This window comes from Oceaniferula marina (genome assembly GCF_013391475.1).
Lineage (GTDB): Bacteria > Verrucomicrobiota > Verrucomicrobiia > Verrucomicrobiales > Akkermansiaceae > Oceaniferula > Oceaniferula marina.
In genome coordinates, this window is sequence record NZ_JACBAZ010000009.1 from 1 (window position 1) to 83,448 (window position 83,448).

The 83,448-nt window shown below is 52.6% G+C and carries 62 protein-coding genes and 2 tRNA genes; 28 read left to right on the forward strand and 36 right to left on the reverse strand.

Translation table 11 applies throughout. The features are described from left to right. Both HW115_RS16615 and HW115_RS16620 read left to right on the forward strand, forming a co-directional pair. A partial coding sequence (locus HW115_RS16615) for a hypothetical protein (protein ID WP_178934085.1) occupies positions 1-432 on the forward strand: 432 nt, incomplete at its 5' end. A 626-nt stretch (positions 433-1,058) separates the two neighbouring features. Further along, positions 1,059-1,442 (forward strand): hypothetical protein, encoded by a 384-nt coding sequence (locus HW115_RS16620; RefSeq protein ID WP_178934086.1) that lies wholly within the window; start codon positions 1,059-1,061, stop codon positions 1,440-1,442. 175 nt (positions 1,443-1,617) lie between these two features. Here HW115_RS16620 and HW115_RS16625 read toward each other — a convergent pair whose 3' ends face one another. After that, positions 1,618-2,262 (reverse strand): arylesterase, encoded by a 645-nt coding sequence (locus HW115_RS16625; RefSeq protein WP_178934087.1) that lies wholly within the window; start codon positions 2,260-2,262, stop codon positions 1,618-1,620. A gap of 223 nt (positions 2,263-2,485) precedes the next feature. Here HW115_RS16625 and HW115_RS16630 point away from each other — a divergent pair, with 223 nt between their 5' ends. Both HW115_RS16630 and HW115_RS16635 read left to right on the forward strand, forming a co-directional pair. Further along, positions 2,486-3,184: an ATP-binding cassette domain-containing protein gene (locus HW115_RS16630; RefSeq protein ID WP_178934143.1), complete on the forward strand. Its 699-nt coding sequence runs from the start codon at positions 2,486-2,488 to the stop codon at positions 3,182-3,184. Then, a complete protein-coding gene (locus HW115_RS16635) occupies positions 3,184-5,808 on the forward strand; it encodes an ABC transporter permease (protein ID WP_178934088.1) in 2,625 nt (874 codons plus the stop codon). The genes HW115_RS16630 and HW115_RS16635 overlap by 1 nt, the downstream gene beginning before the upstream one ends. A 79-nt stretch (positions 5,809-5,887) precedes the next feature. Here HW115_RS16635 and HW115_RS16640 read toward each other — a convergent pair whose 3' ends face one another. Together HW115_RS16640 and HW115_RS16645 are read right to left on the reverse strand one after the other, a co-directional pair. Next, entirely contained in the window at positions 5,888-6,430 is a 543-nt protein-coding gene (locus HW115_RS16640; protein ID WP_227021605.1) for an MOSC domain-containing protein, read from the reverse strand. A gap of 159 nt (positions 6,431-6,589) precedes the next feature. Further along, a complete protein-coding gene (locus HW115_RS16645) occupies positions 6,590-9,634 on the reverse strand; it encodes a DEAD/DEAH box helicase (protein WP_178934090.1) in 3,045 nt (1,014 codons plus the stop codon). A 191-nt stretch (positions 9,635-9,825) separates the two neighbouring features. On the opposite strand from HW115_RS16645, the gene HW115_RS16650 reads away from it, so the two are divergent. Further along, on the forward strand, positions 9,826-10,620 hold the full coding sequence (locus HW115_RS16650) for a ParA family protein (RefSeq protein WP_178934091.1): 795 nt from the start codon (positions 9,826-9,828) through the stop codon (positions 10,618-10,620). A gap of 5 nt (positions 10,621-10,625) precedes the next feature. Beyond that, positions 10,626-11,501, forward strand: a complete 876-nt coding sequence (locus HW115_RS16655; protein WP_178934092.1) for a hypothetical protein — start codon at positions 10,626-10,628, stop codon at positions 11,499-11,501. 48 nt (positions 11,502-11,549) lie between these two features. Here HW115_RS16655 and HW115_RS16660 read toward each other — a convergent pair whose 3' ends face one another. The 7 genes from HW115_RS16660 to HW115_RS16690 form a co-directional block, all read right to left on the reverse strand. Next, the gene (locus tag HW115_RS16660) at positions 11,550-12,344 is read right to left on the reverse strand and encodes a hypothetical protein (RefSeq protein ID WP_178934093.1); all 795 of its coding nucleotides are present in this window, start codon (positions 12,342-12,344) and stop codon (positions 11,550-11,552) included. Positions 12,345-12,403: 59 nt separating this feature from the next. Continuing rightward, the gene (locus HW115_RS16665) at positions 12,404-13,219 is read right to left on the reverse strand and encodes an NAD-dependent epimerase/dehydratase family protein (protein WP_178934094.1); all 816 of its coding nucleotides are present in this window, start codon (positions 13,217-13,219) and stop codon (positions 12,404-12,406) included. After that, complete coding sequence (gene map / locus HW115_RS16670) at positions 13,212-14,018, reverse strand: type I methionyl aminopeptidase (protein ID WP_178934095.1); 807 nt, start codon at positions 14,016-14,018, stop codon at positions 13,212-13,214. The genes HW115_RS16665 and map overlap by 8 nt, the downstream gene beginning before the upstream one ends. Positions 14,019-14,325: 307 nt before the next feature. Further along, positions 14,326-14,877: a hypothetical protein gene (locus HW115_RS16675; protein WP_178934096.1), complete on the reverse strand. Its 552-nt coding sequence runs from the start codon at positions 14,875-14,877 to the stop codon at positions 14,326-14,328. 81 nt (positions 14,878-14,958) lie between these two features. Beyond that, entirely contained in the window at positions 14,959-16,290 is a 1,332-nt protein-coding gene (locus HW115_RS16680) for a VWA domain-containing protein (protein ID WP_178934097.1), read from the reverse strand. Positions 16,291-16,351: 61 nt separating this feature from the next. Beyond that, on the reverse strand, positions 16,352-16,924 hold the full coding sequence (locus HW115_RS16685) for an RNA polymerase sigma factor (protein WP_227021606.1): 573 nt from the start codon (positions 16,922-16,924) through the stop codon (positions 16,352-16,354). Positions 16,925-17,002: 78 nt separating this feature from the next. Then, positions 17,003-17,938: a Gfo/Idh/MocA family protein gene (locus HW115_RS16690; protein WP_178934098.1), complete on the reverse strand. Its 936-nt coding sequence runs from the start codon at positions 17,936-17,938 to the stop codon at positions 17,003-17,005. 484 nt (positions 17,939-18,422) lie between these two features. On the opposite strand from HW115_RS16690, the gene HW115_RS16695 reads away from it, so the two are divergent. The 8 genes from HW115_RS16695 (at position 18,423) to HW115_RS16730 (ending at position 29,789) form a co-directional block, all read left to right on the forward strand. Further along, a complete protein-coding gene (locus tag HW115_RS16695; RefSeq protein ID WP_178934099.1) occupies positions 18,423-19,916 on the forward strand; it encodes a prenyltransferase/squalene oxidase repeat-containing protein in 1,494 nt (497 codons plus the stop codon). A gap of 365 nt (positions 19,917-20,281) precedes the next feature. Next, complete coding sequence (locus HW115_RS16700; RefSeq protein ID WP_178934100.1) at positions 20,282-21,589, forward strand: hypothetical protein; 1,308 nt, start codon at positions 20,282-20,284, stop codon at positions 21,587-21,589. A gap of 41 nt (positions 21,590-21,630) precedes the next feature. Continuing rightward, complete coding sequence (locus HW115_RS16705; protein WP_178934101.1) at positions 21,631-22,641, forward strand: AAA family ATPase; 1,011 nt, start codon at positions 21,631-21,633, stop codon at positions 22,639-22,641. 69 nt (positions 22,642-22,710) lie between these two features. Further along, positions 22,711-24,498 (forward strand): hypothetical protein, encoded by a 1,788-nt coding sequence (locus HW115_RS16710; protein WP_178934102.1) that lies wholly within the window; start codon positions 22,711-22,713, stop codon positions 24,496-24,498. A 25-nt stretch (positions 24,499-24,523) separates the two neighbouring features. Then, on the forward strand, positions 24,524-25,519 hold the full coding sequence (locus HW115_RS16715; RefSeq protein ID WP_178934103.1) for an ABC transporter ATP-binding protein: 996 nt from the start codon (positions 24,524-24,526) through the stop codon (positions 25,517-25,519). A 148-nt stretch (positions 25,520-25,667) separates the two neighbouring features. Further along, a complete protein-coding gene (locus HW115_RS16720; protein ID WP_178934104.1) occupies positions 25,668-27,116 on the forward strand; it encodes a hypothetical protein in 1,449 nt (482 codons plus the stop codon). Then, on the forward strand, positions 27,113-27,997 hold the full coding sequence (locus HW115_RS16725) for a DUF58 domain-containing protein (protein ID WP_178934105.1): 885 nt from the start codon (positions 27,113-27,115) through the stop codon (positions 27,995-27,997). Before HW115_RS16720 ends, HW115_RS16725 begins: the two co-directional genes overlap by 4 nt. A 28-nt stretch (positions 27,998-28,025) precedes the next feature. Further along, positions 28,026-29,789 carry a vWA domain-containing protein gene (locus tag HW115_RS16730; protein ID WP_319609412.1) on the forward strand — a complete coding sequence of 588 codons (1,764 nt, stop codon included), beginning with the start codon at positions 28,026-28,028 and terminating at the stop codon, positions 29,787-29,789. A gap of 7 nt (positions 29,790-29,796) precedes the next feature. Here the strand turns inward: HW115_RS16730 and HW115_RS16735 are convergent, their stop codons facing one another. From HW115_RS16735 to trpC, 9 genes are all read right to left on the reverse strand, one after another. After that, positions 29,797-32,925, reverse strand: coding sequence for a fused MFS/spermidine synthase (locus HW115_RS16735; protein ID WP_178934107.1), 3,129 nt, complete (start codon positions 32,923-32,925; stop codon positions 29,797-29,799). Between the two features lie 106 nt (positions 32,926-33,031). Then, the gene (locus tag HW115_RS16740; protein ID WP_178934108.1) at positions 33,032-34,783 is read right to left on the reverse strand and encodes a tetratricopeptide repeat protein; all 1,752 of its coding nucleotides are present in this window, start codon (positions 34,781-34,783) and stop codon (positions 33,032-33,034) included. Between the two features lie 99 nt (positions 34,784-34,882). Further along, entirely contained in the window at positions 34,883-36,037 is a 1,155-nt protein-coding gene (locus HW115_RS16745) for a PEP-CTERM sorting domain-containing protein (RefSeq protein ID WP_178934109.1), read from the reverse strand. A 247-nt stretch (positions 36,038-36,284) separates the two neighbouring features. Continuing rightward, complete coding sequence (rfbC, locus tag HW115_RS16750; RefSeq protein ID WP_178934110.1) at positions 36,285-36,839, reverse strand: dTDP-4-dehydrorhamnose 3,5-epimerase; 555 nt, start codon at positions 36,837-36,839, stop codon at positions 36,285-36,287. Positions 36,840-36,846: 7 nt separating this feature from the next. Then, entirely contained in the window at positions 36,847-38,241 is a 1,395-nt protein-coding gene (locus HW115_RS16755) for an FAD-dependent oxidoreductase (protein ID WP_178934111.1), read from the reverse strand. Next, on the reverse strand, positions 38,238-39,419 hold the full coding sequence (locus tag HW115_RS16760; RefSeq protein ID WP_227021607.1) for a homoserine dehydrogenase: 1,182 nt from the start codon (positions 39,417-39,419) through the stop codon (positions 38,238-38,240). The genes HW115_RS16755 and HW115_RS16760 overlap by 4 nt, the downstream gene beginning before the upstream one ends. A 46-nt stretch (positions 39,420-39,465) precedes the next feature. Then, on the reverse strand, positions 39,466-41,334 hold the full coding sequence (asnB, locus tag HW115_RS16765; RefSeq protein WP_178934113.1) for an asparagine synthase (glutamine-hydrolyzing): 1,869 nt from the start codon (positions 41,332-41,334) through the stop codon (positions 39,466-39,468). Between the two features lie 6 nt (positions 41,335-41,340). Next, a complete protein-coding gene (locus HW115_RS16770; RefSeq protein ID WP_178934114.1) occupies positions 41,341-42,825 on the reverse strand; it encodes a hypothetical protein in 1,485 nt (494 codons plus the stop codon). Between the two features lie 211 nt (positions 42,826-43,036). Further along, on the reverse strand, positions 43,037-43,819 hold the full coding sequence (gene trpC / locus HW115_RS16775) for an indole-3-glycerol phosphate synthase TrpC (RefSeq protein ID WP_178934115.1): 783 nt from the start codon (positions 43,817-43,819) through the stop codon (positions 43,037-43,039). Between the two features lie 235 nt (positions 43,820-44,054). Here trpC and HW115_RS16780 point away from each other — a divergent pair. Continuing rightward, positions 44,055-44,129 (forward strand) — tRNA-Gly (locus tag HW115_RS16780). A gap of 582 nt (positions 44,130-44,711) precedes the next feature. On the opposite strand, the gene HW115_RS16785 is transcribed toward HW115_RS16780, so the two are convergent. The 6 genes from HW115_RS16785 to HW115_RS16810 form a co-directional block, all read right to left on the reverse strand. Continuing rightward, on the reverse strand, positions 44,712-45,962 hold the full coding sequence (locus HW115_RS16785; RefSeq protein WP_178934116.1) for a type II toxin-antitoxin system HipA family toxin: 1,251 nt from the start codon (positions 45,960-45,962) through the stop codon (positions 44,712-44,714). 2 nt (positions 45,963-45,964) lie between these two features. Next, complete coding sequence (locus tag HW115_RS16790) at positions 45,965-46,177, reverse strand: helix-turn-helix transcriptional regulator (RefSeq protein ID WP_178934117.1); 213 nt, start codon at positions 46,175-46,177, stop codon at positions 45,965-45,967. Between the two features lie 378 nt (positions 46,178-46,555). Further along, positions 46,556-47,326, reverse strand: coding sequence for an SGNH/GDSL hydrolase family protein (locus HW115_RS16795; RefSeq protein ID WP_178934118.1), 771 nt, complete (start codon positions 47,324-47,326; stop codon positions 46,556-46,558). Beyond that, entirely contained in the window at positions 47,295-48,323 is a 1,029-nt protein-coding gene (locus HW115_RS16800; protein WP_178934119.1) for a YihY/virulence factor BrkB family protein, read from the reverse strand. The genes HW115_RS16795 and HW115_RS16800 overlap by 32 nt, the downstream gene beginning before the upstream one ends. 291 nt (positions 48,324-48,614) lie before the next feature. Then, positions 48,615-49,211, reverse strand: a complete 597-nt coding sequence (locus HW115_RS16805) for a DUF1287 domain-containing protein (RefSeq protein ID WP_227021608.1) — start codon at positions 49,209-49,211, stop codon at positions 48,615-48,617. 83 nt (positions 49,212-49,294) lie between these two features. After that, positions 49,295-50,728, reverse strand: a complete 1,434-nt coding sequence (locus HW115_RS16810; RefSeq protein ID WP_227021609.1) for an aminotransferase-like domain-containing protein — start codon at positions 50,726-50,728, stop codon at positions 49,295-49,297. 155 nt (positions 50,729-50,883) lie between these two features. Here HW115_RS16810 and HW115_RS16815 point away from each other — a divergent pair, with 155 nt between their 5' ends. Further along, a complete protein-coding gene (locus HW115_RS16815; RefSeq protein ID WP_178934121.1) occupies positions 50,884-51,078 on the forward strand; it encodes a hypothetical protein in 195 nt (64 codons plus the stop codon). Here the strand turns inward: HW115_RS16815 and HW115_RS16820 are convergent. Together HW115_RS16820 and HW115_RS16825 are read right to left on the reverse strand one after the other, a co-directional pair. Further along, positions 51,062-51,823, reverse strand: coding sequence for a carbohydrate-binding family 9-like protein (locus tag HW115_RS16820; protein WP_178934122.1), 762 nt, complete (start codon positions 51,821-51,823; stop codon positions 51,062-51,064). The genes HW115_RS16815 and HW115_RS16820 overlap by 17 nt on opposite strands. Beyond that, the gene (locus HW115_RS16825; protein WP_178934123.1) at positions 51,820-52,854 is read right to left on the reverse strand and encodes an aldo/keto reductase; all 1,035 of its coding nucleotides are present in this window, start codon (positions 52,852-52,854) and stop codon (positions 51,820-51,822) included. The genes HW115_RS16820 and HW115_RS16825 overlap by 4 nt, the downstream gene beginning before the upstream one ends. Positions 52,855-52,919: 65 nt before the next feature. Here HW115_RS16825 and HW115_RS16830 point away from each other — a divergent pair, with 65 nt between their 5' ends. After that, positions 52,920-53,699, forward strand: a complete 780-nt coding sequence (locus HW115_RS16830) for a TerC family protein (RefSeq protein WP_178934124.1) — start codon at positions 52,920-52,922, stop codon at positions 53,697-53,699. A gap of 164 nt (positions 53,700-53,863) precedes the next feature. Here the strand turns inward: HW115_RS16830 and HW115_RS16835 are convergent, their stop codons facing one another. The 4 genes from HW115_RS16835 to HW115_RS16850 form a co-directional block, all read right to left on the reverse strand. Continuing rightward, a complete protein-coding gene (locus tag HW115_RS16835; RefSeq protein ID WP_227021610.1) occupies positions 53,864-55,060 on the reverse strand; it encodes a pyridoxal phosphate-dependent aminotransferase in 1,197 nt (398 codons plus the stop codon). Between the two features lie 34 nt (positions 55,061-55,094). Next, positions 55,095-56,228: an NAD(P)-dependent oxidoreductase gene (locus tag HW115_RS16840; protein WP_178934125.1), complete on the reverse strand. Its 1,134-nt coding sequence runs from the start codon at positions 56,226-56,228 to the stop codon at positions 55,095-55,097. Positions 56,229-56,385: 157 nt separating this feature from the next. Beyond that, entirely contained in the window at positions 56,386-57,288 is a 903-nt protein-coding gene (locus HW115_RS16845; protein ID WP_178934126.1) for a kinase, read from the reverse strand. 116 nt (positions 57,289-57,404) lie between these two features. Then, positions 57,405-58,289, reverse strand: coding sequence for a universal stress protein (locus tag HW115_RS16850; RefSeq protein WP_178934127.1), 885 nt, complete (start codon positions 58,287-58,289; stop codon positions 57,405-57,407). Between the two features lie 263 nt (positions 58,290-58,552). Here HW115_RS16850 and HW115_RS16855 point away from each other — a divergent pair, with 263 nt between their 5' ends. From HW115_RS16855 to HW115_RS16880, 6 genes are all read left to right on the forward strand, one after another. Further along, the gene (locus HW115_RS16855; protein ID WP_178934128.1) at positions 58,553-61,279 is read left to right on the forward strand and encodes a cation-transporting P-type ATPase; all 2,727 of its coding nucleotides are present in this window, start codon (positions 58,553-58,555) and stop codon (positions 61,277-61,279) included. A gap of 307 nt (positions 61,280-61,586) precedes the next feature. After that, the gene (locus HW115_RS16860) at positions 61,587-64,556 is read left to right on the forward strand and encodes a discoidin domain-containing protein (protein ID WP_178934129.1); all 2,970 of its coding nucleotides are present in this window, start codon (positions 61,587-61,589) and stop codon (positions 64,554-64,556) included. 33 nt (positions 64,557-64,589) lie between these two features. Continuing rightward, positions 64,590-65,444 carry an AraC family transcriptional regulator gene (locus tag HW115_RS16865; RefSeq protein WP_227021611.1) on the forward strand — a complete coding sequence of 285 codons (855 nt, stop codon included), beginning with the start codon at positions 64,590-64,592 and terminating at the stop codon, positions 65,442-65,444. 270 nt (positions 65,445-65,714) lie between these two features. Further along, entirely contained in the window at positions 65,715-66,374 is a 660-nt protein-coding gene (locus tag HW115_RS16870) for a PEP-CTERM sorting domain-containing protein (RefSeq protein WP_178934131.1), read from the forward strand. An 88-nt stretch (positions 66,375-66,462) separates the two neighbouring features. After that, positions 66,463-67,290 (forward strand): glutamine amidotransferase, encoded by an 828-nt coding sequence (locus tag HW115_RS16875; protein ID WP_178934132.1) that lies wholly within the window; start codon positions 66,463-66,465, stop codon positions 67,288-67,290. Between the two features lie 562 nt (positions 67,291-67,852). Beyond that, on the forward strand, positions 67,853-69,367 hold the full coding sequence (locus HW115_RS16880; protein WP_178934133.1) for a sulfatase family protein: 1,515 nt from the start codon (positions 67,853-67,855) through the stop codon (positions 69,365-69,367). A 231-nt stretch (positions 69,368-69,598) separates the two neighbouring features. On the opposite strand, the gene HW115_RS16885 is transcribed toward HW115_RS16880, so the two are convergent. The 5 genes from HW115_RS16885 to HW115_RS16905 form a co-directional block, all read right to left on the reverse strand. Continuing rightward, entirely contained in the window at positions 69,599-70,366 is a 768-nt protein-coding gene (locus tag HW115_RS16885) for a PEP-CTERM sorting domain-containing protein (RefSeq protein WP_178934134.1), read from the reverse strand. 190 nt (positions 70,367-70,556) lie between these two features. Then, on the reverse strand, positions 70,557-71,678 hold the full coding sequence (locus HW115_RS16890) for a substrate-binding domain-containing protein (RefSeq protein WP_178934135.1): 1,122 nt from the start codon (positions 71,676-71,678) through the stop codon (positions 70,557-70,559). After that, the gene (locus HW115_RS16895) at positions 71,675-75,346 is read right to left on the reverse strand and encodes a glycoside hydrolase domain-containing protein (protein WP_178934136.1); all 3,672 of its coding nucleotides are present in this window, start codon (positions 75,344-75,346) and stop codon (positions 71,675-71,677) included. Before HW115_RS16895 ends, HW115_RS16890 begins: the two co-directional genes overlap by 4 nt. Before the next feature lie 151 nt (positions 75,347-75,497). After that, positions 75,498-77,543 (reverse strand): DUF5107 domain-containing protein, encoded by a 2,046-nt coding sequence (locus HW115_RS16900; protein WP_178934137.1) that lies wholly within the window; start codon positions 77,541-77,543, stop codon positions 75,498-75,500. A 338-nt stretch (positions 77,544-77,881) separates the two neighbouring features. Beyond that, positions 77,882-77,958: transfer RNA gene (locus tag HW115_RS16905), tRNA-Pro, on the reverse strand. Between the two features lie 158 nt (positions 77,959-78,116). Between HW115_RS16905 and argC the strand changes: the two genes are divergently transcribed. The 5 genes from argC (at position 78,117) to mgrA (ending at position 83,050) form a co-directional block, all read left to right on the forward strand. Next, complete coding sequence (gene argC / locus HW115_RS16910) at positions 78,117-79,154, forward strand: N-acetyl-gamma-glutamyl-phosphate reductase (RefSeq protein ID WP_178934138.1); 1,038 nt, start codon at positions 78,117-78,119, stop codon at positions 79,152-79,154. A gap of 24 nt (positions 79,155-79,178) precedes the next feature. Beyond that, positions 79,179-80,438: a bifunctional glutamate N-acetyltransferase/amino-acid acetyltransferase ArgJ gene (gene argJ, locus HW115_RS16915; protein ID WP_178934139.1), complete on the forward strand. Its 1,260-nt coding sequence runs from the start codon at positions 79,179-79,181 to the stop codon at positions 80,436-80,438. Positions 80,439-80,512: 74 nt separating this feature from the next. Beyond that, on the forward strand, positions 80,513-81,247 hold the full coding sequence (pyrH, locus tag HW115_RS16920; RefSeq protein ID WP_178934140.1) for a UMP kinase: 735 nt from the start codon (positions 80,513-80,515) through the stop codon (positions 81,245-81,247). A 50-nt stretch (positions 81,248-81,297) separates the two neighbouring features. Next, a complete protein-coding gene (gene frr / locus HW115_RS16925; protein WP_178934141.1) occupies positions 81,298-81,864 on the forward strand; it encodes a ribosome recycling factor in 567 nt (188 codons plus the stop codon). 187 nt (positions 81,865-82,051) lie between these two features. Beyond that, the gene (gene mgrA, locus HW115_RS16930; RefSeq protein ID WP_178934142.1) at positions 82,052-83,050 is read left to right on the forward strand and encodes an L-glyceraldehyde 3-phosphate reductase; all 999 of its coding nucleotides are present in this window, start codon (positions 82,052-82,054) and stop codon (positions 83,048-83,050) included. Positions 83,051-83,448 lie beyond the last annotated feature (398 nt).

Below are 83,448 nucleotides of genomic sequence, written 5' to 3' on the forward strand. Positions count from 1 at the left end.
GCTAGATTAGAGCGTTTTACATACGCAGCCAGTACGGTTGTGGAGGTGTCAGGAAATCAGGATAAACTGCTTTGGTATAAGTATACAGAAAAGCAGAATTATTGGGGGTCATATGAAAAAGCAAAATTTAGAATGTATACCCCTAAAGTGTCCGACGACGAAGAATTGGAATCGCAACGTTATTGGTATTTTTCGTGCGATTGGGATAAAGCAGATGGAGGCCCCACCAAAATGGCTATACCTATAACTGACAGGGCATTACATTATTCCTTTTTGTTAGGCATTGAAAGTGATGAAAAAATTTCAAGTTTGGACTTTAAGAAGTTGCTTGAAAAAATTAGAAATAAAAAAAGAGAGGAAGCAAGATCGTTGAAAAAGGAAAAGAGAGGGAGCAGTCCTGAAGGCAGAGAGGGTTCGGCGCGTGAACAGTGAATCTTCAAGCAAGCCATGATGAAAACTTCAAAACCCGGGCTCAACTACTACACATACAGGTATTACGGTCCGACGACAGGACGGTGCTGTCGCTGAATCCAGTAAAGGTGCACCATTTCTCTGCCTAACCCGAATGGCACTTAGTTAAGCCTTTTGATAATAATTGCCATTCGGGCAAGGAGAGATGTGCGTGTTAGCGGAGGGGCAGACAAAGATGCTGCTCAGCAGTGTAAAAGGCTTGCAGCTAAGCTTTGAGATGTGGATCATGTTGATTCATTTATGATGAGATGGATATACCTGTTAATCTTTATATGTATTATCTCAACACCCGTTGGGGTCGTGCTTACGTTTATCCCATGGGGAGATCCTGACGGTTTTCACGGAGTCGGGGTTCCTTTTGCTAAGGTATACTGGGATGACGGCCTCGATTATCCTAATCTTGCAGCCTATTTATTAAATATCATAGCTGTCGCTTTTGTTTTCTTTACAGCGAAGATAAGTTACGACTGGGTGATCTGCGTATTCAATCGGAAAAATAGAAATACGGAGGAATGATAAACGAGACTGAGGGGGAGCAGATTTGGTATCTCTCTGCGTATTCGTTGAGCTCGGATTATCGTTTCATCATGAATCGATCGAAGAGTCAGGGCTCCTACATTGTACCATTCTCCCGGTTATTTTATCGGAATGGACAAATAGTGAAGAGCTTGAGATGGAAGCAAGTCGGCGTAGCTGATGGGAATGAAAAGCGGTATTTCTTTGGCTTGATTTCGGCGTTTTTCCTCAGTCATGCAGCTCGCTCCATTCCTTTGTCACGCCTTGAACTCAAGGCCAAACGAACACCGCCATTCCGACAAACGAACCACTCAAACGGTATTAGGGAGATTATCGCGGTAATACCTGCGGCGCTGACAGGATTATCAGGATTTTTAATTTTCAAAGATCAAGGGTTGCCTAAAACCTATCGCTTACTTCTTAAAAAATCCTGTAAATTCTCTTCAATCATGTGAATCCTGTCAGCGCCGCAGGCTGTTAGCCCCTGGTGTATTCGTTCTGCTCGAAGGTTCAAAGTTTACGGATTGACCTTTCTCAGCTTTGCCATGCCCATGAGTTAAAGAAGTCCATCTGCTTCTTTAGCCTAAGATCATCCATTTTTTGACCGTCATCATCTTATCTGTTTTTCACCTACTCTTCTGAAGCTTCAATCAACGCTTTCAGTGCCGGGTAGACGTGACGGGCAACGACCTGTTGGCCTCGTGCGTTGGGGTGGATGCCATCCGCGAGGTTGAGGTCTTTGTCCATCGCCACCCCTTCCAATAAAAACGGCAGCACGGCGACCTGTTTCTTTTTCCCCACGGCTGCAAAAATGCGTTGAAACTCCCGGGTGTATTCTTCACCCATATTGTCAGGCATCTGCATTCCCGCCAAGAGCACATGAACTTCCGGATGACTCGCTCTGGCCCGATCAATCATGAGCTCCAGATTGCGCTGACTGACTTTGGGCTCGATTCCACGCAAGCCATCATTGCCTCCGAGAGCAATCACGAGGATGTCCATCGGCTGACGGGCCAACACAGCCAAGCGGCGAAGCCCTCCGCGGGTGGTATCACCACTCAAGCCCGCATTGACCACGGTGATGGCCCTCCCCTCATCCGCCGCCATCTTGCGTAAGAGTTCCGGGTATGCCTCTTCCTTTTTCAAGCCATAACCAGCCGTGATGCTGTCACCGAGAACGACCACACGCGGGACCAACCGCTTGGCATCCGACTTCGCCTCTTCCTTCGCCTCTTCCTTCGCCGAAACAAAGGACGGAAGCAGCAACGCTGTCATGGATACGGCAATTACGATAGCACAGCGAAAGAGAGATGACGGATGAACAATCACGTGTATGATAAACATGCCCGCGCATTCTACTCCGATCTGAAAGATTAGCCAGAAATTTACCCGCCCGCATCTCTCCAGCGACTCACTCCAACCATTTATGAACCCATCACAGAGCTCCGCCAAGGGGAATTCCAAGCCGGAAACCCACCAGACTACGGAACACCCGCCTATGATTCTAACGACCGATCAACTGAGTAAAGTCTACCGCAGCGGTGAGCATGCATTAACCGTGTTGGACCAGGTCAGCATCCAAGTTCCCGCATCAGCCACAGCGGCAATCGTTGGCCCTTCCGGCAGTGGCAAAACCACCCTGCTCGGGCTCTGCGCCGGGCTCGACCGCGCCAGCAGTGGTGAAGTCGTTCTGGACGGTCAAAAACTCTCAACCATGAACGAAGATGAACGGGCCGGGCTCCGTGCCCGGTCGGTTGGCTTCATCTTCCAGAATTTTCAACTGATGCCGACGCTGACCGCGCTGGAAAATGTCCTTGTCCCTGGTGAGATCCAGGGACGTCCGTGCTCCCACACCATCCGCCGGGCCGAAGAGTTATTGGGTCGAGTCGGGCTTGACAAACGCATCCACCACTACCCGAGCCAACTTTCGGGAGGAGAGCAGCAGCGTGTTGCCATCGCCCGGGCGTTTATTCACCAACCGAAAATCCTGTTTGCCGACGAACCCACCGGCAACCTCGATGAAGAAGCCAGCGAACTGGTCGAAAACATGCTCTTCGAACTCAACCGTGAGTCCGGAACCGCCCTGGTTCTGGTTACCCACGATTTGGAGCTGGCCCGCAAGGCATCCATCACCTTCCACCTCAAGGGCGGGAAACGGATCGATTCCAACCAAGCCCCCAAACATCGCGACGTCTGATGCTCTCCGTAATCAAACATCTCTTCAGCCGCTGGGCATGGAAAATGGCGTGGCGGGACAGCCGCCCGGTGCGCTGGCGCCTGCTCCTGTTCTCATCCTCGATCATCTTCGGTGTGGCTGCGCTGGTCACGATTGGCTCTCTGAGGAACAACCTCAACGAAGCGGTCGAAAGCCAGGCAAAATCCTTGCTGGGGGCCGATCTGATGGTGGGCTCACGCCAACCCTATCAGAAACCTGCCGAAGATTGGTTTACCCGGCTGCGCGTTGATGGAGCGCAACAATCGAGTGAGATCTCCTTTACCACCATGCTCCGCCTCGGTGAGCAAAGCAGCCCGAAACTCGTCAACCTGCGCGGCATCGAAAAAGCATTCCCCTACTACGGCAAGGTCACCACCAGCCCGCCGGATGCCTGGGAAAAATTGTTTACCACCCCGGGCATCATCGTGGAGTCCTCGTTTTTGAAAAGTATGAATGCCGAAGTTGGTGATACCGCACGCTTCGGCAACACCGAACTGCCGGTGTTGGGTGTCCTGCTCAAGGCTCCGCCTTCGTCCTCAGGTTTCAGCGCCCTTTCACCCACCGCCGTCACCTCGCTCGACACCCTGGAACAGTCACAACTGGTAGGAGGCAAGAGCCTCGTCTTCTACCGCAAGTATTTCAAACTACCACCGGGAATCGACCCCGAAGCCGTGGTCAAAGATAAAGCTCAACTGATCGCCAAACAACGGCTGACCCAAACGACGTCGAAACGCCGGAGCGAAAACATCGAAAAAGCAATCAACCGACTCTACACCTTTTTCAGTCTGATAGGCCTCAGCGCCTTATTCCTTGGAGGTATCGGTATCGCCGGAGCCATTCATACCCACGTGCATGATCGGCTCTCGGCAGTGGCCACCTTGCGCTGCCTCGGCTGCTCTGCCGCCCGGGCCTTTTCTGTGTATCTTGCTCAGAGTCTGGCGATGGGCATCGCTGGATCACTGCTCGGAGTCCTGACCGGCTGCTCATTGGTAGAACTCACCCGCATCGTCCTTGAGCGACTCCCCGCCGGACTGATCCCCTTCGAAGTCGAGGTCTCCCCCGCCTGGGACATCATCCTGAACAGTGCGGGGATTGGGCTCTGGATCACCTTGAGTTTCGCCCTGCTTCCTCTACTCGCCGTCCGACGGGTCAGTCCACTCGCCGCCCTGCGCCGGGCCGATGGCATCCAACAATCCAGCAAACGGGATCCCTGGCGCTGGGTTGTCATGCTTTCACTGGTGCTGTTCTCCTTTCTTCTAACCTATTGGGAAACGTCCGGACAGAACAAGGGAGGCATGATCGCGCTGGGCTATACCTTTTTCCTACTGGTCTCCTTTTCGGTACTCTCTCTTTCTGGATTCCTACTACGTCATTTGGCAAAAAAATGCTCACGCCCGGGCTGGCCATTTGTTTTGCGTCAGGGGATCGCAAACCTCCACCGCCCGAACAACCAGACCGGCATCTTTATGGTATCCATCGGTCTCGGGGTATTCCTAATCTTCACTCTGCTTCTCACCCAGAATATTCTACGCCAATGGCTCGACCCCGAACGCATGGAAAACCGTCCCAACCTGTTTCTCGTCGACGTGCCCCCCGAAGAGGAACAGCAAGTGGAGCAACTCATGAGCCAAAGCCGGGTGAAAATGCTAGGCAACGCTCCGATCGTGCAGCTTCGACTGACTGAGATCAAAGGCACTCCGGTCAATGAATTGATTGTCCCTTCCTCTGGCCGCAAGCCCATTCCCCGCTGGATCCTTCGCCGGGAGTTTCGATCCACCTTCCGGGAAAACCTGACCGATACCGAAACCTTGCTCAGCGGAGAATGGGTCGGCTCTGTCGAGGGCCTGCAACCCGATGCCGCCATCCCCGCCAGCTTTGAGCAAAAGCTCGCATCCGATCTCGGACTGCAACTCGGCGACGAAGTCACCATGTCGATCGAAGGCTTTGGTGAGTCCGTCAAGGTTCGGGTCGCCAGCCTGCGTGAAGTCGATTGGAGAAGTATGAACCTCAACTTTTTTATCGTATTTCCAAAGGGAAGCATCGACCCCTATGTCTCGTTTAATGTTCTGGCGGCCCACTCTCCGGATGCGGATGCCACGGCCGAGTTCCAGCAATCGGTCTTCGAACAACTCCCCTATGTCAACAGCATCGACGTCAGCCTCATCCTAACAACCGTTCAATCCGTGCTCGACACAGCAGCGAGCACCATCCGGATCATGGCCATGTTCACGGTGTTTACCGGCGGCATTGTGCTCATTGCATCCATCCTGTCGGGTCGCCGTGTCAGGGTTCGGGAGAGCGCCCTCCTCAGAACACTCGGAGCGTCCCGTGAACAAATGGCGCGCATCCTTGCCGTTGAATACGCCTTGCTTGGAAGCATGGCCACCCTGACCGGTGCGGTCTTGGCGCTGGTTGCCAGTTCACTTCTTGGCAGACTCGTTTTCGAAGGGGCCAGCGAAGGAGAAAGCTACCGCATCCCGTGGGAAATGTTAGCACTCAACTCACTGAGCTGCATCTGCCTGATCGTCTTACTCGGCATGCTGCTCAGCAGAGGAATTGCCAAACAACCACCGCTTCAAATCCTCCGATCCGAAGAAATGCACTAAGCCCTCATCTGCAAAATCAGTACCGGGCGATTGAAGGTATTCAATCTTCCGTTGAAAGAAACGCGGGACCACCCGATAGCTAGACACCACCTAACACATCAAGATCATACACTCCACTTGCCAGCTCGCCTCCCTGCACAATTCGCGCACGTAAACCACCCTGCCCTTTCAGAAATTCATGCGTCCCAGGGGCACAGGCCTGATCCATCCAATAACAAGGAGCGCACTCGCACGAACCGGTCAGCTCCAGATCACCTAACGAAAATCGTTTATCGATCAGGGTATTCAAATCCACCCCCTCGACCACCACGTTTCTCCGGAAGGCTCTGGGGTGAAGATCACCTTTGACAATTTCATCGCGGACCCGCTCATACACTGCCCAATCGAACAATGTGATTTGCCCTTTGTAATCCGGCTTATAATCAAAAAACCGATCTCCCACGATGCCACTGCCGGCGACACATTCGATGGATTCGGCTTCCTCGATTGCGTAGTCCATGGCGCCCTTGCCGTGTCGTCCATAGTAATTATGGCCCGTCGAAATAAAGAGATGTTTGATCTGCACCTGCATGCCCTGAATGATGCCTTGGCAAAAAAATAAAAAAAGAGGCAATTTCGACATTTCGATTCTTGAACGATCCGGCCTTTCTGTTGGAGCCAAAGGATAAGCCCCCATGGAAAGACCATCTTCAAGCCGAGGTATCGGCAACGGATCGAGGCCAATCCGATCTGCCGGATATTCTGATATGATCCGGTCCTTCGTTGAAGGCAGCGATCTTGACTAAGCCAGAAGATCGCGCATTTCGCCATCGCTCAGGCCACTCATCATCGGCGTGCTTTCATCACTCATTTCACCTGTTGCCGCGCTGATCACTGAGCGTTTGCGTTCCTGCAAGCGGAGGATTTTTTCCTCCACGGTTCCGCGGGTGATGAATTTATAAATCGTCGAGGGTTTGGTTTGACCGATCCGGTGAATTCGGTCGGCAGCCTGGGCTTCAACCGCCGGGTTCCACCAAGGATCAAACAGCACCACGGTATCCGCAGCGGTCAAGGTAAGACCATAACCACCGGCTTTCAGACTGATCAAAAAGACCGGGGGGCCGTCCGGTTTCTGGAACCGTTTTACGACAGAAGAACGATCCGTCGTGGATCCATCAAGATAGCAGAAGTCGATATCCTCCCGGTCCAATTCATCCCGGATGAGAGAAAGCATCGACGTGAATTGGGAAAACACCAGCACCCGGTGGCCACCACGTTCAGCTTCATCCAATAGCTCCATCAATCGGGCCAACTTCGAGGAAACCTCCTGTAGACTTTGGCGCCCTAGTTGATCATCCAGTAAGCGAAGGTCACAGCATGTCTGCCGTAAGCGCAACAAAACCGTCAGCATCTGCATGCGACCAGCATCCGGCCCCGACTGCTTACGCAGGGCATCCACCTTCTCCACCCCCTGCCGAAGAATCGACTGATAAGTCTCTTTTTGCATCGGCGACGGGTCGCACCAAACCACACTCTCCATCTTCGGAGGAAGATCCTTGGCGACAAGCGACTTCGTCCTGCGTAACATAAAGGGCGAGGTGCGCCAGCGCAGGCGCTGCATCGCTGCCATGTCAGGGACTTCCGCTTGGCATGGCAATTCATAACGCAGCCGAAAATCCTCGCGCCCCCCCAGATAAGAAGGCATCAAAAATTGAAAAATCGACCACAGGTCACGCACGCCATTTTCCACGGGTGTGCCAGTGATTGCGATCCGGGCAGGCACATTCATCCTTCGTGCGGCTTTGGCGGCCAAGGTGTCCGGGTTGCGGATCGCACTCGCTTCGTCCAGCACCATCACGCCGAGCTTGATCCTTTCATATTGCTCGACATCTCGATCGAGAAGCGCGTAGCTGGTGATAATGATATCCGCCGCCTCCATCACCTCGAAGTAATCCTTACGCTTAGAACCATGCATGACCAAGACCGTCATATCCGGAACAAACTTGGCAGCTTCATCACGCCAGTTTCCTAACAAGGTCGCAGGACACACCACCAGTGCAGGCCCGGAAGCTTCAGCACCTCCATGAGCTTTCCATAACTTGACGACTGCCAGGGCTTGCAAGGTTTTCCCCAATCCCATGTCATCAGCCAGCAAGGCCGCACCACTTCCAGCTAATCTTCGGTAAAGCCACTGCACTCCCTCATACTGGTACTCGCGCAAAATACCCGTTAGATCATCCGGCAATGCAGGCACCGGATCTTCGTTCCTATACTTTTCGGATCCCTCCGCATAATAGTCCTGCAATCGCCCGAGGTAGGCCTCATGCTGCGCCCCCACCAGATACTGCCCTGACTCCTGGCGCGGGTCCGTATCCAGCAACAATCCCTCCATCACCTCCGCATCGAAATGAGACAGCACCGCTTTCCCTCCACGCGGCATGGCCATCGTCCGGCTTCCGGACATCAGAAGTTTGCGAACCGCATCCGAGCTCAGCGTCTGATCGCCACACTGCCAGGCGATGTCACAGGATAACCAATCCTCACCGTGGCCACTCACCTCGACATGAGGCACAATCCGCTCAACCCGAGATTCGACATGCGCCAGCTTCTCCTCGGTCTGGACCGACCACTTCTTTCGCAAGCCCGGAAGACGAACGGTCAAAAACTCAAGCACCTGCTCTTCACCGCGAAGAAAGAGCAAACCACTGGCGTCGAGCATCTGGAAGCCGACAGCCATCAACTCCGCGACCGCTGACTGCTCGAATTCCTCATTCCTAACCCACCACAGGTTGGGTTCCCCGGAGGAAATGGGAAACCCATTTCCAGCGGCCGACCGCGAAGGTTTGGCCTGGCCGAGTGGAACCTGGACATTTTCCGGGTACAGCCCACGAAGCTGCACCTGCAGAGCCCGAGTCGACCCCGCAATTTCCATTTGAATTTCAGGCACTGCCGCCTTGATACGCAGACCGCCGAGATCGTCTGGCAATTGGTACATCTCAGCGAGTGCCGGCAGCATTCCGATCAAGGCTTTGGTCTTCATCGGCTGCCAATCATCCGAAAGCACCGTATCCGTATCCGATGTATCAATCACCAAGCGTGAAACATCCGGAGCCCAATCCTCAAGCCAGTCGGCAAGAGCCGATCCAAGGGGAACCAATGACGAGCCCACCATGCGGATCCGACACTCCGAACCATCCAGATCCAGCTCCAATGCCGGCTTCAGACGATCCATCACAATCTCCACCGGCACTCCGGCCCGTGAAACCCTGCGGTGGCCGGCGAGAACCCGGTAAAACCCTGCCATTTGCTTCTCCCCCAGAGAAAGCATCGCGGCATCCACCTTACCCGTCGCTTCATACAACCAACGACTCAAGGCCCGGTCCGACACACTCGTTTCCTCCTCAGCAACGACCTCGGCCCGACGTAAGTGGATGGCTCCAGCCCCCTTCTCCGGAAACAGTGGGGCAAGGGCCACTTCCATGGGAACAACATCCACCGTTCCCGGTAGTTCCCGTAATGGCTGCCCGGATGGCTGGGCTTGCGGCTGTTCGTCGGTTGGTCTGACCGGTGCCTGATCCATGATCCCGGCAAGCATCAAAGCCGTTGCATGTTCACACAACGCTCCGCTTCGACGGGCCATGCTACATCCGCAATGGTTTCTTACCTCATGCGGCCCCAGCACCTTGACCGTCACCCGCATCGGCCGGCGCCCAATGTCAAAACTTCCCTGGAACACATCCCCCTTGCGGCTTACCTGAATGAGTTTCCGAGACTTCAGCAGGGATCTAGCTTCTCTAAAAACCCGCCCTCCCGAGGCCTTGCCAATCCATTGTTCGGTAATTTCCATGATGCTCGTGCTCCCCGGATCTTGTAGGGACGCGCACAGAGTGCCCAATTGCGGCCCCAGTGCAATGCCACGTTTGCAGATCGACTGATTTTTGTCTTTGGCTCGGTGCCCGATTCGTGCATGTTTCGTTCCGGACTCCGGTGCCGCCCGCCGATCCCCAATTCATACCCAGACCATTTCCCGAGGACCAGATGAAAATTGTCGCCATCGCCAACCAAAAAGGAGGAGTCGGAAAAACCACGACCTCCATCAACCTGTCAGCCGCCCTGGCCGCCCGAGGTCAGAGGGTTCTGCTCATTGACCTCGACCCCCAGGCAAATGCAACCAGCGGCCTCGGCTGTGAACCGGACGGGCAGGAAAGCATGTATTACCCGCTGATCGGAGAAAGCAGCATGGAAGAAAAAATCATCCCTTCCCGGCTCGAAAACCTCTCCTTGATCCCATCCGGTATGGACCTCGCCGGAGTGGAAATCGAACTCGCCCGGCGTGAAGACCACCTGATGCGCCTGCGCAACTTACTCTCCAAGTCAAAACAGCACAACCAGTTCGACTTCTGCATTCTCGACACCCCGCCGTCACTCGGCGTGCTGATGACCTCGGCGCTCGCTGCAGCGGATGAAATCCTCATCCCTCTCCAATGTGAGTGGTTCGGCCTGGAAGGGCTGGCCAAAATCGTGCAAGTCATCGAACAAATTCGGGACACCGGGGCCAATCCGGATGTCCTGCTCGAAGGTATCCTGATGACGATGTATGACGGCCGCACCAACCTTTCCCGCCAGGTGGTGGAAGAAGTCGCCAATTATTTCCCATCCCAGATTTACCAAACCGTGGTTCCCCGCTCGATCCGTATCGGCGAAGCACCCAGCCACGGGCTGACGATCTTCGAACACGACCCCAATGGCACGGGAAGCAAAGCCTACAACGGTGTCGCTGATGAATTCCTGACCCGCCACGCCGTATGTGCACCACCCATTGCCAGCGTCTGATTCCGATGAAAATCATTCTTTCAAGAATGCTCCTCGGCCTGGTCGTCCTCCCCCTCCACGCCAAAGATCAACCGCTACTTACAGAAGCAGAAGCTCAAACCGATGACGGTCGCAGTTGGTATGGGCTCTGGCCGAGTCTGACCAAAGAGGCTCTGGCTCAAGGCTATGAGATCCCACTCCCTTTTGGAGTATCCGCCACCTACATCAACCTTCAACGCAATGTCGAAGTCAAGGACGTCAAGGCCGGGGTCAACGGAGACCTGAAAAACGTCTCCCGCTTCCTTGCCGTCGATACCGAAAATGAAGTTCAGACGGGGCTGATCAGGCTCGATGCCTTCCCCCTGCCCTTTCTCAATGTCTACGCCTTTGGCGGCAGAATTGACAACCAATCGGAAGTCGATCTGAACATCACCATCCCAGGCCCTGGAGGTGGTGACATCACCCGTGACATCCGGGTATTCCCCGATCTACAAGCTGACATCTGGGGTGCAGGGGCCAATCTCTCCGGTGGGTATAAAAACTTTTTTGCTTCGTTCGATGCCGTCTATTCCGCGACCGACCTCGGTGGAGCATTCAGCGACACGGTCGACGTCTGGATCTACTCCGGCCGTATCGGTTACCGCGGCAAAATCTATGGCTACACCACCACCTTGTTCGCTGGTGCCGCCTATTGGGACTCCGAAACCATCATCAGCGGCAGCCTTCCCCTGGGAAACAACAACACCCTCGATTTCGAGGTCCTACAAGGGCCGGCCAAGCCATGGAACGGGCTGGTGGGATGCGCCGTGGATGTCAACCCCCACTGGCAAATCCAGGCCGAACTCGATTTTAATTTCGATGACATGACGATGCTCGTCCTCGGAACCACTTACCGGTTCTGATCGATCAGCACCACGCGGTTCAACCCGGCTCACACAGCCAGGCCAAGATCAAGATTCCGGATCCACCTCCTGTTCCTCTTCATCCGGTTGGAAGGCAACCAGCCCTTTTGATTCCAGACGGACTCGACCACTCGAAGACGTTTCCTCATCAAAGAGCAGAACCAGATACTTCTTGGTTTTGTAATGAAACGTATTGCGGACCAGAAATTTCTTTTTCCCTTCTTTCTCGTAAGCCAACTCAAACGACAACGCCTCACCGTTTTTAGCGTCCGGAGCAACATGGATACCTTTTCCCGGCTCCAAGCGAAACTCTTCCTCTCCCAGTTTCCCATCCAAGGGCAATTCGGAATGGTTGTAAAAATAATAGGAACCATAAGGTAAGTCCTTCGGATTGTCTGGAATGACAACGATTTCACACCCACTTTGTTGAGGCTCCTCATCCTGCTTCACCTCCTCCTCTGGCGTCACCTCCTCATCCTGCGTCTCTCCCTCCTCTGGTTTCTCTTCATCCTCCTGCTTCACTTCATCCTCTAGTTTCAGAATGACCAGAGCATGATCCGGGGCATCCGCGAGTTTCACCGTGCCCAACTTGCGCGGCTCCCCATCCTGCTTGATATAAAAATGAAGCTCGGAAGCCTCCGTACTTAAGGGCTTGGAACGCTTCATCGGGGCCAACTCGATGCCCTTCAATTCAGAATCCTGATCCGAGCGCCAGTAAAACGACTTCCCGTCACCTGGTGAATCCCACAAGGTCACGGCAAGTAGTTTTTCCTTTTCTTGGGCAAGAAGCCATCCCCCGCTGATCGCAAAACTTAAACCCAGGATGATCAAACAACGAAACATGGCCATAATCCACTTCTAGCCTCCTACAGCATTTTGACAAGCAGATTCAAATCCGCTGCTCACGATCCACCCTGGTCACGGGCAATGGCCAACCAATCGGCAAAGTGAGGCTTCCAGCCCAAGGCTCGGATTTTATCAGACAGCACGCGCTTACTGCTGCTTCCTCTACGCCGGGTCACCTCTCCTGGTTGTGCCACCGGGGGTAATGCCATCCCATAGGACTCAGCCAACTGCTGATAGCACTCCAACTGGGTCAGGCTTACCGACGAGATATTGTAGATTTGACCCTGTGCTCGGAGCCCCAGCTCAGCCAGCAGGTAACAAGCCGACGCAACATCATCACGGTGGACAAAGTTCAACACCCGCTCGCCTGCACCATCCAATCTGGCACGACCATTGATAAAGGAAGTGGCGGTATAACATCGCCCGGCACCGCAGAGCGCGGATAGACGAAGCACCACACCGCCAGCCTCAATAGCCGCGCGTTCGGCTTCAAGTAAGATTGCTGCCGTTTCCGTCGATGGCACCGTCGTGCTGGCCTCCGTGACCTCACTGTGATCCTGCTGACCATACACCGAAGTGCTGGAGATAAATAAGAAGGGCGTGCCTGAAAATCTGGAGGATAAATGGCGACATCCATCGAGATACACCGATCGGTAAGCGTCAGGGCCACCACCACCGGACGCAGCACAATGAATCACCAAATCATACTCCCCCGGCAAAGCCAGAACCGCATCTTCATCGGAAAGGTCACAAGCCGTCACGCCCGGACCACCAGTCCGACTGAGGCAATCCACCTGCCAGCCCCTCGCTTCAAACAATGGCTTCAAGGCATGACCGAGAAAACCATAGCCCGCAATCAACAAGCTAGCCATCCATCTTGATTCCCAAAAGTTCTTCCGTCGCCTCACGAGGACGAGCGGTCAAAATATCCGGTTTCCCCTCGGTTACCAACACCGTGTGTTCGAAATGAGAAGAGTTCTTGCGGTCATTTGTAATCACCGTCCAGCCATCACTGAGAATGGTTACTCCAGGTACCCCTGCATTCACCATCGGCTCAATCGCCAACACCATGCCCGGTCGCAGCTTGGGGCTACGGCCCGGCGGACGAAAATTCGGAACCTGCGGTTCTTCATGCAGGTTTCGCCCGACACCATGACCGACAAATTCTTTGACCACTGTAAACCCATAAGGCTGCACATGTGCCTCCACCGCACCACACAAATCCGCGAGGTGTGTCCCATTGCGGGCGTGATCAATGGCCTCATACAGGGATTGTTCGGTGGCACACAGAAGCCGCTTGGTTTCCAAATCGATGTCACCCGCAGGAACGGTGGTTGCATTGTCTCCAATCCAGCCACCTTTTGTGATGCCTACGTCGATTTTCAAGATATCCCCAGGCCGGATAATCGTATCGGACCCAATGCCGTGAACCACTTCCTCATTGCGGGAAATACAGATATGTCCGGGAAACCCGCGATAGCCAAGAAAAGCGCTTTTACATGAGCGTTCCTTCATCAACTCCGCCGCGTAGGCGTCAATCTCACCCGTGGTTTTGCCAGGCTGCACAGCCTTGGCACAGAGCTGAAGAATCTCACTGGCCGTCTCACAGGCAACACGCATCTTGCGGATATCCGCAGCAGATTTAATCGGAATACGAACTTTTTTAGCCATGGGTCTCAATTGAATGGATCACCGGAATACATCCCCGGTGACGCAGAGATACTCCCATCCGCGTCGATGAAAAGAAAAAAGCCCCGCGAAACGTATCATACGTCCGCAGGGCTTCGTTAAATGGTTAAAAAATAAGCCGAAATACCTTCGTTTAACGCGTAGCCATTTTCTTCCGGTCCCGCTCCACCTTGTCGAGCAGCGCACGGTTTGATGACTCCGTCCGGACGACCTCACCGTCCACTTCGATATCGACAATGATTCCGATCATGTTGTCCACCCGGCGACCGCCAGGTACGTTGGGACCACATCATCCACCACCAACCGGTGGCTGGACCTTCCTCACGAGATACACTGTTTCGGTATTCACCGTCAGCGTATCACCGTCGTAGATTTTACCCGTGGAAAGCGTGCCTTCCTTGGTTTTGCGGACCATGCCTCCCTTTTTCAGGTCTCCCTCATCGTAATAAATCGTATAGTTCAGGGTGACATCCTCAATGGATACCTTCCCACGGTTATAGACTTCGATGGCAAAACCGACGCGCGAGGTGTCTTTACCGTCTTTGGTTTTCTCTTCCTTGAACTTCAAGCGAACATTTTTGGCCACTTCAAGCAGGTCCTGTTTTGACAAAACATAGGCCTGGCATTCATCGGAAAGCACCGAAAGGGAAAAGCTCATCGCCTTCCCCTTGGCGTTTTTCACCGTGACCGATTTCTTTTTGGCATCGTATGCCGTCAAGGTCGCGTCAAAGGACTTCGTCTTCCCCTGGTCATAGAAGGTCCGTAGCTCCAGCGCCTGTGACGGCAGAGCTAAGGCCAGAATGGCCAAGGCTGTGTTCATTGTGTATCGTAGTGTGTGCATATCGTCTAAAGAGCGGTATCATCAATTACATTCGTGTCAAATCGATTCAAAAACTTGAGGCCAGCTACCTTATAGCTCATCTCACTCGGAAAGCACGCGGGCCAGCTTCCGCAGCGTAAGCAAAGCTTCCTTCCTCTCGGTATTCATCGAAGGTCCGTCCTCTCGCTCGATCACATCCAAAAGTTCAGACAAGCCACTCGGATCCCCCTCCCCTTGGGCAAGTCGACCTGCAGCCGCAAGCATCGAGGCAAAACGCATGTCAGCACTTGCCTGCGGCCATGCCCGGATGGCTTGGGGCGATACCGAAAGAGCTCCCGAGTCCCCGGACCCGACACGTAAAGTCACCATGGGCCCATCATCTGTAGACTCTCCAGCCAACTCCAACTCATAAAAGACATAATTACCCCGTGAATAAGAAACATCCGGGGACAAGCCGGCTTCCTCACCGCTTTCGGTAGCTGTTACAGGCTCCCCATAACCCATCAACCGGGAGCGGGAAACACGCGAAGGATCCAAATGGAGCTCCGCAACACAAGCGGTCGTATCCGCGCCGGAGGCAGCAGCCACATGCACAGCCAGCAACACACTATGTTCATTCCAAGGCGTCTGGCACATCTCCAAATCGGCATGCAAGCGTGCACCCTGAAGCATTTTCGGAGACTTGTAGCTAAAGTGGTTCACCAACTCTTCGATGCGGATTGTCGCTTTCGGAGGGAGGGCATTCCGCTCGTTCAGGTAACGGCTCAGCCATGTCCAGGACGAAGCCCCTGCATTCATAGGAACCATCAACCCTTGCCCGGCCACCACCGGCTGCCATGTCTGCTCTCTCGACTCTGGCACTTCAGCTGCCATTTCCCAATCAGCCTGGCGAATGCTGCGGGCCAGAACCTCACGATAGCGTCCATTTTCTTCGGTCATGGCCCAAGCCAAGGCCTCTTGTTCAGGTGTGCGCTCCGAAACCTTCCCACTTCCCCTGGGAATCACAGGAGCCATTAACTTGAGAGTCTCCCACTGGGTCCAATCGGGCCCCACTTCCTGCTCGGCCACCTCGGACGATTGAGGTTTTCCGGCAGGCTCCATAACGAAGAAGACCCCCAAAGCAAGGGCTGCCGCCACGCCGGCACCCGTGACCCAGGGGTGTTTCCACCATGGCATGTGTGCACTCGCAATATCTTCGATCACTGGATTGGAACCGGCACTCCGGACAGCCTGTCGCTGGGCGGAAGTAAGCATCTCAACCTCTCCCCCCCCAAGGGAATCCAGCAACAAAAACGAGGTTTCACGCACTTCGTCGACGGCCGCACGAATGCGAGGGTCGCGCTGAACCGCACGGGCCATCTCGACCGCATCCGTCCCTTTCAGCTCACCGAGAGCAAAGGCAGTAATCCGGGGGTCATTGATATCGATATTCATCTGATTGGTTGTTGAGGGGGCGGTGGGATTGCGGAGTCGTTGAAAGGATCGTTTATCTGGATTATTTTAAGTCGTCGGGAAGCATGGAGCGGAGCCGCTTCATCCCCGTATGGATGAGAAAACCCACATTACCTTGACTCAGCCCGGTTTCCTCACTGATTTCTTGATAGGAGTATCCTTTCTCAAATTTAAGCAGTATCACGGTTGCCTGATTCTCCGGCAAGCGGGAGATATAGGATTTCACCATCTCTACCCGCTCATGGTCGGCCGTAGCCTGATAAGGTGTCGGACCACCGCTGTCACGGCGCTCCAAGACCTCATCCTCCACGGCAACAAGACGCTTCTCTTTACGCAAGACATCGAGAGCCCGATTCCTGCACACGGTGAAGAGCCAGGATTTCAGACCTTCGCTAACCTTGCCGGCGTCCTGCTGATAAAGCCGGATGAACGTATCCTGAACGACATCACGGGCACGGTCCAAATCATGCACGATGGTCCGTGCATATCCAATCAGCGGCGATTCATATTCTGAAATCGCACGTTCAACGAGATCTGCACTGGTTTCCACCATATCCTTTGTTTGCTCGCCATCCCGGGGGTCGGGCTGACTGTCCGTATCCTTGTTATCGCCCATGCCAGGCACTTTCTACGGATTGAAACGAAGGTCGCGGATATTTCTTGGGCCTAAATGATCTTTTTTTTTCAAATCCGATCAAATCGACAGCTCCGGCGAGGGTGAATGCATGATTTGATTGGTAATCTCAAGGGCCAAGGCGAGGGCATCCGCACCCTGCTGGCCGGAAACTTCTGGCGTGGCTCCCAAATTCACACTCTCAATGAAGGAGGCCAACTCCAGCTTGAGAGGCTCGTCCTTTTCGATATTCACTTCGACTTTTTCAATCCCCCCGGCTCCCATGCGGTACATGCCCGCGCTTTGCTCCTGGTAATCCAGAGACAAATAACAATCCCCCTGGAACACGCGAATTTTACGCATGCGCTCCGGGCTGATCCGACTCGATGTCACATTCGCAACACAGCCATTTTCAAAACGAATACGCGCATTGGCAATATCCTCACGCGGCGTCATCACGGGAACTCCGACAGCATCCACGCTCACCACCGGGGATCGCACCAAATGCAGAATGATCTCAAGATCATGAATCATCAAATCAAGCACCACCCCGATATCGATGCTCCGATTCGGAAACGGCGACAAACGATGAGCTTCGATAAAACGAGGCTCCTTCAACTTATCCTCAAGTTCCCTCATGACCGGGTTGAAACGCTCGATATGCCCAACCTGCAAAATGCGGTCGCAGCGTTTTGACGTCTCAATCAACGCACGGGCATCGTCCAGGCTGTCAGCAATCGGCTTTTCCATCAACACGTGCACCCCTTGCTCCATCAGCGTGCAGCCGACGTTTCGGTGGGCAACCGTCGGCACAGCCACAGTGGCAGCATCCACTTCGGCAGCAAAAGCATCCAGAGAATCCACAGCTTTCCCCCCGAACTCGGCGGCCACTTGCTCCGCGCGCTCCATATCCTGATCATAAACGGCAACCAATTCGCAACCATCCAACAAAGAAAATACCCGGGCATGGTTACGACCCATGGCCCCCGCTCCTGCTACTCCGACACGTAAACTCATGCAGCTATCCCTAGGCCAATCGCATCGCAATGACAAGAGCCGGCAAACAAATGCCAAAAAAAGTTTCATTTTTTATCTAAGGCGATCGCCCCCTCACCCGTTGTGCCGCTGGACACATCGTTGTTCCCTACCTACACCCCACACACCCAATACAACCAAAAACCACCCAAGCAGTTGATGATCAATGGATTAAAAACACAAAGAAATTAAAACACACAAACACATCAAACCCAAGATCCATCACTGCACCCCATCCCACCCCAAACATCCATCCTCAATAAATCTCGTTTTTTTCGCTGGTCTCCGCTGAAGACACCCCTATATTTCCCTTCAAACACGATCCTAATCCTGCCCCCTCATCCTGTAGTCCCTCATACACCCCTTCCCTGGGACGGCGGAAAACCAACATTAAAACCAGAATTTCGAGACCCAGATCACCCATCCGATTTTTCCATCCGATTTTCACATCCTACACCTACACACCATGAGCTTACACGCCCAACTCTCACCTGAAGCCCAAGCACGACTGCACGCGCAACAGCGGAATTCAACCATCACCAGTATCATCATCGCCATTCTGGTCGTCTTGCTGATCGGCATCATCCTCCTCTGGATCCTGCTCCCGCCCATCGATAACTTCACCCCGGAAATTGTATCCTACCAAGCTGGCACGGAAGAAAACGATAACGTCAAAAAACGTGAAATGACACGTGCGGTCGAACGCAAACCATCCGCACCCTCATCATCGATGGCCAAAGTCATTGCAGCCAATACCCAATCCAACACCGCCATTCCGGTGCCGGAAATCGATGTCCCGGACCCATCCACTGACTTTGGTGACGGTGATGATTTCGGTGACGGCTGGGGCGACGGCGACGGACAGGGCGGCGGAGGCTTCGGAGGTATTCCGGCCACCATGCAAAAACGCTGCACCAAAGGTGACCGCCTGAACCGCTTGGCCGCCAATGGCGGAAACGAGCAATGCGAAGTCGCCGTGGAAAAAGCCCTGCAATGGCTGAAAAAAACCCAAAACAAAGACGGAAGCTGGAGCCCTCAACATAAAGTGGGTATGACCGGACTCGCCATCCTGACCTTCCTCGGACGCTGCGAAACACCCAACTCCGAAGAGTATGGTGACGCCGTCACCCGCGGCATCGTTTACCTCGTCAATGTCTGCATGAAAAACAACGGCAAAATGGCATCCGACTTCAAAGGCCACTGGAGCTACGAACACGGGATCGCCACTTACGCCCTCGGTGAGGCTGCCACCTTCTGCATCAAACTCGGCATCAACATTCCAAACCTCAACGAAGCCACCAAAATGGCCGGTGACTGGATCCTCGAGCACCAGCACAACAACGGTTCATGGACCTATAAATACGAGCACTCCAGCGGACACCACGACAACTCCGTCGGGCTCTGGCAAATCCAGGCACTCAAAGCCTGTAAACACACCGGCCTCTGGAAAGAGTCCGAGTTCAAAGGTGTCATGCGCAAGGCCCTCGGCTACATCAAAAACACCCAGAACAAAAACGGTGGAATCGGTTACAACTCTGCTGCCGGCCGCGATATCGGCTGGACCATGACCGGCGCAGGCATGCTCGCCTACCAAATGTGGGACAAGAGTCACGACTCCGTGGTCCGCCAGGGAGCCAAGCACATCAAGAAAAATGCCAAGTTCGTGTTCAACTCAGCCGATTCAGATCTCTATCGCCACTACTACCACGCCCAGGCCATGATCAACCGGGGCGGCGGAGACTGGAGCTTCTACAACAAGCTCTTCCGTGATGAGCTGCTGAAAAACCAAAACGACAATGGTTCATGGAAAAACGTTGGCGGCGGAGCCAAGGTTCACGCCGTTGGCGCGGAATACCAAGGGGGGTCAGCGAAAGCGGTCCACTATCGCACCTGTTTGGCTGCACTGATGCTGGAAGTCTATTATCGCTTCCTGCCAGCCACGGGAGCCAAAACCCGCTAAGGAATACCCTTCATCCTTTTTCAAACAAACGGCACTGTGCAGGTTCACAGTGCCGTTTTTTGTGCCTTCAACGATGCTCCTCCACAGAACAAACGATCGGATAATACCAAGTAGTAAAACAGACGGGACGATAGCCGAGATGAATGAGTTCTTTGGTAAGGCGCGACGAAGGAATGGTGCGGGCACCATGACTAAGGAGAAACAAAGCCAAAGGAGTCATTCATCCGGAACTCTCATGGATCACGCAGTGCTTTTCCAAATACCTCAACAACGATCAATCGTCTCGTCTGTTTTGCGGAGTGGTATAATTTCAGCTTCTCCTCTTGCCCAAGGGTCAAAAACCACTAACATCAATCTAAGATCCCATGGCTGCTGAAGAAACATGGCGACGAATCGCCAAGCACACCTCTCGAAAAGTCAACCGTGCCTGGTGGCTTCAGTCCCTCGCCACCCCGCTGATGGCCTGCTCCCTGGTCCTTTCTTGCGCCATTCTCATCCTACGCACACTTCCTAACTCTCCGGCACCGATCCATCTGGGTACCATCAGTCTGGCCATACTCACTCTCGTCACCGTTATGTGCTGGCTGATCGCTCGCCGCCGATTTGAATCACCGGCCGACTCGATGATTCGCTTGGAAGCCGCCATGCACCTGAAGAATGCGTTAACCGCCGCGGAACATGGCGTCAGCCCGTGGCCCGCCCCCCCGGCACAAATTCACGATGGAATCCAGTGGCATTGGAAACGACTGCTGACTCCTTTGGTCGGATCCACCTTACTGGTCGCCTGTGGTTTTTTGATCCCGATCCAGGCAAAAACCGACAAACAACAAATCATTCAAGAACCTGCAGCATGGAATGAACTCAACAGTAGCCTCAACCGCCTCGACCGGGAGCAACTCGCCGACGAAGACTACCTCGATGAGATGCGCAAAAAATTGGAACAACTTCGCCAGGAGAACCCGGACTCATGGTTCAGCCACTCCAGCTTGGAAGCCACCGACAACCTCACCCAAAACCACCAAAGCAATCAGGAACAACTTGGAAACAGCCTGAACCAAGCCGAACGCTCACTCAACGGACTCCAACACCAAGCATCTCAACTCAATCAAAAACAACAACAACAACTCCTCAACAACTACCAGCAGGCCATCAAAAACATCAAACAAGGGGCCATGCAACCAAATGAAGAGTTAATGAAACAGCTCGAAAAAATCGACCCCGGGCAACTGAAAGAACTCAGCCCTGAGCAACTCGATCAAATCCGGGAAAACATGAGACGCCACGCCCAAGGACTCAAACAACCCGGGCAGGAAGGTGAAAAAAACTGGGGGGAACAACAACAGGGTGAGGGTGAAGGCGAAGGGGATGAAAACGGCAACCAAGGGGGCCGCGGAGGCGTCGGTCGAGGGCCCGGCACCGCGCCACACGTCCTTGGAGATCCACATCAGGACACCGGCACCGGTAAACACGAAGGGCTACAATCCAATGACCCAAGCCAATCACTGCCCGGGGACCTCCTTCAAACAAGTGACGCCCAACACAACGTCGATCAATCTTCAAAAGGACCCAGCGCCGGGGGAGCTACCCAACACCAGGGACAGGGAGGCGACCGAGTATGGAAAAGCTCTCTCCTGCCGAATGAAAAAAAGGCCCTGAAAAAATTCTTCGAGTAGTCACATTAAAAATCAAAACACCAACCACCTGACCACCTTTCATGCAATTTGCCACCGAATCCGAAGTCTCTGCCGCCAGTCAGCATATTCGCTCATTAACCCAAACACTCAATCAAGTCCTCTTTGGCCAGGAAGAGCTCATCGACCTCGTCATCACCGGCCTTCTGGCACGTGGCCATATCCTCCTCGAAGGACTACCCGGATTAGGAAAAACCGAACTGGTCAAAGGACTATCCAAAGCGCTGGACCTGGAAGCCAAGCGAGTCCAGTTCACCCCGGATCTTCTGCCGGGTGACATCACCGGCAACCCGGTGCTCCAAGAACAAGATGGCCAGCGTGCCTTCGTCTTCCAACCCGGCCCCTTGTTCACCAACATTTTGTTAGCTGATGAAATCAACCGGGCATCACCCAAAACCCAGTCCGCCATGCTCGAGGCCATGCAGGAACGCCGGGTGACCGTACTCGGCGACAGCCACGAACTACCGGCACCCTTCTTTGTTCTCGCCACCCAAAACCCGATCGAGCTCGAAGGAACCTACCCACTGCCGGAAGCGCAGTTAGACCGCTTCCTCTTCAAACTGGAAGTCTCACGCAATAATGTCGAGACCTTGGAAAAAATTGTCAACCAGCGCGAACTCGGCACCGAACCTGAGGTGCAAACCGTCATGAATGCCCAGCAACTCGACGAAACCCTAACACTCGTCCGACGAATCTTTTTACCCGATGTCGTTGCCAACTACATCGCGAGGCTCGTGGACGCCACTCACCCCGGCCAATCGTCGGCAGCTGCCGGGATTAAATACGGCTCCAGCCCGCGTGCAGCCTTATCACTGGCGTCCGCAGCCAAAGCCCGAGCCCTGATCAATGAAAGGACCCACACCAGCTTCGAAGACGTCAAGTATGTCGCCCCGGCCGTTCTCCGTCACAGAATCATTCTCGACTACAACGCACGGGTCGAAGGGAAAACGCCCAACGATGCCATCCATTCACTGCTCGATGAAGTCCCCTTCCAAAACCTGGACACCCCGAAGGTTCTTCACCGCCCATCCTAAGCCACAGGCTTGAGCCCACGGCTTCCTCCATTCCTATCTTTCCCATTGCTTCCCTCACATCCCACCTTCATGAGATACCTGATTCTCTCACTGCTCGTTTGCACATTGGCCAGCCTGACCTGCCCGGCCCAGCAACAACTCACTCGCAAAGTCTACGACGAAAAATCCAACACCTGGGCCGAGGTCACCTGCCTCACAGGGAAGCTACCCGCATTCGGATACGCTCCTGTCCGTATGACGATCAACAATGGGACCACAACCGAGCTGCAGTTCAACCTCTCGTTTACGTCCATGGACAACACCTCCTATGGCTCGGAATCCGGTAGTCGACTGAACTCCTCATTCAGCTGCAGCTGCCCGCCGCAAAGTCAAGAAGTTCACGACTTCCTCGTCCCGCTCTGCACGATTTTCCAAACCGGGAGATACGACAGCGGAACCGCACTTAGGCTCAAGTTGACATCCACCGGATACGAGTCGAGCAACGGTCGAATGTATACCGAGCTCAACAGCGATATCCCGTCGATTCTGTTATCCAACACCCTCTACATCCCCAATTCATCCGCCCTCAGTTCCGAACTCACTACTTCCTACAGCCACGGCAGCAACTTCGAGTTTGCAGGCAGTTTTGACCCCTCCGCCATGCCCGGCGACTGGAGAGGCCTTCAGGGACAGGACATCATCATGCTCACCAGTGACGATTGGAACAGCCTCGACCCTGGAGCTCGCACTGCCATGCTCGAATGGAACCGCTTCGGAGGAAGACTGATTATCTACACCAACAGCCACGCAGAAAATTTCAACACCCTGCAAATCGAAAACCAAGCCCGATCGATCCGCGAACTACAGCGTAGTATGGGAACCATCAGCCTGCTCCCTCTACCCGCATCAAACAAGCTGAACGCGACCGACACCGTTGATCAAATCGCCACCCGCAGAGGAGCCAGTCTCACCTCTTACCAAAATCTCCTGCAGGATTACAGTGCTTCCTGGCCGCTCTCCAAAGTGCTCGAAGAAAAACAATTCAACACCGGATTTTTCATTATTGTCCTACTGGGGTTTGGCATCCTGGTAGGCCCCATCAATCTATTTGTTTTCGCCAAGTCGGGTCAACGGCACCGATTGTTCATCACTACGCCCCTCATTTCACTCGTAGCGAGCGCCTTACTCATCGTCATCATCATTTTCCAAGACGGATTTGGAGGCAAAGGGCATCGAACCATTCTAATGGAAATCCAAGCGGAAGAAAACAACGCCTACATCATCCAGGAGCAAATCGCCCGCACCGGAGTCCTGCTTAATGCCACATTCGAAACGTCGGAGCCAGCAACACTCAGCCCGGTAGCGATGGCCCCCTCACGTTGGACGCGTGTCACCGTGGATGGCACCACTCCAAACAACTACACCATCGACCAGGGAGAAAGTGGACTCAAAGCCAGCGGCGACTGGTATCAATCACGCAGCGAACATGGCCATCTGCTGCAATCCGTGCGCCCTACCCGGGGAAGTCTCCAACAAGTGTCCAAAGCCGGATCTCCGATCCTGCGATCCAGCTTTGATTTCAACCTCAGCACCGTCTTCTATCAGGCAGCTGATCAATCGTGGTGGAAAGCCGAAGCCATCGGTAAAGGCGAATCGATCAGCCTCAGCCCAAGCACCGCTGATGAATTCCAGGCCTGGTGGAAGACACAAGCCAAACGATTCTCCCGCCATCACGCCAGGCAAATGAATAAACTGAGTCTGCTACCCAACCGCTTCTACGCGATCGCCACCGATGCCCCAGCCATCGAATCCTACAGCGCCATCGACTGGCTCAGCACCACCACCGTCCTGACCGGGGAAATCTCACCCAGCCTGTAGCCTGAAATCTAATACCAATTTTTCCATGGATAACGCTATCGTCGTCAATCAACTCTACCGCTACTTCGGCCCGCTCAAGGCCGTCGATGGCATCAGCTTCGAAGTCCCCCATGGATCCGTCTGTGGATTTGTCGGAGCCAACGGTGCCGGAAAAACCACCACCATGCGCATGATGGCCACCCTTGACTACCCCACCATGGGCAATGTGGAAATCTGTGGCATCAACGTGGTCAATTTCCCTCATCAAGTGCGCTCCCTGATCGGTTGGATGCCGGATCACTTTGGGAACTACGAACACATGACCGTTCTCGAATACCTCGATTTCTATGCCCGGGCACTCGGTTACCGTGGCAAAGAACGCCAAACCCGTATTCAGGAGGTTATGGAATTTGCCGATCTCATCCCACTTGCAGACCGACCGTCGAACAAGCTGTCAAAAGGAATGACCCAGCGGCTATGCCTCGGTCGTTCCCTGATCCACGACCCCCAGGTCCTGATCATGGACGAACCCGCAGCGGGCCTCGACCCCAAAGCTCGGGTCGAACTCAAGCACCTGATCCGCATTCTGGCAGAGGAAGGAAAAACCATCTTTATCTCTTCACACATCCTTTCCGAGTTAGGTGAAATGTGCGACAGCCTTCTCTTCATCGACAAAGGCAGGATTGTCCACCACGGTGATGCCGACTCCCTCAAACACAGCACCGATGCCCAGGGTGGACTCTACTTTGATGTTCAGCTGCTGGACAACCCCCAGGCGCTCTCAGACTGGGTCATCACCTCTCCCTACGCCGAACTGGTGGAAACGAGAAAACACGGCGGTCGAATCCGGGTCGATGACCCTCAGGCTGCCTCAAGTGTGCTCGGCAGCATGATCAAAGACGGACTTCCCGTGATCGAGTTCCACAAAGAGCAACGCAACCTCGAAGATGCCTTCATCGACATGATCGACAACTTGAATGAAGGCAACCACATCCAGGTTCCACCCATGCCCAAGCCCACCGTACCCATCCAGCCATCCTGAACCAACCATCCTGAAGTAAACCCACTCGAATGCCACCCGTTCACAAGCTCGCAGACTGGAACATGATCGTCAGTAGGGCTGATTGGCCTCAATCAGCCGTCGGAGAGCTAGTTTAATCGAGAGCCATTCAACCTAACACACCTCACTCATGAGTACCGCCACGCTGAAGAGCCTCACTGATTTCTCAGACAAACTCAACCCGATGCTGGTCAAAGAGCTCCGTCAAGGGCTCAAGGGCCTTGGCTTTGTTTGTCTGTTTATTGCCCTACAAGCCTTCCTCGCCCTGATCATGCTCACCACCGCGGCAGGAGCATCCTACGACAACGCCGGTCACCTGCTATCGCGCATCATCTTCTTTTTTTTCTCAGTCGCCGTCCTGATCATCCAACCGCTGCGTGGCATCTCGGCACTGCACACCGAAATCAAAGGGAGCACCATCGACTTGCTTTGCCTGACGCGACTCAGTGCCTGGAGAATCGCCTTCGGTAAATGGGTATCGCTCGTTAGTCAATCCGCCCTCATCCTAACAGCCATTATCCCCTACCTGATCCTAAGGTATTTCTTTGGAGACATGCAGCTTTTTTCCGAGCTCTTCCTCCTGCTTACCATCTTTTTACTCTCGATGGCATTCACCGCCATGACGGTTGGCTTCAGTGCATTGAACTCCGTCATCCTACGGGTTATCGCCCCTCTGGGTGGTGCGATGTTTGTCCTGATGTTGATCGTTCAGGCCTTTGCCTCCAGACGCTATCAGTTTCAGGAAGTGCTCAACCTCGTCACTCTACAGACAGGAACCCACTGGCTCGTCTATCTGGGGTTCACCCTCGCTGTTATCTACACCACCTGGATTTGCCTGGACCTGGGAACCTCGATCATCGCTCCCATTGCCGAGAACCGGGCAACCTTCAAACGTTGCATCTCCATGATCTTGATCGGCATCACCACCATGATTCTGATTCTCGCTGAAGCCGAACCCATCGCCGTCTGTTTCATCGCCATTTTCCTCTGCCTGCCCATCCTGTTCCTTTCACTAACGGAATCAGCAGAACTGGTCCCTCCGGTTACGGCGCCCTTTACCAAGTTGGGGACCACCGGAAAATGGCTAGGGCGCTTTCTCTATCCAGGATGGGCAACCGGCCTGATGTATTCCCTCCTGCTCTACCTGATGGTTGCATTCAGCCTGTCCATTCAACATTACCCCACCAGCTACGCATCCTTCGACATGGATCATGCGATCCTCTGCCTGAACATCGGCTTTGGCTCCCTTTATCTCACCACGGTGCTCCTCGGAGTGTTTCGGAAAAAAATCACCAACCGGATGGGGTTTGGTATTCTCTTTACCGTAATCCAGTGCATCCTTTTCACCTCGGTTCTCGCCTGCAATGAAATCTCCAGGAACTTGGATATTCTCCCCATCATTTTCTGGATACCCTTGTCCGCCTTCGGCTTTATGGCCGAAAACAGTGGAGATATCTCTGTGGAATTGATGACCCTCAGCTTTGCCAACCTCATCGGCTACTTTATCGTCGCCCTGTTGATTAGCCGCCCCGTCTGGCCACAGATCCAACAGACCGAACAACAAAACGCCCAACCGTGAGCCTCAGCCCCGCACAGTTAAATCAACTTCAAACCCAGGCGAACATCTGCACCGAACGCCTCGGTCTGCCCTTGCGCAGCCAAATCTGGCGAGGTAAAGCCGGCGAGTTCCAAGGCGCGGGAACAGGGTCATCCATCGACTTCCAAGACCACCGCGCCTACGTCCCCGGAGATGACCCACGCCACATCAACTGGCAGGCATACGCCCGGACCGGCAATTACAGCATGAAACTGTACCGGGAGGAAGTTCGGCCCAGCGTCGAACTCCTGCTCGATGTATCCAACTCCATGTTCTTTGACCCCGAGAAAGAAAAGCGATGCGCGGAACTGCTCTACTTTTGTTGCCTGTCAGCGGCTCAATCCGGAGCCAGCATCCGCACCCAACTCGTTCAGGGCGATCACCACCAGCACATCCCGGAAGATGCCATCAACAGCCATCGATGGCTCGAACCGGCTAATAAAATGGCTGCATCCGATCCCGCCGCGCCCCCCCAACTGCAAAACCTTCCGCTGCTCCCCCACTCCGTCCGCATCCTGATTTCCGACCTGCTTTTCGATACCGATCCAGCGCCCATCCTGCAACAGCTCACCCGCCAACACGGCAAAGCCATTTTACTCGTCCCTTACCTTCAACAGGAAGCCAACCCCGACTGGAGTGGCCACTACGAGTTTGTTGACGCCGAACATCGGGGAGCCCACCCGCACCGCATCGACCCCTCGATCCTGAAAAAATACCGGCAAGCATACCGCGATCACTTTACCCAATGGCATCAGGCCGCCAGACGTTTCAACACCCCGATGGCCAAAGTCGCATCCGAACCCGAGCTCCTCACCGCACTCAATACAGAAGCCCTCAAATCCGGAGCCCTGACAACGAACTAACAAAAATACTCAAAAAATCATCAACCTCATTCTCTCCAATCAACACGGACTCTGGGCATTGTGCGCCATCCCGGTAGTCATCCTGATTCACTTCCTGCAGCGGCAGGCAAAAGTGCAAACCGTCAGCACCCTCTTCTTGCTGCAACGCACTCAAAAAGAGTCCTCCAGCGGTCGCCGATTTGACCGTTTGATTCAATCCATCCCGCTCTGGCTGCAAATTCTCGCCGTGTTGCTGATCACCTGGATTCTCGCCCAACCCCGCTATGTAAAAGCTCAATCAACCCAGCGCATTGCGATCGTTCTCGACAGCTCGGCATCCATGCAAGTCTGCCATCATAAACTCACCGAAACCATTCGCCAGGAAATCACGCGCCTCCGGGGACACGCAGGAAACATCGACGTCTGGCTGATGGAGTCCGCCCCCGAAAAAGAGAGCATCCACCGCGGCAGCCATATCGACCCCCTACTCGCATCATTGAACGATTGGCGTCCCACATCCGGAGCCACCGATCCATCCCACAGCCTGCGCATCGCCCGTAGCTTGGTTGGCCAGGAAGGTGCGGTTAGCTACATCACTGACACCCCTCTCAAGCGCCCCCTGCCATTTAACAGCTCCTGCCTCGCTATCGGCACCCCCATCGGCAACTACGGGTTTACCGGCGTCAGCTTTACCCAAGACCAAGAGCAGCTCATCTGGAAAGCCGTCATCCGCAATTACACGGACACCGCACAAACCTGCCAGTGGTGGCTGGAATCAGCCACAGGGACAAGCGAAAAGCAAAGCCTCCAACTCGACGCCAAAGCCGTCTTCACGCTGCAAGGAGCCTTCCCCGCAGGTCAGGAGCGCTGCCGACTCATGCTCAGCCCGGATGAATTCACTCCGGACAACCAACTGCCGATGGTTCGACCACAAAGCAAACAGCTCCTTGTCCACTCCGAACTCCCAACAAGCCACGCCATACTAAAGAAAAAAATACTGACCAGCTTTCCCCGACTCCAAGCAGAACCTAACACAGACAACTCCGATCTTGTTCTTACAACTTCATCGACCACCCCCTTACGGCATCATCTGATCTTTTTTCTTACCGATGTGGCAAGCAAGCGTCCCTACCTCACCGGCCCGATCGTCGCCACGAAACATCCACTCACCGAAGGCCTGAACTGGCAAACACTGATTGCCCGAAACTCCCTAACCCTTCCACACCAGACATCGGATGAAGTCCTCCTCTGGCAGGGAAGCCGACCTCTCATCTATCTACGCACCCACCCACAAAGTGGGAAAAAAGCCCTCTTCTTCAATTTTGACATCCAACAGTCCAACGCCCTGAAGCAGGAATCCATCGCTGTGCTTCTGCTCCGATTTTGCGAACAACTCAGGAAGGAAAAGATCGCGCCCGAATCCCGGATGAGCGAAACCGGGGAACCTCTCGAACTCAGCTACCACACCCCGCTATCCTCCCACCCACTCCGCTACGAACAACTCAACCTCGATGGCTCCGTCCTGCATTCAAACGAAGTCCGCCCGCCACTCCAGGCGCCAGACGAACCCGGATTTTTTCACATCCTCCAAGCGGAAAAACCCCTACTGAGCTCGGCTACCTATTTTGCCGATACCCGCGAGGCCGATTTTTCTGCATGTGGCAGTGATCGGCAATGGGCAAGCAACTCGGCCAGTGCCATCGATCGCCACACCCGCGACGACCACTACTGGCGACTCTGGGCAGTTATTGCCTTGCTTTGCATCTTAGGAGCCTGGTTCTACACGCACAACAAAGACCGAGAAAAGGAGTAACCTAGAACTACTGCCAGAGCTTATATAACTCCAAATCCCGCTCGGCAGCAGGCAGGTTTTCATGATTCAACTCACGGTACACCTCTACCCGCTTTCGAAGCATTGCTTCATCGCTAAATGGAAAGTGGGGTTCGTAATCAAGGATGACTGGTAGCAAGTCCTCAGCTTCAAGACGTTTCGCCAGCGTCCAGCGCAATCTCATCCGATAGGTTTCGGCAAGGTAGGTATTGAATGGTTTTTCCATTTTCTCAAGCAGCGCTTGTTCCTGGCCTTTCATTTGCTCAGGATTTTCCAAACGCTGAATCAGCTGCTTCAAACACAACTCGACATGTCCCCGCAAGCACCAAATGTGATGGTTCAATGAGTTGATCAAAGCCTTGATCTCCCTATCTTCTGCAGAGGTATTGCTCGTACCCCAAAAATAGACAAGCCGAAGAGCGTGATAATCCAGTGGCATACTTTCTTTAAATCGCTCGCAGTATTCCAAGCTTCGCTCATGCTTGGCCTGCACCAACGTCCTGGCCCAGATAATCTCTTCCACCGAATTGACCGGATCAAAGGAATAACCTTGGTCTTGCTTAAGCCTATTCCCCAACTGCTTCAGCAACTGGTGCCTCTCAATCGCTGTTTCACTATCAAACCAATCCACGCCCTTCCATATTCCGGTATTCCTTTCCATGGTCATGGCAACCGTGGCCATTGCATAGGCATAGCGCTCTTCATTAAGTTGACCATCGTAGTCATCGAGCACCATTCCCCGTTTCATGGCTTCATTCAAGATCTCATGGATAGGGTGCTCAAGAACGCTCGAGCCCCCGGTTCGGGCCACCCTGAACTCGAGCAGGTTTTGATCATCGGTATTGATTGCATCATTCCTAGAAGCCAATTCGTCGACATATTTCGAACCTGCAATCGCATGCGCCAGCACACCCTCGATCGACCTCACCCCCCAAGCATAATCTACCCCCAGCTTAAAGGGATATTGCGCAAACTTCTGGCGCATCTTGGTTAAACTCCATTTCCGTTTTTGTTTGCTGCATACAACGACAACATCCCCACCCAAGGTCTGGTAGGCGCACACGTGCGGAAACACCGAGCGAAGGGTCACCAATATAAGCTCTACACTCTCTACTTCAATTTCATAGGCCTGCAGCCATTGCATAAATAGCCCGTCGTCCTGCAACTTATCGGAAACCGATCGATAATAATCCTGTGTGTACAGATTGGCCACCCCAACCCGCTGAGGATTGGACGGCTCGGAGGCAATCAGATCATAGCGTTTGCCCTTGCTTGTCATCAGACTCTCGCGGGCATCCCCAATCACAACATTCACCTTCGGATGGTTCACCATGTCATGGTTCACAGAAGCGTAATACCTAGCGCATTCAAGTAGATGAGGTTCGAGTTCAAACACATCAACCGACTCAATACTCTCTACCTCTGCCAACCAACCAACCGAAGTTCCAGTTCCCACACCAATCACGCATGCCTGTTTCGGCTCTCCTGGGTGAAGCAAAGCACCTAACATGGGAAGCATGATTTGCGTTCCCGCATCTCCCAAGGCAGTTCCGTCACTTTTTCCATTACTTAGCAATGCCATGTCCATTCCCACCGCCAAAGATCCTGACATCTCACGACCATCAAACTGATAGATCGTATCCCGCTTCATCTCTCGTTTTTCATGCTCAATCTCCACTAAGCTTTCATTGGGATGAATAGCAGAACGCCCAAAGCCAATCGGGTTCTGCAACCAATAAACCGACAAGCCGCTCCCCTGAATCAAACCCAGCACCGTCATGCCAGCCAAAACAGCAGCCAATGAAGCCGTCTTCCATTCACGCATCCGATAACTCCCCAGCACCACAAGCAGAGCCACAGCCAAAGCAAGTATCACCGCCCAAAACCAACTCACAGATATCCCCAAGCCTGGCACCAAAACAAAACCACCCAAAATCGATCCCAGAACCGCCCCGGCGGTATTAAAGGCATAGACGTTGCCAAGTTGCCGACCAACACCCTGCCGGCCTCTTCCGACCAGAGAAAGGATCAAAGGAAACTGAATCCCAGCCACCATCGAAGCCGGAAAAACCAACAAGCCGGCGATCACAAACCAGACCCACAAACGATCGCCAAAAGGATAACCCATGTATCCATTCTGCAGCACATTGCAAAACCGGGCAAATCCATCACCCCAAATATAAGGCAGAGCCATCGCCAAAGCAAAACACACCGAGACCAAGGCCAACAAGCCGTAACTCGGCCTGACATAATTCAACATCTGCGAGTATACCACGCCCCCCAGACTCATTCCCAGCAACACCACAACTAGGATCAATCCAAAGTTGTAAACAGATCCACCCAACAGTGGAATTGATGAGCGAAACCAGAGGATTTCAAACACAAAAAACAAAAAGCCACTCAGTCCAGCAAGAGAATACAGCCCCCAGGCATTGCGAGTCTCTGCTCCCGAACCTTTTTCTTCACCCGCTGTTGCCTGTTTCCGTTTTCCTTCCCCCAACGCAACCAGCCAATACGCTACCCCGCCAAGCAGCAAGTTGACCCCAGCAGCCAATAGCAACGCCTGTGTGTTCCCCCACGCTTCCAATAAATAAAAATTCGTCACATACGCCCCACAAACGGCACCGGCAATATTCAAGCCATACAGCGCAGCACTCGACTGCCTCACCTCATCTTCGTCTGTTTGCACTAGACGAATCGCAGCGGGCAAGGTTCCCCCCATCAAAAAACACGGCAGACCCATCACCCATATCGAAATCAACATCTGCAACACAAGTGCCCACGTCCCCAATGACTGAAGCCCACCCGTCATGTAATACAACTTTTGCCCCAAGCCCAATAGAACAGGACTCATCAGCACACTAAGACCAATCAAGAACTCGAGCCTGGCATAAAACCTCCCCGGCGTCTTCGTCTGATCCGCTTTTCGACCCAAGAACCAACTCCCAGCACCCAATGCCCCCATAAACACCGCCAGCACCGCCGAAGCAGCCAAGGTCGAACCTCCAAACACCAATCGAAATTCGCGTAGCCACACCACCTGATACGCCAAGGAACAAAAGCCGGAAAAAAATAAAAACAGGGCCACCGTAATGAGCCGTCGGGAGGGGGATATCATGGTGCTGGACACTAAGCCAATCTCCCACAAAATAGCAAACCCGTTCTCAACCAACCTCTTCTACCTCTTATTGAGGCCACCACACACGGCAAACGTGTCAGAAACGTTAACGGTATGTCTCCAAGCGCTGCAACATAGCCGTGATTTGTTCGCGTTCTAGCCGACTCCCCTTGTCTCGGTTCAAGGTATCGAGAAGCACTTCTTTCGCCTCGGTGTAACGTTTCGCTCTGGCCAGGTTTCGCGCATAATCCATGGCAAAGCGGACACGCTCTGGATCCAGCTGATACGCTCTCTCATAAGACGCCAACACCTCGGAAAAACTGCCCCCCCGCTTTTGCAGCAAACGTCCTAATAGGTTATGTGCACGCGCATAATCCGGATACTGCTTGATCGATTGGCGACACCAGTGCACGGCCTCGCCCCATTCACTCCGCCCGGCATATATCTGAGCCATGTTGTAACAGACGATGTGCTGGCTGGCATGCAACCGTAAGGCCTTTTGGTAATGCACCAATGCCAGATCATCCTCGCCCTGCATCCGATAGAGTGTTGCCAGATTCGTGTGCGCCGTGCCACTCCGAGGCTCCACCTTGACCCCGTGCGTAAAAAGTGCTGCGTCATCTTGCCAGACCTTGGATTGTTTGAAACTCAACAACGCAAAAAATACCACGATCATCGACAGCACGGCAATCGACATGTTCCTCAGCCCCCGCTGCAACGCGTCCAGATAGAGTGCCACCGGCACAGCCAGGCCTGCTAACGCTAAATAGCTATACCGATCCGCTGAAAACCCGGAACCAACATAAAAAACGCCTAACACAGGCGCCAAACAAACCAAAAACCATAACAAACCAATCACTCCACTCCGGTAGCGCATCCGAACCAGCCCCCCTCGAGTCAGAACCCCATAGCCAACCAACAATAAAACCAACACTCCACAGACCGTTAAAACTCCATACCTGATTCCTTCAGGATACGCATACTCGAACGTCAGATACCTGGGATACAAACTGTGCTGAAGATAAAACGAGACCGATGCCGGCAGATACGACAGTCGCTCCCAGAGCCCCTGTTGTCCCATAAATGCATGATGACTCCCCGCGTATTGAACCAAAATAGCCACCACTGCCACCACGAAAGATAATAAAAAATACATCCAGTTTCTTTTCAAGCTACCGCAGAACTGTCGCAGAATAGGAGAACGATCTCCCTCCCTGTCGGACATCCACACATCCAGTAATAGATACAAAACCGGAACCACCACGGCAGACGGCTTGGAACACAAGGCAAGGGTCAGCAACACAGCAGTGAGTCCATAAGCCGACTTCAGGTTTTTCTGTTTCGCCCAACAATAACAAGCCAGCGATGCCATGGCAAGAAACGCATACAACACATCTTTGCGCGAAGATATCCATGCAACCGGTTCAACATGCAAGGGGTGCAGGGAAAAAAGCAATGCCACCAGTGCCGCAACCCAAGTCGAAACCTTCAGCAACCGGAGCAAAATATAAAAACCAAGGGTCGCTCCAAGATGCAAAATAACATTCCCCCAATGGTGCACTCCCGGAGAATCCGCGCCACCGCCAAACCAAGACACCTCAAGCATGTAAGAGAGCCAGGTCAATGGATGCCATAGATTCGATGGTGTTGCCGTCATTGCCCACACACCACTTTGAGCGTTCAAACCCGACAACACCGCAGGCTGGGCAGCCACATGCATCGGATCATCATAATTCAAAAAAGCAAAACTACCCACTTGTAAAAAAGGGAGTGCTGCCACAACACCAACCACAATCAAAGCAGCCAGATCCGTCCATGTCCAATGGTTGGATCGAGAAAGGTCGGAAGGTGTTGCCATCAAATCGATGATAAAATTTTTCGCATCAAAATAAAGCAATAAAAAAGGCGCAGCCACCACGGCTACGCCTATAAAAATGATTAATTGCTAATCGGGCACTTAAGCGGCTGACCGTTTACGGCGGAAGCATAAGAAGCCAAATCCAGTCAAAAGCATCGCCACACTAGACGGCTCAGGCACGAGTTGTGTCAGTGGTGTATCTGGGATGGGCTCATCATCCCCAGGTGGATCCCAGCGTGGTGTTCCCACGGTTCCTCCCTTACCATCCACAGTCCAAGAAAACACCAAATCATCCAAGCCATCAGTCTCCGAGACAGGGACACCGCCTTTAAGGGTACCGTCGGCATTGGTCCAATCATCTTCCAAATCAATTCCAGGTTGATCATCAGGTAAAACAAACAAGGCCACCCAATCCGTCACAATCAAATTCGCATCCACTCCATCAACCGAAGGGTTTCCTGTTTTCTTAATAGTGAAAATGATATCATCAGCGCTGCCATCGGAGGGAGAAGCACCCACATCATAATGGATCCATTCAAATTGCTCTCGTGTCCCAAATAATTCGGCATCAGGCATCGCAGCGATATTACCTTCCATTGAATCCGGGTTATAAAACCCGTTCCGGGTCAAGTTTTGTTCTACCGCAATATGACCGTCTTGTCCTGCCGCGGGTAACACTCCATTATCCAAATACAGAACCGATGGAGTTGTATTACGGCGTAAGCCAAAGTAAACCTCTGTTCCTATTGGAAATAGATTATTAGCAACCCGAAACTCCGAAGTATACTCTTGCATTTCATGCTGCATGCTCAATCCAACAAAAAAAGAACTGCCAGCCGCCACATCATTCGTCATATGAAAAGAAGGCTGGGTACTGGTATCCGTTTCTTTGACAAAGTTATTCCAAGGAGACATGGAATCGGTGGCAACCCACCATTCTCCGGCTTGATCCGAAACCCCTAAAAAGGTGGATGTGGCATCCCCTATTCCCGTGGGGTTAATGGTGTTAAAAACTTGAACTTGACCTGCATCAACCCGACTCGTCCCCCCTAGTCCTCCCGTGTAATTTTTGGTCTTCTCCTTGGGAAGTCCCGTTTTTTTATCAATCTTGTATGATCCGTCTTTGTCACGCTCATAGGCAGTGACAGAATAATCATCATCGTGAGTAGAGCCTATACCTACCACATCCCACTTCGCAAAGGAAGCGGCCGGCAAGAAGGCAGCAATCGTTAATATCGTTCTCGTTTTCATCATAAGGGGGTATTTAAGTATGATTTTATTTGGTTCAGACATCATTTGCCTGAGTCTCTTAGACAAGCCCATGCCCTCAAGACCGCGCTACTTTAGCGATCACAATTCAAAAATAAAAGCAATTAATGCGTATTTTTTGAAATAATATGAGCGCTGCGTGGAGTTGAACTAGATTCACACCCGCCCCCTGTAAAGAAAAATATAATCAATAAGCAAATAAACGTGAACCACTCGTTTAATTGAGAGTTATTTATAATCCACGAATACAAAGGGATGCCAAGTGGTCCCGCTCAGACAAAGACGGCCCTTCAACAGGCCATGGGATGGCGAGATCAGGATCATCCCAGCGCAGCACCCGTTCGCTGGATTCGTGTCTCGGCCGACTGACGGCATAGATCAGCTCAGCCTCCTCACTGAGAGTGACAAAGCCGTGGGCAAAGCCTTCCGAAATAAACAAAGCCTGAGGCTCATCAGCGGAAAGCTCAAAACCCTGCCAACGACCGAAAGTAGGTGATTTCTTGCGCAGATCGACGACCACATCCCAGATCCGGCCACGCACCACACGAATGAGCTTCGCTTGGCCGTATGGTTTTTCCTGATAATGCAATCCGCGCAGAACCCCTTGCTTGGAGTGAGACATGTTCCACTGCTGCCAAGACATGCCCAATTCTCCCATACGCTCATGCAATACCGGGTCATCGAGCACCTCGAACCATCCTCGCTCGTCCAGATGGCGAGTGCGGTCAAGCAAGAGCACGCCCTCGAGTCGTGCCTCGGTATGAGTCTGATGGTCGGGGGATGGCATGGACAAGCTATGACGAGGGACACGCAATCAGGTCAAGCGCGGAATCAGCCCCCATCCGCATTGCCCGGTGCATGTTCGGGTAGGTAAATCCCCCCTGACGTCCACAGGATCGTAGATTGGAGAACTGCTCAAGGTACTCCTGAACGAGCTGCAAATTTGATTCAAAACCTTTGGTGAACACCGGGTATCCATAGGGTGATCGTAATAGGTGACACTCAACCACCTCATCAGGCTGGCAGAGTTCCTCTGCCGCGAGATCCTCCAACACCTGCTGATAAAAGCCCTCTTCCCCCGACCACTTGGCATCACCCATTTCGCAGGTTGTTTCCACAATCAACACCGTGTGTCCATCAGGGGTAACACGAAGCCCCGCATTCGCAGGCTCTCCTACCCGGTGAAACACACAATCACGGTAATAAGTGTATAGAGCCTCCATGCAACGACGCTTCTTGACGAGTAATCCATAAATGGCAATCGGCTTGTAGCGAAGCCGTGCCACCGACTGACTCACATCCGCCGGAACACCCGCCCCTATCGCCCGAAGCAAGGTGGGCAAGGGAAGGGTGGACAAACAGTGGCTGCAAGCAAGCTCGTGCCTCACCCCATCGGCATCCAGCCAAGCCACGGCCTCAACCATGTCCTTACGGAGGTGCAGCTCCGAAACCTCTGCCTGCAAATGCAATGTCCCCCCTAATCGCTCGACTTCCCCGGCCAGACATCTGGGCAACGTTTCAGCTCCACTCGCTGAATAATGTAAAGTTTCAAAGCGCAAGGCTCCTTCCACGCTGGGCCGTGAGCGGGACAGACGTAATTTTTGCAGCAGGTTTTTTACCACGTCAACCGCAGACAGGCGCGGCATTTTACTCCGAATAAATTCAGCGGACAGCTCGCGCGGATGGATCTCCCAGTAGCGGTGGGTGAAGTCTTCAAAGAAAAATTCATACAAAGGCACGCCATACAGGGAGATCAGCGCCTCCTCGGCATCCTGATCGTCTCTGGGGCCGATGCGACTCCTCAACTCCGCAAAAAACAAACCAAGCAAACAACGGGCAAGCGTCCATGGTGGAATCCCTCGCAAAATATCCCGACCACGAAGCGGGTAATGGTAATGCGAACCGGCCCACTTGATGCGAGCGTCCAGCGGAACCTCAATCCGCTCGTCCCCCATCGCAGCAGCACAATCGTCAAAGATCTCCTGATCAAAGGCATGCAGCATATGCACGCCAAGGTCATAGTGGTTCCCTGCACGCTGATGTCCTGCTGCCAAGCCCCCGGGGACCGATTCCTTTTCTATCACAGTCACCTGATAGCCACGGCGGAGTAAGGTTAAGGCCGCGTATAAACCACACACCCCGGCCCCCAGGACCACCACCTGCTTTTCATTTACCTTCGTGGTATTCATAACTCTGCCTGTAGATGAGCGAGGCGGTCCCCCAAGTGACCGGATGGCATTTCCACATCCTCCCAATGCAAGGGTTCATCTTTTTGTAAACCCCTGGCCAAGATTGGCTTCTGCCCCCCGGGTTCACACTCCAACAAAGCGATCGGAACCCGCGCAGGAGAGCAACAGTCGATCATACCATAAAAAGCATCACCACCGATGGCATGTTCAATCTTCGTGCCGGCAGGTAAATCACATTTTGCCCGAGCGTAGACCTCGGTTACGCGTCCGGCCCAAGGCTGTAACACCGCGTCCTGTCCCAGCACCACCCTGGCAATGGCACCCGGGGTCTCCAAATGACACAAGTGGTAAGGCCGGTAAAACAAGTAATACGGTCCATCCCCGAGTTTATAATAACTCAGATAGGGGATCTGCACTTCATCCCCGCAGCGACCAATCACATACACCCCACCACCTGGTTCGGCCCCCAACAGGTAATCCACCACCCCCAGCGAAGGATATTTGGAAAAATCAAACAAATCCAATGCCTGCTCGACCCGTGAAGCTCTGGGGCCTGACATCCCCTCTCTTACAGGAACATAACCCATGGCATTCGCTAGAACCGCCATCTCGATATTGAGCTTTGTCCCATCGGTATAAGCACAACACTGGATCGGGTTTAAATTTCGTTTGGCCGCCTCTCCCATCAAATCCTCAGCAGTCGCATATCGATTCAAAAAACCTTTGATGTTTCCCGCTTGCACAATATCAAATCCCCACAACTCAATTTCATGAATCATCGATGCCAGCACCCCGTGTTGATCCCCAGCATCACTGGTCATCATCACACCTTGCTGATCTGACGCAGCCAACAACTCCGGTCCAAAAGCCAAATCAACTTCCGCATTCATCAATACCAGATGCGCCCGCTCCTCAATCGCACGCAAACAATAATCCAGTGCAGGCCCGATGGTATTCGTCGATTCCACAAAAGCATCAACCGGTTCCCGGTCAAACATCTGATCAACGGACACCCCGGCGCGACATGACGAATCAAATGAGGCCGCCATCTCGGCTGATGCCAAGTCCGTATCCGCCACCCAGGACAAGTGCATGCCCGGAGTCCGGGCAATCTGCCTGGCAATCCCCATACCCATGCAACCCGCCCCGGCCAAACCGACGCGGATCGGCTGCTTCATGCTCTCAAGTTGCCGTAATTGTCTGATCATCTAATCAAGCTTGAAACTAGTCGACGAACTCGCGATGCCACAACTCAAGAATCACCAATGACATGATTTTTTTCAACGGAAGAAACCCACCCGCATCCGCAGATTGTTTTAAGCCCTGCACGGCTCCCCAGGAAAAGTAGCCACGCTGCTTCACTGCCTGCTCCGACAAACAATCATCCACAAAGCCACGGAACAGCTCAGAGGAAGCATACGTTTCCAAGGGAAAATAAAAGGGCTGCTTCTGCCGCCGCGACACCAATTCCGGCAGCTTGCGTGCCGCCAGCTGCCGCCAAATCCACTTATCCTGACGCCCATGTAACTTCCAATCATTCGGTAAAGAAAAAGCCAACTCTATCAGCTCATGATCAAGAAAGGGCATACGATACTCCAGGGAATGGGCCATCGAATTTTTCTCCTGACGAATGATCGCCCAGTCCTGTAGCCAATCGGAAAATTGATACCGTAGGTGATCATCCAACAAATCACACTCACCCACCTGTCGGCGAACAGCACCTGTATCAGCGCGCTCCGCAAGCAACAAGTCACTGAGCTCGTCAGATTCAAACAACGATCTCAAATTTACACCTTTTTGCTCAACGGTAAGCGCATCGAAACCACGCAGGTATCGCACAACTTTCTGCCGTCCCTCCGATCCGATGTCTGCGGGAAAGCGGGCGAGACGATTCAACACCCACGATGGAGCATAAGCCAAAACCCCAGCTGCGGTTTGACGCCCCAAGCCACCCAACCGATCAGCGGCAAGCATCGTCGAATGAAATGAATACCCGGCAAACAATTCATCCGCACCTTCACCACCAATCGCGACCTTACAACCCATCGATGCCGTATGAGACGCCAAGCGATCAAATGCCAATACCAAGGCGTCACCCACTGGCCGTTCCATCTGCCTCACGACCCGTGGAAGCTCGACCAAATCACCAGCTGAGCACAACACCCGCTCATGCGAAAACCCAAGAAACCCGGCAAAGGCCTCTGCATCGTCAGACTCATCACTGGCAGCACCAAAGCCGATCGAAACGGTCCTGACATCTCCACCTAACTCCTTAATATAAGAAGCTAACAACGATGAGTCCACTCCGGCGCTCAAATACGCAGCCACCGGCTCATCGCTCAACAAGGTGCGCTCCACCGCCCGCCTCGTCACCTGATCCAACAAATCCACGGCTTGCTCTGGTGTTCCGTCAAAACGTTCCGGCCCAGGAACACTCCACCACCTGCGCAGCCCACTAACAGAACCGTCAGATAAAACCCGCATACAATGACCTGCAGGAAGCGTAAACACATCCTTAAAAAAAGTAAGGGGTTCCGGCACGTAACGTAGCCGAAGGTAATCCTCCAACACCCCGGGGTGAGGCTCCCCCTTGACACCGGACGCGATCAGCCCCCGAATCTCGGATGCAAAGCGAAACATTCCATCCTGCTCACTGTAGTAAAGGGGCTTTTGACCACAACGATCCCGAGCAATAAACAAACAGTCCCTATCGGCATCATCAACAACCAAGGCAAACATGCCATTGAGGCGATCAAGCATCCCCTCACCCCAAACCTGCCATGCCTGGGGTAACACCTCACAATCACAGGAGGTATGAAACACACAGCCCAACAATTCCAACTCCTCGCGCAATTCACGATGGTTGTAGATTTCACCATTACAAACCACCCGAACCCTACCATCCGGACTGAACATCGGCTGATCACCATGCTGCCGATCAAGAATCGCCAAACGCCTGAAACCCAAATGCACCGCTCCATGATGATACTCACCTTCGCCGTCAGGACCGCGGTGCTGCATCGCCTGCCCCATCCGGGCAAGGAGTTCCTCGGCATCACCAGCCGCCGTTACCAAACCAAAGATGGCACACATAACAAATCAGGGAGACTCTGGCGGGTCGGCATACAACCACCTTTCTGATACCAAGGCATCAATCAGCACTCCGCGTTTCGATTCATCATCGCGCAAAAAACGCAGACTCAAAATCATCGCTTCCGGTTTTTCCTCTTCAAGCTCCGGTTCTGCGTCCAAACTCAAATCAATATCAATCGCGGCAAGCAGATCCTCCTCATCCTCTTCGGTATCCTCCTCATCCGTCTCGCTTTCACCCATCAGTTTCTGATCTTCGGTCTTGCCGGCCAGACGCATCAGAAAGGACTCCATCCGCTCTTCAAGATCTGACCCCCGTTCGATATAACCAAACAAATAATCATCCGAACCCAAAGACGTCAGTTTATAACATTGATAACGGGTGCGGTCACGAAAAGCGTGAGTGTAAAAATCATCCTTCTGCACCCGGACCCGCATATGCATCGGAGTCAGCGGCCGCTTTTTTACATATTCCTTCCACGCCATCGGCTGGTAAATCACCTCACTTTCCCAATCGACCAAAAACCGGGCAGGGGCCACTTGCTCTAGAAACAAATGCCTCGGTTTCCCCTTCTCAACCACTGCCTGAACATACACAAACGGCCGCTTCCCAAAGCTCACCGAACGAATCCGCTCAAAGCGGTCAAAGCGTGTCCTCCACCGCTTATGGGTCCGATAATAATCGCGCATCAGTGGCCCAACCCGATCCGGATGCCTGACCCAGGGTAGCATCGCATCCACACTGCCAGCTGCCAAATACGAGGTCACACACTCCTGCATGGCTTCAAGCGTCTCACGGGCCTCCAGATCGTCTTGTTCCTTGGCGAGGGCAATGGCATGTTTGGCGGCATTGCTTTGCTCTGGCGACGTCTCCGCCTGGAACACACCATACACAGCCCATATCCCGACCGCACAGATAGCGATTCCCAACAACACAAACCATCCCATCGGAACCACAAACCGTTGCTCCTCCCAGCGATCTTCCACATCATCACTGAGCATCTCCTCTTTGTCCAAAATTTGAGAGAGATTTGGCTTCGGGGCGCTCAGCTTGAGATTTTTCAATCGCTCTGAGCGCTGTTGCTGCTCACGAGTGCCCTCAGCCCGCAGGCTCTTGTTTCCCTTTTTCTTTTTTGAGGGAACCTGTCGGGTCACCAGCTTTTCAGGATCTGTCCCTGATTTCTCATCAGCGCCCTTTGAAGAAAAGGCACCCATCATCCATGCCAGATGACCAACCTTCTTAGCCGGGCTAGGCTCAACAACCTCCGATTCGCCCTCATCCTCTTCTTCGTCTGCCCGGATCTGGGCCAGAATTTCCTCTTTCTCCTCTTCTTTGAGGTTTTTGTAAAACTTTCCCTTTTTTAAATAGCGCGACACCTGATCCTCATCACTCAACTCCTCGCTCTGAGGTTCATCATAATCCTCCGGCAAATCCTGAACCGGCCTTTCATAGTCCAGTGACGTTTTTTTGGGGAGTTTGATGATTTTTCTCATAGTCCTTTACAATGGGACATCACTTCAGATGAAAAACACAAGATGTTCACCTTATGTCTCACCCCAAATCGTCCTGTCCTATTAATGCAGAGATGTTTCTGCGGATTCAAGTTCAAATCCAAAAAGCCCGTAAAGAGCAAGCGCAGCGAGAAAAGAGGTTTCGTCAGAAAAAAGGCCTTGGGTTTTCACCACGCCTCATCTCCAGCCATGATCAAACCCTCAAGTCCAGCCACTGCTGCATGGTTTCAGCCGGATTATTGGCCCGCATCAGGGTTTCACCGACCAGAATGGCATTCGCTCCGGCTTCGAGCACCCGAACACAATCCCGGGCATCCTTGATCCCGGATTCACTCACCAGGAGAACATCCTCCCCAGCCTCATCCGCCAGACGCTCCGTGGTTGCCAGATCGGTTTTGAATGTCTTCAGGTTGCGATTGTTAATCCCAATCAAATCCGCCCCCAAATCGAGCGCCCGCTCCATCTCCGCCAAGTCGTGCACCTCAACCAGAACATCCAACTGAAAATCGCGGGCCGCCTGATACAAGCGATGCAAAGCCTCATCATCCAGAGCTGCAACAATCAACAGGATCGCATCCGCCCCGGCAATGATCGCTTCATAAATCTGCACCTCGTGCCGGATGAAATCCTTCCGTAACAATGGAATATTGGAAATCGGAGAAATCTTGGTCAGATCCGACAACGAACCTTTGAAATAGTTTTGGTCCGTCAAGACGGACATACAGCTGGCCCCGCCGTCAAGATACATCCGAGCCTGTTTCAGAGGATCAAAATGGGGGTCAATCACTCCGGCCGACGGCGATGCATGTTTGACTTCGGCAATAATCCCCAAACGATCCGGACCGCGGTCCAGCGCAGCCCGAAAGCCTCCGAAGTCGTTTCGTTCAAGCGCTGCGGCTCGGTATTTCTCCAGTTGAGGCAAAACCGCCTCCACCTCACGAAGCTTCTGCTCCATAATCTCGCTGAGAATGTCCATGCGCAGCTTTGTAATGCGGGTCCTCGAAGATTCAAGTTTCAATTGCGTCAGACACGCAACCACCGAATATTGAGCCAGCCACAGGCCTGCACCTCGGCAAAGACCGACATAATCTGGAAAAGCTCAACTTTTTTCCAAAAAAACCTTGCCTGCAACCGATCTCCGTGTAAATAAGCCCCCGCGCAAGCGAGGCACCAACCTCAATCGAGGGCCAAGCGAACGCAATACACCAATCGCGGGTGTAGCTCAGTGGTAGAGCGCGACCTTGCCAAGGTCGATGTCGACGGTTCGAATCCGTTCACCCGCTCCAGCTTTCATAAAGCCCGGATAACTTCATAATGTTGTCCGGGCTTTTTTGCGTCCAGACACAGAGGATGAGAACACCGTTCGAGTGCACGACGCAGTGCCGTGCGCCACGGCATCCTGGCGCCCCAAGATTCCATCGGAATCTTGCACCTTCGCACAGCCTGAGCGAAGCGAAGGCAATCCGTTCACCCGCTCCATTGATTTTCAAGGGCTTAGGAGAAATCCTAAGCCCTTCTTCGTGTCTAGGTGTCGCAATTCCAGGGTCTACACCAAAGTTTGGGGACAAGGCATTTTTTTCAATCGTTAAGGAGTTGGGTTAAGCGCAGCTGTCATGGAGCAACACGGGTGGCGAAGCCACTGGCGCGGGCCAGCCCTTGACAGCAAGCGCACGGCGATAGGGTCATCGTAAATAAGGGTCGGGTGCTTCTGCGAACCGAGGGTTCCAAAAAGGGTCAAAAAAGACCTCAACTGGGGACGACCATGAACGTGACACTCATGAGCGTAAATACCGCTCCAGGGGGAAATGATGGCGCTGCATCGAGGATAGCTGACCCTCAGATGCTCCCCGTTTGACGCTCCCGCGACTTCAGGAAAGTGATGAAACAAGACGCCTGGCCTTAGCTACCGTAGCCTTGGAGATCTCCTGTTGTATCGGGTCATCGACCACTTGAGCGGCGAGTAGCTTGCTCAGTTTCTCGGCAAAACGGAGCGTGCGTTTTTGAGCTGCATTTTCGGAAACTTTGGCCGCTTGCCACAAAGTTTGCCAGTGTCGTAGCCTAAGCTGATGCGATGCATATCTGCTGCCGATTTTCATCGCCATATTGGGTGATAATTCAGGGTAATGGCTGGTCGATACCAGATCATACAAAGGGGCCAAACGGGCGGTATGCCGCCCGGATTTTGACTCATAAAGAAAAGAGAAATTCTTACCGTGGGCATCGTTATTACCGATCAGGAAATTAAAGGTCACGGCATCGAGCAGATTCAAAATATCCGGTGCGGGAGTGCTGGAAACCTCCCTGACCAAATCGAAACATTGTGCCAGTGACGGGCCTCCCTCATTTTGATATTTCATGTGAGGAGGCAGTCCAAGGGCCTGACAGCAATCCTCCTGATGTAATCGGATCAGTTGGCCTCCTTGATCTGTGTGGCGGTCGTATCGCTCCGCCAATAAATATTCAATATCCTCACACTGACCGATAGAAACCTTGGCAGTGGGCAGGCCCGCCATGGCGGCAAGCTCCATGCAAAATGCCTCATTTTGCACCAAGCCTTCGAATCTCGCCCCCCCTAGACTGGCTGGCTTCAAAATATGGGTGCTGGGAGCATTATGAAGAGGAAGGGAAATTTTCCCATTCTCGACATAGACGGCGAGTTTGTTTTGCGCTCCGGCAAGGGAAAGCCTGATATCCTTGCTTCCCGCCATCAGGGGCCGATGAGGTAACTCTCGGAGGATTTCGGCAAGCTCCGCTTCACCAAGGAGACGGTATTCGGGCTTGCTCACTGGCAAGGTCAATCCGGCAGGAATAAAAGTCACGGCTCCAGCGCACTCTCCACCGATTTGCTCCAGTAGAGCAAAATCGTTGCGGGCACTGATGCCTAAAATGGAAGCGATAATCTCACGATTTTGCTCTTCAGGTAACACTCCGGCAAAAAAGCCCTGACATTCCTTTCCCTGATAACGCTCTGCCCGAAGTGGCAGGGAGTGGGAAAGCGGCACGCTGTTCGGTTGGTTCAGCCATGACGGGTCATAGGCAAAGGAAATCCTCCCATGCTTGTCCTGTTCTAGCTGACCCGCAAGCGAGTCATGAAGGTAAACATCAAGTTGTTTGCTCATGGTTAGTGGCTTTCCGTGGGAAGTGTAAGATCAATGTGAATGCCCAGTGCGCTCAAAACCGATAGGGTTTTTCCAAGGTGACAACTAGGCTTGCCATTCTCTAGATCAGAAATAAATCGTGTTGCCGTGCCCGATGCCAGGGCGAGGTCAGACTGAGTAAGTTTAAGAGCTTTCCGGGTTTTCCGAATCACTTGGCCGATATCTTCAGGTTTCATGGTTATCTCGTTTTTTATTACCGCTCGGGAATACTATCGCTTAAACACGATTAATTCAACACTTTATTACCGTTCGGGAATAAAGTGACCCTCTGAGGTCATATCACAAAAATTATTACCGCTCGGTAATAAATATTCTGTTAACCCGATTTTAACCCTGCCACGATAGAATGATCCATGAGGTGAACATGGCAAAGACATACGAGCACCGGAGAATTTCACTAGCTGGCTACGTGCCACCTGCACTGCTATGGACACACACATGAGCGGGCAGATGGCACTCGGGCGAAGCGAAGGCAATCCGTTCACCCGCTCCAGCTTTTATAAAGCCCGGATAACTTCATAATGTTGTCCGGGCTTTTTGGGTCTACATCAAACCTACTTATCACCTGCAGCGCTCAATCGAACCGAAGCTGCCGCCTGCTTCAACGCCTTCGCCTTGGGAACCTTGGATTGCGTCTGTTTGACTTCTTGGTCATAAAAAGCACTATAAAACACACAGGCGCCTAGAAAGTTGCCAGCGGCGGCCGGATGGCTCCCATCCTTGGCATACAAACCAACGTCATCCCCCGCCTTCCGCACCCGGGACCAGACCTCCCCGACCGGAACCACCCACACGCCTCCACCGGCTTTGGCAGCCTGCCGATAGCCATGCTGCAATCGTTGCTGCATCGCCTGATAGCTATCACTGGGAAACATCTTGGCATTGGCCTTATCACCATCCTTCCGCCCCCATGTCAAAAACAGGACCGGAATCGCATCCGCATCACGGATCGCTTTCACCAGAGACTTTACAGCCGGGTCCATCAGCTTTTTCCTCTGCTGTTCTTCGAAAGAAGGGATTTGGCTCTGCTCCTGTAGCACCACCACATCCCAGTTCCCCTTGCCAATCCGGCCCAAGGTCTCTTCTGATTTGGCATGTCTTTTCATCGTCCAGCCACCTTTGGTCACTTGACTCACCTCCACATTCCGACCCTCAGCTTCGGCAATTTTTGCAAACTGCTTGGGAATTTTAAAACTGTAACTGTTTCCGACAAACAAAACCCGGAATGGCTTTGCTTTTTTAACCCGATCCACCAGAGCCTGGTGTAAAACCCGCCCCTCGGCATCGGGAGTGTTAACCGCCTGCCCCTTCGCTGTCAGCGTCACGGTCACCAACGCCAGCATGCCTATGCATAGTCTCGCCCTCATCATCATCCATGGCTTGTTTTTCTGATTCAACATATGATTTTTCATTACGTGTATTCTGGTCCGCTTCTGGCAACAAACCCTCAGGATCGTCTTCTTCATCCGGTGACTCCTTCGCCCTGCGCTTCATCGCCAACTCCGCAGCCAGTTCCGCACCATACAAAAACACCTGCATCGCAAAATAAATCCAGAATAACACCAACACCAGAGTCACGGCACTACCGTAAAAACTCCCGAAATCCGAATGCTTCAAAAACTTGGCCAGACCGATTTTTAATCCGACCAGCATCATCGCACTCACCGCCCCTCCGATCACCGCCTCCCTGAACTTCGGTGGACGCGCTGGCAACCAGCGCATGGCCACCGCCGAGAGCAGGGTCATCGCACAAAATGAAAACAAGGGAGAAATATACGTCGCCAACTTGATCATCCAGGAGGCATCAAACACCTCGTCCACAAGCACCCCCATCAGGGTCTCAAAGATCACCGCACTGGCGATAAACACACCGAGAGCGCACAGCATCAGCGCCGAGGCCAGACGACCAATCAATCCCGCCAGCGCCGCCTTTCTTCCCTTTTTTCTGGGAGAGCCAAACACCTTACCCAACGATTTCCGCAACTCGGCAATCACCTTGGTGGCTGAAAAAAATAAAAAGAACATCCCGATCACCGGAGAAAAACCCGACCCCGCCCACTGCACATCCGACCGTAAAATCTGGGCAAAGTAATTGGCCACCGTCGAGCCCGCCACGTGATGGGCCTCCGATAACAAAATCTGGGTTGCCACCTTTTCATCGACAAAAAATGAGGCAATAAAAATCCCAACCAGAAGAATGGGAACCAGCGAAATCAAGGAATAAAAAGCCAGAGCTGCAGCTTCATCCGCGTGTTTATGTCGCCACCACATCTTGGCCGCCTGCAACAGGTGCCCACACCAAAGACCAATTTTCGACCACACGTTCATCCTAACTGTCGTTTCACCCTACAACCAAAAAACCACGATGGCGAGATCATTCCGAAAAGCGCAGCCTTCAAGCACAAACGCAGCCTTCAAGCACAAAAACACCACAACCTGCGGTACTGACAGGATTCACATGATTGAAGAGGATTGACAGGATTTTTTTAGAAGGTAGCGATAGATTTTGAGCAAACCACGATCATTTAAAATGAAAATCCTGACAATCCTGTCAGCGCCGCAGGCATCATCGAGAGAATCCACCTCATCCACCTAATGTAGGAGCCTGACAGCCTACTCGGCAGGCGCAGCAGGCAATCGGAAATGCCCGGTGATCGGGAACTCAAACAACAAGGACTCTTCTTTCACCCCGGCTCCAATATTATGAATGATCAGTGGCGTGCCATCCTCCGCTCTTCGGTCGCTCACAACCATCATATGGGGCAACTTACCAGCAACCGTGCAGGTAACCAAATCCCCCGGCAAATAATCCTCCTTGTTTTTAGAAACCTTCACTGACCAACCACAACGATCAAAATAGGTTTTTAAGTTCGGCACCCGTCGGTGGTCAATGCTCCGATCCGTCCTCTTCAGCCCCCAATGGTTCGGGTACTTGGAGAAATGCGCCCGCATATCCAGATGCACCAACTTCTGCAGATCCATCTTTCTGGCACGCCGCATTGCCCGAATCACCACATCCGTACACACCCCCGTAGCCAATGGCACATCTCCATTGGGATAAGATAAACTCACATAGGCACCGTTGTATCCCGTTGTCTTCCCCACCTGCCAGCGCGCCGCTTCCACAAGATCCACGCCACCGGAAACAGGCGCCCGTTTTTCCTCCGCATCATTCTCCCCCATGACAACAGGCCATAACAAACCCATCATCAGCCCCAACACCAAACATTGATACCCTTTTTTCTTCATCCTCCTCCACCCTACCCGAAACCCCCACTTCGAAACAAGCCGGATTATAGCAATCGTGACGCCAAGCGTCCTAACACACGAAGAGCCTCCTCCAAACGCTCATCCAATGGGTGACCACAATTGATTCTCACCGCATGCCCGTAGCGACTCGTCGCAGAGCAGAGAGAGCCAGGGACAATAGAAATGTTCTTTTGCAGCGCCTCCACCGCTAACTTGTCCGTATCCACACTCGTTGGAAGCTCGGCCCACAACAAATATCCACCACTGGGAGCAGTTATTCTGGTTCCATCAGGGAACTGCTCAAACACAGCCTGACGGATCTGTTGAAGCTGATTCTGATAGAGTGTACGAACCCGCCTCAAATGCCGGTCATAGCCACCCATCTTCAGAAACTCCGCTGCTATCATCTCCGACAAGGTGCAGGTCGCCTGCACCTTGCCGGTTTTCAAGGCCTTGACCTGATCATAATATTTCCCTGGAATAATCCACCCAACCCGCAAACCTGGTGACAAGGACTTGGAAAAACTCGAGCACTGGATCACCCCTCCCTCACGATCGTATGCCTTGAGAGAAACCGGTCGTTCTTCACCAAAATGCAACTCGGCATTAATGTCATCCTCGATCAAGGCCACGCCTGCTTCAGCGCACATCTTAACCAATGCCTTTTTATTGGCATCCGGCATCACACTCCCCATCGGATTGTGGTAATTCGGTTGCACCAGACAAGCCTTCACATCGTGCGTCCGCAACGATTCCGCAACAGCTTCGATATCCACCCCGGTTTCAGCGTGCATCGGGACCTCGATCGCCTGCAGCCCCTGCTCCCTGATCATCGCTAACAAACCGAAATACGTCGGAGTCTCCACCATCACCACATCCCCGCACCGCGTAGTCGCCTTCAAGGCCAGTTCCAGAGCCTCGACCGCACCCACCGTGGTGATAATCTCGGAAGGGGCCACATCCACACCCGCGGTCAAACAACGCTTCGAAATTTGCACCCTCACATCCATACGTCCCGGTGCCACCGTATATCCATACGCAGCCGCTCCATGCTTCCTAGCCAATGCTTGCCCAATGGAACTCAAGCGCGCATTTGGACAAGCGAGATCCCCGGGCGTCGCAGCCCCAAAAGGAACGACCTCCGGCCGATGAACGGCATTCACCATCGCTTCAAAAATAGAAACACTTGAGACATCCACCGGGCGATTCTCATGCTCTTGCAATTCGGGGATTCGGTCCCAAGCGTCGAGACGGGCTTTGACATAGTATCCGGACCGCGAACGGCCTTCGATGCAGCCCCTATCTTCCAGCAAAGCGTAGGCTTCCATCACCGTCGAAATGCTGACCCGGTGGTCCTTACTCATCTGGCGAACCGATGGAATTTTCTCTCCGGCACGAAAGGTTCCCGAATCAATCAAATGCTCAAGATTGTCCGCCATTTGGCGATACATGGGTATACTGGAATCAGATGTGATCATGGCTTCAACTACAGGCTATACTCTCCTTCCTTACCCGCACAGGTACAGATCTGACAGGAGAAAACCAGTACAGATAAAAATAAACGATCTGTACTACATAACAATCTGTTTTTCTGTATCTGTTCTGATTCTTAAATCGGTGCCATATTCACCACATGAACAAAGACATCATCACGGCACCAGCATATCCACCGGGCAGCCACCAAAAAAACCGGCGTAGCCAGCACCCGATCAGGGATCTGTTTCACGCTCTGGGGCAGGCACTGCACACACCACAAGGCTGTGAAATTGCCGCATTGAGAGCCATTGGGAAAAAAGTCCCAAGTTGCCCGCTTAAGACTGGAAAATAACCTCCCCCCATAGCGCGGGCACATGCATGTTGACCTGCCACTGGGGACTCCACACCCAGTTGTCCTCCGGATGACTCTGCTCCTCGGGGTCAAGCCCCTGAGGCAAGTCGGTCCCATGTGGAGGCACCCGCACGTAGCGGCCATCCACCACTTCATGCTGCCACTGAACACGGGAAAAGTTCACCCGCCACACATCGCCCGGCTCAGGCGGGGTGCGTTTTTCGGAATGGTATTGCCGCAAGGCTTCCCAAGGAAAAGCAATTTCCAATGACCAGCCATCGTCTTCATCGCTCGGATCATTCAAGCGCCCCCTCACTCCAACCTTTCGAATCAAGCCCGGCAAATTGCAGCCCCACACGGGCTCTCCACCTTCACTGTATGGCACGGGTAAACTCAGCTCCCAGATGGTGCCCAAGGCATTCATTTCAAATTCGTAGTAGTTGCGCCCGTCACCGTCGGGGTCGATAAATACTTCGAAGTCGTTGTCGTGAAAAATCACCTCATTTTGCCGGGTAATGGTTCCCCAGACATGGGGTTCTTCCAACTCGGCTGCGACGTAAAAATACGTGTCATCCCAGGCCATTTTCACCCGGGTTTCAAATCTCGGCTTCAACCCCGGATCACCGGTGATATCTACAAAGGCATCCGTCCAGGGAATCGAAGCCCATGCTGGATCGGATAGAAACCCATCCAATTTCAACGGCCCCTGAACCCGCTGACACTGATATTGTTTCGGCGACTTCATGCTCCTAGCAAGGTTCCCATCGGATAGAGTAGCTCAGCACTGACTTCATCAATTTTTTTCAGAACCTCGTCCGACAACTCAAGATCCGCGGCTGCAAAAATCGGAGCCAATTGATCTTCATGGGAAACCCCGACAATAGTGGAGGCCACATAGTCATGCTGCTTACTCCATGCCGTAGCCAAGGTCACCACATCCATATCTGCCTCCTTGGCAATCTCAACCAAACGGGCCGTGGTTTCCAGACTCTTCGGATTCACAAACCGCTCTGCCATTCGACGTTGGCGCGGAGCCCCATTTTTCAAATATGCACTGAACCGAGCACCCTCAGGTAACTGACCATCGTTGTACTTGCCACTCACCACCCCTCCTGCCAGTGGACTGTATGGCAACAAACTCACTTGCTCACGCCGACACACCTCGGCCAATTCATCCTCGCAGCGACGATGAATCACCGAAAAATTATTCTGAATCGTATCGTAACGGGCAAAACCGGACACATCACTGGCCCACAAGGCCTTCATCAACCCGTAGCTGTCCTCGTTGCTGATCCCAATTGTCCTCACTTTTCCTTCCTGCACCAGCTCGTCCAACACCTCCAGTGTATCTTCGGGGCGCATCCCGTGATCCGGCCAATGCACCTGATAGAGATCAATATAATCCGTCTGCAAACGACGCAAACTCCCCTCCACGGCCTGTCGGATATGGACACGATCCAAAGCGGCCTTGCCACCCCTGACCGGGGGATTAAACCATCCGTGGGCAGCACCCGCCACCTTACTCGCCAGGATGATACTATTGCGGTCCCTTCCTTTCATCCACTCTCCGAGCAAGCTCTCGGTTCTTCCAGCTTCCTCCACCGTCGGAGGTACCGGATACACTTCCGCGGTATCAAAAAAATCAATCCCGGCATCGATCGACTGATCGAGAATCCGGAAGCTCATCTCCTTATCCGCCTGTTTACCAAAGGTCATGGTTCCCATACAAATCTCACTGACCACAATACCACTGGTGCCTAATCGGTTCTGCTTCATGCCTCCATCATGCGCGATCGTCAGGACTTGGCAAGTCATCTCCTTCCTGATACATGCCTACGGTCATGGACATTCTCCCCAACCTCTTCACTCTGCTGATGCTCATCCTCCTGCAAGCGGTCCTTGGTTTTGACAACTTGCTCTACATTTCTCTGGAATCCAAACGTGCACCGGAAGACAAACAACGCATGGTCCGAATCTGGGGAATTGGCCTCGCCGTGGTCCTACGGATCTGCCTGCTGTTTATCCTGATGAAAATGATGAGTTCCTTTCAGGCATCCTGGTTCAGCATCGATAGCCACGCCCTTCACGTCGACATGAATTTCACCGCCGCCATCACCCTCTTCGGCGGAGCGTTTATCGTCTATACCGCAGTCAAGGAAGTGGTTCACATGCTCACACTGGAGGAATCGCACGCCGAGAAAAAACAAAAGGCATCCGTAGCCAAAACCGTCTCTTTGATTGTCATGATGAATGTGATTTTCTCATTCGATTCCATCCTGAGTGCCATGGCGATCACCAAGGTGGCCTGGATCATGGTCACCGCGATCATCATCAGCGGTCTTCTCATGGTTCTGCTCGCCGACACCGTTTCTCGTTTCCTGCAAAAAAACAGACTCTATGAAGTCCTCGGGCTCTTTATCCTGTTCATCGTCGGCATCCTCCTGCTCTCCGAAGGCGGTCATATGGCTCACCTCAGTTTCTGGGGTCACCCGGTCGAACAAATGAGCAAAGGCACCTTCTATTTTGTTATCGCCACCCTGGTCCTCGTCGATATCGTGCAAGGTCGCTATCAAAAGAAACTCCTCAAACAACGTGAGAAAAAACACGGAGCATTGGCATAGTTATACCAATGTTGAGTTGGTGTTCATCACAAGCCTCGCAAAGGCCCAGGCAGCTGCATTCCGCTAAAACCGACCAACGCGGTGTGCCCTGCCGGGCACACCAAAAAAAAAGCCGTCCACCCGGATCCGGGCAGACGGCTTGAACATTTAATCTGTCGATCCGATTAGGATTCGAGGAAGGTCTTCATGCGACCAATCCCTTCTTCAATCTGGTCGATATCGATTCCGGAATAAGCGAAGCGAATGTAACGCTCGGTTTCCCCCTCAAGCTGACGTCCAAAGTGGAGGCGGGTGCAGAAGGACACTCCGGTCGCTTCAAGCACAGCCTTACGGAATACATCGTAATCCGTGAAGCCCTTGTTCGCCATCGCTCCTGTGACGTTCGGGAACAAATAGAAGGTGGATGCGGGTGTCACACAATGAATTCCCTCGATCTGGTTCAAAGCATTGATCGCGGCATCACGGCGGCCTTTCAGCACATCGAGAAGGCCCATGACCTCTGTCTGGTCACCGGTCAATCCGTCCAATGCTCCATACTGGTTGAAGTGGTTCGAGCATGACTCGTCATTGACGTTGAGCTTGGCAATCACCGAAATGACATTCTCAGGCCCAACCGCAGCACCGAGGCGCCAACCGGTCATCGCAAACTTCTTGGAGAAGGTGTAAAGAATCACACAGCGCTCCTGCATACCTGGCAGACTGACAAACGACTGGCTCTTTCCTGAGTAACGAATCTCGAAGTAGGCCTCGTCACAAAGCACCATCAGATCGTGCTCCCGCACGATTTCGGCAAGGCGCTTGAACTCTTCAGGGCTGGCTTCTGCACCAATCGGGTTCTGCAGATCGTTGAGAATCAGGATCTTGGTTTTCGGTGTGATTGAATTTTCAATGGCATCGATATCAATCGCAAACCCTCCTTCGTTCTCCTTGTATCCATAAGGAAGAGCCGTGCCACCATAGTATTCAATCTGGGACTCATAGATCGGGTATCCCGGGTTGGGGTAAAGCACCTCGTCCCCTGGGTTCATCACTGCCTGAATAAACTTGGTGATCACCGGCTTACCACCAGGCTGAACCGCCACGTTTTCCATCCCGTATTTCACCCCGTGTGAGTTGCTGATATTTTCCGCAAGTGCTTCACGAAGCTGTGGAATTCCGGCATTCGGACAATAACCGGTTTTCCCGTCACGCATGGCTTTCACCGCGCCTTCAACCACCGTCGAAGGTGTGGGTAAATTCATGTCACCCAAGTGAAAGGGATAGACATGATTTCCTTTCGCTGCAAAGGCAGCAGCCTCGGCTGAAACAGCAAAGGCCGTTTCCGTTCCAAGACAGTCGATTCTATTTGCAATATTCATCATAATTCTAGTGGGTTCAATGGTTGTGATTGATCAATTAGGAAATACCTACTTCCGAGGCGTTCACGATGTTTGGCATCGCCTGTGGAATATCCCCCTCGAGGAATGGCAGCACATCGGCACCATCCCAAAGCGAATACCCTTGCAGCAGGCCAGCAACGTTAGAGGCAGCCAAAGAGGCCATACCTTCACGAGTCCAAACAGTCGCGGATGCAATGTGGGGAACAATCACCACATTATCGAGATCCGCCAGTCCCGGGGCCATGGCTGGCTCTTCTTCAAAAACGTCGAGCCCAACCCGGAAGTCAGGGTTCTTCTGACAGTGTGCCACCAACGCATTCTCATCAATGATCGGACCACGGGCCGAGTTCACCAGAATGGCATCCTTCTTCATCAGGTTCAGGCGCTCTTCATTGATCAGGTGCTTGGTGTTTTCATCGAGCACCGTGTGCAAACTAACCAAGTCGGAAACCTTCAACAGTTCTTCAATGCTGTCCACACGCTGACAGGTCACAGCAGGCTCACCATGCTTCTCCAACAAGGCACCATAGTCAGCCACATAATCTTCCAGAGATTCATTCTGATAGAGATCATAATACACCAGGTTCATCTTATGCCCCTCCACCATCATGCGGGCATAGGCGGCACCAATACGACCTGCACCAATGATACCTACCGTCTTGCCGTGGAACAGCTGCCCCATGAACAACTGTGGCAACCAACCGTGGAACTGACCGCTGCGCATAAATTGATCCGACTCCACAATGCGGCGTGATGCGGCAAAGGTGAGAGCGATTGCCAGCTCGGCAGTGGTCTCGGTCAACACGCCCGGAGTGTTTCCCACGGGGAGACCCAACTCATTCGCGGCAGCGACGTCCACGTTGTTAAAACCTACCGCGTAGTTACTGTAGGCCGTGCCTCCGGCCGCTTTCAAGGCACCAAGCGTATCCGTGTCCCAGGCCTCGGTCAACTGACCGATCGCACCGTCACACTGGTCCCCAATCAACGCGATGATCTCTTCCTTGCTGAGGATCTCAGTCCCCGGCATGATTTCAATCCGGCAATCCGCGGCAGTCAGAATATCCTGCCAATGCGTTCCGGGTAATTCTTTCGTCACGACGACCCGCTTGGAGCCTTCGGGATTGACAACAATAGGAGTAATATCAGCCATGCTGCGGACGCTACTACTGACGTCCTGCAAGCCAAGAGAAAATTAGCGAGTACAGGCGAATCCAGAGATTATGCTCATCATTCCGCAGAATACGCAAAAAAACCTGTATCCCTTCTAAACAAGCTACTTAGAACTTGCCCACATTCCTTGTCAATGCCTACGAACTCAAGCCGGTTCCGGACTCGATTATATGCTCTGCCGACAACTCAAATAGCACATCAGCACGCCCCGGCATCTCATCAAACATCCACCGGGTCAAACGCTCGTAATGCATGATAAATCGCTCCAGTTGCTCCACACTCATCAGTCCACTCAGATCGGCTCCCACCTCGGAGGCCTTGGACGCCCTCAGTTTGTCCTCCTGCTCACCACGCCAATGATGCACACATTCAAAATCAGGAGCCTTGATCATCACCAGACGATCCAGCAACGCAAATAAGTCAACGTATTCCGACTGCAACCGCTCGTTCACAAATCCCCGCCATGCGCCATCCGCATCTTCCTTTTCTTCCAAAACATTGATCGCTTTCGGCAAAGCCTCCGGCGGCTCAGCCACAGCACCAATACACCAGCCTTCAAACAGAATCACATCCACAGCCTCAGAGGGAACCGTCCATTCACTCTCCGGGCGCCGATCATCAGACGCCTTGTCAAACGAAGGAACCGGAACCAGTTTTCCCGCCATAAGATCCTGGATCACCTGCATCCCCAGCGTGGTATCGTGGGTTCCCGGCACTCCGCGCGTCGCGAGTAAAGGATGAATCTGCTGCGCCAACTCGGCACGCACGGCCTTGGTCTGATAGATATCATCAATGGAAATCACGGCACAGCAACACCCACACTCTTCCTGCAATGCCGTTGCCAGCACCTTGGACATCGTTGACTTCCCCGTCCCCTGGGCCCCATTGACGCCCACCACAAGCACTCCTCCCTTCTCACGCTGCCATTGCTGAATCTTTTTTGCCAAGGGCACATAATACCCCATGGCATTTCCAACAAACGACGAGGGCAATCGCTCCTCCTGCATAATCTGGCTCAGCCAGCGTGGTACATCAGACATAGCTCTATTCTCAAGGTGAACTTGCCGACCAAGCTAGTGAGGAATCCAGGAATGTCAATCTCGGCTAGACCACATCCAGTCTGGCAAGCGATCAACCCAAACGACAAATTTCCGGATCAATACCTGACGGCCAGAACAGAGACCTTGGCGTCATGCATCATGCGCTCCGCATTGGTCCCGAGAAATAGACTGGTTAGTTTAGAATGCTGCCGGGTTCCAAGCACGGCCAAGTCCGCCCCGACATCCTCGAGATGACAGGTCATTTCGACAGACGGCACTGTGGATTCCAAAATCACCGTCGAGTACTTCACAGCTTCAAGCTGCGACGATAGCGGGATCAGAGTCCGGTTTAATGTTTCCTGCGACCTGTGACGCATCCGCTCAGGGTAGCTCATGTCGTCATCAGCAGCATCCTCAAGCACCTCTCCCCATAAATCTTGCTTCGGCGGATAAATCACATGAAGAATTTCCAGTGTCGCGCCATGGAGCACGGCAATCTCAATCGCCTTTTCTACCACACGCTCGGATGTCGGTGAACAATCCGTACAAACCACAATCTTCTTGAAATTGCCGCTCTGCCAATTTCGCACCACCAAAACATCCGAGGGAACAAAACGTAAGCAACTCGAAGCCGTCGTTCCGAGATGGCCCTTGCTCATGTCATTGGCCGCAACCACCAACACCGAAGCCCCACGGTCACTGACCACCCGAGCCAATTGGTCCGCCGGCCTACCCACACACACAATCTGCTCGACCTCAGCATCTGGAGCTTCCTTTGCGATGAACGCACTCAACTGCTCCCTGGACTGCTCAATCAAATCATCCTGCGAGAACGACTCGTCCTTATGCCCCGCCCAATGCTGCAAATGACTCGAACTTAAAACATGAACCGCCACCACCGAACCTCCCCGCAACGTGCCTGCGTGCACCGCCTTGCGAAGTGCCTTGGCTGATGATGCTGAATAATCAATACCGACAACGATGGATGGGCTTGGGTTCATGATCTGTGTGGTGATGGTTTAAAATCAGGTGATCAGCATCCACTCCATAGATGATCCTTTCACCCACTAATACATCCACTACATACGAGCAACAGTCAAGAGACATCATCCAAGGCGTAGGAAAGCGGCCCATCAAAGATGATTTTTTGAAGACACCCTCGCCAATATGGGCTAGATTGACCCAAATTTATTTTTTCAGGCTCCGATTTCAGACGCCATCATATTCCGTTCCGACCTCATGATGAAACCAAACCAGCAAGGCCATGAACACTCCGGACTCCATTCACTGGCACGCTACACCGGTCGGAGAGGTCTCTGCACTTCTGGAATCCTCATCTACAACGGGTCTAAGTGAGGAAACAGTCCTCACCCGGCTTGAACAATTTGGGCCCAACCGAATATCAGAAAGCAAAGGCAGCAGCGAATGGAAGCGCTTTTTCTTACAGTTTCACCAAGCCCTGATCTACATTCTGCTCGCTGCGACCGGCATCACCATGGCTCTCGGCGAATGGGTGGATGCTTCGGTCATTTTTGGCGTTGTGTTGATCAATGCCATCATCGGATATCTTCAGGAGGCCAAAGCTGAAAAAGCGATCAACGAGCTTGCCAACATGCTGCTCACCGAGGCCACGGTCCGTCGCGATGGTCAAAAGCGACGCATCCCCTCCACCGAGCTTGTCCCCGGTGATGTGGTGCTTCTGCAATCCGGCGACCGGGTTCCGGCCGACCTCCGCTTGATGCAGCTACGGAATCTTCAAATAGAAGAGGCGGCCCTGACCGGAGAATCCGTTCCCGTCGAAAAACAATGCTGCCACTTGGCTGCAGATACCATGCTTGCAGAGCGAAGCAACCAGGCATTCACTGGCACCCTCGTCACCTATGGTCAGGGAGAAGGGTTCGTTACCGCCACCGGAGACCAAACGGAGATGGGACGGATCGCCGAACTCATCCACAGCGCGGATCCCTTGCAAACCCCACTCACTCGGAAAATCACCCAGTTCAGCCGCCTACTACTTTACGTGATTCTCGGCCTGGCTGCAATGACCTTCATCATCGGAATTGCTCGAGGGGAATCATGGGTCGACATGTTCATGGCCGCTGTCGCTCTGGCCGTGGGAGCCATCCCCGAAGGCCTGCCCGCAGCTCTCACCATCACATTGGCCATCGGAGTCTCCCGTATGGCCAAACGACGCGCCATCATCCGCAAACTGCCAGCCGTCGAAACCCTGGGAAGCACCACCGTCATCTGCTCCGACAAAACAGGCACCCTGACCCAGAACCAAATGACCGTGCAGGAAATCCATGCAGGCGGCAGGGTCTACCATGTCACTGGCAGCGGCTACGAAACCGAAGGCTCCATCCACTACGAAGAAACCCCGGTGATGATCGGAGAAAATGTCGCCTTAGTCGAAACCCTCGGCGCAGGATTGCTCTGTAATGATTCATGTCTGGTGCATCATCCTGAGGGCCAGACAAGCGTCCAGGGAGACCCGACCGAGGCCGCATTGATCGTCGCCGCGCAAAAAGCAGGTCTCACCGATGAAGAGATGCATGGCCGGCTCCCACGGATCGAAACCATCCCCTTCGAGTCTGAATACCAATACATGGCCACCTTGCACGGTAAACAAGAGGACCCCAAAATCATCTATATCAAAGGCTCCGTGGAAGCTGTGATGGAACGCTGCACCCACGCACTCGACACCACCGGAAATCTCATTCCACTGAACCGAGCCCGTCAAACCCAATGTGCCGAAGACATGGCATCCCGCGGCCTACGCGTGCTCGCATTTGCCAGGAGAGAAATGCCGGGGTCACACCATCGCCTGGAACACGGCCACATTTCCAAAGAGCTCACCTTCCTGGGCCTGCAAGGTAAACTCGACCCCCCGCGACCCGAAGCCATCGCCGCGGTCGCCCAATGCCAGTCAGCAGGCATCAAAGTAAAGATGATCACCGGAGACCACGCGCTAACAGCCAAAGCGGTCGCACAGCAAATTGGACTCGACACTTCTACCCCTGCACTTACCGGGCGCGAACTCGAACAACTCAGCGATGAAGAACTAGCCGACGTCGCGGAACAAACCTCCGTCTTTGCCCGCGTGGCCCCCAAACAAAAATTGCGTTTAGTCAAGGCTTTGCAATCCCATCACCACATCGTAGCCATGACCGGCGACGGAGTAAACGATGCCCCCGCTTTAAAGCAAGCCGACATTGGCACCGCCATGGGGATCACCGGCACCGATGTATCCAAAGAAGCCGCCGACATGATCCTCACGGATGATAACTTTGCCTCGATCGAGGCCGCCGTGGAAGAAGGCCGCAGCGTTTTTGACAACCTGACCAAATTCATCGTCTGGACACTGCCCACCAACTTTGGCGAGGGGCTGGTCATTCTGGCAGCGATCCTCACCGGCACCACCCTACCCATCGTCCCCGTGCAAATCCTCTGGATCAACATGACCACCGCCATCCTGTTAGGTCTCATGCTCGTTTTTGAACCCAAGGAAAAAGACATGATGGATCGCCCGCCCCGCGATCCCATGATGCCGATCCTGACACGCACTTTACAGCTCAGAATCTTCCTTGTTGCCCTCATCATGCTGGCCGGATGTTTTTCTCTCTTCACATGGGAGCTCGACCGCGGTGCCAGCGTAGCAGAAGCCCGAACCGCAGCCGTCAACGTCTTTGTCATGGTTGAAATGTTCTACCTCTACAACTGCCGCAGTTTCTCCCGCTCAATTTTCGCCATCGGGTTCTTCTCCAACAAATGGATCATTATCGGCTCACTCATCATGATCGTTCTGCAACTGCTCATCACCTACTCCCCCGCCATGAACACCCTCTTCCACACCGCCCCCATCGGTCTGGATGTCTGGTGGAGAATTCTCGCCATCGCCACCATCGCCTACCTCGCTGTAGGCATCGAAAAATGGATCACCGACCGAACACACAGAAGCAAAGGGCCCATTGGGAGTTCACCATTAGAGTAAAGAAACGAACGTTCACTAACAAAACCCACTCTCCCTTTCTTCTTCACGTTGGTAGTTAATGGCTTCTTTTCCATGGGTCTTGACGGCTTTGAACCCATGATGCATTTCCTCACCCGTTTTTTATTTTTTCGCCTCTAGGCGGAGAAACAGATCACCGTTTCCTACGGGGACCTCCAAGAACGAAGCTCTTCAGCTTATTTTTGATACAACATTCACCCAATTTGCTACATTTTAGAGATGCCCATGGTATATATCACACCTTAACATAAAATCTATGGTTCATGCCTTCCCTTCTATTGCAAAGCAAATGCGTATCCCACAAACACTTCTGGTCTCCGCTTTCACAGTATCCACACTTAGCGTAGCACTTGCCGATGGAGTCATGGTGTCGCCGGAGATCGATAACCCGAGCAAACCATGGTGCTACTTCGGCAAGCCCACAAGCGTGATCGGGGTCCCCTTCATGCCAGACGCCATTCAGGTAACGTATGATGGATCGATCTATACCAAATCAGCTGAATATTCCATTGTTTATGGCGATCAGTCCAAGCCGGTGATGCAACGCGAAAAGAGCTTTCTCAATGGGTGGATACCTATTATCCGCTACTCCTGGAAGGAAGACTCTCTGACATACGAAGCGGAGGCCTTCACCGCGATACCGAGCAACGAAACCCAACGCCATAACACCACCCAATGGATGCAAATCAAAGTCACCAACACGGGCAGTGCCAAACAACCATCCCGCATCGGGGTCGGAATTCGATCCAAGGCAGACAAATACCGCTTGGGTCCCGCAGTGCCAGTATCCAATGCCACATTCAAAATCGAAAATAATACGATTTACCGCAATGGCAAGGTGCTCGCTGTCCATGCCAGCGGTTGCCAGTTTGATGCGGTGGATGGAACCCCTTACTCCGCTCCATTCCAAGGCATTACGCACCACATGACGCCAGCGACACTTAGTTGCATTGCATGGAAACAAAAAGTCCTACAACCCGGTCAAAGTGAAACACACACCCTGAGCTTTCCCAGAGTTCCCGTAGCTGAAACTGCAAGCACTGTCATCTCTGAAAAAGAGTACAACGCAGCTCGTTCACAAGCCATCACATGGTGGGAAACAACGGTCGGAACCAACAGCCGTATCACCCTGCCTGAAAAAAGGCTCGAACACGCCCACCGAGCCGGAGTTGTGCACTCGATGCTTGGAACACGAGAACGCAAAGGTAAAAAGTTTCAATCCGATGGTATCCCTTACCCAAACCTCTTTCTCATCGCAGCTACTGAATATCAAGATGTCTATGATTCATTCGGGCTCACTGACATCTACCGACCCAACTTCAAGGAATACGCCCGACTTCAGCTTGAGAATGGGCTTTTTCTGGACACCAACCTCTCCCACGGAAAAATTCTCCTTTCCTCACACGGCCAGGTTCTCAGTGCCATCAGCCGCCATATCCTTGTAACCCGCGACAAAGAGTTTGGTGAAAAAATATTCCCCATGATCGAAAAAGCGATGGATATGATCATCACTTCGACCCAAAAAGAACCCAATGGTCTTCTTCCGCCATCCACTCCCTACGATGCCGAAATGATCAAAGGCTACTATACCAGCCACAATCTGCTAGGTCTACTCGGTGTCCGATCAGCGATACGCGTCGCAACCATGTTAGAAAAAGAGGCGAAAGCCAATGAATGGCGTTCTTTCCATACAAGTTATGAAAAAAATGTCACCAAAGCAATCCAAGCCTCCGCTTGGAAGGACGGCTACATCCCCACAGGTCTCTACAGCTTCATCACAGGGCCTGAATCCCGCAAAGGCTTCGCGGAATACCGAACAGATCAAGACTGGGATAACAATCTTTTGGCTTGGCCGACCGAGGTCCTCGACGCTGACGACCCGCGCGTTGTCGCCACATGCGACAATATCCGCAAGCTGCGATATCGTGAAGGGATCCAAACTTACCGCAACGGCCAGCACCTCCATCAATACATCACGACCAACCAAGTCTGCCAATATCTCGTCGCTAACGAGCAGAAAAAAGCGCTCGAAGACATCTATCACATTCTCCTCCACTCGGGAAGCAATGGAGCATCATTTGAAAATCTCATCCAGCCTTGGGGCAACCGCACACCCTCGGGTGGATGCCCGCCACCTCACGCATGGGGAACCATTCGAACCTCGCAGATCATCCGCTCCCTTCTCTACATGCCTATTGGTGGCCGGGCCGGAATTGATCCTGAGGACAGAGATCTCCTGCTTTTTTCAGCCACATCACCATCATGGAACCATCCTGGCAACAGAGTGGCCATCGCCAACGGTATCACCGAGTTCGGGAACATCAACGCCAGCATGACATTGAACGGAACAGGGGCAGATTATACGTTCGACAACCACTTTCACGCCAATGCCACACCTAGATCCCTCCGCATCCCGATACCCTGGTTTGTCCAACTTCTCTCACACCAGTCAGATGCTGAAAAAATTCGAATCCATGACGGCGTCATCTATCTCAGTCCGGACGCTACGGAACTCAGCCTCACATGGAAGGAAAAGCCCAAGGTTCACGACACCACCTTCCAGGACCTTCTTACACGTTACCGTATGGAAATTCCATACATCTGGAAAACAACACGCAACAACGCACCTCAGAACCCTGAAGGGTTTCTGACGGAAGAGGAACGCCAAACCAAACCCCAGCCATTATCATTCGCCACCGTAAAGAGTGCTTATCAACACGAATACCAACGCCGCTACCAACAATATTTGAAAGGAGGGGGAAAACCATGGCCTATCGAAGCACCCTCCACAAAACCGACGCCCAAAGCTCTCCCCCAAAAAAACAACTCCGAGCTTCCTCTATTCAGCCTGACCACAGGAAAAAAGGTCACAGCATCATCAAACACGTTAAAAAACCACCCGCCCTCGAATGCTGTCGATGGCAAAGCTACGCGCTCGAGCTACTGGGCAGCTGACGGCGGGCCGAGGAACGATCCCGCATGGGTTCAGATTGACCTGGGCAAAACAGAAGCCGTAACCCGTGTCCATATCCGTCCCTATTACGGTAACAGCCGGATTTATAAATACTACGTCGAGCACTCCCCGGATGGTAAGCATTGGGACAAATTCATTGACCATACAAAAAAGGCTGCACCAACGACCCTCGAGGGAAATGATTACCGTTTTCAACCGACGGACATGCGCTACATCCGAGTGACGGTCACCCATTGCTCCATCAATACAGGAAGGGCTCTACTTGAAATTTCAGCCTACAAGTAATAGTGTTCTCCCGCATGCCACATGCATCACACGATGAATGACCTCAACTCCCACCTTTCGACTCAGCCGATTGTCAACACCATCAGAATATCGGCGGTTCATTTTGTGGGGAAAATCACACGGAAACAGCAACGAAGCTTTCGCTCCAGCTCCCTTCCCGGCTTCGTTGTTCATTTGACCGTTGATGGGACGGTCCAACAAAACTGCAACGGTATCAGTCAGAACCTTTCTCCGGGAAACATCGTCTGGTACAACGAGCATGACCTGATCCGAGGAGAGATCACCTCATCCCCTTGGACATTCTACACCGTGAACTTTGAAAGTCCGGATCTTCCGCTCATACACGCCAATCAACGCATGGCCGAAGCTCCGAAAGAAATCTTGCCCCTCTTTGTCCAACTCTTGGAGGAATGGAATCATCGATCCGACTCAGGGTTGTCCGGGCGACTGAACATTGCCAGCCTGCTGCACCAAATCATTGCCCTCACCTACCCGTCAGCCAATTCCGTCTCTACCAGCACTTCAAACAACACACCTTCCGGGTGGTGGAAAATTGAAGCGGACTACTCACACGCCCTACACCGGCCTCCCCCAAAACTCACTGAATTGGCCAGGAAGTATGGTATCAGCGTCAAAAGGATCAACCAGCTCAGTCACGACGCCACAGGGCTGCCCCCCATGCAGAGACTCAAGATGGTCAGACTCAGCTACGTTCGGGGCCAGCTCTTCACATCGAACCTCACCGTGTCTGAAATTGCCTTTCAGTCAGGATACTCCCGCGTCCAGGATCTCACACGCGACTATAAAGCATATTTCGGTGCGCCCCCATCAGAGACGCGCAAGCAAACACAGGAAAAGATCAGCAAGGAACTGCCTGACTCTCCCTAACACTTCGCTGCAGAAGATCCTGCAAGCCCTGCACGCCATTCTTCGATTTTCTACGTGCGAAATCGAACGCTCTCTCTGCATTCGTTGGCTCTGACATTTGAACGAGCATCCAGTCCATCGTCTTGATTTGCTACATTTCGGTCTGCATTTCAGAACAGAATGGCATCCGGCTTCGGTCATGGGTGGGTCTATTCTTTAACTAGCTGCTTCTGACAGGTTTACGAGAAGCGGAAACCGCGAACTAAAGAATCATATCACCCATCATAAAACATGAAAAATAAACTAAAAACTCTGGCCGCCCTCGCCTCGCTCACTTTATCAACAAATGCGGCTGTTGTCGGCATTGATGTCATCGATGATGGCAACGGCATAGCAACCACTACCGGCGTGCTCGATACAACCAGCAGAACATGGTCAACCGTGGGGACCGCCTCACTGGATGGTATCGATGATCTCACCATCACCGTGAGTGGAGCCACCGATAGTGGCACAGGAAACCGAAACCCGGCGCTCACCCTATTCAAGGACTACCAATACACCGTCGGAGGAACGATCAATGTCACAATTTCCGGCTTGAATGACCTCAAAAACTACAATTTGGCAGTCTTCATGGGCCAGTGGTATGTCTCATCAGGGTCAACCAGTTTCCTGAGAGGAGGAGAAGCCACCGTAACCACCGCCAACACCACGCATCCATCTGCCGAATCCACTACCGGGGACTCGTTCGACACCTACCTAGAGGGCGTTAATTATGTCCAATTTGACAACCTGACCACAGATGGGTCTGGCAACATCAACTTCACAGTAAGCAATGGCCCCGAGGGAATCGGGATATTCAATGGCTTTGAAATCCAGAGCGTGCCCGAACCATCTTCTAGCGCGATGTTAGGCCTTGGCGGACTTGCCCTGATCCTTTATCGCCGCAAGTAAGGCTCATACTCATTCAACATCTAACTTATGGGCGGTCCGAGAACATATCTTTGGCAGCCTTCTCTTTATACCTTCTCTCTATAACTCTATGTCATCTAAAAAAACCAAAGTTTACTATATCGGGGACTGGGCCGTCATGGTCGGACCTCACTTTGCTGAAACCTCATTCAACTGTGCCATGAAGGGGTTGGAAATCTTCAACTATGGCAAATGGCTCAAAGCGGCGCTCGAATCTTCGGATGAACACGAGGTCAAAAGCGTGCCAACTTGGGACTTTTACCGCATGGGGCCAGGAGAATGGGAATCGGTTCTCGAAGAATACGATGTGATCATTTTCTCCGACGTAGAACTCAAAAATTTCCAACTGACCCCAAGTTTCTTTGACCGCAGCAAGTTTGGCAACGAACCTCTGACTTTTCCTGACCGCGTACGCCTCACCGTAGAGGCCCTACAAGCAGGAACCCACATGTTATTTCTGGGCGGCTGGCTCAGCTTCAACGGTGAAATGGGCAAGGGGGGCTGGGGAAGATCCAGACTCGCTGAAATTCTTCCTGTCGAGTGCCTGCAGACTGAAGATCTTGTCGAAAGCACCGAAGGGTTCAAAGGGCGTATCACAGCCACAGGTCACAGAATGTTCGAAGGGATCGACATCTCCAACACTCCCCCCATTCTAGGCTATAACCGGGTTCTGCCCAAACCAAACTGCGAAGTCCTCGCCTACTGGGGAGAGACCGAAGACCCCATGCTCGCCACTTGCCAGTATGGGAAAGGTCGAAGTCTTGCCTACACCTCTGACCCCGCCCCGCATTGGGGTTGCAACTTTGTTTACTGGGATGACTACAACCGATTCTGGCTGAACGCCCTTCATTGGCTGCTGCACGGCGATACCATGGCTGATCAAGCTAGCCCACGTTAGCAAACATTGGGCTGCGGGTGGCCAGGTTTCCAATCGGCTCATTGGCTTAGCTGGTGATAAAACAAAACAAACAGCAGACGAGTCAGGACATGGATAATCTCGTCTGTACGCTTAGTGTAACTACAATACAAGTCGTTACAGAATGAATTTGTTGTCATGCTGATTTTTCGCCCAGCTCGTTGACCATGCCATGCTGTAAAACAGAGAACAGACGATGGCGCGTTATTTCAACCCTCTAATTCAACAACAACCAAACGCAAAACGTATGAAGACGCAATTAAGAACCAAGGCCGCAAGAGCTGGATGGTAAGTGCGGGGCTTTGCTTTGTGCTTCCGTATAAGGCAAAATGAATGATGGATGAAAAATCAAGATGAATGGGACAGTATTTGCTTAGCAAGAGCATTGAGGCGGAAACCGAACAAAATGCACGCGCTGTCATTGATTTTTAAAAACTCCTCGTTCCTACGGTAACCGCCCGTAAAAAAACGTGGAAACATGACCCAATAAATAAGAATTACTCAATAAATATCCAATAGAATGTTAAATCGAAAAATAATATTAATGAGTAAGTTTGCAGCAGTAGCCGCAACGGTTAGTAGTGTGATACCTGCTGTGCAGGCGCAAGGAGGGGCCTTACCCAATGTGGTGGTTATCTATGCTGATGACCTTGGTTACGGGGATGTGAGTTGTTACAACGCAGAATCAAAAGTAAAAACTCCGAATATTGACCGCATAGCGGCGGAGGGGATGATGTTTACCGACGGACACTCCCCGGATACTATTTGCAGTCCAAGCCGCTACGGAATTCTCAGTGGACGAGCCTCCTGGAGGACACATAGAAAAAAGGGAAACCCCGCTCCTGGGGAGCAGCCTTGGATTGAAAAGACGCGCCTTACCCTTGCTTCCATGCTTAAAGAAAAAGGCTACGATACGGCAGCCATTGGTAAATGGGGGGTCGGATCCGACTGGGAGTCTGCTGCCAAACCGGGGCGGAAAGGACTCGATCTGAGCGAGAAATCCATCGACTACACCAAGCCGATCCACAGCGGTCGGTGCATTGGCTTTACCTACGACTGGGTACACCTCTGGTTTGGGCATAGCTATTACAGTACAAAAAAATACCCCTGGGATCACGGCGGCTACAGGGATGGGGGACGCTGGTTCTTCGAGAACGGCATGACCGAAGGTGGCAAAGTTGATTTCGAGTCATTTGATATGCGCAAGGCGCAAATGGAGGTGATCGAGCGTAGTGTTCGATACATCGATGCCAAAGGTGGGCGTGTTGATTACCCGCAGTTTAACCAGCGGAAAGGCAAGCCGTTTTTCCTCTATTATGCTGCTCATATTCCGCATGGACCGATTGTCCCCGCCAAGCAGTTTCAAGGCTCTACCCAGTGCGGAGATTACGGTGACTTTGTCAATCAATTTGACTGGGCTGTCGGCCAGATCACCGATGCATTGAAGCGCAACGGCATGCTGGAAAATACCATTCTTGTCATCACCTCGGATAACGGCCCGGAACACTGGTCTTATAGTTTTATCGACAAGTTCAAGCATAACAGCATGGGTGAACTGCGCGGAGCCAAGCGCAACCTCTGGGAGGGCGGGCACCGTGTGCCCTTCATTGTGTCGTGGCCGCAAAAAATGCAAAAAAGAGGCATCTCGCAACGCTTGGTGAGTCAACTTGACCTCGTGGCTACCATCGCTGATGTGGTTGATTATAAAATCGGCCCAGGCAACGCCGAGGATAGCTTCAGTTTTGCCAGCGAGTTCGGTCAGGACGTGAAAGAAAGCACTCCGAAACGCGATCTGATTATCCATCACGATTCAAATAATCGCTACGCGCTCCGCAAAGGCGACTGGGTGTTTATCGACCATAAGTCGGGCGGCCCGGAGCCGGAGTGGCTGCGTAAGCGCAAAGGGAGAGAAAAACACAATTTCCCTGGCGAACTCTTTAATCTCAAGGAAGATCCATACGAATCAAACAACCTCTACGGTAAGCATCCTGAAAAAGTCAAAGAGATGAAAAGGTTACTCGATCAATTGAAAAAATCAGACAAGACCGTAACAAGATAATCTAGCTGACAAGCCCTATAGGCAGCCCTGTAAGATCAATAAGTTGGTGAGCGCTGCTATGAATTTTTTCATATAAAAAAAGCTTGTCGTATTACCGGTAATGAACACCTCGATGGTTGCGTGTTTGTCACGTTCACCATTGATTGAGGGCCATCAAGCCTTGAAAAAAACTCCCCCTATGCTCGCCTTCCGAGCGCAGGGAGAGCTTGTCTTTGAATAATCCTCTATTACTTACTTCTTACGACGCAAGATGAGTGCCAATCCACTCAGGCCAAGAAGGGCAGCGGAGGATGGTTCTGGAACTACATTGACGTCTTCCATAGTGGTTCCCATGATGAAATTATCGATTTGCATATCTCCCGTATGGATGGCAAAACGGAGGTTATCCGTACCCTTGATATTCATACTTCCTGTCTGGGTTGGTGCACCTGAAACGTCAACAGCAGATCCAGCAGTTCCAGTCCACAAGGAAACGGAGTTATCGGTGAGGTCAAACTTGACAGCAATACTGTTAGTTCCCGTGACACCCGTATCTGCGCCTCCAATACCAAACATGTCCCGACCTGAAATCGCGCCGATGATGCCTTTTTCAGATCCTCCATCGAAGAAGGAGACGCCTGCATACCCGAAGCTGCCCGACAGAGTGATTTGTCCGTCAAAGGTCATCCAAACTTCATTTCCGTTAGCGACGTCTATCGTTTGAGATAAGCCACGATAAACCTGTTCAGGGGCTCCACTTCCGTCGATTTGACCGGATGTTACATTCAATCCATCTGCCCCTGTATAGTCCGTGCTCCAGCCAGTACCCGCTCCAGCTTGACCGACGATGTTGCCGTCGGTATAGGTATTGAAGTCATCAGATGCGATAACTGTCGCATTCGCGCTTGTTGTGGCTAGTGCAATTACGCCGATGACGGCAGCACCATATTTTGCTGTATTCTTCTTATCTTTCATAATCGTTTTTGCTATTGTTCTAACATTCGCTGTTTGCAGCTGCATAATGATGCAACAACTCACCACTGCGATGATTTGAAACCATACCCTCCCGCCATGGCAGGTAAATTTTTTTAGCTTTCGATTATAGATAAATCGATTTCAATTTTGGCCACTCCCAATAATTTGAGAAATCTTATCATTACGTCAAGCCACCTTACATACCTTTTGGAAAAGGTGCTGCAGCCCTCAGGGTTTAACGCTCGATTCTCCGAGTCTTGATGTGAGCGCGATGGCGGAACTCGCCTGGGCTGAGGCCCGTTTCCTGAAGAAAGACGGTGCTAAAGTAAGCGGCTGACCCAAACCCGAGTTCGATGGCCAGAGCATGGATTTTATCATCCGTTTCCGCCAGAATCTGCCGGGCGCGATTGATTCTGAGGATCAATAAATATCGGCTGAGCGACTCGCCAGAGAACTGTTTAAAAATCGAGTTGAGTTGATGGCGGCTCAAACCGACATGCTCACAGATACTGGAAATCTCAATTTTTTCACCCAAACGATCACGCATATAAGCCAAGGCTTTGTTGAGCTCCGGATGTTCACTGACAAGCAGCGAAGTGGATGATCGTTCAATGACCCGTTCGGGTTCGATCATGATGGGCTTAGACGGCACAGGCTCTCCTTTCATGAGACGATCCAAGAGTGCCGCGGCGGCGTATCCTTGATATTCTAATTGGCTTGCCACTACGGTTTGGGCGACAGGAGACAGCTCATTGTATATGCGATCAGAATCAACCCCGATAATGGCCACCTCCTGGGGAACCTGGATGCCAGCCTCGACCAAACGGTGCATCAACCAGTCACCCACCAGATCATTTTGAGCCATCAGAGCGAGGGGTGTCGGCAACTGGCGAATTTGCTGGATGCAGTCTTGAAAGTGAACTTGATGAAACTGCCGACCAGCCTGTTCTACAACAAGTCGGAGCCCCTCTGATCGCTCTCTTTCGTTGCTTGCATTCGCTATCTCTGGGTCATAATGAAAATAGCCAATATCCTGAAACCCTTGGGAAACCAAATAATGGCCAGCCATGCGGCCAATCGCCAGATTGTCAATACAGACATGAGGGTACCCGGTTAATCGAGATCCGTTGAAGAGCTCCACCACAGGTCGTTTTTCGCTGCTGACCATTTCAATGATGTCATCACGATCTGCACTCATTGTGATGATTCCATCGCCATCCCAATCCTCTGGAATTTTACCAAAATGCACCATGCTGGCATCGAGGATCCAACCGGCCTCGCGAGCATACAACGCCAAACCCAAATGGTGCTCTCTTACATAATAACCTGGTAGATAGAGGATGTTTTTGTTTTTCATTTACCGTAAATTACAAGCCGCTGAATGATCGAAGCTCCGACTGGGCCGGAGTCGGTATGATCACTCGTATCGACAACACCGCGTGTCTTTCCTAGCACGACTTGATTGGGCTCTCCCGGAAAGTCAACACGTGGATAAGCCCCCAGCTGTTGCCAGAAACCATCACCGTCCGTAGCCTCGGCAACAACTTCATCCTTTTCAAGCCGAATTCTCAAATTCATCGGGCCTGAACTCATCCGGCCTAAACCAACACGCTGGACACCGCCTGTTGATTCAAGACCAAATGCCCCTGAAGGTGTGCGCAAGTTAATGCGTAAGGCTTGACCACCCGGCCATGACAATGTCAGACCGGGACCCCACGTTTCACCACGATCGCCCTTATTCTCAATGAGGCACTCAACGGCTGTTGTTCCTTTGGGAAGTTGACCTTTCACACAAGCGCTGACATGGGCCGGGGCACGGAAAACGAGCCCTCCTGTTTTGCTTACCGTAACGGAAGTCTTGGCTTGTTTTGATGTTATCGTTGTCCACTCCTTACCGAGGGGAGCAGTGAATTTTTTCTTGAGTAAGATGCTGCGTTTCATCTTAACTCCACCCGCCAGATCGTCCTCGGTCGGGCCGGATTCATCAACCAGTATCAATAATCCACGTTTAGGGGACACCTTGATTGAATCACCCACCTTCCATTGTTTGGCTTGTTGAAAACCTACTGAAGCAGGAGCAAAGAACTTGGCTTTAGCTGGGTCGAGCCCCAGAGCTTTCCAGTCGATCACGAGCCTGACATCCACAGGTGAGGCGGCCCAGCTTGCCAGGGCAATCATGGCACTTCCCTCTTTTTGATACACTGTGGCTAACACTTGATCATTGTCGGTTTTTACCGGGCAATCACTCTTCCAGTAGCCTATCATTTTCGAATCGGTGATACCGAAGCGGTCCCATATTTTCCAGACGGGCCGCGGGTCACATTTCACACGGTTGGTGGTCCACCCAAGCCGGTTGGTCATGCCGTAGAGCGTACCACGCCAAAGATTGCCACCAGCATGAAGCATCTCCCCCATCAATCCGAAGGGGATTCCCGAGACTTGAATCAAATATTGATCAGGGGTCATGGCATCATAATGAAAACTTTCCCCAAACCATGGACGGTCGATATATGGCAGAAACTCCATATAATGGTTCACGCAACCTTTCGAAAACCCGGTATTGGAATGTAAGTCGATCAGGCAGCCGGGCTTCGCCTCGGCCATCACTGCGCGCACGCGCTGAAGAATCGTGCGATCATAACTAACATCGTCGAGGTAAATACCATCAGTATCCATGTTGCGCACTAACCAGCCATTGCCCTCGACATAGTAATTTTGCCAACGAGAGCGAGGATTGCCACTGGTGACAAATGCAGCATCCGGCGGTGAATCGCCGAAACGCTGAAACCATGCCGGACGGTAGCCGTCAATCATATGTTCTTGGCACCAAGAATATCCACCACCGCCACCAGGAGCGATAACTTCGTCTCCCAGACTACGCAATGCCCACAGCTCGGGCACCATACTGGTCAACTCACGCACCGTGTTATAAACCTTCACCTTGACCTGCTTGGAGTGCATTTTTTTTGTGAACGCGCTGAGTTCTTTGGTTCGAATAAACGGGTAGTTGATATAAGGGTTGAAAATGGATGCGTGGTGCAGGTTCACCACATTGACACCGAGTGCAAGATTGGCCTCTGAGGGTTCAGGGTCATTACCGCGACCATCCTTAAGCCAGTTGTCACCGGTATGATAGTATCGGGTTTTAAAATGAGTAGGGGGATCGAGCGGTTTGAGAGGCGTTATCAGCAATGAAAATTCAAACGTCATCGGGACACCTGCCTTCAGTTTTCGAGACCCGCTAAAGACCGTGGCCGTGACGGATCTCCCTTGTTCTATGATTTTGAGCCCCCCCTTGCCACGGTTTCCCCAAGTTGTCGGAGGCTTAGGATGATAGAGACTGAGCATGGGCCCCGTGTAAGATCCGCCCAATAATTTACAGTGCAACCCCGCTTCCGTAGAACCCAGCCAGAAGCTGTTGTAAGGACCTTTCCAGTTCCAAGAAAAATCTTTGGGTCGCACACCCCCGTCATGCCCCGCACCAACAATATACTGTGCAGCCTCGGGCTGCATCGGCAACTCCAGGCGAACATCCTTGAGATCCATATCATGGCTCGGTGTGTAAGTCATACTGTAGCGAACATGGCCGTCATATTCCATTTCTCCGTTGCAGCTAAGAACGCCGAAGGTGCCCTTGGAATCAGTTTTCCACGCGACACGTGCCTGTGTCTGTTGAGTCCATTCCGACTTACCAGAAGTGAAGGATAAAGGGCCGGCAGTCGACTCAATGGTAAAACGGATCGGACTTTGAAGCACGGGCACGTCACCACTACGAATGGAGGCCGGTAGCCCACCTTTACCCAATTTGAGAACACGTCCTACACAGGAAACAGCAGAACCCTCTACTTCAAGCGCTTGGTAGGGCGCAGGAATCGTATCGCTGCTTCCAGCTGTCGAATTAAGCCATCGTAGTCGAGAATGCCGCCACGGTTCATTATCACCTCGCTCAGCAATCACCTCAGGTAATACCTTGATCCTAACCTCAATCTTTTGCGGTTCCATATGATCCGCCCTGACATCGATTGTCCCGGCATAAACTCCGACAGCTTGATCCTTGGCAATATCAACACCAAACCAAAGAGCTTGGATCTGGCCGACCGGAACATGAACAACCTTAGTGAAGGGCTCGCCCATGCTATCGATTCCTCCCAAATTAAAACAGGTCAGTGCCGATGCCTGGATGACAGCCCCCGATTCGTTACGCAAATCGGAAAACTGCACAGAAACATTGTCCGCTTTCTTTGAAGATGCAAACAACCCTAACTGGAAAGTGAAATACTCATGTCGCTGAGCCTCACCAGCCAATGAGGTTTCTGGCCCCCTCATGACCCAACGTAAGGGAAGGTCTCTCCGCATTCTGATCGTGTGAACCCGGTCTTCAGGGAAAATCAACAACGGCTGGGAGTATTGTGCCTGAAGCCCCTTTGTTTCATCCTTGGAAGCAATCACCTCCATTGGAAAAAAACTATCGGACGCAGTACGAGCTTGAAATTCGATCACCTCAGCGGTCGGCAATCGGCTCCATGCCCCCTTCGGCAGATCCTTGTCCCCAAGCTTGTTTTTTTTAAGCCACTCCGTGTCTGCTCCACAACGGTATGGCAAGTAAGCGGATTTATCGTTCGGGTTGCGATAATTCCTCATCGGAAGGTAGTAGACAAAATAGTCCCCCGCGGACGCCTCAAAAACAATATCACATGCCATACGGTTCACGCTGGTCCGAACCACATTGTTGACCTTTTTTCCGCTAGCCACATGAATCACGATAATTTGACGCTTTTCCATCCCCTTCATCTGCAATCTCCATGGTAAATGCGCGTGAACCGCAGGGGCTGACGCCTTAACACGAATTTTCGCGCGATGGGCTCCGAGCTCTAACGGCCACATTGTGGACGCGACGCTGTAGGCGACTTCTGGCTCAGAGAGCTGAGGTTTTAAAGCTCCCTTTGCTAGAGCTATCACAGGGAATGTGATCAACCCCACGGCTATGGCGACGCATACGATATTACCCTTTGCAAACAGAGTCATAATCAATGGCGGTGTTTTACAATACTGGAACATAAATAATGTTTTTTAATGATACTATAATCAATTCAATTGGAGGTTTCCCTTGCAAAATAATCCTTAATTTTATCTCTGGTTTTCCCTTTGATTTGAGGAATAAACCAAGCGTCTGTGTTTAAGATACTAGGGAATTTGATGTTTCTTCGATACGAAAATCGAGATGCACTGGCGGCACACGTTTTTTTCGAGCTATTTGTATAGCCTCTTCATACGGAACCCCCTTCTCAACTTCTATCTTTTTACCTTGAATCCCAAACCACAGATCGGTGAGGTCTCTGGCACCTTCGCGAATCGAAGCAAAACTTCGTTCCAAAGCGGTTTCAACGAAAGAATAATTTCCTAGAGCAAAAGCAACCTTGGCCGCCATGAGATGCATGCTGTCCTTGAGTTGAAAATCCTCAGACAGTGTCTGGTAAAACGCCCACGCCTTTTGCTGCTCTCCTGCGTTATATAGCTCCGTTAAATATTCAAAAGCAAACGAGACATCAGGATTACCATTGGCCACGGCACAATCCCAGGCACTTTGGTATAAATGGAGTCCCTGATCCTTCTCACCACGGCGGATGGCTGCGACAGCTAAATTACGCCATCCCCAAGAAGAAGGACCAATACTTACTGACTCCTCCCATGCTGCCACCGCTCCGTCCTCATCCCCATGTTCGAACTTCATCACCCCGAGATGCAACAAGGCGAAGCTGTTCGGGATGCCCCATTGGAATAAGGATTTCTCCAACATTTCAGTCCACTCAGCCTGAATCATCCACTCACCGGGTTCATGTTGAGGCACCGGATCAGGAAAGGTTCCTTTTTCCAATAAATCCAGCCACTTCTGCTGCTCCTCACCCATGGTGCTCTCAGGAAATAAAAATGCCGATGGAAAGCCGGTCTCACCCGCTGCCTGAAGTCGTTTTGCCTCAAGCGCCCCCCAACCAGAAGCATGATGCAGCATTTCAATAGGGGCGGCATCCGCAAGATCAGCACATTCCGCTTCTCTCAGCGATTGATCACTCACGCTTTGTTTAAGGGAAGTATCCACGGCTTGCCATGCCTCCAGCCAATCCGAATGGTGTACTTTGCCGGAATCCGCTTCAAGATATCCAAATGCTTGTGTCCATTGCCACTGAGAATGACCCGGCATCTGAACCGTGTGCTGCTGAGTAGGGGCAAGACCAGCCTGAATCTCAATATACGGTTTCCCTGAATCCGAGAGGAAATTTTGCCAATGCGTCCCTCCCTGATGAGTCCCCCAAGAAAATAATTTCCTGACATTAAGCGGATGGGTGGAACACTCGACAAAGCCGCTCCCCTCCCCATCCAAGGCTGCTTGCCATGGCAAGGCCACGTCTTGGCATTGATAAAAGAACTCACAGGTTAGATTAATATTAGCCGGATAAGTCCCATCCTGACCGTGAATCGGAGGCATCCCAGGCAATGCAGTCTGCCCGTAAGAAAGTCCACCATTGCGGTAATCCACAAAAATCGACTGCTGGGCCGGAGCTAAAACACGCATACCCTCGCTTTCCACAATCGCAACATTGGTCCACCAGTACATCGGAACATCATCATCGTTTGGATTAACCACACGGGTGAATGCATGAAGAAATTTAGCCCCGGAGGGCAAATGAAAATCAATTTGCCACAGCAAGCCCTTACAGCGATCAAAATCGTATATCCGTAAACCTTGCGATCCATCCAGCCCATTAATAGCCGCAGCAAAAACTGGCGAACATGTATGGAAAGCATGACCAAACTGCCCGATGTTCCACTCAATCCCACCAGCAAACCAAGCATCTCGCAGAGCTAAATTTGCAGGCTGGAAAATAGAGTTTTTAAACAACAACTCGCGCTGTGTAGGCTTGTGAAAAAATGAAATGAGGCGCCCCCCGAGCTCTGGCAAAAAGGTGGCCTTCAAGTTCTCATTTTCCAGCACAATGGATTGAAAATCTCGAACCTCACGCTCACGAGAATAACGATCCTGCATGCGGTATGGCAAAACACGACGACCACAATTTTTACCTATATCCAAAGCCATCTCATCTGGAAGAGAACCAAGAGCGGTAACCGGCATATCGACCTCTTGATCACGAAAGACAGCTTGTGGGTTTTCACCTCCTAGACAAGCAGCCAACCAAGGGTAGGTTTCCGAATATAAGGAACTCATATGAATAAAGAATTAATCGACTCATCTTTGATGTAGCACGAAAAATCGGCTTCAATTTTCCAAGTAATCCTTTCGTTTTTTAGCAATCACCAGACAATCCATAGCATCGCATGTTGCAAAACAGTCTTCGGTCGCTGTGGCGGCACCCCATATCTTAGCATAAAAAAATGGGCGGGACTACAGGATTGCCTTCGGCTGTGCAAGTGAGCAGAAATGATAAACATTTCTGATACAAGAAAACGTGATACTCGAGGCTTCGCCATGCGCTCGAACTTCGTTCTCATCCTGTAGGCCCGTACAAAAAAAGGAACCGCCTCATCGACGATTCCTTTTTTAAATGGTCGGGACTACAGGATTCGAACCTGCGACCTCTTCACCCCCAGCGAAGCGCGCTACCAAACTGCGCCAAGTCCCGATATTTTCACCTGCGAACAGGCGGGCGCAATTAAGCCCAACACCCCGAAATTGGCAAGCATAGATTTTACGTCTTTCTTGCCATCCCTCCACCTCCTGTTGAAGTCGGCGGTGAAATTGATTGGCAAAGCCATGATTTCATGCCATTTCCTCCTTCCCATGAAACGTGTCAAGATAGCTATCATCGGAGCCAGCGGCTACACAGGACTGGAACTTCTACGCCTCCTGCTCACCCACCCACACGCCGAACTCGTCTGTGTTACGTCACGTCAGAACGCGGGTCGTAGCATCGCCGAGCTGTTCCCACGTTTCTCCGGAGCCACGGCAGCCGAACTCACCTTCATCACCCCGGACGCCGAGTCCGTGGCCGCCACCGGAGCCGAAGTCGCCTTCCTCGCCCTGCCCCACGGCGTCGCTGCCGGGTATGCCTCCAGCTTGCTGGAAAAAGGCCTGCGCGTGATTGACCTCAGCGCCGACTTCCGACTCGAAGACCCCGAAGTCTACAAAGAATTTTACGATGCCGATCACCCGGCGCCCGAACTGCTCAAGGAAGCTGTCTATGCACTTCCCGAGGTGCACCGCGAAGCCATCCAACAGGCCCGGCTGATTGCCTCTCCCGGATGTTATCCGACCAGCGTCAGCCTGCCACTGATCCCACTACTCAAAGAAAAGCTCATCGATCCGGCAACGATCGTCACCTGCTCCATGTCGGGCGTCAGTGGAGCCGGCCGCAAAGCCGACCTGTCACTGATTTTCTGTGAATGCAACGAAAGCCTGCGGGCTTACGGTATCCCCAAGCACCGCCACCTCTCCGAGATCGAGCAAGAACTCAGCAAAGCCGCCGAAGAGAAAGTCTATCTCTCGTTTACGCCCCATCTGGTCCCCGTACACAACGGAATCCACACCACAAGCAGCGCCCGACTCATCGGAGAGCCCGAAGCCGTGCAAGCAGCCCTCGAACAGGCCTACGGTGAAGAATACTTCGTTCGACTACTCGGAAAAGGCGGCTGCCCGGACACCAAAAATGTCACCCGAACCAATTTCATCGACATCGGCTGGAACTACGACCCGCGAACTTGCCGGGTGCTCTTACTCAGCGCTGAAGACAATCTGGGCAAAGGAGCCGGCAGCCAGGCGGTGCAAAGCTTCAACCTCATCTGTGGATTTTCTGAAACTGCCGGGTTGCAAAATTTCTAAAGCCAGCCAAGCTGGAGGTTCGCTATGCCTATCAGAGCTGCCATCAAAAAAATCAAAGGGGGTGTCTGCGCCCCCAAAGGGTTCCATGCCTGCGGGATCAGCGCCGGCATCAAAAACCCCGATGATCCGCGACTCGACCTTGCTCTGATCTACTCCACCCACCCGTGCAATGCCGCCGGGACCTTTACGACCAACCGCATCAAAGCAGCCCCGGTCAAGGTCACCCAGGCCTACATGAAGGCCGACTCCATCCAAGCCATCGTGGCCAACAGCGGCAATGCCAATGCCTGCACCGGAGTCCAGGGGATCAGCGACACCCGCAAAACAGCCAAAGCCATCGCCAAAGGCTTGGGACTTCGCCAGAGGCAAGTGGCCGTTTGCTCCACCGGAGTGATTGGCCTGCCCATGCCCATGGGACGAATCGAACCCAAACTCCCCGACTTGATCGCGGGCTTGGGAGAAAAAAACGGAGAGGATGTCGCACGCGCCATCATGACCAGCGACACCTGTAAAAAGGAAATCGCAATCTCCCTGGATATCGGTGGCCACCGGGTGAAAATCGGGGCCTGCGCCAAGGGGGCTGGTATGATCTGCCCGAACATGGCAACCATGCTCTGTTTCATCACCACGGACGCCAACATCAGCAAGTCCTGCCTGCAGAAAGGCGTGCTCGAAGGCGTCGAAACCTCCTTCAACCGGATCACCATCGATGGCGACATGAGCACCAACGATACGGTCCTGGTTCTCGCCAACGGCCAAAGCGGCATGCCTCCGATCAAGCGCAACAGCAAGGAATGCAAGATGATGCGCGCCGCCATTCAATACATTATGCTGCGCATGGCGAAGGCTCTGGTCCGAGATGGCGAGCGGGTCACCAAGTTTGTCACCGTCGAGGTCAAAGGCGCCCGCACCTACAACGACGCCCAGAAAGTGGCCGAGGCAGTTGCCAACTCCGCCCTCGTCAAAAGCTCCTGGAACGGAAACGACCCGAACTGGGGACGGATCATCCATGCCGTCGGCTACTCACGTGCCATGGTTCGTGAAGAACTCATCGACATCCACATCAACGGCAAGTCCGCCTGCCTGGGAGGGATGCAGTCGAAAACATCGATGAAAACCCTGCGCAATATCGTTGCCAAAGATAGCTTCACCATCACCATCAATCTGAATCTTGGTAAAGCCGAATACGAAGTTTACTCAAGCGACCTCTCTCCGGAGTATATCGATTTTAATCGCTCTGAGTATGCCTACTGGAAGCAGGCGAGGAAAGACGGCTTGGCATAATGCCTCCGAAACACAATCCCGCCCACCTATTCCCTTGACTTCTGCGGCCGGACAATCAATCGTTAGCTCCAGTCATGAGTAGTCCCCAAGATGCCCGCTCCTTCAAACGCGTGATATTAAAACTCAGTGGGGAGGCACTGAGAGAACCCGGCAGCAAAGACAACATTTCTCCGGAAATCGTCGAGCGAGTCGCCAAAGAAATCAAACTCGCTCTCGATACCGGAGTGGAAATTGGCGTCGTCTGTGGTGGCGGCAACTTCTGGCGTGGTGCCAGCGCCAGCGCCCGCGGTATGGACCGGGCAACCGCCGACTACGTGGGTATGCTCGCCACCGTGATGAATGCCCTGGCCTTGCAAAGTGCCCTCGAGGCCGAAGGCGTAAAATGCGTGGTGCAGTCGGCGATCGAAATGAAGAATGTCGCAGAACCGTTCATTCGCCGCAAAGCCAACCGTCACCTCTCGAACAACTTTGTGGTGATTTTTGCCGCGGGAACCGGCAGCCCGTTTTTCTCGACCGATACCACGGCTGCCCTGCGCGCTAGCGAAATGGGAGCAGACGCCATCATGAAGGCCACCATGGTCGATGGGGTGTATGACTCCGATCCGAAGAAAAACCCTGAGGCCGTCCGCTACGAAACCGTTACCTTCCACAACTGCCTGGCGGAAAATCTCAAGGTCATGGACTCCACCGCATTCACCCTCTGCATGGACAACGACATCCCCATCATCGTCTTCGATATCGGAGGATGTGGCAACATCACCAGCGCACTTTCCGGTGACGACATCGGCACCATCATCCACAAAGGCTAGCAGCCACCATCATTCTCTATTTACTATTTAACACTCACTATTCAAATACCATGGATCCAACAACCGCGCTCAAAGAAACCGAAGAAAACATGCAGAAGGCCGTCGAATACCTCGGCCAGGAATTTGCAGGCGTCCGCACCGGCAAGGCCAACCCCGGTCTGGTCGAAAATATCGATGTGCACGTAGCCAGCTATGGCAGCACCATGAAAATCAAAGGCCTCGCTGTGGTCACCGTGCCCGAGCCACGGATGATCATGATCCAGCCATTTGATCCATCAACAGCCAAAGACATCGAAAAAGCCATTCTCGAAAGCAAAACCGGCCTCAACCCAGCCAACGAAGGCAAGCACCTGCGCGTGCCCGTGCCCGAACTTTCCGAAGAACGCCGCAAAGACATGGTCAAAATGGTCAAAGGCCAAGCTGAAGATGCCCGTGTCCGTATCCGTGGCGTGCGCAAGGAAGGAATGGATTCCGCGAAAAAAATGAAGTCCGCCAACGAGCTCACCGAAGACGGACAACGCGACTTCGAAAATGATGTTCAGGAACTAACCAATAAGTATATCAAACAAATCGATGAGCAACTCGCCGTCAAGGAACAGGAACTGATGACCGTCTAATCAAGCACCTTCCTCTGCACCATTCATTAAGCGCAGGCAGGCATGTCTGCGCTTTTTTATTCCTCCCCCAAGTTCATCCGATCACTCTCGGAGGATTGAGCCAATCCTCCCTACCGTTTGCCATCCGTCAGCACACCCTCAGCACCCAAGCTTCGCTCCTCCCTCAAGCAATTTACGACACCTCATTATGGAAACATCCTACACTCCCGACCCTCTTCGCTACGACGGGCGCATGCCCTACCGCCGCTGCGGTCAGTCCGGTCTCAAGCTGCCAGCCTTGTCCCTTGGATTCTGGCACAACTTCGGCGACGTGGATGACCAGAGCGAGGCCCGCGCCATCATGCACCGGGCGTTTGACCTCGGCATCACTCACTTCGATTTCGCCAACAACTACGGTCCACCTCCCGGATCCGCCGAACGCAACTGCGGCCAAATTCTCACCCGGGACTTCACCAAATACCGTGATGAATTAATCATCTCCAGCAAAGCCGGCTACCTCATGTGGGACGGCCCCTATGGAGAATGGGGTTCACGCAAAAACCTGCTCGCATCTCTGGATCAATCGCTCGACCGCCTTCAGCTCGATTACGTCGATATCTTCTATTCCCATCGACCCGACCCTGAAACTCCGTTAGAAGAAACCATGGGAGCACTTGCCACCGCCATCCAACAAGGCAAGGCACTCTACGTCGGCATTTCCAACTACCCTGCCGAGATGGCAGCTAAGGCAATTGACATCCTAGCTGAGATGGGGGTGCGCTGCCTGATCCACCAACCACGCTACAATCTGTTCGACCGCTGGATCGAAGGAGGACTCACAGATGTGCTCACCGAAAAGGGCGTGGGCTGCATCCCCTTCTCCCCGCTCGCTCAGGGCATGCTCACCAGTCGCTATTTGGATGGCATCCCGAAGGATTCCCGAGCTGCCAAAGAACATGGATTTTTACAACAGGACATGGTAGAAGAAAAAATCGATGCCATCCAAGCGCTCAACCGCATTGCTCAACAACGCGGCCAATCGCTCGCTCACATGGCCCTTGCATGGATCCTGAATCACCCCGCGGTTACCTCCGCTCTGATCGGAGCCTCCAGTGTCAAACAACTGGAAGAAAACGTCCGCTGCCTTGAACAACTTAATTTCAGCGATGAAGAACTCAAGGCGATCGACGCCGCTTGCATCCTCTAATACCACTCCGCAAAACAGACGAGACGATTGATCGTTGTTGAGGTATGTGGAAAAGCACTGCGTGATCCATGAGAGTTCCGGATGTTTTACTACTTGATATAAAAAGCACCAGAGCTCTACCAGAGAAACGGGCTAGCGAAATCGGAAATCCGACACGTCCCCATCTCATAAAGTTCAAGACCAAGCATTTCAAACGGCAGCAGCATAAAAGTCTGCTCACCAGAGGCCAGTCGCCAAGCTTAGTCTTATACCAAGGCTCACATTACACGACAAAAATTCAGGTAGCTTGAATAAGCTCGTCGCTTTTTAGCCACCTGAAGAATTCATCTATCAGAGCTTCATGCTTTTGTGGTGCAGTTACCATCGTGGTCAAGCGCCCCAAACCGTAATTGTAGTGG

What these genes read in the sequence shown, in the direction of transcription:
- HW115_RS16710 (WP_178934102.1), top strand. Translation starts at nt 22,711, where the DNA reads ATGAGATACCTGATTCTCTCACTGCTCGTTTGCACATTGGCCAGCCTG.
- frr (WP_178934141.1), top strand. Translation starts at nt 81,298, where the DNA reads ATGGATCCAACAACCGCGCTCAAAGAAACCGAAGAAAACATGCAGAAG.
- HW115_RS16690 (WP_178934098.1), bottom strand. Translation starts at nt 17,938, where the DNA reads ATGAGTTTACGTGTCGGAGTAGCAGGAGCGGGGGCCATGGGTCGTAAC.
- HW115_RS16850 (WP_178934127.1), bottom strand. Translation starts at nt 58,289, where the DNA reads ATGAACCCAAGCCCATCCATCGTTGTCGGTATTGATTATTCAGCATCA.
- HW115_RS16870 (WP_178934131.1), top strand. Translation starts at nt 65,715, where the DNA reads ATGAAAAATAAACTAAAAACTCTGGCCGCCCTCGCCTCGCTCACTTTA.
- pyrH (WP_178934140.1), top strand. Translation starts at nt 80,513, where the DNA reads ATGAGTAGTCCCCAAGATGCCCGCTCCTTCAAACGCGTGATATTAAAA.
- HW115_RS16745 (WP_178934109.1), bottom strand. Translation starts at nt 36,037, where the DNA reads ATGATGAAAACGAGAACGATATTAACGATTGCTGCCTTCTTGCCGGCC.
- HW115_RS16830 (WP_178934124.1), top strand. Translation starts at nt 52,920, where the DNA reads ATGGACATTCTCCCCAACCTCTTCACTCTGCTGATGCTCATCCTCCTG.
- HW115_RS16890 (WP_178934135.1), bottom strand. Translation starts at nt 71,678, where the DNA reads ATGAAAAACAAAAACATCCTCTATCTACCAGGTTATTATGTAAGAGAG.
- HW115_RS16865 (WP_227021611.1), top strand. Translation starts at nt 64,590, where the DNA reads ATGAATGACCTCAACTCCCACCTTTCGACTCAGCCGATTGTCAACACC.
- HW115_RS16815 (WP_178934121.1), top strand. Translation starts at nt 50,884, where the DNA reads ATGAACAAAGACATCATCACGGCACCAGCATATCCACCGGGCAGCCAC.
- HW115_RS16680 (WP_178934097.1), bottom strand. Translation starts at nt 16,290, where the DNA reads ATGAATATCGATATCAATGACCCCCGGATTACTGCCTTTGCTCTCGGT.
- HW115_RS16650 (WP_178934091.1), top strand. Translation starts at nt 9,826, where the DNA reads ATGAAAATTGTCGCCATCGCCAACCAAAAAGGAGGAGTCGGAAAAACC.
- HW115_RS16810 (WP_227021609.1), bottom strand. Translation starts at nt 50,728, where the DNA reads ATGATCACATCTGATTCCAGTATACCCATGTATCGCCAAATGGCGGAC.
- HW115_RS16835 (WP_227021610.1), bottom strand. Translation starts at nt 55,060, where the DNA reads ATGATGAATATTGCAAATAGAATCGACTGTCTTGGAACGGAAACGGCC.
- trpC (WP_178934115.1), bottom strand. Translation starts at nt 43,819, where the DNA reads ATGGACATTCTCAGCGAGATTATGGAGCAGAAGCTTCGTGAGGTGGAG.
- rfbC (WP_178934110.1), bottom strand. Translation starts at nt 36,839, where the DNA reads ATGCCATCCCCCGACCATCAGACTCATACCGAGGCACGACTCGAGGGC.
- HW115_RS16660 (WP_178934093.1), bottom strand. Translation starts at nt 12,344, where the DNA reads ATGTTTCGTTGTTTGATCATCCTGGGTTTAAGTTTTGCGATCAGCGGG.
- argJ (WP_178934139.1), top strand. Translation starts at nt 79,179, where the DNA reads ATGCCTATCAGAGCTGCCATCAAAAAAATCAAAGGGGGTGTCTGCGCC.
- HW115_RS16895 (WP_178934136.1), bottom strand. Translation starts at nt 75,346, where the DNA reads ATGACTCTGTTTGCAAAGGGTAATATCGTATGCGTCGCCATAGCCGTG.
- HW115_RS16675 (WP_178934096.1), bottom strand. Translation starts at nt 14,877, where the DNA reads ATGCACACACTACGATACACAATGAACACAGCCTTGGCCATTCTGGCC.
- HW115_RS16885 (WP_178934134.1), bottom strand. Translation starts at nt 70,366, where the DNA reads ATGCAGCTGCAAACAGCGAATGTTAGAACAATAGCAAAAACGATTATG.
- HW115_RS16665 (WP_178934094.1), bottom strand. Translation starts at nt 13,219, where the DNA reads ATGGCTAGCTTGTTGATTGCGGGCTATGGTTTTCTCGGTCATGCCTTG.
- HW115_RS16630 (WP_178934143.1), top strand. Translation starts at nt 2,486, where the DNA reads ATGATTCTAACGACCGATCAACTGAGTAAAGTCTACCGCAGCGGTGAG.
- HW115_RS16720 (WP_178934104.1), top strand. Translation starts at nt 25,668, where the DNA reads ATGAGTACCGCCACGCTGAAGAGCCTCACTGATTTCTCAGACAAACTC.
- HW115_RS16875 (WP_178934132.1), top strand. Translation starts at nt 66,463, where the DNA reads ATGTCATCTAAAAAAACCAAAGTTTACTATATCGGGGACTGGGCCGTC.
- HW115_RS16900 (WP_178934137.1), bottom strand. Translation starts at nt 77,543, where the DNA reads ATGAGTTCCTTATATTCGGAAACCTACCCTTGGTTGGCTGCTTGTCTA.
- HW115_RS16825 (WP_178934123.1), bottom strand. Translation starts at nt 52,854, where the DNA reads ATGAAGCAGAACCGATTAGGCACCAGTGGTATTGTGGTCAGTGAGATT.
- HW115_RS16705 (WP_178934101.1), top strand. Translation starts at nt 21,631, where the DNA reads ATGCAATTTGCCACCGAATCCGAAGTCTCTGCCGCCAGTCAGCATATT.
- HW115_RS16760 (WP_227021607.1), bottom strand. Translation starts at nt 39,419, where the DNA reads ATGAAGCAGCCGATCCGCGTCGGTTTGGCCGGGGCGGGTTGCATGGGT.
- asnB (WP_178934113.1), bottom strand. Translation starts at nt 41,334, where the DNA reads ATGTGTGCCATCTTTGGTTTGGTAACGGCGGCTGGTGATGCCGAGGAA.
- map (WP_178934095.1), bottom strand. Translation starts at nt 14,018, where the DNA reads ATGGCTAAAAAAGTTCGTATTCCGATTAAATCTGCTGCGGATATCCGC.
- HW115_RS16715 (WP_178934103.1), top strand. Translation starts at nt 24,524, where the DNA reads ATGGATAACGCTATCGTCGTCAATCAACTCTACCGCTACTTCGGCCCG.
- HW115_RS16770 (WP_178934114.1), bottom strand. Translation starts at nt 42,825, where the DNA reads ATGAGAAAAATCATCAAACTCCCCAAAAAAACGTCACTGGACTATGAA.
- HW115_RS16620 (WP_178934086.1), top strand. Translation starts at nt 1,059, where the DNA reads ATGAATCGATCGAAGAGTCAGGGCTCCTACATTGTACCATTCTCCCGG.
- HW115_RS16655 (WP_178934092.1), top strand. Translation starts at nt 10,626, where the DNA reads ATGAAAATCATTCTTTCAAGAATGCTCCTCGGCCTGGTCGTCCTCCCC.
- HW115_RS16855 (WP_178934128.1), top strand. Translation starts at nt 58,553, where the DNA reads ATGAACACTCCGGACTCCATTCACTGGCACGCTACACCGGTCGGAGAG.
- HW115_RS16640 (WP_227021605.1), bottom strand. Translation starts at nt 6,430, where the DNA reads ATGTCGAAATTGCCTCTTTTTTTATTTTTTTGCCAAGGCATCATTCAG.
- HW115_RS16805 (WP_227021608.1), bottom strand. Translation starts at nt 49,211, where the DNA reads ATGATGGGTTTGTTATGGCCTGTTGTCATGGGGGAGAATGATGCGGAG.
- HW115_RS16645 (WP_178934090.1), bottom strand. Translation starts at nt 9,634, where the DNA reads ATGGAAATTACCGAACAATGGATTGGCAAGGCCTCGGGAGGGCGGGTT.
- mgrA (WP_178934142.1), top strand. Translation starts at nt 82,052, where the DNA reads ATGGAAACATCCTACACTCCCGACCCTCTTCGCTACGACGGGCGCATG.
- HW115_RS16790 (WP_178934117.1), bottom strand. Translation starts at nt 46,177, where the DNA reads ATGAAACCTGAAGATATCGGCCAAGTGATTCGGAAAACCCGGAAAGCT.
- HW115_RS16700 (WP_178934100.1), top strand. Translation starts at nt 20,282, where the DNA reads ATGGCTGCTGAAGAAACATGGCGACGAATCGCCAAGCACACCTCTCGA.
- argC (WP_178934138.1), top strand. Translation starts at nt 78,117, where the DNA reads ATGAAACGTGTCAAGATAGCTATCATCGGAGCCAGCGGCTACACAGGA.
- HW115_RS16695 (WP_178934099.1), top strand. Translation starts at nt 18,423, where the DNA reads ATGAGCTTACACGCCCAACTCTCACCTGAAGCCCAAGCACGACTGCAC.
- HW115_RS16880 (WP_178934133.1), top strand. Translation starts at nt 67,853, where the DNA reads ATGAGTAAGTTTGCAGCAGTAGCCGCAACGGTTAGTAGTGTGATACCT.
- HW115_RS16845 (WP_178934126.1), bottom strand. Translation starts at nt 57,288, where the DNA reads ATGTCTGATGTACCACGCTGGCTGAGCCAGATTATGCAGGAGGAGCGA.
- HW115_RS16820 (WP_178934122.1), bottom strand. Translation starts at nt 51,823, where the DNA reads ATGAAGTCGCCGAAACAATATCAGTGTCAGCGGGTTCAGGGGCCGTTG.
- HW115_RS16785 (WP_178934116.1), bottom strand. Translation starts at nt 45,962, where the DNA reads ATGAGCAAACAACTTGATGTTTACCTTCATGACTCGCTTGCGGGTCAG.
- HW115_RS16735 (WP_178934107.1), bottom strand. Translation starts at nt 32,925, where the DNA reads ATGATATCCCCCTCCCGACGGCTCATTACGGTGGCCCTGTTTTTATTT.
- HW115_RS16685 (WP_227021606.1), bottom strand. Translation starts at nt 16,924, where the DNA reads ATGGGCGATAACAAGGATACGGACAGTCAGCCCGACCCCCGGGATGGC.
- HW115_RS16635 (WP_178934088.1), top strand. Translation starts at nt 3,184, where the DNA reads ATGCTCTCCGTAATCAAACATCTCTTCAGCCGCTGGGCATGGAAAATG.
- HW115_RS16840 (WP_178934125.1), bottom strand. Translation starts at nt 56,228, where the DNA reads ATGGCTGATATTACTCCTATTGTTGTCAATCCCGAAGGCTCCAAGCGG.
- HW115_RS16740 (WP_178934108.1), bottom strand. Translation starts at nt 34,783, where the DNA reads ATGGCAACACCTTCCGACCTTTCTCGATCCAACCATTGGACATGGACG.
- HW115_RS16755 (WP_178934111.1), bottom strand. Translation starts at nt 38,241, where the DNA reads ATGAATACCACGAAGGTAAATGAAAAGCAGGTGGTGGTCCTGGGGGCC.
- HW115_RS16860 (WP_178934129.1), top strand. Translation starts at nt 61,587, where the DNA reads ATGCGTATCCCACAAACACTTCTGGTCTCCGCTTTCACAGTATCCACA.
- HW115_RS16625 (WP_178934087.1), bottom strand. Translation starts at nt 2,262, where the DNA reads ATGACAGCGTTGCTGCTTCCGTCCTTTGTTTCGGCGAAGGAAGAGGCG.